The 102522-nt window shown below is 67.3% G+C and carries 101 protein-coding genes; 25 read left to right on the top strand and 76 right to left on the bottom strand.

Going from position 1 to position 102522, the window contains the following annotated elements; translation table 11 throughout:
• The coding region (locus AQY21_RS09535) for an ABC transporter permease (RefSeq protein WP_369807753.1) at positions 1-546 on the bottom strand (546 nt) is incomplete at its 3' end.
• A gap of 82 nt (positions 547-628) precedes the next feature.
• On the opposite strand from AQY21_RS09535, the gene AQY21_RS09530 reads away from it, so the two are divergent.
• From AQY21_RS09530 to AQY21_RS09510, 5 genes are all read left to right on the top strand, one after another.
• Complete coding sequence (locus AQY21_RS09530) at positions 629-2335, top strand: capsule biosynthesis protein (protein ID WP_152988178.1); 1707 nt, start codon at positions 629-631, stop codon at positions 2333-2335.
• Positions 2336-2339: 4 nt separating this feature from the next.
• The gene (locus AQY21_RS09525) at positions 2340-3017 is read left to right on the top strand and encodes an ABC transporter ATP-binding protein (protein WP_058097433.1); all 678 of its coding nucleotides are present in this window, start codon (positions 2340-2342) and stop codon (positions 3015-3017) included.
• 122 nt (positions 3018-3139) lie between these two features.
• The gene (locus tag AQY21_RS09520) at positions 3140-3565 is read left to right on the top strand and encodes a ketosteroid isomerase-related protein (protein ID WP_058097432.1); all 426 of its coding nucleotides are present in this window, start codon (positions 3140-3142) and stop codon (positions 3563-3565) included.
• Positions 3562-4143 carry a GNAT family acetyltransferase gene (locus tag AQY21_RS09515; RefSeq protein ID WP_058097431.1) on the top strand — a complete coding sequence of 194 codons (582 nt, stop codon included), beginning with the start codon at positions 3562-3564 and terminating at the stop codon, positions 4141-4143. The genes AQY21_RS09520 and AQY21_RS09515 overlap by 4 nt, the downstream gene beginning before the upstream one ends.
• Positions 4144-4151: 8 nt before the next feature.
• Positions 4152-5009 carry a carbon-nitrogen hydrolase family protein gene (locus tag AQY21_RS09510; RefSeq protein WP_058097443.1) on the top strand — a complete coding sequence of 286 codons (858 nt, stop codon included), beginning with the start codon at positions 4152-4154 and terminating at the stop codon, positions 5007-5009.
• Between the two features lie 165 nt (positions 5010-5174).
• Here the strand turns inward: AQY21_RS09510 and AQY21_RS09505 are convergent, their stop codons facing one another.
• Positions 5175-6638, bottom strand: a complete 1464-nt coding sequence (locus tag AQY21_RS09505) for a 2-isopropylmalate synthase (RefSeq protein WP_058097430.1) — start codon at positions 6636-6638, stop codon at positions 5175-5177.
• Positions 6639-6769: 131 nt separating this feature from the next.
• On the opposite strand from AQY21_RS09505, the gene AQY21_RS09500 reads away from it, so the two are divergent.
• Together AQY21_RS09500 and AQY21_RS27750 are read left to right on the top strand one after the other, a co-directional pair.
• Complete coding sequence (locus AQY21_RS09500) at positions 6770-8440, top strand: NAD+ synthase (RefSeq protein WP_058097429.1); 1671 nt, start codon at positions 6770-6772, stop codon at positions 8438-8440.
• 247 nt (positions 8441-8687) lie between these two features.
• Positions 8688-9824 (top strand): Hint domain-containing protein, encoded by a 1137-nt coding sequence (locus AQY21_RS27750; RefSeq protein ID WP_082658055.1) that lies wholly within the window; start codon positions 8688-8690, stop codon positions 9822-9824.
• Positions 9825-9869: 45 nt separating this feature from the next.
• On the opposite strand, the gene pncB is transcribed toward AQY21_RS27750, so the two are convergent.
• Together pncB and pncA are read right to left on the bottom strand one after the other, a co-directional pair.
• Entirely contained in the window at positions 9870-11180 is a 1311-nt protein-coding gene (gene pncB / locus AQY21_RS09490; RefSeq protein WP_203416469.1) for a nicotinate phosphoribosyltransferase, read from the bottom strand.
• Positions 11177-11773 (bottom strand): bifunctional nicotinamidase/pyrazinamidase, encoded by a 597-nt coding sequence (gene pncA / locus AQY21_RS09485; RefSeq protein WP_058097428.1) that lies wholly within the window; start codon positions 11771-11773, stop codon positions 11177-11179. The genes pncB and pncA overlap by 4 nt, the downstream gene beginning before the upstream one ends.
• Before the next feature lie 101 nt (positions 11774-11874).
• Between pncA and AQY21_RS09480 the strand changes: the two genes are divergently transcribed.
• The gene (locus AQY21_RS09480) at positions 11875-12780 is read left to right on the top strand and encodes a rhodanese-related sulfurtransferase (RefSeq protein WP_058097440.1); all 906 of its coding nucleotides are present in this window, start codon (positions 11875-11877) and stop codon (positions 12778-12780) included.
• Positions 12781-13001: 221 nt separating this feature from the next.
• On the top strand, positions 13002-13601 hold the full coding sequence (locus AQY21_RS09475) for an outer membrane protein (RefSeq protein ID WP_058097427.1): 600 nt from the start codon (positions 13002-13004) through the stop codon (positions 13599-13601).
• A gap of 58 nt (positions 13602-13659) precedes the next feature.
• On the opposite strand, the gene AQY21_RS09470 is transcribed toward AQY21_RS09475, so the two are convergent.
• From AQY21_RS09470 to AQY21_RS09455, 4 genes are all read right to left on the bottom strand, one after another.
• Positions 13660-15942, bottom strand: coding sequence for an NADP-dependent malic enzyme (locus AQY21_RS09470; protein WP_058097426.1), 2283 nt, complete (start codon positions 15940-15942; stop codon positions 13660-13662).
• A gap of 82 nt (positions 15943-16024) precedes the next feature.
• Positions 16025-17398 carry an oligosaccharide flippase family protein gene (locus AQY21_RS09465; protein ID WP_058097425.1) on the bottom strand — a complete coding sequence of 458 codons (1374 nt, stop codon included), beginning with the start codon at positions 17396-17398 and terminating at the stop codon, positions 16025-16027.
• The gene (locus tag AQY21_RS09460; protein ID WP_058097424.1) at positions 17398-18882 is read right to left on the bottom strand and encodes a lipopolysaccharide biosynthesis protein; all 1485 of its coding nucleotides are present in this window, start codon (positions 18880-18882) and stop codon (positions 17398-17400) included. Before AQY21_RS09460 ends, AQY21_RS09465 begins: the two co-directional genes overlap by 1 nt.
• Before the next feature lie 42 nt (positions 18883-18924).
• Positions 18925-19662: a chromosome partitioning protein gene (locus AQY21_RS09455; RefSeq protein ID WP_058097423.1), complete on the bottom strand. Its 738-nt coding sequence runs from the start codon at positions 19660-19662 to the stop codon at positions 18925-18927.
• A 271-nt stretch (positions 19663-19933) separates the two neighbouring features.
• Between AQY21_RS09455 and AQY21_RS09450 the strand changes: the two genes are divergently transcribed.
• Positions 19934-20761, top strand: coding sequence for a glycosyltransferase (locus AQY21_RS09450; RefSeq protein WP_058097422.1), 828 nt, complete (start codon positions 19934-19936; stop codon positions 20759-20761).
• 9 nt (positions 20762-20770) lie between these two features.
• On the opposite strand, the gene AQY21_RS09445 is transcribed toward AQY21_RS09450, so the two are convergent.
• On the bottom strand, positions 20771-21427 hold the full coding sequence (locus AQY21_RS09445) for a hypothetical protein (protein WP_238986733.1): 657 nt from the start codon (positions 21425-21427) through the stop codon (positions 20771-20773).
• Between the two features lie 423 nt (positions 21428-21850).
• Here AQY21_RS09445 and AQY21_RS09440 point away from each other — a divergent pair, with 423 nt between their 5' ends.
• Entirely contained in the window at positions 21851-22549 is a 699-nt protein-coding gene (locus tag AQY21_RS09440) for a sugar transferase (protein ID WP_058097420.1), read from the top strand.
• Here the strand turns inward: AQY21_RS09440 and AQY21_RS09435 are convergent.
• Positions 22543-22710, bottom strand: coding sequence for a hypothetical protein (locus AQY21_RS09435; protein WP_238986732.1), 168 nt, complete (start codon positions 22708-22710; stop codon positions 22543-22545). The genes AQY21_RS09440 and AQY21_RS09435 overlap by 7 nt on opposite strands.
• A 235-nt stretch (positions 22711-22945) precedes the next feature.
• Here AQY21_RS09435 and AQY21_RS09430 point away from each other — a divergent pair, with 235 nt between their 5' ends.
• A complete protein-coding gene (locus AQY21_RS09430) occupies positions 22946-24151 on the top strand; it encodes a glycosyltransferase (protein WP_058097419.1) in 1206 nt (401 codons plus the stop codon).
• Here AQY21_RS09430 and AQY21_RS09425 read toward each other — a convergent pair.
• The 5 genes from AQY21_RS09425 to AQY21_RS09405 all read right to left on the bottom strand — a co-directional run bounded on the left by AQY21_RS09425 (position 24132) and on the right by AQY21_RS09405 (position 38195).
• Positions 24132-24755 (bottom strand): 4'-phosphopantetheinyl transferase, encoded by a 624-nt coding sequence (locus AQY21_RS09425; RefSeq protein WP_058097418.1) that lies wholly within the window; start codon positions 24753-24755, stop codon positions 24132-24134. The two genes, AQY21_RS09430 and AQY21_RS09425, sit on opposite strands and share 20 nt — an antisense overlap.
• A complete protein-coding gene (locus tag AQY21_RS09420; protein WP_058097417.1) occupies positions 24752-29386 on the bottom strand; it encodes a MupA/Atu3671 family FMN-dependent luciferase-like monooxygenase in 4635 nt (1544 codons plus the stop codon). The genes AQY21_RS09425 and AQY21_RS09420 overlap by 4 nt, the downstream gene beginning before the upstream one ends.
• Positions 29383-30375, bottom strand: a complete 993-nt coding sequence (locus tag AQY21_RS09415; RefSeq protein ID WP_058097416.1) for a glycosyltransferase family 2 protein — start codon at positions 30373-30375, stop codon at positions 29383-29385. Before AQY21_RS09415 ends, AQY21_RS09420 begins: the two co-directional genes overlap by 4 nt.
• A 2-nt stretch (positions 30376-30377) precedes the next feature.
• A complete protein-coding gene (locus AQY21_RS09410) occupies positions 30378-36671 on the bottom strand; it encodes a type I polyketide synthase (RefSeq protein ID WP_058097415.1) in 6294 nt (2097 codons plus the stop codon).
• 99 nt (positions 36672-36770) lie between these two features.
• Positions 36771-38195 carry a hypothetical protein gene (locus AQY21_RS09405; RefSeq protein WP_058097414.1) on the bottom strand — a complete coding sequence of 475 codons (1425 nt, stop codon included), beginning with the start codon at positions 38193-38195 and terminating at the stop codon, positions 36771-36773.
• A gap of 118 nt (positions 38196-38313) precedes the next feature.
• On the opposite strand from AQY21_RS09405, the gene AQY21_RS09400 reads away from it, so the two are divergent.
• Positions 38314-39078, top strand: a complete 765-nt coding sequence (locus AQY21_RS09400) for a WecB/TagA/CpsF family glycosyltransferase (protein WP_058097413.1) — start codon at positions 38314-38316, stop codon at positions 39076-39078.
• 9 nt (positions 39079-39087) lie between these two features.
• Here AQY21_RS09400 and AQY21_RS09395 read toward each other — a convergent pair whose 3' ends face one another.
• From AQY21_RS09395 to AQY21_RS09375, 5 genes are all read right to left on the bottom strand, one after another.
• Positions 39088-40122: an ABC transporter ATP-binding protein gene (locus tag AQY21_RS09395; protein WP_058097412.1), complete on the bottom strand. Its 1035-nt coding sequence runs from the start codon at positions 40120-40122 to the stop codon at positions 39088-39090.
• The gene (locus AQY21_RS09390) at positions 40119-40901 is read right to left on the bottom strand and encodes an ABC transporter permease (protein ID WP_058097411.1); all 783 of its coding nucleotides are present in this window, start codon (positions 40899-40901) and stop codon (positions 40119-40121) included. Before AQY21_RS09390 ends, AQY21_RS09395 begins: the two co-directional genes overlap by 4 nt.
• Positions 40898-41746 carry an ABC transporter permease subunit gene (locus AQY21_RS09385; RefSeq protein WP_058097410.1) on the bottom strand — a complete coding sequence of 283 codons (849 nt, stop codon included), beginning with the start codon at positions 41744-41746 and terminating at the stop codon, positions 40898-40900. Before AQY21_RS09385 ends, AQY21_RS09390 begins: the two co-directional genes overlap by 4 nt.
• Positions 41747-41798: 52 nt before the next feature.
• Positions 41799-42905 carry an ABC transporter substrate-binding protein gene (locus tag AQY21_RS09380; protein WP_058097409.1) on the bottom strand — a complete coding sequence of 369 codons (1107 nt, stop codon included), beginning with the start codon at positions 42903-42905 and terminating at the stop codon, positions 41799-41801.
• A 156-nt stretch (positions 42906-43061) separates the two neighbouring features.
• Positions 43062-43901, bottom strand: coding sequence for a 2-keto-4-pentenoate hydratase (locus AQY21_RS09375; protein ID WP_058097438.1), 840 nt, complete (start codon positions 43899-43901; stop codon positions 43062-43064).
• Positions 43902-44057: 156 nt separating this feature from the next.
• Between AQY21_RS09375 and mutS the strand changes: the two genes are divergently transcribed.
• Positions 44058-46697, top strand: a complete 2640-nt coding sequence (gene mutS / locus AQY21_RS09370) for a DNA mismatch repair protein MutS (RefSeq protein ID WP_058097408.1) — start codon at positions 44058-44060, stop codon at positions 46695-46697.
• 12 nt (positions 46698-46709) lie between these two features.
• Here the strand turns inward: mutS and AQY21_RS09365 are convergent, their stop codons facing one another.
• From AQY21_RS09365 to AQY21_RS09350, 4 genes are all read right to left on the bottom strand, one after another.
• The gene (locus AQY21_RS09365) at positions 46710-47435 is read right to left on the bottom strand and encodes a proteasome-type protease (protein ID WP_058097407.1); all 726 of its coding nucleotides are present in this window, start codon (positions 47433-47435) and stop codon (positions 46710-46712) included.
• A gap of 63 nt (positions 47436-47498) precedes the next feature.
• Positions 47499-48305: a transglutaminase family protein gene (locus AQY21_RS09360; RefSeq protein WP_058097406.1), complete on the bottom strand. Its 807-nt coding sequence runs from the start codon at positions 48303-48305 to the stop codon at positions 47499-47501.
• Positions 48306-48315: 10 nt separating this feature from the next.
• A complete protein-coding gene (locus AQY21_RS09355) occupies positions 48316-49275 on the bottom strand; it encodes an alpha-E domain-containing protein (RefSeq protein WP_058097405.1) in 960 nt (319 codons plus the stop codon).
• A 14-nt stretch (positions 49276-49289) separates the two neighbouring features.
• Positions 49290-50702, bottom strand: coding sequence for a circularly permuted type 2 ATP-grasp protein (locus AQY21_RS09350; protein WP_058097404.1), 1413 nt, complete (start codon positions 50700-50702; stop codon positions 49290-49292).
• Positions 50703-51187: 485 nt separating this feature from the next.
• Here AQY21_RS09350 and AQY21_RS09340 point away from each other — a divergent pair, with 485 nt between their 5' ends.
• Entirely contained in the window at positions 51188-51535 is a 348-nt protein-coding gene (locus tag AQY21_RS09340) for an STAS domain-containing protein (RefSeq protein WP_058097402.1), read from the top strand.
• A complete protein-coding gene (locus AQY21_RS09335; protein WP_058097401.1) occupies positions 51532-52089 on the top strand; it encodes an ATP-binding protein in 558 nt (185 codons plus the stop codon). Before AQY21_RS09340 ends, AQY21_RS09335 begins: the two co-directional genes overlap by 4 nt.
• A gap of 12 nt (positions 52090-52101) precedes the next feature.
• Here AQY21_RS09335 and hspQ read toward each other — a convergent pair whose 3' ends face one another.
• From hspQ to AQY21_RS09310, 5 genes are all read right to left on the bottom strand, one after another.
• Complete coding sequence (gene hspQ / locus AQY21_RS09330) at positions 52102-52434, bottom strand: heat shock protein HspQ (protein WP_058097400.1); 333 nt, start codon at positions 52432-52434, stop codon at positions 52102-52104.
• A 302-nt stretch (positions 52435-52736) separates the two neighbouring features.
• On the bottom strand, positions 52737-54365 hold the full coding sequence (locus AQY21_RS09325) for a Na/Pi cotransporter family protein (RefSeq protein WP_058097399.1): 1629 nt from the start codon (positions 54363-54365) through the stop codon (positions 52737-52739).
• A gap of 135 nt (positions 54366-54500) precedes the next feature.
• Positions 54501-55229, bottom strand: coding sequence for a metallophosphoesterase (locus AQY21_RS09320; protein ID WP_058097398.1), 729 nt, complete (start codon positions 55227-55229; stop codon positions 54501-54503).
• A 52-nt stretch (positions 55230-55281) separates the two neighbouring features.
• Positions 55282-56871, bottom strand: coding sequence for a phosphoglycerate dehydrogenase (gene serA / locus AQY21_RS09315; protein ID WP_058097397.1), 1590 nt, complete (start codon positions 56869-56871; stop codon positions 55282-55284).
• Between the two features lie 115 nt (positions 56872-56986).
• Entirely contained in the window at positions 56987-58141 is a 1155-nt protein-coding gene (locus AQY21_RS09310) for a phosphoserine transaminase (RefSeq protein WP_058097396.1), read from the bottom strand.
• A 193-nt stretch (positions 58142-58334) separates the two neighbouring features.
• Here AQY21_RS09310 and serB point away from each other — a divergent pair, with 193 nt between their 5' ends.
• The 3 genes from serB (at position 58335) to AQY21_RS09295 (ending at position 61527) form a co-directional block, all read left to right on the top strand.
• Entirely contained in the window at positions 58335-59210 is an 876-nt protein-coding gene (gene serB / locus AQY21_RS09305) for a phosphoserine phosphatase SerB (protein ID WP_058097437.1), read from the top strand.
• Between the two features lie 94 nt (positions 59211-59304).
• Entirely contained in the window at positions 59305-59997 is a 693-nt protein-coding gene (locus tag AQY21_RS09300) for a phosphatidylcholine/phosphatidylserine synthase (protein ID WP_058097395.1), read from the top strand.
• Between the two features lie 60 nt (positions 59998-60057).
• Complete coding sequence (locus tag AQY21_RS09295) at positions 60058-61527, top strand: ABC transporter substrate-binding protein (protein ID WP_058097394.1); 1470 nt, start codon at positions 60058-60060, stop codon at positions 61525-61527.
• A gap of 64 nt (positions 61528-61591) precedes the next feature.
• Here AQY21_RS09295 and AQY21_RS09290 read toward each other — a convergent pair whose 3' ends face one another.
• From AQY21_RS09290 to AQY21_RS09280, 3 genes are all read right to left on the bottom strand, one after another.
• Complete coding sequence (locus AQY21_RS09290) at positions 61592-62503, bottom strand: lytic transglycosylase domain-containing protein (protein ID WP_058097436.1); 912 nt, start codon at positions 62501-62503, stop codon at positions 61592-61594.
• 71 nt (positions 62504-62574) lie between these two features.
• Positions 62575-63135: a hypothetical protein gene (locus tag AQY21_RS09285; RefSeq protein ID WP_058097393.1), complete on the bottom strand. Its 561-nt coding sequence runs from the start codon at positions 63133-63135 to the stop codon at positions 62575-62577.
• A gap of 124 nt (positions 63136-63259) precedes the next feature.
• Positions 63260-64006: a L,D-transpeptidase gene (locus tag AQY21_RS09280; protein WP_058097392.1), complete on the bottom strand. Its 747-nt coding sequence runs from the start codon at positions 64004-64006 to the stop codon at positions 63260-63262.
• Positions 64007-64320: 314 nt separating this feature from the next.
• Between AQY21_RS09280 and AQY21_RS09275 the strand changes: the two genes are divergently transcribed.
• Positions 64321-64581, top strand: coding sequence for a GlsB/YeaQ/YmgE family stress response membrane protein (locus tag AQY21_RS09275; RefSeq protein WP_058097391.1), 261 nt, complete (start codon positions 64321-64323; stop codon positions 64579-64581).
• A gap of 61 nt (positions 64582-64642) precedes the next feature.
• Here the strand turns inward: AQY21_RS09275 and AQY21_RS09270 are convergent, their stop codons facing one another.
• Entirely contained in the window at positions 64643-65944 is a 1302-nt protein-coding gene (locus tag AQY21_RS09270; protein WP_058097390.1) for a D-amino acid dehydrogenase, read from the bottom strand.
• A 258-nt stretch (positions 65945-66202) separates the two neighbouring features.
• On the opposite strand from AQY21_RS09270, the gene AQY21_RS09265 reads away from it, so the two are divergent.
• The 4 genes from AQY21_RS09265 to AQY21_RS09250 are packed head-to-tail and all read left to right on the top strand — an operon-like array spanning position 66203 to position 71249.
• Positions 66203-67837 (top strand): MFS transporter, encoded by a 1635-nt coding sequence (locus AQY21_RS09265; protein WP_058097389.1) that lies wholly within the window; start codon positions 66203-66205, stop codon positions 67835-67837.
• 48 nt (positions 67838-67885) lie between these two features.
• A complete protein-coding gene (locus tag AQY21_RS09260) occupies positions 67886-68824 on the top strand; it encodes an ABC transporter permease (RefSeq protein ID WP_058097388.1) in 939 nt (312 codons plus the stop codon).
• Positions 68821-69630 (top strand): ABC transporter permease, encoded by an 810-nt coding sequence (locus AQY21_RS09255; RefSeq protein WP_058097387.1) that lies wholly within the window; start codon positions 68821-68823, stop codon positions 69628-69630. Before AQY21_RS09260 ends, AQY21_RS09255 begins: the two co-directional genes overlap by 4 nt.
• On the top strand, positions 69627-71249 hold the full coding sequence (locus AQY21_RS09250; RefSeq protein WP_058097386.1) for an ABC transporter ATP-binding protein: 1623 nt from the start codon (positions 69627-69629) through the stop codon (positions 71247-71249). Before AQY21_RS09255 ends, AQY21_RS09250 begins: the two co-directional genes overlap by 4 nt.
• A 415-nt stretch (positions 71250-71664) precedes the next feature.
• Here AQY21_RS09250 and AQY21_RS09245 read toward each other — a convergent pair whose 3' ends face one another.
• The gene (locus AQY21_RS09245) at positions 71665-72621 is read right to left on the bottom strand and encodes an L-malyl-CoA/beta-methylmalyl-CoA lyase (protein ID WP_058097385.1); all 957 of its coding nucleotides are present in this window, start codon (positions 72619-72621) and stop codon (positions 71665-71667) included.
• A gap of 165 nt (positions 72622-72786) precedes the next feature.
• Between AQY21_RS09245 and AQY21_RS09240 the strand changes: the two genes are divergently transcribed.
• On the top strand, positions 72787-73647 hold the full coding sequence (locus AQY21_RS09240; RefSeq protein ID WP_058097384.1) for a D-amino-acid transaminase: 861 nt from the start codon (positions 72787-72789) through the stop codon (positions 73645-73647).
• Between the two features lie 71 nt (positions 73648-73718).
• Here the strand turns inward: AQY21_RS09240 and AQY21_RS09235 are convergent, their stop codons facing one another.
• From AQY21_RS09235 to AQY21_RS09030, 42 genes are all read right to left on the bottom strand, one after another.
• Complete coding sequence (locus tag AQY21_RS09235; RefSeq protein ID WP_058097435.1) at positions 73719-74621, bottom strand: calcium-binding protein; 903 nt, start codon at positions 74619-74621, stop codon at positions 73719-73721.
• A gap of 162 nt (positions 74622-74783) precedes the next feature.
• Positions 74784-75551, bottom strand: a complete 768-nt coding sequence (locus AQY21_RS09230) for an amino acid ABC transporter ATP-binding protein (protein WP_058097383.1) — start codon at positions 75549-75551, stop codon at positions 74784-74786.
• Positions 75552-75561: 10 nt separating this feature from the next.
• A complete protein-coding gene (locus AQY21_RS09225) occupies positions 75562-77016 on the bottom strand; it encodes an amino acid ABC transporter permease (protein WP_058097382.1) in 1455 nt (484 codons plus the stop codon).
• A gap of 1 nt (position 77017) precedes the next feature.
• Positions 77018-78271 carry an amino acid ABC transporter permease gene (locus AQY21_RS09220; RefSeq protein WP_058097381.1) on the bottom strand — a complete coding sequence of 418 codons (1254 nt, stop codon included), beginning with the start codon at positions 78269-78271 and terminating at the stop codon, positions 77018-77020.
• A 113-nt stretch (positions 78272-78384) separates the two neighbouring features.
• Positions 78385-79410, bottom strand: a complete 1026-nt coding sequence (locus tag AQY21_RS09215; protein WP_058097380.1) for an amino acid ABC transporter substrate-binding protein — start codon at positions 79408-79410, stop codon at positions 78385-78387.
• A 153-nt stretch (positions 79411-79563) separates the two neighbouring features.
• Positions 79564-80274, bottom strand: a complete 711-nt coding sequence (locus AQY21_RS09210) for an ATP12 family chaperone protein (protein WP_058097379.1) — start codon at positions 80272-80274, stop codon at positions 79564-79566.
• Entirely contained in the window at positions 80267-80929 is a 663-nt protein-coding gene (locus AQY21_RS09205) for an HAD-IA family hydrolase (protein WP_058097378.1), read from the bottom strand. Before AQY21_RS09205 ends, AQY21_RS09210 begins: the two co-directional genes overlap by 8 nt.
• A complete protein-coding gene (locus AQY21_RS09200) occupies positions 80926-81972 on the bottom strand; it encodes an RluA family pseudouridine synthase (RefSeq protein WP_058097377.1) in 1047 nt (348 codons plus the stop codon). Before AQY21_RS09200 ends, AQY21_RS09205 begins: the two co-directional genes overlap by 4 nt.
• Positions 81969-82343 (bottom strand): fluoride efflux transporter CrcB, encoded by a 375-nt coding sequence (crcB, locus tag AQY21_RS09195; protein ID WP_058097376.1) that lies wholly within the window; start codon positions 82341-82343, stop codon positions 81969-81971. The genes AQY21_RS09200 and crcB overlap by 4 nt, the downstream gene beginning before the upstream one ends.
• Entirely contained in the window at positions 82340-83668 is a 1329-nt protein-coding gene (locus AQY21_RS09190) for a replication-associated recombination protein A (RefSeq protein WP_058097375.1), read from the bottom strand. Before AQY21_RS09190 ends, crcB begins: the two co-directional genes overlap by 4 nt.
• Before the next feature lie 61 nt (positions 83669-83729).
• Positions 83730-84320 carry an acyl-homoserine-lactone synthase gene (locus AQY21_RS09185; protein WP_058097374.1) on the bottom strand — a complete coding sequence of 197 codons (591 nt, stop codon included), beginning with the start codon at positions 84318-84320 and terminating at the stop codon, positions 83730-83732.
• 67 nt (positions 84321-84387) lie between these two features.
• Positions 84388-84999 carry an autoinducer binding domain-containing protein gene (locus AQY21_RS09180; protein ID WP_058097373.1) on the bottom strand — a complete coding sequence of 204 codons (612 nt, stop codon included), beginning with the start codon at positions 84997-84999 and terminating at the stop codon, positions 84388-84390.
• 349 nt (positions 85000-85348) lie between these two features.
• The gene (gene rplQ / locus AQY21_RS09175; RefSeq protein ID WP_058097372.1) at positions 85349-85771 is read right to left on the bottom strand and encodes a 50S ribosomal protein L17; all 423 of its coding nucleotides are present in this window, start codon (positions 85769-85771) and stop codon (positions 85349-85351) included.
• A 108-nt stretch (positions 85772-85879) separates the two neighbouring features.
• Entirely contained in the window at positions 85880-86896 is a 1017-nt protein-coding gene (locus AQY21_RS09170; RefSeq protein WP_058097371.1) for a DNA-directed RNA polymerase subunit alpha, read from the bottom strand.
• Positions 86897-87015: 119 nt separating this feature from the next.
• A complete protein-coding gene (rpsK, locus tag AQY21_RS09165) occupies positions 87016-87405 on the bottom strand; it encodes a 30S ribosomal protein S11 (protein ID WP_011747123.1) in 390 nt (129 codons plus the stop codon).
• Between the two features lie 12 nt (positions 87406-87417).
• Positions 87418-87786, bottom strand: a complete 369-nt coding sequence (gene rpsM, locus AQY21_RS09160; protein ID WP_058097434.1) for a 30S ribosomal protein S13 — start codon at positions 87784-87786, stop codon at positions 87418-87420.
• A gap of 163 nt (positions 87787-87949) precedes the next feature.
• Positions 87950-88606, bottom strand: a complete 657-nt coding sequence (locus tag AQY21_RS09155; RefSeq protein WP_058097370.1) for an adenylate kinase — start codon at positions 88604-88606, stop codon at positions 87950-87952.
• 40 nt (positions 88607-88646) lie between these two features.
• A complete protein-coding gene (gene secY, locus AQY21_RS09150; RefSeq protein WP_082658054.1) occupies positions 88647-90020 on the bottom strand; it encodes a preprotein translocase subunit SecY in 1374 nt (457 codons plus the stop codon).
• A 104-nt stretch (positions 90021-90124) separates the two neighbouring features.
• Complete coding sequence (gene rplO, locus AQY21_RS09145; RefSeq protein WP_058097368.1) at positions 90125-90610, bottom strand: 50S ribosomal protein L15; 486 nt, start codon at positions 90608-90610, stop codon at positions 90125-90127.
• 225 nt (positions 90611-90835) lie between these two features.
• Positions 90836-91561, bottom strand: a complete 726-nt coding sequence (locus tag AQY21_RS09140) for a hypothetical protein (RefSeq protein WP_058097367.1) — start codon at positions 91559-91561, stop codon at positions 90836-90838.
• Positions 91562-91687: 126 nt separating this feature from the next.
• Complete coding sequence (rpmD, locus tag AQY21_RS09135; protein ID WP_028713559.1) at positions 91688-91876, bottom strand: 50S ribosomal protein L30; 189 nt, start codon at positions 91874-91876, stop codon at positions 91688-91690.
• A 12-nt stretch (positions 91877-91888) separates the two neighbouring features.
• Positions 91889-92455, bottom strand: coding sequence for a 30S ribosomal protein S5 (rpsE, locus tag AQY21_RS09130; RefSeq protein ID WP_058097366.1), 567 nt, complete (start codon positions 92453-92455; stop codon positions 91889-91891).
• Positions 92456-92573: 118 nt separating this feature from the next.
• A complete protein-coding gene (gene rplR, locus AQY21_RS09125) occupies positions 92574-92933 on the bottom strand; it encodes a 50S ribosomal protein L18 (protein ID WP_058097365.1) in 360 nt (119 codons plus the stop codon).
• Between the two features lie 11 nt (positions 92934-92944).
• Positions 92945-93478: a 50S ribosomal protein L6 gene (gene rplF / locus AQY21_RS09120; RefSeq protein ID WP_058097364.1), complete on the bottom strand. Its 534-nt coding sequence runs from the start codon at positions 93476-93478 to the stop codon at positions 92945-92947.
• A gap of 11 nt (positions 93479-93489) precedes the next feature.
• Positions 93490-93888, bottom strand: a complete 399-nt coding sequence (gene rpsH / locus AQY21_RS09115) for a 30S ribosomal protein S8 (RefSeq protein WP_058097363.1) — start codon at positions 93886-93888, stop codon at positions 93490-93492.
• 9 nt (positions 93889-93897) lie between these two features.
• Positions 93898-94203: a 30S ribosomal protein S14 gene (rpsN, locus tag AQY21_RS09110; protein WP_019351974.1), complete on the bottom strand. Its 306-nt coding sequence runs from the start codon at positions 94201-94203 to the stop codon at positions 93898-93900.
• Between the two features lie 18 nt (positions 94204-94221).
• Entirely contained in the window at positions 94222-94782 is a 561-nt protein-coding gene (gene rplE, locus AQY21_RS09105; RefSeq protein WP_036698471.1) for a 50S ribosomal protein L5, read from the bottom strand.
• A complete protein-coding gene (gene rplX, locus AQY21_RS09100; protein ID WP_028713565.1) occupies positions 94782-95087 on the bottom strand; it encodes a 50S ribosomal protein L24 in 306 nt (101 codons plus the stop codon). The genes rplE and rplX overlap by 1 nt, the downstream gene beginning before the upstream one ends.
• Positions 95087-95455: a 50S ribosomal protein L14 gene (rplN, locus tag AQY21_RS09095; RefSeq protein WP_010400243.1), complete on the bottom strand. Its 369-nt coding sequence runs from the start codon at positions 95453-95455 to the stop codon at positions 95087-95089. Before rplN ends, rplX begins: the two co-directional genes overlap by 1 nt.
• A 76-nt stretch (positions 95456-95531) precedes the next feature.
• On the bottom strand, positions 95532-95780 hold the full coding sequence (gene rpsQ, locus AQY21_RS09090) for a 30S ribosomal protein S17 (protein WP_028713566.1): 249 nt from the start codon (positions 95778-95780) through the stop codon (positions 95532-95534).
• Positions 95781-95792: 12 nt separating this feature from the next.
• Complete coding sequence (gene rpmC, locus AQY21_RS09085; protein ID WP_058097362.1) at positions 95793-95999, bottom strand: 50S ribosomal protein L29; 207 nt, start codon at positions 95997-95999, stop codon at positions 95793-95795.
• Between the two features lie 218 nt (positions 96000-96217).
• Complete coding sequence (gene rplP, locus AQY21_RS09080) at positions 96218-96631, bottom strand: 50S ribosomal protein L16 (RefSeq protein WP_024844057.1); 414 nt, start codon at positions 96629-96631, stop codon at positions 96218-96220.
• 12 nt (positions 96632-96643) lie between these two features.
• A complete protein-coding gene (rpsC, locus tag AQY21_RS09075) occupies positions 96644-97366 on the bottom strand; it encodes a 30S ribosomal protein S3 (RefSeq protein WP_058097361.1) in 723 nt (240 codons plus the stop codon).
• Positions 97366-97746: a 50S ribosomal protein L22 gene (gene rplV, locus AQY21_RS09070; RefSeq protein WP_011747105.1), complete on the bottom strand. Its 381-nt coding sequence runs from the start codon at positions 97744-97746 to the stop codon at positions 97366-97368. Before rplV ends, rpsC begins: the two co-directional genes overlap by 1 nt.
• A 5-nt stretch (positions 97747-97751) precedes the next feature.
• Complete coding sequence (gene rpsS, locus AQY21_RS09065) at positions 97752-98030, bottom strand: 30S ribosomal protein S19 (RefSeq protein ID WP_010400236.1); 279 nt, start codon at positions 98028-98030, stop codon at positions 97752-97754.
• A gap of 3 nt (positions 98031-98033) precedes the next feature.
• Complete coding sequence (gene rplB, locus AQY21_RS09060; protein WP_058097360.1) at positions 98034-98870, bottom strand: 50S ribosomal protein L2; 837 nt, start codon at positions 98868-98870, stop codon at positions 98034-98036.
• A gap of 95 nt (positions 98871-98965) precedes the next feature.
• Positions 98966-99262 carry a 50S ribosomal protein L23 gene (locus AQY21_RS09055; protein WP_058097359.1) on the bottom strand — a complete coding sequence of 99 codons (297 nt, stop codon included), beginning with the start codon at positions 99260-99262 and terminating at the stop codon, positions 98966-98968.
• Positions 99259-99879: a 50S ribosomal protein L4 gene (gene rplD / locus AQY21_RS09050; RefSeq protein ID WP_058097358.1), complete on the bottom strand. Its 621-nt coding sequence runs from the start codon at positions 99877-99879 to the stop codon at positions 99259-99261. Before rplD ends, AQY21_RS09055 begins: the two co-directional genes overlap by 4 nt.
• A complete protein-coding gene (gene rplC / locus AQY21_RS09045) occupies positions 99879-100616 on the bottom strand; it encodes a 50S ribosomal protein L3 (RefSeq protein ID WP_036747352.1) in 738 nt (245 codons plus the stop codon). Before rplC ends, rplD begins: the two co-directional genes overlap by 1 nt.
• A 10-nt stretch (positions 100617-100626) precedes the next feature.
• On the bottom strand, positions 100627-100935 hold the full coding sequence (gene rpsJ, locus AQY21_RS09040; RefSeq protein WP_010400227.1) for a 30S ribosomal protein S10: 309 nt from the start codon (positions 100933-100935) through the stop codon (positions 100627-100629).
• Between the two features lie 22 nt (positions 100936-100957).
• Positions 100958-101317, bottom strand: coding sequence for a hypothetical protein (locus tag AQY21_RS09035; protein ID WP_152988175.1), 360 nt, complete (start codon positions 101315-101317; stop codon positions 100958-100960).
• Between the two features lie 337 nt (positions 101318-101654).
• Positions 101655-102522, bottom strand: an 868-nt coding sequence (locus AQY21_RS09030; RefSeq protein ID WP_058097356.1) for an elongation factor Tu, incomplete at its 5' end; no start/stop codon positions are given.

The following is a 102522-nucleotide window of genomic DNA, read 5'->3' as shown; positions in this document are numbered from 1 at the left end:
CCCCACCCCGCTGCCCAGCAGCGTCAGCAGCAGCAGCGCCTCGAAGACCGAGGCCATGTCCACCGGACCCGGCAGCTGGTAGATCACGAAGATCCCGCCGATCACGATGGCGATGACCGCGACATGGGTCAGCGTGTTCAGCACCACCCGCGCCAGCAGCGCATCGACGAAGGTCACGCTGGGATAGGCCAGGAAGGGCCGCGAATAGCGGATCGCGGCGGCGGTCCGGTTGGCCAGATGGGCGAACATGGCAAAGGACAGGTAGCCGGTGGCGTAGAACAGCGGAAAGTTCGAGCCCAGCCCCGGGCTGCGCAGCGCCAGGCTGAACAGCACCGACAACAGCGCCACGCCCAGCACCGGCTCGAGCACCGCCCAGACATAGCCGCCCGCCGAACGGCCGTAGGTGGTCGCCATCTCGCGCAGCATCAGCGCCACCACGGTGCGCGGCATCCGCAGCCGCGGCCCGTTGCGGGACGGGCGCTGCGGCCGGCGGGCCGGGGCGGGCTGGCCCGGGGATGGGCGAATTTCCGGGGCGGTATCGGACATGTGAACGCAAACGCTGGTCTGGACGGGCGGCAATATGTAACAACTGCGGCCGAAAGGTAAACCAGCGAAAGCGCACCTGCCCGTGACCAGCCCCTCCACACCGCCCGGCGGCAAGGCCGGCCAGCCGGCCCAGCCGGCCGCAAGGCCGCAAGGCGCCCCGGCCCCCGCCACGGCCCCGGCCCCGGCATCCCGGGCCGCGCCGGCGGAGGCCGCCGCAGGCGCCACGCCGCAAGCCGCGCCCGCCGCGCCCGGACCCGCCTCCCGGGCCTCCCGGGCCGCGCCCCAGGCCGGGCCGCAGCGCCCGTTCCAGGCCCAGCAGGGCCTGGGCGCCGAGCCGCCGCGCCCGCCGGGGCAGAAACCCGCGGCCCAGGCCGCCGCGCCGGGCCAGAAACCGGGCCAGAAACCGCAACAGCCGCCGCGCCCGTCCCAGCCCCGGCCGCCGCAGGGCCAGCAGCAGGACCCGAAGCCCGGCCAGCCGGCGCCGCAGCGGCCGATGGCCCCGGGCAATCCCCCGCCTCCCGCCCTGCGCCCGCAGGGCCCGCAGGGTCCGCAGCCGCCCCAGGCCCAGCCGCGCCCGCCGGGCCAGCCGATCCCGGTCAAGCCCATGGGCCAGGCCGTGGCCCAGCCGGCGCCGCGGCCGCTGCCGGCCGAGCCGCTGCGCCCGCCCGTCGGCATCGCCGAGCCGCGGCCCCGGCACTGGCTGATCCTGGGCTCGTTCCTGGCGCTGGTGCTGCTGCCCAGCCTGCTCTGGGCCGGCTATCTCTGGCTGCGCGCCGAGGACCAGTATGTCTCGACCGTCGGCTTCTCGGTGCGCAAGGAACAGTCCACCCCCTCGATCGACCTGCTGGGCGGGCTGGCGCCGCTGACCGGCGCCGGCGGCGCCTCGGATACCGACATCCTCTACGAATACATCCGCAGCCAGGACATGGTCGAACGGATCGACGCCCGGCTCGACCTGCGCGCCCGCTTCGCGCGCGCCTGGCCGCACGACTTCGTCTTCGCCTTCGACCCCGAGGACCATGTCGAGGACCTGACCGATTACTGGCAGCGCCAGGTCAAGGTGCTCTACGACAGCACCACCCAGCTCATCACCCTGAAGATCAGCGCCTTCACCGCCCAGGACGCGCAGGAGATCGCCGCCGCGGTGTTCCAGGAAAGCTCGGACAAGATCAACCAGCTCTCGACCATCGCCCAGGACGACGCCACCCGGCTGGCCAAGGCCGAGCTGGACAAGGCCCGCGCCGAGCTGACCGAGACCCGCCAGGCGATGACCGCCTTCCGCATGCGCTCGCAGATCGTCGATCCCGAGGCGGACCTGGCCGGGCAGATGGGGGTGCTGAGCGGCTTGCAGGCACAGCTGGCCGAGGTGCTGGTCGCCCATGACCTGCTGCTGGACAATGCCCAGCCCACCGACCACCGCGTCACCCAGTCGCAGCAGAAGATCGACGCCCTGCGCCGGCTGATCGACGCCGAGCGGGCCAAGTTCGGCGCCGAGGGCCAGGGCCCGGCCGGCGAGAGCTATGCCCAGCTGATGGCGGAATACGAAAAGCTCGCCGTGGACCGCGAATTCGCCGAGGGCGCCTATCGCTCGGCCCGCATCGCCTATGAGACGGCGCTGGCCGAGGCGCAGCGCCAGGCGCGCTACCTGGCCGCCCATATCGAGCCCAAGGTGGCGCAAAGCTCGACCGAGCCGAACCGGCCCTGGCTCTGGGCGATGATCACCGGCATGCTGCTGGCCGGCTGGTCGATCCTGGTGCTGGTCTATTACAGCGTCCGCGACCGCCGCTAGCGCGATGATCCGGCTCGAGAACCTGACCAAGCTCTATCGGCTCAAGGGCCGCAGGACGCTGGTGGCGGACCGGATCAGCGCCGAGTTCCCGACCGGGGCCTCGGTGGCGCTGCTGGGCCGCAACGGCGCCGGCAAGTCGACGCTGCTCAGGATGATCGCCGGCACCGTCTCGCCCAGTTCGGGCCGGGTGCTGTCGGACGGCACCATCTCCTGGCCGGTGGGCTTTTCCGGCAGCTTCCACCCCGAGCTGACCGGGGCGCAGAACGTGCGCTTCGTGGCGCGCATCTACGGCGTGGATACCGACGAGCTGATCGATTACGTCGCCGATTTCGCCGAGCTGGGCCAGCATTACCACCAGCCCTTCGGCAGCTATTCCTCGGGCATGCGCTCGCGGCTGGCGATGGGCACCTCGATGGGCATCCATTTCGACACCTATCTGGTCGACGAGGTGACCAGCGTCGGCGACGCCAATTTCCGCGCCAAGTCGCAGCGCGTCTTCGCCGAGCGCATGGCCCGCTCCTCGGCCATCGTGGTCAGCCATTCCATGCCAATGATCCGCAACATGTGCACCATGGGCGCCGTCCTCCACCAGGGCCGCCTAACCCTCCACCAAAACCTCGACGAGGCCATCGCAATGCACGAGGAAATCCTCAGAGTCCCACCAAACAGCACAGAAGAGTGAAAAAGGGGGGGGACGGATGGAAACGATGCGTCAGAACCAGAGGAGGGTTGAGCTCTCCGCCAAAGGGCGGAGGTGACGCGGCGCGCCGCGCGCGCTAGAGGGGTCGAAACAAGGAGGTTCCGATGGATACCAAGGCCCTGATCGCCGCCTATTACGACGCCTTCAACGCCGGCCGCACCGACGAGATGCTGGGCTACCTGCATGACGAGGTCGAGCATCACGTCAACGAAGGCGGCATCCGCCGCGGCAAGGCGGCATTCGCCGAGTTCAACGCCCATATGACCCGCAGCTATCGCGAGGAGCTGACCGACATGGTGATCTTCGCCAATGAGGCGGGCGACCGCGCGGCGGCGGAATTCGTGGTCAACGGCACCTATCTGGCGACCGACGAGGGCCTGCCCGAGGCGAAGGGCCAGACGTACGTCCTGCCCGCCGGCGCCTTCTTCACCATCAGGGACGGCAAGATCGCGCGGGTGACGACCTATTACAACCTCGCCGACTGGACGCAGCAGGTCTTGGGAGAGGTTTCGGGGCAGGTCTCGGCGTGATCCGCACCGAGACCCTGACCGGAGAGGCCGTCGCCGCCGCGCTGGACGATCTGGCGCGGCTGCGCATCGCGGTGTTCCGCGACTGGCCCTATCTCTATGACGGCGACCTGGAATATGAGCGCAACTACCTGCGCGCCTATCAGTCGCCCGGCGCGGTGGTGGTTGCGGCCTGGGACGGCGAACGCATGATCGGCGCCGCCACCGGCGCGCCGATGGAGGATCACGCGAAGGATTTCGCCGCCGCCTTCGCGGGCCGGCCCGAGCGGCTGGACGAGATCTTCTATTGCGCCGAATCGGTGCTGCTGCCCGAATATCGCGGCCGCGGCCTGGGCCATGCCTTCTTCGACGGGCGCGAGGCACAGGGCCGCGCGCTCGGCCGCCGCTACAGCGCCTTCTGCCGCGTGGTCCGGCCCGAGGATCACCCGCTGCACCCGCAGGACTATCGCGCGCTGGACGGGTTCTGGCGCAAGCGCGGCTATACCCCCCTGCCCGGCGTGATGGCTGAGTTCGAATGGAAGGATATCGGCGAGGACACGCCGACCCGCAAGCCCCTGCAATTCTGGATGAAAACCCTGTGAGCCGAATCGTGAAGATTGCCGCCGCGGCCTATCCCTTCGATTGGCTGGAGGATTTCGACGCCTATCGCGCCAAGATCGCCGCCTGGGTCGAGGAGGCCGCCGATTGCGACCTGCTGGTCTTTCCCGAATATGGCGCGATGGAGCTGGCCTCTCTGGGCGGGCGCGAGGTCGCGGGCGATCTGGAAGCCTCGCTGCACGAGGTCGCCCGGCACGAGGCGGCGCGCGACGCGCTGCATGCGGAGCTGGCGGCGCAGCATGGGGTGCATATCCTTGCCGCCTCGGGGCCGTATTTCGACGGGCCGCGCCCGGTCAACCGCGCGGTGCTGTTCGGACCCGGGGGGCGGATCGGCCATCAGGACAAGCAGGTGATGACCCGGTTCGAGCGCGAGGACTGGGATGTGGTCGGCGCGCCGGGCCTGCGGGTCTTCGACACACCCGTGGGGCGGCTGGGGGTGCTGATCTGCTATGACAGCGAGTTTCCGCTGCTGGGCCGGGTGCTGGCCGAGACGGGGGTCGAGGTGGTGCTGGTGCCCTCTTGCACGGACACGGTGGCGGGGTTCAACCGGGTCCGCATCGGCGCCATGGCCCGGGCGCTGGAAAGCCAATGCGTCGTCGTGCAGGCGCCGACGGTAGGCGATGTGGATTGGAACCCGGCCATCGATGAGAACCGCGGCACCGCGGCAATCTACGCGCCGCCAGACGGGCTGTGGCCGGAAAGCGGCGTGCTGGCCGAGGGGCTGATGGACGTGCCCGGTTGGGTCAAGGCCGAGGTCGATCTGGACCTCGTGGCGCAAAGCCGCCGGGATGGCAGGGTGCTGCCCTTCGCGCATTGGCCGGAAAGCGCGACGGTGCAGGTGGTGGAGTAGCGATGGCTTCAGGCGCGCAACGTTCGGGCCATTAGCCAGGCCTTTTCATTTTCTGCTGGAGAGGCGGCCCGGCAACATAACAGGACCTGCCGCGGGGTTTGAAAGACCGCCTGGTTCGATCGCTCCTGCGACGCTCACGGATCGCCTCCATCCCATGGATGGCCCTTACCGCGCCGCCGCCCCTTCGCCAGGCTCCTCTGGCACCACCGCTTCGGGCGGGACGGCACCCTCGGGCTCCGCGCCCTCGTCGGGCCTGGCCAGCCGGTTGTCCTCCCACTCGCCCGAGGCGACCTGGCCGGTGGCATAGCGCATCACCCCCGCACCCTGCCGCTTGCCCATGACGAAATGGCCGGTATAGACGTCGCCATTGGCATAGGTCGCGACGCCCTCGCCGTCGATCTCGCCCTCCTTCCAGCTGCCTTCGTAGCGGAAGCCGTCCGGCGCGATCAGCCGGCCCCTGCCATGGCGCAGCCCGTCCACGAAGGAGCCGTCATAGGTCGTGCCGTCGGGATAGGTCGCCTGCCCCTGGCCGTGCCGCTGCCCGTCGCGCCAGGCGCCGTTATAGACATAGCCGTCGGGATAGGTCATCCGGCCCTGCCCCTCGTTGCGGCCGCGCTTGAAGCCACCCTCGTAGATCAGACCATTGGCGTATCTGGCGACGCCCTGCCCCTCGATCACGCCGGCGACCCATTCGCCGTCATAGCTGGCACCGTCAGGATAGGTGATGAGCCCGCGGCCATGCGGCAGGTCGGCCAGCAGCGCCCCTTCATAGACCGAGCCGTCGGGGTAAGTGATGCGGCCCAGCCCTTCCATGCGGCCCTCGACCCAGTCGCCGGTATAGACATAGCCGTCGGTGCCGGTGAAGGTGCCGACGCCCCAGCGCTTGTCGGCGCGGAAATCGCCGTCGTAGCGGTCGCCGTTGGCATAGGTGGCGACGCCCTTGCCCTCGCGCTTGCCATTGGCGAAGCGGCCCTCGTAGCGGTCGCCCGAGGGCTGGGTCAGCTTGCCCTGCCCGGCCATCTGTCCCGCCGACCAGCCGCCCTCGTAGTTCAGCCCATCCGCCATGGTCAGCTTGCCCTGGCCGGAACGCTGGTTCGCCTTCATCTCGCCTTCATAGCTGGCGCCGTCGGGATAGGTGATCTTGCCGAAGCCCTCCTTGACCCCGGCCTTCCAGTCGCCCTCGTAGCGATAGCCGTTGGGCTGGGTCAGCACGCCCTTGCCGTCATGCAGCGCGTTAACGAAACCGCCCTCGTAGACCGAGCCGTTGGCGTAATGCGCCACGCCCTGCCCGGTTATCTGGCCGTCCAGCCAGTCGCCCTCGTAGCTGCCGCCATCGGCATAGGTGATCTTGCCCTTGCCATGCGGCTTGCCGCGGGCAAAGGCGCCCTCGTAGACCGAGCCGTTGGGGAATTTCGCCACGCCCTGACCCAGGATCTCGCCCTCGACCCAGTCGCCGGCATATTCGTAGCCCGAGGGCAGCCTGTAGGTGCCGCGCCCGTGCTGCTTGCCGTTGCGGAAGGTGCCCTCGTAGACGCCGCCGTCGTCATATTGCTTGGTGATGACCGCCTGCGCGCCGGCCATGCCCGCGCCGGCAAGGATCACCGCGCAGGCGACAAGGGCTGCCTTCATGGGTGCTGCACTCCGCCTCGTTGCTGCTTTTGGCATCGGTTTATCGCAAGGGGTGTCCCAGCGCAAAGCCCGACTTTTCCTTTGCCGCGCCGTCGCCTATCAACGGGGCCAAGATCCGGTAAGGAAGCGCCATGACCGACACGTTCCGCATCACCCTTGGACAGCTCAATCCGATCGTGGGCGACCTGCCCGGCAATGCCGCCATGGCACGCGAGGCCTGGGCCAAGGCGCGCGAGGCCGGCGCCAACCTGCTGGCCCTGACCGAGATGTTCATCACCGGCTATCAGACCCAGGACCTGGTGCTGAAACCCGGCTTCACGCAGGAGGCCATGGCCCATATCGTCGATCTGGCGCGGGACTGCGTGGACGGCCCCGCCATCGGCATCGGCGGCCCCTATGCCGAGGAGGACCGGCTTTACAACGCCTATTGGATCCTCAAGGGCGGCAGGGTGGTGGCGCGGGTGCTCAAGCACGAATTGCCGCACAAGCAGCTTTTCGACGAATGGCGGCTGTTCAATGTCGGGCCGATCTCGGGACCCTACAGCCTGGACGGGCTGCGCATCGGCAGCCCGATCTGCGAAGACGCCTGGTGGCCCGAGGTCTGCGAGACCCTGGCCGAGACCGGCGCCGAAATTCTGCTGGTCCCGAACGGCAGCCCCTATCACCGGGGCAAGCTGGACCTGCGCATGGGCCATATGGTTGCCCGCGTGGTCGAGACCGGCCTGCCGCTGATCTATCTGAACTCGGTCGGCGGGCAGGACGACCAGATCTATGACGGCGGCAGCTTCGTGCTGAACCCGGGCGAGGATGGCGGCGTGGTCAAGGTCATGCAGCTGGCCCCCTTCGACGAGATGCTGGCCCATGTCGATTTCACCCGGACGTCGGCCGGCTGGCGCGCGGTGCCGGGCCGCATGGACCACCAGCCCGACGAGTGGGAACAGGACTATCGCGCCATGACGCTGGGCCTGCGCGACTACATGCGCAAATCCGGGTTCCGCAAGGCGGTGCTGGGGCTATCGGGCGGCATCGACTCGGCGCTGGTCGCCACCATCGCCAGCGACGCCATCGGCCCCGAGAACGTGCGCTGCGTCATGCTGCCCAGCGAATACACCTCGCAGGCCAGCCTGGACGATGCCGCCGATTGCGCGGGACGGCTGGGCACGCGGCTGGACACCGTGCATATCGAGGGCGCCCGCGACGCGGTGGGCGATGCCCTGGCGCATCTGATGGCGGGCACCCAGCCCGACGCGACCGAGGAAAACATCCAGTCCCGCCTGCGCGGCGTCATGCTGATGGCGCTGTCGAACAAGTTCGGCGAGTTGCTGCTGACCACCGGCAACAAGTCCGAGGTCGCGGTCGGCTATGCCACGATCTATGGCGACATGGCCGGCGGCTACAACCCGATCAAGGATCTTTACAAGACCCGGGTGTTCGAAACCTGCCGCTGGCGCAACCGGAACCACCGCGACTGGATGCTGGGCCGCGCGGGCGAGGTGATCCCGCCGCAGATCATCTCGAAGCCGCCCTCGGCCGAGCTGCGCCCGAACCAGAAGGACCAGGACAGCCTGCCGCCCTATGAGGTGCTGGACGCGATCCTGGAAGGGCTGGTCGAGAAGGACCTGGCGCTCAAGGACCTGGTCGCCCAGGGCTTCGAGCCCGAGACGGTCAAGAAGGTCGAGACCCTGCTCTATGGCAGCGAGTGGAAGCGTTACCAGGCCGCACCGGGGCCGCGCATCTCGACCAAAGCCTTCTGGCTGGACCGCCGCTATCCGCTGGTCAACCGTTGGCGCGACCGGCTCTGACCCTGCGTCACAACCATTTGGAGGGGCAGGATGCCCCTCACTCAACATACTGAAAAATCGGCGTAAAATTCGATTCCGGCCTTTGGCTTGTCTTTTTTGACAGGTTAACGGCCCTGTCCATGCGGCTTATTCCTGTCTTGTTCGCGCCTTATGGATCCCGCGATTTCAAGGGGTTCCGCCGTATGGGGTGCATCCGTTTTTGTATCATATGCCCATGTCGGGCAAGGTTAACGAGTAAGGGGTTGTCATGCCGACGGTCACTTCGATCCGCGTGATCTATCTGGGTTCTCATAGCGATCTGGACAACGACGAATGGTCGCTTGGGGCCGAACGGGCCGGGGAACTGGTCGGCACCACCTTCGGCAGCGCCGAACAGCCGCTTGCGCGCGAGATCAACGAGGTCTTGCTGCATGACGGCAACAACGACGGCACGATCTCGTTCAACAACGCCTTCGGCTCTCCCAGCGGCGAATACACGCAGCATGAGGGCATGCGCTATGATCTCGACTCGGGGATCATCTATACTGGCACCGTCACCTATGTAGACGGCACGACGGCCTCGAATATCCCGCTGCGCGTGGTGCAGGCGACGGATGGCACATTGGCGCTGGTGCCGCCGACCCTCTCTGCATCCCAGACCGAGATCGATGGCGTCACCAGCAAGGCGATTCAATCCATCACCCTGACCGGCGTGGTCGACAGCCGATTCGCGGGCCTCGACGTCTCGCGCTACGGGCTTGAAAACTCTCCGGGCTTCGTCTGCTTCCGCAACGGCACGCTGATCCTGACCGAGCGCGGCGATATCCCGGTCGAGGATCTGCGCCCGGGCGACATGGTCATCACCCGCGATCACGGCCCGCAGCCGCTGCGCTGGATCGGCCACAAGCATCTTGGCGCCGAATTGCTGGGGCTGTTCGACAAGCTGCGCCCGGTGCGCATCCGGGCGGGCGCGCTTGGCAACGGCCTGCCTCGGCGTGACCTCTATGTCTCGCAGCAGCACCGCATCCTCGTCAGCTCGAAGATCGCCGAGCGCATGTTCGGCGAGTCCGAAGTGCTGGTCGCCGCCAAGCACCTGACCGGGATCGAGGGGATCGAGATCGACGACAGCGCCGAGGCGTTGACCTATCACCACCTGCTTTTCGACCGTCACGAGATCCTCTGCTCGGAGGGGGCGCAGACGGAATCGCTGTTCACCGGCGAGCAGGCGCTGAAAACCCTGGACCCCGCCGCGCGCGCCGAAATCACCGCGCTTTTCCCCGAACTCGTGGCAGGAGGCGACGGGCCGGAACCGGCGCGGCGGCTGGGCAACGGGCGCGAAGGCCGCCGTCTCGCCGAACGCCATTCGGCCAACCGGCGGGAATTGCAGCAGGTGCTGATGCGCTGACGGGATCGGCTCCCGGCCGGGGCTTTTCGCGCATCGGCCGGCGGGTCAGACCACCACCGCCATCCGCCGCTGCTGGCCGACACCGAAGACGCGCTTGTAGCGCTCGATCTCGTCCTGGGGGCCGGTCGCCTTTTCGGGATTGTCGGAAAGCTTGACGGTCGGCCGCCCCTCGGCCGCCACCGCCTTGCAGACCAGCGAGAACGGCGCCAGCCCGTCGCCCGGCACCAGCCCGCGAAAATCGTTGGTCAGCAGCGTGCCCCAGCCGAAGCTGATCTTGGCCCGGCCGTGGAAGCGCTGAAACAGATCCTTGATCTTCTCCACGTCCAGCCCATCCGAAAAGATGATCAGCTTGTCGCGCGGGTCCTCGCCCCGCTCCTGCCACCAGCGGATCGCCGTCTCGGCGCCCTCGGCCGGGTCGCCACTATCGACGCGAATGCCGGTCCAGCCGGCCAGCCAGTCCGGCGCATGGTCCAAAAACCCCTTGGTGCCATAGGTGTCGGGCAGGATGATGCGCAGCATCCCGTCATGCTCCTCGTGCCAGTCGGCGAGGACGCGATAGGGCGCCTGGCGCAGTTCCTCGTCGCTGTCGGCCAGGGCGGCATAGACCATGGGCAGTTCATGGGCATTGGTGCCGATGGCCTCGATGTCGCGGCGCATGGCGATCAGGCAGTTCGAGGTGCCGATGAAACGCTCGTCGCCCAGCCCCTCGACCATGGCCTGCACGCACCAATCCTGCCACAGGAAGCTGTGCCGCCGCCGCGTGCCGAAATCGGCGATGCGCAGGTCGGGGCCGAGCTTGCGCAATTCCTCGATCTTTTCCCAAAGCCGGGCCATGGCGCGGGCATAGAGCACCTGCAATTCGAACCGGCCCATATCCTTGAGCACGGCGCGCGAGCGCAGCTCCATGATGATCGCCAGCGCCGGGATCTCCCACAGCATGACCTCGGGCCAGCGGCCTTCGAAGATCAGCTCGTACTGCCCGTCGCGCTTTTCCAGGTGATAGGCCGGCAGGCGCAGGTTCTCCAGGAACTCCATGAAATCCGGGCGGAACATCTGCCGCTTGCCGTAGAAGGTATTGCCGCGCAGCCAGGTGCTTTCGCCCCGGGTCAGCGACAGGCCGCGCACATGGTCCAGTTGCTCGCGCAGCTCGCCCTCGTCGATCAGCTCGGCCAGCCGGATGCGGCTGGTGCGGTTGATCAGGCTGAAGGTGACTTGCGTGTCGGGCCGGTTGCGGAACACCGACTGGCACATCAGCAGCTTGTAGAAATCGTCGTCGATCAGCGAGCGGACGATCGGGTCGATCTTCCATTTGTGGTTATAGACGCGGGTGGCGATATCGACCGTCGGGATCATCATGCCAGTGTCACCCCCGCCTTGCGCATGTCCTCGCGCGCCGCCTCGCGCGAGCCGTTCAGGTCGATGGCGCGGGTGGCATCCTCGATCACCGTGGCGCGGAAACCCAGCTTCGCCGCGTCGATGGCCGACCAGGCGACACAGAAATCATGCGCCAGCCCGACAAAGGTCAGGTCGTCCATGCCGCGGTCGCGCAAATATCCGGCAAGGCCGGTAGGGGTGCGGTGATCGTTCTCGAAAAACGCGGAATAGCTGTCGATCTGCGGTCGGAAGCCCTTGCGGATCACCAGGTCGGCGCAATCGGCGGCGAGCGTCGGGTGAAAGCCCGCGCCGTCGGTCCCGATCACGCAATGGGCGGGCCAAAGCACCTGCGGGCCATAGGGCATGTCCACGACCGAGAATGCCGCCGCGCCGGGATGGTTGTCGGCAAAGCTGGCATGGTCGTGGGGGTGCCAGTCCTGCGTCAGCACCACGGCGTCGAAATCGGCCATCAGGTCGTTGATCGCGGCGACGATCTCGTCCCCGCCGGCCACGGCAAGCCGGCCGCCGGGGCAGAAATCCAGCTGCATGTCGATGACGATCAGGGCTTTTGCCATGGCGCCTCTCCTGTTTTTCCCAAGAAAATTGGTAGGCGCAGGCGGCGGGGGCGTCAATGCGGCAACTTGATTGCGCCCCCGCGCGGCGCTATGGCCAGCCCATGCTGATCGTCGCCGCGCTTTACCATTTCACCCGCTTTCCCGATCCCGGGGCGCTGAAGGCGCCGTTGGCGAAATGCGCCTGTGCGAACGGGGTCAGGGGCACGCTGCTGCTAGCGCCCGAGGGAATCAACGGCACCATTGCCGGCACACGCGAAGGCATCGACGCGGTGCTGGCGCATATCCGTGCCCTGCCCGGCTGTGCGGCACTGGAATGGAAGGAAAGCACCGCCGGAACCATGCCCTTCGGCCGCATGAAGGTCCGCCTGAAGCGCGAGATCGTGACCATGGGCCAGCCTGACGTGGACCCCACAGCCGCGGTCGGGCGCTATGTCGCGCCGCGGGACTGGAACGCGCTGATCAGCGCGCCGGACGTGGCGGTGATCGACACCCGCAACGATTACGAGGTCGAGATCGGCAGCTTCGCCGGCGCCGTCGATCCGGGCACGCGCAGCTTTCGCGACTTTCCGGCGTGGTGGCGCGAGAATGCGCATCGCTTCCACAACAAGCGCATCGCCATGTTCTGCACCGGCGGCATCCGCTGCGAGAAATCCACGAATTTCCTGCTGGGCGAAGGCGTGCCTGAGGTCTTTCACCTTCAGGGCGGCATCCTGAAATACCTCGAGGAGGTGCCGGAAGAGGAAAGCCTGTGGCGCGGCGAATGCTTCGTCTTCGACAAGCGGGTGAGCCTTGGCCACGGGCTGCGGCAGGGCCGCCACGATCTCTGCCATGCCTGCCGCCGCCCGCTGGCGCCCGAGGATCGCACCCGCCCCGAATACGAGCCCGGCGTCTGCTGCCACCGCTGCGCCGGCGAATATAGCGAGGCCGACCGCGCCCGTTTCCGGGAACGCCAGCGCCAGGCCGAGCGCGGCGAATGCTTTGGCGGGACGACCGAAACGGGAAGCTGAAATATTCAGTTTTCTCAAAGCTTTGGGAAACATTCCCGATCACGCATCACACGTTATCACGTCGGCTTGAGCGTGAAGCCCCTGTCGCGGCAGGCTTTTTCCATCGCTCTTCGCCTTTGCGGTTAACGGCGCCTCACTTGTCCGTGCCACGGCGCCGCAAAGCCTTCCAATCCGGGACCCGGGTGGTAGGCAGGCGGTCCGAGTTGAATGGAGAACTCACCATGAAGAAAGTCGGATACGCAGCTTTGGTTTCGCTGATCGCCGGTGGCGCCTATGCGGGTGGCTATGTCGCCCCCGTGGTCGAGCAGCCGGTGGCGGCACCTGCGCCCGTGACGATCACCCCCGAAAGCGACTGGACGGGCTTCTATGCCGGTCTGCAATACGGCAAGGGCAGCGGCGATCTGAGCGATCGCGGCGCGCTGGCCGATTTCGGCGATTACGACGGCTACGGCCTGCATGCGGGCTATCAGCGCGACCTGGGCCGCTTCGTCCTGGGCGGCGAGCTTGACTACAACAAGATCTCGCCGGACGAGAACTATGACGACGGCGACCTGACCCGGCTGCGGCTGCGCGCCGGTGCCGACATGGGCCGGTTCCTGCCCTATGTCACGCTGGGCGCGGCCAAGATCTCGGTCGACGATTTCTCGGAAACCGGGCTGACCTATGGTATCGGCGCCGATTTCAAGGTCACCGAGCGCTTCACCGTCGGCGCGGAATACAGCCGCAGCGACTTCAAGGACGTGCTGGAGGACGAAACCGGCATCAGCGGCCGCGACCTGGACACCGACCTGGTGCAGCTGCGCGCCTCGTATCGGTTCTGATCCCGTCGCGACAAGCAAGGCGCCCCCGTTTCCGGGGGCGCTTTTCGTTTGGGACGGGTTACTTCACCTGCCCCAGCCGGCCCGCCGCGATGGCGGCCATGTTCAGGATGTCGTTCACCGTCGAGCCGGTCGAGCAGATCTGGATCGGCTGCGGCACCCCGGTCAGGATCGGGCCGATCACCGTCGCCCCCGCCATCTCTTGCAGCAGCTTGACCGAGATCGAGGCCGAGTGCCGCGCCGGCACCACCAGCACATTGGCCGGCCCCTTCAGCCGCGAGAATGGATATTTCGCCGCCTGCGACGGGTTCAGCGCCACATCCACGGTCATCTCGCCCTCATATTCGAAATCGACCTTGCGCGCGTCCAGCACCTCGGTGGCATGGGCCATCTTCACCGCGCGCTCGCTGACCGGATAGCCGAAGTTCGAGAAGGACAGGAAGGCGACCTTCGGCTCCATGCCCAGCCCGCGCGCGACATGGGCGCCGCGCATGGCGATATCGGCCAGGTCCTCGGCCTCGGGCCATTCATGGACCAGCGTGTCGCCCATCAGGATGATGCGGCCGTTGTGCAGCACCGCGGTGATGCCCACAGCGCCATCGGCCGGGGTCACGTCGAAGACCATGCCGATCTGCGACAGCACATGCGCGTTCTTGCGCGTCGCCCCCGTCACCAGCCCGTCGCCATGGCCATGCGCCAGCATCAGCGAGGCGAAGACATGGCGGTCGCGATTGGCCAGCTTGACCGCATCCTCGCGGTCATAGCCCTTGCGCTGCAACCGGGCGTAAAGCGTCTCGTGATATTGCTCCAGATGGCGGGCATTGCCGGCATTGACCACCGAGATCTCGCGCGCGGCATCGCCCAGGCCGGCCGCCTCCAGTTTGTCCTTCACGTCGCTTTCACGGCCGACGACGATGGACTGGCCCATGCCGCCGCGCTGCCAGGCCACGGCGGCGCGCAGCACGCGCAGGTCGTCGCCCTCGGCAAAAATCATCCGGGCCTGGGCCTGGCGGGCACGGGCATGGATGCCTTGCAGGATCGCCGCCGTCGGGTCCATACGCGCCTTGAGCGACTGGACATAGCCCTCCATGTCGATGATCGGGCGGCGGGCGACACCGGTTTCCATGCCGGCCTGGGCCACCGCCGGCGGCACGACATGGATCAGCCGCGGGTCGAAGGGCGTCGGGATGATATAGTCGCGGCCGAATTGCAGCTTGCGGCCATAGGCCACGGCGACCTCGTCCGGCACGTCCTCGCGCGCCAGTTCCGCCAGCGCCCGGGCGCAGGCGATCTTCATCTCATCGTTGATGGCACGGGCATGGATGTCCAGCGCACCGCGGAACAGATAGGGGAAGCCCAGGACGTTGTTGACCTGGTTCGGGTAGTCCGAGCGGCCGGTGGCGACGATGGCGTCGGGGCGGACGGCATGGGCCTCCTCGGGGGTGATCTCGGGATCGGGGTTGGCCATGGCGAAGATGACCGGGTTCTCGGCCATGCCCTGCACCATCTCCTGCGTCACCGCCCCCTTGGCCGAGACGCCCAGGAACACGTCGGCACCCTTCATCGCCTCTTCCAGCGTGCGGGCCTCGGTCACCACGGCATGGGCGGATTTCCACTGGTTCATGCCCTCGCTGCGGCCCTGGTAGATCACGCCCTTGGTGTCGCACATGATGCAGTTCTCATGCCGCGCGCCCATGGATTTCAGCAGCTCCAGGCAGGCGATGCCGGCCGCGCCGGCGCCGTTCAGGACGATGCGCACGTCCTCGATCTTCTTGCCCGACAGTTCCAGCGCGTTGATCAGCCCCGCCGCGCAGATCACCGCCGTGCCGTGCTGGTCGTCATGGAAGACCGGAATGTCCATGACTTCCTTGAGCCGCTGCTCGATGATGAAGCATTCCGGCGCCTTGATATCCTCGAGGTTGATGCCGCCGAAGGTCGGGCCCATCAGCCGCACGGCATTGATGATCTCGTCCGGGTCCTCGGTGTCCAGCTCGATGTCGATGGCGTTGACGTCGGCGAAGCGCTTGAACAGCACCGCCTTGCCCTCCATCACCGGCTTCGAGGCCAGCGCGCCCAGGTTCCCCAGCCCCAGGATCGCGGTGCCGTTCGAGATCACCGCGACCATATTGCCCTTGACCGTATAGTCATAGGCGGTCTCGGGACGTTCGGCGATGGCCTCGACCGGTACCGCCACGCCGGGAGAATAGGCCAGCGACAGGTCCCGCTGCGTCGCCATCGGGGTGGAGGCCACGATGTCGTATTTGCCCGGACGGGGTTCCAGGTGATAGGCCAGAGCCTCTTCCCGCGTGATGCGGGACTTGCGCGGGGTGTTGTCGTCGCTCATCCGGTGCCTCCTCGTGACGTTCCGGCAGCAATAACGCCAGGGAAAGCCGAACCGGAAGGGGAAAAATGCCGTGAGCCTGCCGTCAAGGGATCATGGCGGCCAGGACCGCATCGCGATGCCCGCTCAGCGCGGTGGCCGCCGCGATCACGGCGACCGCCCCGGCGATCAGGTCATGGCGCGGATCCCAGCAGCCATGCCGGCGCGCCAGCCAGACCGTCACCGGATAGCAGAAGACCTGCGACAGCGCCTGACCGATCAGCAGCCCCGGCAGGCCGTAGAGCACCGCTCCGCCGGCAACCAGCGCGAAATAGATTACCGCGCGCGAGGATTGCATGACGAAATAGCCCCGCGAATCCCCGGCCGCCAGCGCCGCCTGCTCATAGCTGAGCGGAATGACTTGCAGCATCTGGATGCAGGCGATGGCAACCAGGATGCCGCCCGCCGCCGCATAGCGCGGATCATAGAGCAGGTCGACCAGCGGCGGGCCGGCCCAGGCCAGCACCGCCGCCAACACCAGCAACAGCGTGGTCAGCCCGGCGCGGGTGCGGGCCAGGATGCGGGCATTCTCGGGGCTTTCGGCCGGCGGGTGCTCGCGATAGATCGGAATCAGCAGCCGCCCGGTAATGGCCCCGCCCAGCATGGTCGGCACCGTCGCCAGGAACAGGCCGATATTGTAGATGCCGAGCTGATGCAGCGTCAGCACCCGGCCCAGGATGATGCGGTCGCCCTGGAACAGCAGGAAACCGCAAATGGTGCTGAAAAAGATCCACTTGCCGAACTTCATCACCTCGGCGCGGGCCTCGGGTTCCATCCTGAAGCGGTTGCGGTGGCCGGGCAGGAACAGCCGGAACATCAGGATCTGGACCAGGGCCCCCAGCACATTGCCCCAGACCAGCGCCCAGACCGATTGCAGGATCAGCGCGGCAACGACGGTCAGCAGGATGCCGATGAACTGGTTGCAAAGCTCGATCAGCGTCAGCCGACCCAGTTGCAGATGGCGGACGGCGCTATCGATCCGGGTCGGCAGGAAGCCGCCCACGATCATCGAGGTGGCGGCGACCGGAAAGACCCAGCCAAAAAGCGGCGCGTCGTAGAACACCGCCAGCGGCCAGGCCATGACCATCGCGGCCAGGAAGATCAGGAAGCCGCGGACGATCTTCAGCGTCCAGATCGTGTCGAGGAAATCCGGGTCATCGCCGCGCTTGCTCTGCATGATCGAGGGGCCGAAGCCCATGTCGCTGAACATGCTGAGCCCGATCAGGAAGCTGGTGACCAGCGCCATCAGGCCGAAATCGTCGGGGCTGAGGATGCGGGTCAGGATCAGGTTCGACCCCAGCCGCATGATCTGGCCCAGGCCGAAATTGGCCATGGACCAGGCGCCGCTGCCCAAGGCCCGCGACGCAAGGCTCTTGCCCGGCGCCGCGGCGGAGGGTTCGGTTTCGGCCGATTGACTCATCAACCCATCCCGTCGGTCGGCATGCTGACGACGCCCGGCGAAGGCAGGCCCGGAATCCGGCCGATCAGCCACAGGGCAATCACCGCGCCCAGCACCAGAAGCAGGATCATATAGGCATTGCGCAGCCGCCGCATGCGCAGATCGGCCTGGGACGGCCGATAGGGCAACGAGACGACCGGCCGGGTGCCGGTCACGCGGGCGAACTGTTCGCTTCGACGCAGGACGGGGTTCAACAGTTCCAGCACGAAGGCCACCGCCAAGGCCAAGGCCAGGCTGCCGCCCACCCCCATCACCGCGCTTTTCTTGCGGTTCGACATGGCGGGATATTCCGGCGGCAAGGCACGCTCCAGCAGCACGAAACGTTCGGTCTGGTCGTTTTCCATCAGCATCTGCTGGGTTTCAACCTGGGCCAGTTGGCGCGAAATCTCGTTATAGCGATCCTGAAGGCGGCGCTGCTGGCGGTTCATCGCCTCCAGTTCGCGGCTGACCTCGGGGATGCGGGCACGGGCCTGATCGATCTCGGTGCGGCGGATCGCGATCCCGGCCTTCTGTTCGTTCAGCTTGGCCAGTTGCGCGTCGATCAGCTCGGCCTGGCGGCGGATCACGTCCGAACCGCCGCTGGCGACGCCGCTGTTCAGCCGCTCCAACGTCCCTTCCAGCCGCTTGATCTCGGGGTGGTCGGGCGACAGCGTCCGGCGTGCCTGCGCCAGCTCGATCTCGGCCGAGCGGATCTGCTGCACCAGCGAGGCCGAGGGCCGCGCCTCGGCCGCCGTGCCCCCCGCTTGCAGCGACAGCTGCTCGCGTTGCAAGGTCATGATGTCGCGGTCGAGCGTCGTCTCCATCTCGGTCAGCTGGGCCAGCTCGGTTTGCAGGAACTCCTGCGAGCTGGGCAGCGAATCCTCGTTGCGGGCGCTGAATTCGACCAGCTCGCGCTCCTGCTCGGAAAGCTGTTCGTTCAGGCGGCGCTCCTCGCTGCGCAGGTATTCCTGCGATTCCAGGATCCGCAGCTGGCGGTTCTCGCGGTCGCGGTTGACCACGCTGTCGGCGAAGTCATTGGCGATGGCGGCCGCCGTGGCCGGCGTCTCGGCCTGGGCGGTGATGACGATGGCCGCCAGCGACATTCGGGAATCGACCGAGACGCCGGGGGCGGTGATGCTTTCGATCCGGGTCGAGCTGCGCAAGGCGCCCAGCTTTTCGGTCTCGCTGAGCGGGGTATCGGCGAAAAGCCCCAGCCGTTCGATCACCTCGCGCAGGTTGGCCCGCGCCATCAGGCGCTGTTCGATCAGCTGCACCCGGCGCGAGGCGGGCAACGAGCTGTCGCTGCCCTGGTCGATGGCGGCCGGCATGTCCAGCTGGATGACCGCCGATGCCTCATAGATGCGGGGCGAGGAAACGATCAGGTAAAAGGAAATCAGCACGCCCAGGACCAGGATCGTCAGCACCAGCGGCAAGCGCCGCCAGATCATCGAGATTATATCCTGCAAGGATTGAATCGGTCCCAAATCTTGAACCCTGTCTCTCTTAAATCAGTCTTCCGACTTGTTCAGGACCACGCCCATCACCGGCGGCATGCCGACCAGCAGCCGTTCGCATTCCGCCATGTCGGCGGCGGTGCCGCGGTGGCCGTCGGCGACCAGCAGCAGCGCATCGGCCAGCGGCAGGGCGGCCAGCGCCGCATCCTCGCCCAAAAGCGCGGCAGTGTCGATGACGGCGATCTCGGCAGGATGGCTGTCATGCAACCGCCGCATGGCCTGGGCCAGCGCCTCGTCCTGCAAGAGTTCGGCCGCGTCGGTCTCGGCCCGTTGCGGCGCCAGCACCGACAGGTTCGGCGCTTCGTCCACCTGCGAGACCAGCATCTCCAGATCGCCGCCTGCGCGCAGCGCCGCCGAAACCGCGGCACAGCCCGGAATGCCAAGCTGGCCGGCGACGCTGGGACTGCCCAGGTCGAGATCGATCAGCGCCACCTGCGTATGCGGCTGGCGGGCCAGCGCCAGCGCCAGGTTCACCGCGACAAAGGTGCCGCCGGCACCCGGCGTCACCGGCACCACGGCCAGCGTGCTCCAGCCGCGGCTGCGCATCTCGCGCAGGATGCGGGTGCGCAACAGCGAAAACCGCTGCGCGCTGATCTTGGCATGTTTCGCATCCGAGGCGGCCAAAGCCGCCTCGCGCCGGATGAACTTGCTGGAGACATGGCCGCGCGCCGCATCGGGCGCAGCCTGTCCTGCCGGCGTCCTGTCCGGGTCGTTCCCTTTCGCGGGCGTCAAACCTGTGGCCCCTCTGCCTCTGGTGAAACGGCGCCGTCCCAGGGGCGGCGGCCTGCCGATGACTTTCCCGGCAGCGGCATGGTAGCGTCCCGGCCATGAACGCGACAACCGAAAACACGCCCGATTCCGACAATGCGCCGCATTTCCCGGCGTCGCGTGGCCGATTCCCCCTATCGCGGCCAGGGGTCAGCCCGGGCGCGCGATCCTCAACCGGCGATTGCCGCGCCGCGCGATTCGGCTGCGGTCGGTCCGCAAGTCCGGTCCCAGCCCGATGACGCCCTGCACCATCATCCTGCCCGCCCATGACGAGGCCGACTATATCCATGCCTGCCTCGACCACGTTCTGGCCCAGGATCATCAGGGGCCGGTCGAACTGATCCTGGTCGCCAATGGCTGCACCGACGACACGGCCGCCCGCGCACGCGCCTACGCGGCCGGTTTTGCCGCGCGCGGCTGGCGGCTGCGGGTCGAGGAACTGGCGCAAGGCGGCAAGATCGGCGCGCTGAACCATGGCGATGCCTGCGCCGGGCCGGGCGTCCGGCTGTATCTGGACGCCGATATCCGCATGGGACCGCGGCTTTTGTCGGGGATCATGCGCGTTCTGGACGTGCCCGAGCCGCGCTATGCCGGCGGGCGGCTGATGGTCGCGCCCGCCCGCAGCGCCGTGTCGCGCGCCTATGCCCGGTTCTGGCAGAAACTGCCCTTCGTGACCAAGGGCGTCACCGGCGCCGGGCTCTTTGCGGTGAACGAGGCGGGAAGGGCACGCTGGGAGGCATTCCCGCAGGTCATCTCGGACGACACCTTCGCCCGGCTGCAATTCACGGAAGCCGAGCGTTTCCTGGTGGACGAACCCTATGAATGGCCGCTGGTCGAGGGCTTCTCGCCGCTGGTCAGGGTGCGGCGGCGCCAGGACCTGGGCGTGGCCGAGATCGCCCGGCTGTTTCCGGACCTGCCCCCGCGACAGGGCCATGTCCGCCCCGGCAAGGGCGAACTCTTGCGCCTTGCCGCCGGCGATCCGCTGGGCTTTGCCGCCTATGCCGCCGTGGCGCTGGCCGTCCGGTTGGGCCGCAACCGGCAGGGATGGGCGCGCGGGCGCTGAATTGCGCCGTCATTTGCCGGCATTGAAATCCTGCACGGTCTCCCAGGCGAGTTGTTGCAGCACCGCAGCCTGATCGCCGGGCACCTTGGGATAGGGTCCGTGACCGCCCGGAATCTGGTTGGTCAATCCCACCGGGCTCTGGCCGGTCAGCGTCGCATAATGAATCATGGCGATATAGTAATACCCCCCCTCCTCGCTCGGATGGATGGCATCGCCGAAGAAGTCCCGAATCGAGTTGGCGCCCGGAACCTTGCCGGCCTTCACCGCATCGTGCAGCCGGACCATGCCCAGCCCGACCGGAACCAGCCGCATCGGCTCGGCCCCCTCGGGCAGGTCCTTGTTCACGTGCTCGACGATCGACTGCCACCGCGGCAGGTCCGCCAGGATCCGGTCGCGCCAGGGCTCGGTCGGGCCCGGCTCGATATCGTCCCAGGTCTGGTAAAGATAGGGCTTCACCTCCGGGTTGGATTGCCGCGCCAGATCGACCCATTTCGCCGCGTAGCCGAGGCTGTCGTGATACTCCATCGCCGGGGCAAGCGGCACACGCTCGGTGATGACCAGCGCCTCCACGGCGTGCCTGGGCAGCCACTCGCGCCCGTTCACGCCCTGGCCGTGATGGGCCTCCTTCCACTGCAACTCCAGCGGGGCGCCGTTGAGGATCTGCATCTCGACGGGCTCCTTCAGCAGACCCTGCATCATGCCGGGAAGCGTCGGGCTGACGAGACTGTGCCCAATGTAGAAAGCCGAGATGCTTTCAATTAAAAATTGCAGAACCCCCGACATATTAACAACTCTCGATTGTGGATTGATCCTTGCCAGAATGGCATCCCTGCCTTGGGGAATCCACCCAATTCAACCGATAGTTGCCAATATAAAATTCTGACAACCGAATTGCGGACTCCGCCAGCAAAAACCTGGGTTTTGACTAATATGCTTACCCTGGGGAAGCGCAGGCTTTCACGCCGAAAATTTCATCATAACTTATTGATCTTAAAGTAACCTATACTTTTCGTCAGTGTCCAATTTCGTTCTAGTTTTATTAAAATGCCCGGCTATACTGCCGGAGTAGTGATTAGGACGGGTTTTCAAATGCGGCACAGCACGGATTTCGATATCGAGACAATCGACGCGGTGCTGCAAACAGCTCCCAACGGAAACGCCAGCAAGCCCATCGGAGTCCGATCCTTTTACGCCCGCTTTATCAAGCGCCCCTTGGATGTCATGGCCGTGCTGCTGGTCGCGCCGATCGCGCTGTCCCTGGTGTTGATCCTGGCGCTGGTCATCTACTGGCACGGCGAGAAGCCCTTCTACACCCAGATGCGGGTCGGGCGTTCCGGCCGCGGCTTCCGGCTGTGGAAACTGCGCACCATGGTCGAGAATGCCGACAAGCGGCTGGCGGAATATCTGGCCGCCAACCCCGAGGCCAAGGCGGAATGGGATCTGACGCAGAAGCTGAAAAACGACCCGCGGATCACCTCGACCGGGCACTTCCTGCGCAAGACCTCGCTGGACGAACTGCCGCAGCTGTGGAACGTGCTGCGCGGCGACATGAGCCTCGTCGGTCCGCGGCCGATGATGATCGAGCAGGCGCCGCTTTATCCGGGAGCGGATTATTACCATCTGCGGCCCGGCGTGACTGGCCCGTGGCAGATCTCGGATCGCAACGACAGCACCTTCGCGGCCCGCGCCACTTTCGACGCCCACTATGCGGCCGGGCTGAGCCTCAAGGGCGATATCGCCATCCTCGCCAAGACGGTCGGGGTGGTGTTGCGCTGCACCGGCTACTGAACGGCGCTGCCGCGTTCGGCCCGCATCTCATGCCGCTCGATACATTTGAAGCGCCGCCATGCAACGAAAAGCGTGGCGGCCGTTCCACTGACGACATAGATCAGCAGCGCAACCCAGAACGACAGATCGAAGACAGCAAACCCGATCAGCGCGCTGGCCAACGCAACTGCGACACCAATGGTCAGGATGCCAGACAGAGGCTTTCTCCCCAAATGCACACGCTCTTAGATCAATAGTGCCAAAGAAACCCGGAATCGCTAGACAAACTTTAGTGCTGCATACGGTCATACTTCATATTCGCTCATTGTTAAGCAAAAATAGGCGCCAACCAGCCGACGGGACCCGGCAAGATCGCGGCGCCTCAAGTTTTTTCTTCCTTGATAGGGGAGCGCCGCCTTGCGAATCGGCTATTTAATCAATACATATCCTCGCCCCTCACACAGCTTCATCCGGCGTGAGATCGCGGCGCTTGAGCGTGAAGGCTTCGAAATCCACCGATTCGCCATGCGCGGGGATCCGGACGCGCTGACCGATCCCGCGGATCTGTCCGAACATGCTCGCACCGAACGGGTGCTCGAGGCGGGGGCCAAGCGGCTTCTGGCCGATCTCGCCCGTCAGGCCATTGCGAGACCTGCACAATTCGCCGCCGCCCTGGGGCTGGCGCGCCGCCGGGCGCATGCCGGCGAATCCGGCCTGGCCCGGCAGATGATCTATCTGGCCGAGGGCGCGCGCGTCGCCGCCCGGGCCCGGGCGCTGGGGCTTGCGCATATCCACGCGCATTTCGGCACCAACTCGGCCCGGGTCGCGGCCTATTCGCGCCTGCTCGGCGGCCCGCGTTTCAGCTTCACCGTGCACGGACCAGAGGAATTCGACAATATCCGGGCGCTGGATCTGGGTGGCAAGCTGGCCCTGGCCGAATTCTGCGTCACCGTCAGCAGCTATGGCCGCTCGCAAATGTGCCGCTGGGCGGCGGCCGGGGATTGGGAAAAGGTCCGGGTCGTGCATTGCGGGCTGGACCTGGGCCGCTGGGCCGAGCCGTCCCCCCTGCCCCCCGCTCCCTTTCACATGGTCGCCGTCGGCCGTTTCGCCGAGCAGAAGGGTTTCGGCCTCCTGATCCGCGCCTTCGCCCTGGCTTGGCGTCGCAACCCCGAACTGCGCCTGTCGCTGGTCGGCGACGGCGAGTTGCGGCCGCAGATCGAAGCCCTGATCGGTGCCCAGGGCATGGGTGCGGCCGTCCGCCTGCTGGGCTGGCAGGATGAGGCCGGCGTGCGCGCCGCCCTGGACGCTGCCCATGCGCTGGTCACACCCAGTTTCGCCGAGGGCCTGCCGGTGGTCATCATGGAGGCCATGGCCTGCGCCCGCCCGGTGATCGCCACCTATATCGCCGGCATCCCCGAACTGGTCCGCCCCGGGCAAGAGGGCTGGCTGGTCCCGGCCGGCGATGCCGAAGCCTTGGCCGAGACGATGCTGCAAGCCGCCGAAGCCGCGCCCGAGACATTGGCTGCCATGGGCGCCATGGCCCGCACCCGCGTGATCGCGCGCCACGACATCGGCAAATCCGCCCGGCGGCTCGCGGCGCTGTTCAGCCGCGCCACAGGCTGACCGCCAGCCAATAACCCGCCGCCTGCCCCCAGCGCCCGCCGATCAAGCGGTCGCCCATGCAGGCGCGGAACCGCTGGGGACCGATCACCGCCGGCACCTCGCGGAAATCCAGCATCCGCCCGGTCAGCGGGTATTGTGCCTTGAACATCGCCTCCTTGGCGCAAAAGGCCAGCAAGGGATGAGCGGGACCATCCAGCCGGAAGGGCATGATCGTCTCGGCCAGCCCCTCGGGGACGCCACGGTCGCAGGGCTCCAGATCGACCCCGACGCTCGCTCCGCCCGGCGGCGCGGCGATGGCGATGCAGTAATCGCCGCCATGCGACAGGCTGGCGCGGATGCCCGGCGGCAGGTCGGGCTGACGGTCGGGTCGGGCCGGGATGGGCCGCACCGCCGGCAGATCATGCCCGGCCCGCCGGATCGCCACCCGCAGCGCCATGCGGCCCAGGGCGAACTCGCGCCGCCGTTTCGGGACGGCGCGGGTGATGGCTTCGGCCTCCTCGGGCAAAAGCGGCTCGGGCTCGGCCGTCAGCGGCAGCACCGCGCAGCCATAGCCCACGGGCAATAGGCGCCGCGCCAGCGCATCGAGCGCTTGGGCGCCGCTCACCGCCCGCCGCGCAATTGCGCCCGCAAGGCCCGGCGCCGGGCCATGGCATCGTCTCCGGCCCCGACCAGTTCGGGCTCCGGGCGCACTGGTGCCACCGGCGCGGGCGCGGCAGTCGGTGCCGCCGGGGCGGCATCGTGCGCCGGCGCCAGCGAGGCGACATGCTTCAGGAAATCCACCATGACCGGGAAGCGGAAGATATCCGTCACCCCCAGCCGCGGCAGCGCCAGCCGGTCGCGCATGGTCCGGTGCAACTGGATCGCCAGCAGCGAATGCCCGCCAAGCGCGAAGAAGTTGTCGCGCGGGCCGATCTGCTCGACACCCAGCACTTCGGACCACAGCGTCTGCACCGCCAGCGCCAGGTCCTCGGTCGGCGCGGCGCCCGAAGCGGCGGTGGCGGCCTCGATGGCCGCGGCCGGCGCCGCCACCGCCGGAGCGGATGCAACGGCCCCCGGCACCGGCAGATGCTTGCGGTCGATCTTGCGGTTCGGGGTCAGCGGCATCTTCTCCAGCCGCACGATCCGCCCCGGCACCATATGCGCCGGCAGATGCGCCAGCAGCGCCTCGCGCAGCGCCTTTTCGCACAGATCGCCCGCACCGGTGACATAGGCCACCAGCCGCCTGTCGCCGGGCGTATCCTCGCGCACCAAGGCCACCGCCTCGCGCACGCCGGGCTGGGCGGCCAGCTGCGCCTCGATCTCGCCCAGTTCGATGCGGAAGCCGCGCAGCTTCACCTGGTGGTCGGCCCGGCCGATATAGTCCAGCCCGCCATCCTCGCGCCAGCGCACCAGGTCGCCGGTGCGATACATGCGCGCGCCCCAGGGCGCACCGCGATCCGCGGGCACGAAAGGATCGGGGCGGAAGGCCGCCGCCGTCAGGTCCTCGCGCCGCCAATAGCCGCGGGCGACGCCATGGCCGCCGATCCACAGCTCGCCCGGCGCGCCGGGGGGCACCGGCACGCCGTCCCCGTCCAGCACATAGACCTGAGTATTGGCGATCGGCCGGCCCAGCGTCACCTCGGCGGCATCGGTCAGATCGGCCACCGTGGACCAGATCGTCGTCTCGGTCGGGCCATACATGTTCAGCACCCGCGCCCGTGTCGCCGTCCTGATCTCGGAGAGCAGCGAGGGCGGCAGCGCCTCGCCGCCGACCATCACGCATTTCAGACCGGCCATCGCCGCCGCGACCTGCGGGTCCGAGACCAGGATGCGCGCCATGCTGGGGGTGCATTGCAGATGCGTCACCTTCCAGCGCCGAAGCTGCGCCGCGATCGAGAAATCGCCATCCTCGGGCTCGGCGCCATGCGGATTCACCTCGGCCCGCAGCCGCGCCAGCAGCGGGAAGCCGGCCATGACCTGCTCGGGCGCGATGCCATAGTCGATCAGGCAGGCGATCTCGCCCACGCCGATGGTCTTCAGATGTTCGACCCGGGCGATGCCGTCCTGAAGCGAACCGAACAGGCCCGAATCCTCGAAATAGCGCAGGAAGGCGAACTCCAGGATGCCGTCCAGCTCTTCCTCGGACAAGGTGCCGAGATCGATGGCCATCGGGTTGGTCATGCCCGCCGGGCGACGGAAGGCCGGGAAATCCCAGGCATATTGCTTGACCAGCGCCGCGGCGCTGCGCAGGTAGTTCTTCATCGGCTCGCGGGCGATCTCGCGCGCCGTCTCGCGATCCTCGGCCAGACAGGTGTGCAGCATCAGCGTGACGGTGAAGCGCGCCGGGTCATGGCCGGCCTCGCGCAGCGCGGCGTGGTAATCCTTGATGCGGCTTTCCACCGTGTCGATGCTCTGGCCCAGCAGGTGGGTCAGCACGTTCATGCCCAGCCGCCCGGCCTCGACCCACGTCTCGGGATTGCCGGCGACGGTCATCCACAGCGGCAGGTCCTTCTGCACCGGGCGCGGCTGCGTCACCACGCCGAACAGGCTGCCGTCCTTGCGCGGGAATTCCACCGCCTCGCCGCGCCACAGCCGGCGCAACTGGTCCACGCCCTGGGCCAGCGCGGTCTTGTTGTTCGGCGGCGCGTTTTCCGGGCGCAGCACGAAATCGTCCGGCTGCCAGCCCGAGGCGATGGCCAGCCCCGCCCGGCCCGAGGTCAGGTTGTCGATCACCGCCCATTCCTCGGCCACCCGCGCGGGATGATGCAGCGGCAGCACGCAGCTGCCGGCGCGGACCGAGATGTTCTTCGTCACCGCCGCCACCGCCGCGCCCGAAACGGCCGGGTTCGGATAGGGGCCGCCGAAGGCATGGAAATGCCGCTCGGGCGTATAGACCGCGACGAAGCCGTTCTGGTCGGCAAAGCGCGCGCCTTCCAGCAGCAGCTGGTATTTCTTCGGGCCGGGGCCGTCGTCATTGCCCCAGTAGAACAGGCTGAAATCCATGCCGCCCGAAACCTCGCGCCGCGGCTGCGCGGGCGCCGAGGACACCGCAAGCCGCGATTCCTCGCCCGCGATCACCAGTTTCAGCCCCCGCGCCAGCGACCAGAAGATCTCCAGCACCGAGATGTCGAACGAAAGGCTTGTCACCGCCAGCCAGGTATCGCCCTCGGCATGAGGGATCGCCGCATCCATGCCGGCGAAGAAATTCGCCACGTTGCGATGCTCGACCATCACGCCCTTGGGCCGCCCGGTCGAGCCCGAGGTGTAGATCAGATAGGCTAGGTTTTCCGGCCCGGCATGGTTGACCGGCGCCGCCACCATGCCATGCGGCAGGTCGGTCGGGATGGTCACCACCTGCGCGCCATGTGCAGGCAGCCGGTCGGCAAGCCCATCCTGCACCAGCACCACCTTGGCGCCCGAATCCTCGATGTAAAGCTCGATGCGGTCGGCGGGGTAATCCGGGTCCAGCGGCACATAGGCGCCGCCAGCCTTCCAGATCGCCAGCGCGCCGATCACCAGCTCGGGCGAGCGTTTCGCGAACAGCCCGACCGGCTGGTCCGGACCGACGCCAAGCTGCGCCAGCTTTGCCGCCAGCGCATTCGCGGCACGGTCGAGCTGGCCGCGGGTCAGCGTGCGATCCTCGAAGGCCAGCGCCACGGCATCCGGATCGGCCGCCGCCATTTCGGAGATCAACTCGTGGATGCAGGCCAGCCGCACGTCCACCTGCGTGGCGTTGCGGGCGACCAGCAATTCCTCGCGCTCCCCCGCGTCCATCAGCGGGATGTCGCGCAGCGCCGTCGTGCCGGGCAGCGCCAGGCCCGCGTCCAGCGCCCGGGCCAACCGCTGCGCCTGTGCGGGCGTGACGCGGGCCGGGTCGTGGTCCAGCCAGGCGCCGTTTTCGGACAGGGTCACGGTCAGCGCCGCGCCCTTGACCGGGCCGCGGGCATCGAGGCTGATCGCCAGGTCCGGCAGCGCCATGTCACGCAGCTCGGGCGCGCGGTGCAGCAGGTCGGCCATGAAAAAGCCGCGCTTCGCCTGATCGGCGATCTGCGCCGCCAGCGCCTGTCCCAGATCGGCCAGGGTCCGGTCGCCCGGCGCCTCGACGGCCAGGGGCTGCCAGTCGGCGACGATCCCCGCCGCCTCGGGCTGGCCCTGCGGCCGCAGCGCCAAATCGCATTCCGTCTGCCCGGCCAGCCGCGCCAGCAGCGCGGCGGCCAGCGCGATCCGTTCCGCCGAGGCGCCGGGCAACAGCGGCACGCGCTGGCTGGCACCCGAGCCCTCGCCCGGCAGCACCGCCGGGTTCATCCGCGCCAGCCGCGCCCGCCAGAAGCCGTCATGCTTGGCGGCCTGCGCAGCCAGATCGGTCAGGCGGGTGCGCTCCTCGGCGGTAAGCGCCGGGATCACCGTGCCGACCGGAGGCAGTTCGCCGCGGAAGATCAGCCGGATCGCCGCATCCGCGGCGGCGACGGTGGCGATATCGCCATGATGGGCCAACACGGTGCCCGGCGCGGCGCTGGCCGGCTCGGTCCCGGCCGAGGCGGTCACCGCCAGCACCCGGCCGTCGGCCAGCCGGACCTTGGCCTCGGCCAAGGGGTTCCAGTAACCGCCATGGTCGAGCCCGCGCACCAGCGCGCAGATGCGCCCGGCGGGCTGGGCGAAGTCGATAACGCCCGCGGCCTCGGGGCGCTTGTCGCGGCCGACATAGCTGCGGCTCGCCAGGTCCTGCTTCTGGCGCTGCGGGCCGGCACCCTCAAGCTGCGCCACCACATCGGCAAAGCTCTCGGCTCCCCGCGCGAAGCAGCGGGCATTCAAGGTCAGCGCAGTATCGTCGGGGCGGATCTCGAACAGGGTCTGGGTGAGGATGTCGCCCTCGTCCACGCCGCCTTCGATCATGTGCCAGGTGACGCCGTGCTGCGCCTCGCCGCCGATGATCGCCCAGACCGGAGCGTTCAGCCCCGCCAGCCGCGGCAGCGGCCCGTCGTGGAAGTTGATCGCGCCCAGCCGGCCGCGCGCCAGCATCTCGGGGCGCAGGATCGACAGGTTGGCGACGCTGAACAGCCAGTCGGCCACCGGCGCATCGGCGGGCAGCGGTGCGTCCTGATCCTCGACCGCCAGCCCGGCGCCCTGCGCCCAATCGCGCAGGTCGGGATTGCGCGTCACCACCGCATGGATGCGATGCCCGCGCGCCAGCAGCGTCTCGGCCGCGTGGCGCATCAGAGATTCGTTACCCACCAGAATCGCGGAAAATTGCGTCATGGCTTACCCTTTTCAACATGAACGGGCTTTGGTTGTGAACGGAAGGCGTGGCGCGTCAGATGCGCCAGATGGCCCGGCGGCCCGTCCGGCTTGCGCCCCGACAGAAGGCAGCGCAGGCGAAACAGGCCCGCGCCCCCCAGATGCGCGACCGTGGCCCAAAGCGCGCCCAGACGCCCATGATGTTTCTCGAAATAGCGGCGCCGGGAATCGTACCAGTAATCCGGCGCGCGCTTCCATTCCTTCATGCCGGTGCTGACCGAACCGATATGCAGCACCAGGCTTTCGACGACGTAATGGGTCTGCCAGCCCGCCAGCGCGGCGCGGCGGCAGAGATCGGTCTCCTCGTAATAGAGGAAGAAGCCCTCGTCGAAGAGACCGATTCGATCCAAAGCGTCCATGCGGATCATCATCGACGCCCCGGCCGACCAGTCCACGCGACCCGATGTCTCGGGTTGCGGCAGCGAGACGACCTTGCGCCGCAGCAGCCGCGAGATCGGCCCGGTGCGGCATTCCGATTCGAACTCGCCAAGCGCGGTGGGAAAGCGGAAGGCGGTGCTGTGCGGCACGTCGTCGGTGCCGCGCAGGCGCGAGCAGGCGATCCCGGCCTGCGGATGCGCGCCCAGATAATCGACCAGCGCCCGGATCGCGCCGGGCTGCGGAAGCGCGTCGGAATTCAGCAGATAGACCAGGTCGGCGCGGCGCCCGTCCGGCAGGCCCTGGCGGATGCCATGGTTGTTGCCGGCGCCGAAACCGCCGTTCCAGCCCGATTGCACCACGGCGACCCGATCCGCAGGCCAGCCGCGCGCCCGCACCCCGGCCTGCATCGCCTCGTAGCTGCCATCGCCGGAATCGTTGTCCACGATGGTCAGCCCGCCGTCGATGCCCTGCATTTCGCGCAATGCGGCTTCGGCGGCCTGCAAGGACATCTCTGGCGTGCGCCAGTTGAGCACGATGACATGCACGCTGGCCGGGGTTGGGTTCTGGGCCATGGTCACTCCGCCGCCTTGATCCCGGCCGGGGCGTCCATCTCGGCATCGGCCTCGCGCAGGATTTCGCGCAGGACCGAGGACAGGCGGCGCACATTCGGCTCCAGCACCATCGAGTCGTGGTCGCCCGGCACCTCGATCACCCGCAGGTTGGGCATCCAGGGCGTCCAGCCATTGTCCTCGACCACATAGTCGCGGCCGGAATTGATCCAGCGCCCGCCGGTCACCTTCCAGCGTTTGTCGAGCGGCGGCCGGAACATCGCCACCGGCCCGTCCCAGACCGAAAGCTGCAAGCCGGGCAACGCCGCCAGGAAGGCCGCCTCGATGGCCAGGTCGTGGAAGGCGCCGGTCGCCTCGGCGCCGACCTCGGCCTCGACCGCCTTGGCCTTGCTGCGGCGCTGGAACTCATAGGCGACGCGGTCGCGCAGCCATTTCCAGACGAAGCCCGGCCCGCCCTCGCGCAGCTCGCCCAGGCGGATCGCCAGCCGGTCCTTGCGGCTGACCGGCTCGCGCTCGGGCAAGGGCGTGTCGAGCATGACCAGCATCGCCACCTCCTCGCCCGCCGCGCGCAGTTGCCGCGCCATCTCATAGGCGGTCAGCCCGCCGCCCGAGAAACCGCCGATCAGATAGGGGCCGGTCGGCTGCACCTGGCGCAGTTCCTCGATATAGTCGCGGGCGGCCTCGGCGAAATCCTCGTGCGGCTTGTCGTCGCCCAGGAGGCCGCGCGCCTGGATGCCCCAGAAACGGCGGTCCGGCCCCAGCCGCTGCGCCAGCTGGCGCAGGTTCATGATATTGCCGAACATGCCGGCGACCATGAAGAAGGGCGTGCCCTCGCCCCGCCCACCCATATCGACAAGGAAGCGGAAGCGCGGCCGGGCCGAGACCGGCAGCTCGCGCACGTTGTCGGGCGAGACCAGCTCGCGCGGGCCGGTGCGTTCCTCGACCAGCGCGGCCAGCTGCGCGATGGTCGGCGCCTCGAACAGGGTCGAGATGGGCAGGTCAACACCGAATGTCTTGCGCAATTGCCCGAACATGCGCACGGCGATCAGCGAATGGCCGCCAAGGTCGAAGAAGCTGTCGGCGGCGCCGACCTGAGCAATGCCCAAGAGTTGGGACCAGATCGCCGCCAACTCGGTCTGGATGCCCGGCGCCGGCGCGACGAAATCGCTGTCGAGGTCGGGACGCTCGAAGCCGCCCTCGGCGGGCGCGGCATCCTCGGTCACGCCGGCCTCGGCGATCAGCGCCGGCAGCGCCAGGGACGAGACATAGACCTGCGCCAGCCCGGTCGAAATGGCGCGGCTCAGCATGGCGGGGCCGATGGCGGCCGGGATGCCCTGGCTGATGTTGTGATGCAAGCGCCGCTCGGCCGGGGACAGGCTGCGCGCCGGCTGCACGCGCGCTTGTGGCATGGCGGAAATCGCGGCCGCCAGCTTGCGCAGCGCAAAGCCGCGGATCTCGGCGCAGACCGTGCCGTCCGGCGCCGCAAGCGTGATGTCGAACTGCGCCATGCCCTGCGCGTCGCTGTTTTCGCCGGCGTTGCGGATGCGGCTGATCACCTGCGCCGGCAAGGGCGCGTAAAGCCGGATCGCACGATAGCCCATCGGCACCCAGAGGTTGCCGGGCGTCCAGCCCTTGATCAATTCCATCGCCCAGCCGGTGGCGATGTCCAGAAGCGCCGGATGCGTCAGCCATTCCCCGGCCTCGGCGGCGTATTCCGGCGGCAGCGACAGTTCCGCCACCCCCTCGTCACCGGCGAGGCGATAGCGGCGCAGCACCTGCCAGCGCGGACCGAAAGCCATCTGGCCTTCCTGCGCCGAAGGGAGTGCCACGCCCTGCCCGTCCCGGTCCCAGCCGCCGGCGGTTTGCAGCGCCTCGGGCGCGGCCTCATGCAGACCGGCCACCAGCGCCGAGACGTTCGGCTCGCCCTGCGGGTCGTCGAGGATCTCGATGCGCATGGCATCGCCCTCGGGCAGGACCCGGGTGCTGACCAGCGCGGTATCCGAGACCAGCACCGGGCGGCGGAATTCCAGGTCGCGGATCACCAGCGGCAGGGCCAGCCCGCATTCCAGCGCGGCTTCCGAGATCAGCTCGATCCAGCCGGTTCCGGGCATCAGCGCCTGGCCGCTGGCGGTCTTGTGGCCGCCGATGATCCAGTCCTGCATCTTCAGCGCGGTGCGGAACTCGCGCCCGCCCGGCATGGGCAGGCTTTCGTCCAGCAGCGGCCGGCCCTGCGGCACGGCGACGGCCGAGGCGGTGTCCAGCCCCATGGCCCGCGCCGCCATGCCGGCATCGGCCCAGACGCCCCAGTTGACCGCGACCACCCGGCCCAGCGCCTGCGGCGCCGAGCGCGCCACCGCGTTCAGATATTCGTTGGCGGCGACGTAATCCGCCTGCCCCGCCGGCGCGATCACCGAGGAGGTCGAGGAGAACAGCACCGTCAGCTTGGCGGGATTTTCCGCTAACGCCTCGATCAGCGCGCAGGTGCCCAGCAGCTTCGGCGCCAGCACATCCCAGGCGTCATCGTCGGTCTTGGCGGCGATCAGGCTGTCGCGGATCACGCCCGCCGCGTGCAGCACCACCTCGAGGCTGCCGAAGCGCGCCTTGGTCTCGGCCACGGCGCGGGCCATGTCCTCGGGGCTGGTCACGTCGGCGCGGATCGCCAGCACCTCGGCGCCCAGCGATTCCAACTGCCGAACCGAGGCCGTGACGGCCGGCGAATCCACCCGGCCGCGCGTGGTCAGCGCCAGTTTCGCGCCGCCGCGCTGCGCCAGTTCACGGGCGATGGCCTGACCAATACCGCCGAAGCCGCCGGTGATCAGGCAGGCGGCGCTCTGCGGGATGGCGGCCATGCCGTCATCGGCCAGCAGAACCTTCTCAAGGCTTTGCTCAAAGCGGCGCCCGTCGCGCCATGCGGCGACGGCGGCGCCCGAGGGGGCCAGCGCCTCCTCCAGCAGGTTGGCGGCCAGCGCGTCCAGGCCCCCCTTGGCCGGCAGGCGGATGTCCACCAGACGGGCCGAGACATTCGCCATCTCGTGCGGCATGACGCGGATCGGGCCGGCGGCGGTGGCCTTTTCCGGCACCGGCGCGGGTTCGTCCGCCACGCGCAGCGCGTCGTTGCAGACCGCGATCAGCTCCAGCTTCGCATCCGGCAGTTCGGCGCCGATGGCCTGCGCCAGATGCAAAAGGCCGAAGAAGCCGCGTTCCAGCTGGCTGTTGAGCAGGCTGGAGCCGGGGCGGAACTTCGCCCCCTGCGTCACCGACCAGAGATGCAGGATGCGGTCGGGCACCATCTCCTGCCCGGCCAGTGCGGCCAGCAGCATCTCATAGCCCTCGCGGTCGGATTCGACCGGCAGCAGGAAGCGACCGTCGCCCCTGTCGGCGAAGGTGTCGCCCACCTCGACCACCGCGACGCGCTGGCCGCGGGCCCGCAGCCCCTCGGTGACGCGCTCGGCAAGGCCCAGATCGTCGGCAAAGACCAGCCAGTTCTGCACGCCCTGCACCACCGCCCCCTGCGGCCCGATCTCGATCGCCGGCGATGCCAGCTTCCACGCCGGACGCCAGCCCCATTCCGCCGGCTCCTCGATCCGGGTCAGTTCCTCGGCGGCCTCCGTCGCGGCATGGGCGGCGCGCTCGATGAAATAACGCTTGCGCTGAAAGGCATAGCCCGGCAGCGACAGGCGCCGGCGCCGTGCGCCGCCCCAGACCTGATCCCAGTCGATCTGGCCGCCGCAGGCCCAGAACCGCGCCAGCGCAGCCATGAAATAGCTGTCGTCGCCGGTGGCGTGGTCGCGATGGCGCAGGGTCGAGATCACCTGGTTCGCGGCGACCGCCGGATGCGCCTTGGTCATGGCCTGCATGGCCCGGCCCGGCCCGACCTCGACGAACACCCGCCCCGGCACCTGCGCCAGATGCGCGATGCCGTCGGCAAAGCGCACGGTGCCGCGCAGATGCGCGACCCAATAGTCGGGGCTGGTCGCCTCGGCCACGGTCAGCACCTGGCCCGAACGGTTCGAGATGATCGGGATCCGCGGCGCGTTCAGCGGGATGGAGGCGAGATAGGCGCGGAACTCGGCCAGAATCCCGTCGAGCAGCCGCGAATGCGCGGCGATGGAGATGGCGATGCGCTGGCATTCCACCTCGCGCGCCGCCATGCGTTCAGCAAAGCGGTCCAGCGCCGCATCGGGTCCCGACACCACCGACAGACCCGGCCCGTTCACCGCCGCAAGGTCCAGCTCCAGCGCATCAAGCTCGGCGGCGAATTCCTCGGGCGCCAGCGGGACCGACAGCATGCCGCCCGCCGGCACCCGGTCGAACAGCAGCCCGCGCAGGCGCACAAGGCCGATGCAATCCTCGAAGCTCATCACGCCGGCGATGCAGGCGGCGGTATTCTCGCCCATCGAATGGCCGATCAGCGCGGCGGGCGTCACGCCCCAGCTGATCCACAGCTGCGCCAGTGCATATTCGGTGATCATCAGCAGCGGCAGTTGCAGCGAGGGCTGCAAGAGCCGCCGATCCGCCTCGGCCTCCTGTCCCGGTTCGGGCAGCCAGAGCGCGCGCAGGTCGGTGCCATGCGCCTGCGCCATGTGGTCGAGGCCGCGGTCCATCCATTCGCGGAACACCGGCTCGGTCTGGTAGAGCCCGCGCGCCATGCCGGCATATTGCGCGCCGCCGCCGGGCAGCATGAACACCGCCTCGGCCGGGTCGCCCACCGGCTGGTGGTCGAAGATCAGCAGCGGATCGGGCTCGGCCAGAAGCCGCGCCGCCTCGGCCGCCGTCTCGGCCACCAGCACGCGGCGGCGGTCGAACTGCCGCCGGCCCTGCGTCAGGGTAAAGGACAGGTCGGCCATGTCCACGCCGGGATTGGCCGACAGCCAGCCCGCCAGCGCGGCGCTGTTGGCGTCCAGCGCCGCCTTGCTGCGGCCCGAGACGGCGATGATGTGAAACGGCCAGTCGGATTCGCCCGAAGCCTCTGCCAGGGGCGGCTCTTGCACGATCACATGCGCATTGGTGCCGCCGACGCCCAGCGAGTTCACGCCGGCCCGGCGCGGCCCCGGCACCGGCCAGTCCGAGAGCCGGTCGTTGACCTGGAACGGCCCGCCCTCGAAGTCGATGGCGGGGTTGGGTTTCTCATAGCCCAGGCTGGCCGGGATCTTGCCGTGATGCACCGCCAGGGCCGACTTGATCAGCCCGGCGCTGCCCGCCGCCGTGTCCAGGTGGCCGATATTGGTCTTGACCGAGCCGATGCGGCACGGCCCCTGCCGCGCCCCTTCCGAGAGGCGCGCATAAGCCTGGTTCAGCGCCGCCACCTCGATCGGGTCGCCCAGCGCCGTGCCGGTGCCGTGGCATTCGACATAGCCGATGCTGTCCGAAGAAACCCCGGCCATCACCAGCGCCTCGGCCACCGCCTGCGCCTGCCCCTCGACGCTGGGGGCCAGGTAGCCCGCCTTGGCCGCGCCGTCATTGTTGATGGCCGAACCCTTGATGACGGCCCAGATATGGTCGCCATCGGCCAGCGCATCCTTGAGCCGCCGCAGCGCCACCACCGCCGCGCCGCTGCCGAAGACGGTGCCCTGCGCGCGATGGTCGAAGGCATGGCAATGGCCGTCGGGCGACAGGATCTCGTTCTCCTTGTAGAGATAGCCCAGGCCATGCGGCAGCTCGATGGTCACGCCGCCGGCCAGCGCCATGTCGCATTCGCCCGATTGCAGCGACTGGCAGGCCATGTGGATCGCCACCAGCGAGCTGGAACAGGCGGTCTGCACACTGATGCTGGGCCCCTTGAGGTCGAAGACATGGCTGACGCGGGTGGACAGGAAATCCTTGTCGTTGCCGGTATGGCGCAGCAGGAAATGCCCGACGCCATCCACCAGGTCGCGGTTCGAGCAGACGTTCCAGTAATAATAGCTGCCCATGCCGCAGCCGGCCCAGACGCCGATATTGCCGGCGAACCGCTCAGGCGGATGCGCGGCATCCTCCAGCGCGTGCCAGCAGGTTTCCAGGAACTTGCGGTGCTGCGGGTCCATGATCGCCGCTTCCTTGGGCGAAAGCCCGAAGAACTCGGCGTCGAATTCGTCGAACTGCTCCAGCACGGCGGCCGAGGGAACATAGTTCGGGTCCGACAGCCGCGCCCGGGACTCGCCCCTGGCGATCAGGTCGGCCTCGGGCACGCGGCGGATCGATTCGACCCCTCGGCACAGGTTGTCCCAGTATTCGGCGACCCCTGGGGCGCCGGGCAGCTGGGCTGCCATGCCGATGATAGCGATATCACTGTCTTCAACGGCGGTCTTGTCGAAGGCCATGCGGTGCCTCTTTCAACTCGTGCAATGCCCTTGTGGGCGGCAATGACTTAACAACTGGCGCGCGTATCCGGCATAGCGAATCCAGCGCTTTGGACCAACCTATAAAACCGTCCGCAGGCCTGCCTTTTTAGGCAGAATCCGCTCGGCCGCGGGCAAATCGGCCTGATCGGCGACGCCCTGCTGCAACCGGCGGGCATTGCCCAGCAGCGCCCCGGCAGTGAGCCAGGTCAGCGGTGTCATCGTCGCATTCGGGATCAGGTCCAGCATGTTCATCGCCAGCATCAGCGCGACCGCCCCCAGCACCACCATTTCCTTCTTGCGCGGCGGATGTCTGCCCCCCGGCATGGCCCGCAGCAGCGCGAAGATCGGCGTCAGAAGCAGCAGGAACTGCGCCAGATAGCCGAAGATGCCGCGCGCACCGACCAGAATCACCCATTGCCCGTCCGGGACCGAGGCCAGCCGGCCGCTATAGGGGTCGTAGAACAGCGGCCGCCCCCAGCCGCCCCAGCCGAAGACCGGCCGCTCCATCGCGCGTTCCAGCAGCGCCTCTTCGTTCATCAGGCGGAATTCGAGCGAGCGCCCCCGCTCGGGCGAGATCGACATGGCCAGGTTCACGATGCCTTGCAGCGGCATCCACGGGGTCGTGCGCAGCGTGGGATAGGAAAAGGCCACGGTGGCCACCACCGCCGCCGCCAGCACCATCATGCGCGGCCGCGCAAGGGCCACCAGCGGCGCCGCCATCAGCGCCTGCAACAGCGCGCCCGCCGATTTGCACAGGAAGACGATGCAACCCAGATAGACCGCGATCAGCAGGTTGCGCCGCGTCCGGTCGTTGCGCGCGATGGCGATGGCCGACAGGAAGGCGGTCATGGTCATCAGCGCCACCCACAGCGGATGTTCCAGAAAGACGATGGGCCGATAGCCGCCGTAGCGGATGGTCTGGATGAAATCGTGCTGGAAATAGCCATAGACCCAGACGTTGATCTGCGGGCTCAGCCGCAGCTCCATCAGCATGGGAATCGAATACCACAGCACGCCAAGCAGCAGGCAGCGGATCCAAAGCTCGGCACCCTTGGCGTTCCAGAGCAGCTTGTAGCCCATGAAGAACGGCAGGAGCAGCAGCGTCTGCACGATCAGGTCGGCGAAGCCCTGGCTGATCGACATGCCCGGCCGATAGGTCACGCCGTCGATCACCGGATCGGGATTGGTCACCGCCGTCATGATCGGCGACACGAAGTTCATCGCCAGAAGCAGCACCACCCAAATCCCCATGGGCGGCGGGGCCGGTTCGTCCCGCGCACGGTCCTTGGTGACGAAATAGACCATGACGGCCGCGGCCAGCGCCGGCACCATGTGCTTGTTCAAGCCGGGAAAGGCAGGCAAGTCGATCTCGACCAGCTGCGGCAGCAGCAGATAGCCGGCAAAGATCGACCAGATCAGCGCCCGCGCCCGCTCCATGCGCTGGAACAGCACCGCAACCACCACCGGCCAGGTCAACAGCGCCATGAAGGCCAGTATGGGCATGGCCCTGACTCCCGTCTCGCGGCAGGGCCGCCTTCTCGACCGACGGCCGGAAGCACGTTGCAATCCCGTCGCCACCAACACATCCTGCCGTCAATTCCGGCCGGACCCGAGGCGTATCATGCATTTCAGCTTTCCCGACGGCAATGCCGTCCGCATCAATTGTCGGGATTCTTCCGCGCTGCTTGCCGCGGTGCGGCAGCGGCTGGCCGAGGGGCGCGGCTTTGCCATCGCCACGATCAATGTGGATCACCTGCAAAGGCTGGGCGAGGACCCCCGTTTCCGCAGCGCCTATGCCGCGCATGACCTGGTCTGCGCCGACGGCAATCCCATCGTCTGGCTGTCGCGGATCGCCGGACGGCCGGTGGCGCTGGCGCCCGGCTCGGATCTGGTGCTGCCCTTGGCCGCCGAGGCGGCGCGGGCCGGCCTGCCGGTGGCGCTGATCGGCAGCAGCGACGAATCGCTGGCGCTGGCCGGCCGCAGCATGCAGGCCGCCGTGCCCGAGCTGCGGGTGGCGCTGACCCATGCGCCGGGCTTTCCCTTCGACCCGATGGGCGCGGAAGGGGCCGAGATCATCGGCCGCATCCGCGCCTCTGGCGCCCGGCTGTGCTTCCTGGCGCTTGGCGCCCCCCGGCAGGAGCTTTTCGCCATCCGCGCCCGCGATGCGCTTGGCGATGTCGGCTTCGCCTCGATCGGGGCCGGGCTCGACTTCCTGTCCGGGCACCAGCGCCGGGCGCCGCAATGGGTGCGCCGGATCAAGCTGGAATGGCTGTGGCGGATGCTGTCCAATCCGCGCCGGCTGTTCCTGCGTTACGCCAAGGGCTTCGCCGTCCTGCCTGGCCATCTGCGCCAGGCGCTGGCCATCCGCGGCGAAAACCGGAAATAGGCCGGCCCTTCAGCCGGCCAGAACCAGCCAGCCCGCCTGCGCGGCCGCCAGGCGCACCTGCACGCCGGGCTGGGGCAATGCCACCCCCGGTTCGTTGAAGCGGTCCAGCACCACCTCGCGACCCGCCACCCGCGCCCGCAGCCGCTGGACGGAGCCAAGGAATTCGACGCCGGCGATCTCGGCCGGGATGCCCTCGGGCGCGATGCGCAGGCTTTCCGGCCGCGCCGCGAGCGTGATGCGCCCGGGGGACAGCGGGCGGTCCAGCGCGATCTCGGCCCCCTCGACGCGGACAAGGCCGCGGGCGGCGTCCAGCACCTCGGCCTCGAACCGGTTCAGCGTGCCGACAAATCCGGCGACGAAATCGGTGGCGGGCTGGTTGTAGATCTGCGCGGGGGTGCCGGTCTGGTCGGCGACGCCCTTGTGCATGACCACGATGCGGTCGGAAATCGACAGCGCCTCCTCCTGGTCATGGGTGACGAAGATGGTGGTGATGCCCAGCTGCTGCTGGATCTCGCGGATCTGGTTGCGCAGAGAGACGCGGATCTTGGCGTCCAGCGCCGACAGCGGCTCGTCCAGCAGCAGCACGCGCGGCCGCGGCGCCAGCGCCCGGGCCAGCGCCACCCGCTGCTGCTGGCCGCCCGACAGCTGCCAGGGATAGCGCCCGCCCAGGTCCGGCAGGCCGATCAGCGCCAGCATCTCGGCCACGCGGCCGGCACGCTCGGCCCGCGCGATGCCGGCGACCTTCAGGCCGAAGCCGACATTCTCGGCCACGGTCAGGTTCGGGAACAGCGCATAGGACTGGAACACCATGCCGATGCGGCGCTGATTCGGCCGCGACCGGGTCACGTCCTGGCCGTCGATGGTGATGCGGCCCGCCGTCGGCGTCTCGAACCCCGCGACCATGCGCAGCACCGTGGTCTTGCCGCAGCCGGACGGCCCCAGGAAGGACACGAACTCGCCCTTTTCCACCGACAGGTCGAAGTCGTGGACGACGCGGGTCGGGCCGAAGGATTTCTGCAGGTGGTCGAGGGTCAGGAAGCTCATGTCGGTTGAATCCGTGTGCCGAACAGGCGGGAGATCAGCTGCATCACCCCCATGCAGCCCCAGGTGACGGCGAAGGCGATCACCGCCAGCGCCGCCGGCTCATAGGCGCGGTTGGCGCCCAGCAGCTGCATGTAGGGCCCGAAGGCCGGCCGGTTCAGCAGCGCCGCCATGGTGAATTCGCCGATGACGATGGCGAAGGACAGGAAGGCGCCCGACATCACCGCGCCCAGCACGTTGGGCAGGATCAGCCGGCCGATGATCCGCACCCAGCCGGCGCCCAGCGATTGCGCGGCCTCGGTCAGGCTGCGCACGTCCAGCGTGGAAAGCCCGGTGTCGACGGCGCGATACATATAGGGCAACGCCAGCGTGGCATAGCCGCAGAGCAAGAGCAGGTTGGTGCCGGATGCGGTGCCGGTCAGCGGCAGGATCGAGCTGGTGTTGTAAAGCCGGATATAGCCGAAGACCACGACGATGGCGGGAATGACCAGCGGCAGCAGGGTGATGAACTCGATCACCGGGCGCAGCCGCGGCAGGCGCAGCCGCACCCAATAGGCGGTCGGCACCACGATCAGCACCCCTAGCACGATGGTCAGCAGCGCCATGACCACCGAATAGCTGAAGGTCTGCCGGAAGGCCGCGTCCGACAGCACCGAGCGATAGGCGTCCAGCGAATATTCCCCGCGCCGCATCCGCAGCGAGAACTCGATGGTGCCGATCAGCGGCAGCAGGAAATACAGCCCGCCGACGATCAGCGCCGCCCAGGACCAGACCCGCCTCATCGCATCCACCTCTCGGCCCGGGTGCGCATGACGACATAGGCGAGGTTCGCCAGGCCGGTCACGACGATCATGCCGAAGGCCATGGCATAGCCCAGATGCGGGTCCTGCAGCACGTCGCCGCGGATCTGCGCGAACAGCATGATCGGCACGATGGACAGCGACGAGCCGGTCAGCGCATAGGCCGTCGCCACCGCCCCGAAGCTGTTGGCGAACAGCAGCGCGAAGGTGCCCAAGAGCGACGGGAACAGGATCGGCAGCGCCACCATGCGCCAGTATTGTCCCGTGCTGGCGCCCAGCACCTCTGCCGCCTCGCGCCATTCGCGCTTCAACCCCTCCAGCGCCGGGGTGATGATCAGGATCATCAGCGGGATCTGGAAGAACAGATAGGTCAGCGTCAGGCCCCAGAACGACAGCAGGTTGAAGCCCATGGCATAGATGTTGATGCCGAACCATTGCCGCAGCAGCATCGTGACCAGCCCCACCCGCCCCAGCGTGGCGATGAAGGCAAAGGCCAGCGGCACCCCGGCGAAGTTCGAGGCGACGCCGGAGAATGTCATCAGCGGCGCCTTGATCCAGCGCGGCACGCCGCCCATGACCACCGCCGCCGCCATGGCAAAGCCGATCAGGCAGCCCAAAAGCGCCGAGGCCAGCGAGATCTTGATCGAGATGGCAAAGCTCGACACGATCCGCGGCGAGGCCAGCCCGGCCAGGTTGGCCAGCGTGAACTCGCCCTGCGGATTCTGGAAGGCGCCGATGACGATGTTCATCGTCGGCAGCACCAGAAACAGCAGCGCAAAGGCGAAAAAGGGCAGGACGCCCAGCCAGTTCCAGCCGATCTGTCTCATTCCGCCTCGCCCGTTCCGGGGGGCCCCGCCAGCCGGGCGGGGCCGCCGCGCCTTATTCCTGGACCGCCGCGCCGACGGCGCTGTCCCAGCCCTCGGTCACGACCTTCTTGTTGGCCTCCTGCTGCTCCAGCGTGGGGAAGATCGCCTTTTCATAGGCTTCCGCCGGCGGCAGCGCGTCCAGCAGTTCCTGCGGCACCTTGCCATTGGCCACCAGGTCGTTGAAGCGGATCGGGTGGCAATAGCCCTTGAGCCAGCCCAGCTGGCCCTCGTCCGAATACAGGTATTCCATCCACAGCTTGGCCGCGTTCGGATGCGGCGCATAGGCCGAGATCGCCTGGACGTAGACGCCGGCGACCACGCCGTCCTCGGGGATGATGACCTCGACCGGCGGGTTGCCGTTCAGGCTGTCGCGCCAGGACAGCAGGTTGTAGTCCCAGGCGGTGACGATGGGCGTCGCGCCTTGCGCGATGGTCGCCGACTTGCCGATGACGGGCACGAAATTGCCGGCCTTGTGCACCTCGGCCATCAGTTCCATGCCCTTCTGGCCGGATGCCTCGCCCGGCTCGCCGCCATTGGCGATGCCTGCCGCCATGACCGAGATGATCGCCTGGGCCGAGGCGCGCGGATCGCCCGCCAGCGCGAAGGCATTGGCATATTCCGGCTTGGTCAGGTCCTTCCAGCTTTTCGGCGCCGCGTCGATCAGGTCGGTGTTCACGCCAAAGGCCATCACGCCGTAATAATCGCCATACCAATAGCCATCGGCGTCCTTGGCATCCTCCGGGATCGTGTCCCAGGTCGCGACCTTGTAGGGCTGGATCAGCCCCTCGGCCTTGGCCTGCGGGCCGAAGGACAGGCCCACGTCGATCACGTCGGGCGCCTGCGGGCCCTTGTTGTCCTTGTTGGCGCGGATCGCCTCGAGCTCGTCGGCCGAACCCGCATCCGGGTTCAGCTCGTTGACCCGGATCTCGGGGTATTTCGCCTTGAAGCCCTCGATCACCCCGCCATAGTTGCACCAGTCATGCGGCAGGGCGATGGTGGTCAGCATGCCCTCGGCCTTCGCGGCCTCTTCCAGCGCCGCCAGATCCTGCGCCGAAGCGGCGCCCGAACTCGCCAGCAGGGCCAGGGCGGCAAGCCCCGCCGCGGTCGATTGAATGGTCATTGGTCAACTCCGTTACAGAACACGCCCCATCGGCGGCTGGCTGCCACCTAGCGGCCCCCCGTGACAGTCTTGCGACACGAGCCCCCTGTTGGCAAAGGTTTTTTCCCAAGCTGACCCTAGGGCAGCCCAGGGTTCCGGGGCGCCGGCGGGCCGCGGTCACGGCACCAGGACCAGCCCGACCTTCATGGGCTTGCCACCGACGCGGTACTCGGCCTCGATCCGGTGGCCCGGCTGCGCCGAATGCAGCCTGCCCAGCGAGCCCAGCGAGATCACCGAGCCGGGCTTCAGCTCATAGCCGCCCTGCTCGACCAGCCACAGCACCACGTCCAGCGGATGGCCCATCAGCATCTCGCCCGAACCGGTGCCGATGCTCTTGCCATCCAGCTTCAGGTTCACCGTCAGCGCCGCCAGATCGGCAATCGGATCGCGCAATTCGGAAATCGGGATGCCCCGCCCCAGCACGCCGCGCCAGGGCGTGACACCATAGGCCACCATCAGGGGTCCGGTCGGCACCACGTCCTTTTGCAGCGCCAGATCGGGCAATTCGATGAAGGGCCGCACATCCTTGAGCGCGGCCGCCACCTCTTCGCGCGTCCGGGCCTGCATGATGGCCGAGCTGCCCACGGTCACGACCAGATCGGCCTCGAAGAACGGGTCGCGGCCGCCCTTGAGGCTGAGCCGCGCCCCGTCCGGCAGCAGCATCGGCGCGAACAGCGCCCCGGCCACCGGCTCGGACACGCCGAACCGCTCTTGCACTGGCTTCGAGGTAAAGCCGACCTTCACCCCGACCGGAGCGCCCAGTTCCGCCTCCAGCACGCTGCGGAAACTGGCATAGGCGCAGGCCCCCTCCTCGACGGTGCGCACCAGCGGGTCGGGCAGGCGCTGGCCGGCGATCCAGCCGCGCGCGGCGTTCTGCATCAACGAGACATCCGGGCAGGCTGCTACGGCCACGCCCGCGAACGGCAGCATGATTGCGCCCAGAATCAACGATTTCATCGCCATGCCTCACAAATGCATTTCCGGCAGACGATGCCGCAACGCAAGGCGACTGTCACCGGGATTCTTGCGTTCCTGCGGCAACTTGCCCGCATCCTGTTTGCATCGGCCCGCGCATCCCCTAGAAGAACGGGATCGCAGGCGACAAGGCTGGACATGAGCGACCAACCCACTCCGATGATGGCGCAGTATCTCGCGATCCGCGAGGCCAATCCCGGCGCGCTGCTGTTCTATCGCATGGGCGATTTCTACGAGATGTTCTTCGAGGACGCGGTGGCCGCCGCCGCCGCGCTCGACATCGCGCTGACCAGGCGCGGCACCCATCTGGGCGAGCCGATCCCGATGTGCGGCGTGCCGGTCCATGCGGCCGAGTCCTACCTGCTGACGCTGATCCGCAAGGGCTTCCGCGTCGCCATCGCCGAGCAGATGGAGGACCCGGCCGAGGCCAGGAAGCGCGGCAGCAAATCCGTGGTCGCCCGCGACGTGGTGCGGCTCGTCACCCCCGGCACGCTGACCGAGGAATCGCTGCTGGAGGCGCGGCGGCACAATTTCCTGGCCAGCTTCGCCAGCGTGCGCGAGGAGTCGGCGCTGGCCTGGGTGGACATCTCGACCGGCGCCTTCCGCGTCATGCCCTGCCCGCCGGCGCGGCTGGCCCCCGAACTCGCCCGCCACGCGCCCCGCGAACTGCTGGCTGCCGAGGGCTCGAAACTCGATGAGATCGCCGCCGAGGCGGGCGCCGCGCTGACCGAACTGCCCGGCGGCAGCTTCGACAGCAGCGCGGCGACGCGCCGGCTTTGCGCGCTGTTTTCGGTCGAGACGCTGGACGGCTTCGGCAGCTTCTCGCGCGCCGAACTCGCCGCCATGGGCGCCATCGCCGATTACCTGGAGCTGACGCAAAAGGGCCGGATGCCGCTGATCCGCCCCCCGGTGCGCGAGGCGCTTGGCGGCGCCATGCAGATCGACGCCGCCACCCGCCGCAACCTGGAACTGACGCAGGCGCTGTCCGGCGGGCGCGAAGGCTCGCTGCTGGCCGCCGTCGACCGCACGGTGACGGCGGGCGGCGCGCGGCTGCTGGAACGCCGCATCAGCGCCCCCTCGCGCGACCTGGCCGAAATCCATGCCCGGCAGGCCGCCGTCGCGCATCTGGTGGACGACCCGCGCCTGACCGCCGATCTGCGCGAGGCGCTGTCGCGCGCCCCTGACATGGACCGCGCGCTGTCGCGGCTGGCGCTGGAGCGGGGCGGGCCGCGCGACCTGGCCGCGATCCGCGCCGGGCTGACGCAAGGCGCGGCCATCGCCGCCATGCTGGGTGACGACGAGATCGCCGTGCTGGCCGAGGCGGCGCGCGACCTGACCGGTCATGACGCGCTGATCGACCTGCTGGACGAGGCGCTGGTGGCCGAGCCACCCTTGCTCGCGCGCGACGGCGGCTTCGTCGCGCCGGGCTATGACGAGGACCTGGACGAGACCCGCCGGCTGCGCGACGAGGGCCGCGGCGTCATCGCCCGCATGCAGGCCGATTACATCGCCGAGACCGGCGTGCAGAGCCTGAAGATCAAGCATAACAACGTCTTGGGATATTTTATTGAGACGACTTCGACCCATGCGGAGCGGATGCTGGCCTCGCCGCTGAACGAGCGTTTCATCCACCGCCAGACCACGGCGAACCAGATCCGCTTCACCACGGTCGAACTTTCGGAACTGGAAACCCGCATCCTCAACGCCCGCGACCGGGCGCTGGAGATCGAGCGCGAGATCTTTGCCCGCCTGTCCCGCGCCGTGCTGGACCGTGCCGGCCCCATCGGCCAGGCGGCCCGCGCGCTGGCCGAGATCGACCTGACCGCCGCCTTCGCCGACCTTGCCTCGGGCGAGGGCTGGGTGCGCCCCGAGGTCGATGCCAGCCGCGCCTTCGTGATCGAGGGCGGCCGGCACCCGGTGGTGGAGCGTGCGCTCAAGCGCAAGGGCGAGGCTTTCGTCGCCAACGATTGCGCGCTGACCGAGGGCGAGACCCCGGCGATCTGGCTGCTGACCGGCCCGAACATGGCCGGCAAATCGACCTTCCTGCGCCAGAAAGCGCTGATCGCCATCCTGGCGCAGGCGGGCGGCTTCGTGCCCGCGCGCCGCGCCCATATCGGCATTGTCAGCCAGCTGTTCAGCCGCGTCGGCGCGGCGGACGACCTGGCGCGCGGCCGGTCCACCTTCATGGTCGAGATGGTCGAGACGGCGGCGATCCTGAACCAGGCCGACGACCACGCGCTGGTGATCCTGGACGAGATCGGCCGCGGCACCGCGACCTGGGACGGGCTTTCCATCGCCTGGGCGGTGATGGAGCATCTGCACGGCAAGAACCGCTGCCGGGCGCTGTTCGCCACGCATTACCACGAGATGACCTCGCTTTCCGCCCGCCTGCCCGGCGTCGAGAACGCCACCGTCGCCGTGCGCGAATGGGAGGGCGAGGTGATCTTCCTGCACGAGGTTCGCAAAGGCGCCGCCGACCGCTCCTATGGCGTGCAGGTGGCGCGGCTGGCAGGGCTGCCGCCCTCGGTGGTGGAGCGCGCCCGCGACATCCTGCATCAGCTGGAAAGCGGCGAGCGGCAGGGCACCGGCAAGCCCGCGGCGCTGCTTGACGACCTGCCGCTGTTCCGGGCCGCCCCGGCGCCCGCGCCCGCTAGCAAGGCGAAGCCCTCGGCAGTCGAGGACCGCCTGCGCGGCCTGAACCCCGACGCGATCAGCGCCCGCGAGGCGCTGGACCTGGTCTATGAGCTGCGCGGGATGCTGGATGGCGGGCCGTCGTGACGGTGGGCGGCGCTAGATCGTCACCTTGACGAAACTGTCGCGCAGCGCCGCGGACCAGGCGGCGGACATGGCCATGAAGGCCGGGTCGCCCTCGAGGATGCGGCGCTTGTGGCTGACCCGGCAGTCGTCCTTGCGGATCACCGCCAGGTCCAGCGGCATCCCCACCGACAGGTTCGAGCGCAGCGTCGAATCCATCGACAGCAGCACCGCCTTTTGCGCATCGGCCAGCGAGGTGTCGGGCCGCACCACCCGGTCGAGGATCGGCTTGCCGTATTTGTGCTCGCCGATTTGCAGGAAGGGCGTGTCCTCGGTCGCCTCGATGAAATTGCCCTCGGGATAGATCAGGAACAGCCGCATCTCGCCGCCGGCGCGCTGGCCGCCGACGATCATGCTGGCGCTGGCCTGCTGGTTCAGGTCGCGGCACTGGTCCACGATCTCGCGCCGGGTGCGGTTCAGCGTATGGCCGATGATCGTCGCCACCTGAAGCATGGTCGAGGCCTGCATGATCGAACTGGTCTCATCGGCCTCGGGCAGGTCGATGGCCTCTTGCAGGCGCGCGATGGTGGTCTGCGTGACCGACAGGCTGCCGGCGGTCATGACGGCGATCACCCGCTCGCCCGGCTGTTCGAAGAAGAACATCTTGCGATAGGTCGAGATATTGTCCAGCCCGGCATTGGTCCGGGTGTCCGAGAGCAGGACCAGCCCCTCGTTGAGCTTCAAGCCGACGCAATAGGTCATGTCCGTTTCCTGGCACCAAATCCCCCGAGGGATACGACCGCCCGGCGCCCGGCGCAACCGCGGCTATTGCTCCATCTCCTCGACCTGCACCCGGACGTCCAGGCTTTCGGCGCCCATGCCGAAGGTGGTGCCGCGCACCGGCGCCGCGTCATCCGCATCCAGCCCCGAGCCCAGCCGGACATAGCGGTCGTCCGGGCAGCAGGCATTGGCCGCGTCGAAGCCGACCCAGCCCAGGGTGCCGACATGGATCTCGGCCCAGGCATGGGCGGCGTCATGCGGCTCGCCCCCGGCGTTGGAATGCAGATAGCCCGAGACATAGCGCGCCGGCAGGCCGCGTTCGCGGGCGCAGGCGATCAGCGCATGGGCATGGTCCTGGCAGACCCCCTGCCCCAGCGCCAGCGCCTCGGCGGCGGTGGTATGTGCCTCGGTCACGCCCGGCTCATAGGCGATGGCCCTTGCGACGGCCGCGGCCAGCCGGTGGGCCAGGTCCAGCCCGTCCTCGCCCTGCTCGGAATGGGCCAGGTCGCGCAGCGCCGCGTCGATCCGGGTCGCTGGGGTCGGGCGCAGATAGACCAGCGGATGCACGGTCTCGCGGTGACCGCGCAGCACGCCGGCGGTGTCGCGGGTCTCGACCTGGCCGGCGATCGAGACCACGACCTCCTGCACCGGGCCGCGCACGGTCCAGCCCTCGATCCAGTCGCCGGCGCCGTCGCGAAAACCCGCGCCGCGCTGGCCGCCCGAGACCGAGATGGTCCAGCCCGAGACCCGCTGCCCTTCATGGACCGAGGGCGTCAGCCGCAGGCTCTGGACCAGCCCCTGCGCCGGCGGGTCGTAGAAATAGCTGGTCTCATGGGTGATCTTCAGCCGCATCGTCCGCCCCCTACGTCCGTCCGCTCAGGTAATCGTCATGCACGGCGTTCGAGATGCTGGCCACCTCGTTGATGAACCAGGACAGGAATTCGTGCAGCCCCTCGTCGAAGATCGCCTCGATGTCGCGGGCCATCAGCTGCTCCAGCGTCTGATGCGCCCGGGCCGAGGCGCTGGCCGGCACATCGGCACCATAGCGGCGCACCAGGCCGTCAAGATGCCAGACCGCCTCGTAAAGCGAGGTCAGCAGCGAGCGCGGGCTCTCGCCGTTCAGGATCAGGAAATCCGCGACCTTGCTGGCCGTCACCTCGCCGCCATAAGCCCAGTGGAACGCCCGATGCGCCGAAAGCGCCCGCAGGATCACCTGCCACTGGTAATTGTCGAGGCCCGAGCCCACGAACTCGACCCGCGGCAGCAGCACGAAATATTTCACGTCCAGCAGCCGGGCGGTGGCGTCGGCGCGTTCCAGCGAATAGCCCAGGTTGACGAAATGCCAGCCGTCGTTGCGCAATTGCGTGGCGTTGATCGCGCCGCGCACGGTCGAGCCGTGCCGGGTGGTGAAATCGGTCAGCATGGCGGTGTCGAGCCGCGCGCGCGACTGGCGCTCCAGCGCCCGCAGCTCCTGATAGGCCATGTTCAGCGCGTCCCAGACCTGGCTGGTCAGCGCCGTGCGCACGATCCGCCCGCCCTCGCGCGCGCGCTCGATGCAGGAGGCGACCGAGGACGGGTTGGCATGGTCGAAGAACAGCCAGCTCTCGATATTCTCCTGGGTGATCCCGTCGCCGTAGCGTTCGGCAAAGGCGGCCTGCGCCCCCGAGGCGCGCAGCAGCGATTCCCATTCGTTGCGATAGCCCTCGGCGGTGTTCGGCAGCAGGGTGATGCGCGCGCCCACGTCCAGCAGGCGGGCTGCGATTTCGGCGCGCTCCAGATGGCGGCCCATCCAGAACAGGTTGGCGGCGGTGCGGCTGAGCATGGCTGGCCCCTTTCCTATTCCGACAGGACCCAGGTGTCCTTGACGCCCCCGCCCTGCGACGAGTTCACCACCAGCGAGCCCTCGCGCAGCGCCACGCGGGTCAGCCCGCCCGGCACCAGCTCGACCCGGTCGCCGCAAAGGCAGAAGGGCCGCAGATCGACATGGCGCGGCGCCACCCCCTCGTCGACAAAGGTCGGGCTGGTGGACAGCGCCAGCGTCGGCTGGGCGATGTAATTGCCGGGATCGGCCTTGATGCGCTCGGCAAAGGCGTCGATCTCGGCCTGGCTGGCGCAGGGGCCGATCAGCATGCCGTAGCCGCCCGAGCCATGCACCTCCTTGACCACCAGATCCTTCAGGTTGGCCATGACATAGCGGTAATCCTCGTCCTTCCACAGCGTCCAGGTCTGGACGTTGCGCAGGATCGGTTCCTCGCCCAGGTAGAAGCGGACCATCTCGGGCACGAAGGTATAGACCGCCTTGTCATCGGCCACGCCCGCGCCTGGCGCCGAGGCGATGCTGACCCCGCCTGAGCGATAGACATCCATCAGCCCCGGCACGCCCAGCATGGAATCGCGGCGAAAGCACAGCGGATCGAGGAACTGGTCGTCGATGCGGCGATAGATCACGTCCACCCGCTTCGGCCCCTGCGTGGTGCGCATATAGACGAAACCGCCATCGACGAACAGGTCGCTGCCCTCGACCAGCTCCACGCCCATCAGGTTCGCCAGGAAGCTGTGCTCGTAATAGGCGCTGTTGTAATGGCCGGGGGTCAGGATCACCACGGTCGGCGTGCCTTCGCATCTCGCCGGCGCGACCGAGGCAAGCGTGCGGCGCAGCAGTTCGGGATATTGATCCACCGGCTCGATGCGGTTGTTGCGAAACAGCGCCGGGAACATGCGCATCATGATCTCGCGGTTCTCCAGCATGTAGCTGACGCCCGAGGGGGTGCGGCAATTGTCCTCGAGCACGTAGAACTCGTCCCGGCCGGTGCGCACGATGTCGATGCCGACGATATGCGAGAACACGCCGCGCGGCGGCACGAAGCCGACCACCGCCTTTTCATAGGCCGCGTTCTGATAGACCAGCCGCGCCGGGATGCGGCCGGCACGCACGATCTCGCCCCGGCCATAGACGTCGCGCAGAAAGGCGTTCAGCGCCCGCGCCCGCTGCTTGATGCCCCTTTCCAGCCGCCGCCACTCGGCTTGCAGGAACACCCGCGGCATCATGTCGAAGGGGATCAGCCGGTCCGGATCGCCGCCCTCGCCATAGACCGCGAAGGTGATGCCGATGCGGCGGAACAGCGCCTCGGCCTCGGCCTGCTTCATCTGGCGGATCTCGGCGGGCATGGTCTCGATCCAGTCCGAGAGCATGGCATAGGGTTCGCGCACCCGGCCGCCATCGACCATTTCGTTGTAACAGATCGTCATCGCTGCCACCCTTCCCTCTGCCGACGATCTTCGCATCTGGGCGGGCGCTGTCCACAGTCGGGCCGCCTGCGGCCAGGGCGAAATCAGAATTTGACGAGGGCCGGGCCTTTTCTGCCGGAATAATAGGCAAAAAACCGAGGCCAGCCGAGGCAAAGCCAGAAAACGCATGAAAGGCCCGCAGCGCCCTGCCGGTTTCGCAGGCAGCGCCTTGGAGGAGGGGTCGGTGCGCGCTGCGACGCTGGAAAATGGGCAACGCCGTTCCGGGCCGGCAGATGGCCGGCGCCGGCGCGTGTCGCATGTTGCCGCAATGACGGGGCGCAGGCGGCTGCGCAGCCGCATGGGGCCGTCTTTCGGAACCGCTGAAACCATGAAAATCCGCCGCATTCTTCGGCCCGCCATCAGCGAAATCCGCGCGGCGCTTACCACTCGGTAACGATTCCCGGGCTAGAAGGGGATCGGACCACAGCGAAACAGCGGAACCGAGAATGCAACTGACATTGCTGCCCCAGCCGGACGGGCTGACGATCCGCGTCGATGAAAAACGCCTCGACGCCGCCATTGCCACCGCCTTCAAGGACCGTGTGCGCAGCATGATTGCCGGCGGCGGCGCGCAGGTGACGCTGGATCTGGGCGGGGTCGAGTTCATGGACAGCTCGGGTCTTGGCGCGGTGATCGCCATCTACAAGGCCATGCCCGCCGGGCGTCGGCTGACGCTGACGGGGCTGACCCCGAATGTCGAGCGGGTGTTCCAGCTGACCCGGATGGACACCGTGCTGACCATCCGCAAGACCGCCGAGACCACCGAGACCCGACAGAAGAAGCCCGAAAGATGAGCGTCTCGTCCCAACAGGCCGAAAGGCGGCTGCGCCAGCCCCCGCCCGGACGCCAGCCGATGTTTCACCGCATCTTCCGCGCCGATCCGGCAACCGTGCGCGCGGCGCTGCTGTTCTTGCGCGAAAGGTTCGACGGCAGCGCCGGGGACGAGGTGATCGCCAAGCTGGAACTCGCGCTGGCCGAGGTGCTGAACAATATTTGCGAACACGGCACCCGGAACGAGGCAGAGCGCCTGGCCGGCCGGCCCCATGCACCGCTGATCCATCTTTGCGTCGCGCGCCATGTCGGCGGCATCGCCTGTGCGGTGACCGATGACGGCAGGCCGCTGCCGCTCTCCTGCCTCGATGCGCGGGACCTGCCCTGGACCGGTCCACCGCCCCGGGATGCCGAGGCGATCCTGCTGCTGCCCGAGGGCGGTTTCGGTTGGTTCCTGATCCAGGAGCTGACCGCCTCGCTCAGCTATTTCCGCGAGGGGCGGCGGAACTTCCTGGCCTTCATCGTTCCGGTGACCGAGCCGCTGCTGCAAGCCGGCCCGCCACCCGGCGACACCTGAAGCCTAGCCGGATCAGTTCAGCCCGATCTGCAAGGGATAGCGGCCATCCTGGAACTCGCCGAACATCTCCATCACCTCGGGATGCTCCAGCGGCTCGCCCGAATGGTCCGGCACCAGGTTCTGCTCGGACACATAGGCGACGTAATAGGTCGCCTCGGTTTCGGCATAGAGGTGATAAAAGGGCTGGTTGCGGGAGGGGCGCGATTCCTCGGGAATGGATTCATACCATTCCTCGGTATTGGCGAATTCCGGGTCCACGTCGAAGACCACACCGCGGAACGGATGTTCGCGATGACGCACCACCTGGCCCAGATTGTATTTCGCGCTCTTGGACGGAATCCGCATCTCATCGTTCCTGTTTGGCCGGCTCTTACAGCTCCCGGCCGCCGCTGTCCACCTGTCGGCTGCAAGCCGCCCGCCTGGCAGGGGGGCACCCGGACAGCAGCCGCAATCCTCCGAGATCCGCCGGGTGCGGCGGAGCAGCCTTGGGCCGGACCCGTGCCCAGGGCCGGGTGATCCCCGAGACCGGGCAGGCCCGCTTCGCCCCTGCGCCGGGCCCCGGCAGACCCTATCGGGCCAATATCCCTGGGCTTCAGAACCGGACAGGTTCATCGCCAGCCCGATCCACCGGATGCGGGACCGCACAGCTAGCCGGTCTTCAGCCGGCTTTCGATCAGCAGATCGGCCTCGTCCAGGATCGGATGCGCAACCGAGACGATATGCGCGTTCACCCGCTTCAGGTCGCGCAGGATGTCGAGGTGCAGCGACGAGGTCTGCTGGCTGTCCGCCCGCCCCTCGCGCAGGCGCATCAGGTGGCGCTGCGCCGACAGGCGCTCCAGCCTGCGGATCTCGACCTTCTCCTCCATCAGCTGGCGCGCCAGGTCGCGGTCGCGGGTCATGAAGACGGTCTGGGCAAGCTGCAAATTCTCGATGGTCATCAGGAACAGCCCGTCCAGCTCGCGATAGCCCTCCTCGGAAAAGCGCAGCGACAGCGCCGCCTTCTTGCGGATCTCGGGGCCAAGCCCCTTGTCGATGATGTCGCCGACATGTTCCAGGTTGATGACGTAATCCAGGATGGTGATGGCCTGGCGCCGCTCATCCTCGCCGGCCTCGCGGCCCAGCCGGGACAGGAAGCTCTTGACCTCCTGCTGCATGCGGTCCACCCGCTCCTCCAGCACCGAAACCTCGGCCAGGGGCGCATCGTCGCCGCGGGCAAAGGCGGTGCGGGCCTGTTGCAGCATCCGCTCGACCACGTCGCCGATGGCCAGCGCCGCGCGGCTGGCGCGGGCCAGCGCCACGGCCGGCGTGTCCAGCGCATGGCCGTCGAGCAGCTGTGCCTCGATCGGCGGCGGCAGCTCCTCCTCGCGCAGGACCAGGGCGGTCAGGCGGGTGACCAGCCCCGAGAAGGGCCAGATCGCCGCCGCCAGAACCAGGTTGAAGGCCAGATGCGCCTCGACCGCGAGCCCGGTTTCCGGCAAGGGCACGGCGGTCAGCACCTGCGCCGCCTGCCCGGCCAAGGGCAGCGCGACAAGGCAACCGATGCCGCGCACGATCAGGTTGCCCAGCGCGACCCGGCGGGCGGCGATGCCCTGCCCGGCCGTGGCCAGCACCGGCGGAATCGCCCCGCCCAGATTGGCGCCCAGCACCAGCACCACCGTCAGGGCCGGCTCCATGCCCAGCGACAACACCAGCATCACCACCGCCAGCGAGGACGAGCAGATCACCGCCAGCCCCGCCGCGATGGCCAGCGCCACCGGCCAGGCATTGCCCAGCATGGCCAGAAAGGCCGCCATGGCCGCGGATTCGCGCAAGGGTTCGGTCGCATGGCCCAGCAGGCCCAGCGACAGCAGCATCAGCGCGATGCCGATCAGCGCCAGCCCGCCGCCCGACCAGCCCCGGCGATCCTGGCGGCGCAGCACATAGCCGGCCAGCAGCAGCACCGGCACCAGCGCCTCGATCCCCGAGGCGACGATCCAGGCGGTCAGTGCCGTGCCCAGGTTGGCGCCCAGCAGCACGATCTGCGCCATGCGTGGCCGAATCATGCCCCGATCCACGAAAGAGGCCGTCATCAGCGCCGTCGCGGTCGAGCTTTGTAGCCCCAGTGTCGCCACCAGCCCGGAAATGAAGGCCCGCAGCCCGGTGCGCGTGCCGCGTCCCAGCACCATCTTGAGCCTGACCCCGAAGGCGCGCACCATCCCGTCGCGGACCAGCCCAAGCCCGAAAAGCAGCAGCGCCACGGCACCAGCCAGCTGGAAGATGACGGAAAGGGACTGCACGGCGCCTCACCTCCTGACGCGCCACGACAGGCGCATACCCTTGATATTTGGCCCCTCATGCCCAGGGGTCAATGGATGCGGGGGTTTTGAGACATTTCCCGCCGGTGCGATGGCAAGCCTGCCACATGGCAAGGCTCAGGGCGCCGGTATCGGCTCGCGCCCGGCCTCGCTCAGCAGATGCAGCCCGGTTTCGTCGAAGACCACCACGCTCAGCGGTCCGCCATAGGCGGCGCCGGTATCGATGGCCAGCCGGTTGCCGAAATGCGTCACCCGCTCGACCGGGCTGTGGCCATGCACCACCAGCAGGCCGTGATCGCCGGCATCGTCCAGGAAGCCCTTGCGGATCCAGACCAGGTCATGCTCGGTCTGCCGGGCCAGATCGATGCCGGGGCGGATGCCGGCATGGACGAACAGCGCCTGCGGGGCCAGATGCCACAGCGGCAGCGCGTCCAGCCAGTGCAGATGCGCCTCGGGCACGGCGCGCGACACCTCGGCCAGGGTGCGGGCGTGGTCGCGGATCTCGACCCCATAGGAGCCCAGGGTCTCGGCCGCGCCCAGCGAGGGATGGTCCAGCCAGTGCCGCCCCGAGGCCAGCCCGGGGTCGATCCAGCCCGGCTCCCGGACAAAGCGCGGCAGGAACCGGTCGTGATTGCCCTTGAGCACGATCCAGGGCCGGCCCTCGGCCTGGCCGCGCAGCAGGTAATCGACCACGCCACGCGAATCCGGGCCGCGGTCCAGCAGGTCGCCGACATGGACCAGCGTACCACCGCCGCTATGCGCCGCATCGTCGCGCGCGATCAGCTCATGCGCCGCCCGCAGCAGTTCCAGATGGCCGTGGATGTCGCCGATGGCATAGGTCCGCATGCCGCCTCCGCAAATGAAAACCCCCGGAACCTAGTCCGGGGGTCCGCAAGGTTCAAACCTCGAATTGCAGCGGCCGCACTTGCAGGAACTTGCCGGTGGCGCGCAGCGCCTCCAGCGCCTCGGGCTTCAGCGGCTCGTCAAGATAGAGGATAGCGATGGCGTCATCGCCGGTCTTGGTGCGGCCCAGGGTGAAATTGGCGATGTTCACGCCCAGATCGCCCAGCGTCATGCCCAGCGCCCCGATGACGCCCGGCACGTCCCTGTTGCGGGTATAGAGCATGTGCTCGCCGATCTCGGCATCGACATTGATGCCGCGGATCTGGATGAAGCGCGGCTTGCCGTCGCTGAACACGGTGCCGGCGATGGACCGCTCGCGGGTGTCGGTCACCACGGTGGCCTTGATATAGCCGTCGAAAACGCCCGACTTGCCCTGCGTCGTGGTCGCCACCTGAACGCCGCGCTCGGCCGCCATGACCGGCGCCGAGACCATGTTCACGTCCGGGTTGGTTGCCTGCATCACGCCCGCGATCACCGCGGCGTTCAGCGCCTTGAGGTTCATCTCGGAGGCGACGCCGTCGTAAAGCACGTTGATCGCCTTGATCGGCTCGTCGGTCATCTGGCCGATGAAGGCGCCCAGATGGCCGGCCAGCTTCAGCCAGGGCCCCATGACGGCGGCCTCCTCGGCCGTGACCGAGGGCATGTTCAGCGCGTTCTGCACCGCGCCGGTCAGCAGGTAATCCGACATCTGCTCGGCGACTTGCAGGGCCACGTTCTCCTGCGCCTCGGTGGTCGAGGCGCCCAGATGCGGCGTCACCACCACATTGGACAGGCCGAACAGCGGGCTCTCGGTCGCGGGCTCGGTGGCGAAGACGTCGAGCGCCGCGCCGGCGACATGGCCCGATTTCAGCAGCTCGGCCAGCGCCTCCTCGTCGATCAGCCCGCCGCGGGCGGCGTTGACGATGCGCACGCCCCTCTTGGTCTTCCCAAGGTTCTCGCGCGACAGGATGTTGCGGGTCTTGTCGGTCAGCGGCACATGCAGGGTGATGAAATCGGCCTTGGCCAGCAGCTCGTCCAGCTCGACCTTCTTCACGCCCAGTTCCTTGGCCCGCTCCTCGGACAGGAAGGGGTCATAGGCCAGAACCTTCATCTTCAGCCCCAGCGCCCGGTCGATGACGATGGAACCGATGTTCCCCGCCCCGATCACACCCAGGATCTTGTTGAAGACCTCGACCCCCATGAAGCGGTTCTTCTCCCACTTGCCCTCATGGGTCGAGACGCTGGCCTCGGGCAATTGCCGGGCCACGGCGAACATCAGCGCGATGGCATGCTCGGCGGTGGTGACCGAGTTGCCGAAAGGCGTGTTCATCACGATCACGCCCTTCTTCGAGGCCGCCGGAATGTCCACGTTGTCGACCCCGATCCCGGCGCGGCCGATCACCTTCAGCCGGCCGGCGCTCTCCAGCAGCTTCGCCGTCACCTTGGTGGCCGAGCGGATGGCCAGGCCGTCATACTGGCCGATGATCTCGGCGAGCTTCTCCTTGTCCTTGCCGACATCCGGCAGGTAGTCCACATCGACGCCGCGGTCGCGAAAGATCTGGACGGCGGTTTCCGAAAGCTTGTCCGAAACAAGAACCTTGGGCATTTCTCTATCCTCTGGATATGCGGGGGCCGGCAGCGCGCCGCAGGCGCTGCAACTCGGCTTCTTTCGTGTCCAAATATCCCGGGGTCCGGGGCAGAGCCCCGGCCCGGCAGATCGGTCAGGCGACTTCCGCCTGCGCCTCGATCTCGGCCTCGAAGGCATATTCGATCCAGGGCATCAGCGCCGCGACATCCGCGGTCTCGACGGTCGAGCCGCACCAGATGCGCAGGCCGGGGGGCGCGTCGCGATAGGCGCCGGCATCCAGCGCCACGCCTTCCTTCTCCAGCCGCTTGGCCACGGCCTTGGCAAAGGCGGCACCGTCCTTGATGCGCGGATCGGTGAATTTCAGGCACACGCTCGTCGTCGAGGCGGTGGCCGGATCCTCGGCCAGGTCGGCGATCCAGTCCTTGCCGGCGATGAAGTCGCGCACGGCCTTGGCATTCGCCTCGGCGCGGGCGACCAGCGCCTTGCGGCCGCCCAGCGACTGCGCCCATTTCAGCGCCACCAGGTAATCCTCGACGCAAAGCATCGAGGGCGTGTTGATGGTCTCGCCCTTGAAGATGCCCTCGATCAGCTTGCCGCCCTTGGTCATGCGAAAGATCTTCGGCAGCGGCCAGGCCGGGGTATGGCTCTCCAGCCGCTCGACGGCGCGCGGGCTCAGGATCAGCACGCCATGCGCGCCCTCGCCGCCCAGCACCTTCTGCCAGCTGAAGGTCACCACATCCAGCTTATCGAAAGGCAGATCCATCGCGAAGGCGGCCGAGGTGGCGTCGCAGATGGTCAGCCCGGCGCGGTCCGCGGGGATCGCATCGCCGTTCGGCACCCGCACGCCCGAGGTGGTGCCGTTCCAGGTAAAGACGACGTCATGGTCGAAATCGACCTCGGCAAAATCGACGATCTTGCCATAATCGGCCTTGCGGACCACCGCGTCCAGCTTCAGCTGCTTGACCACGTCGGTGACCCAGCCCTCGCCGAAGCTCTCCCAGGCCAGCATCTCGACCTTGCGCGCGCCCAGCAGCGACCACAGCGCCATCTCGACGGCGCCGGTATCCGAGGCGGGCACGATGCCGATGCGGTAATCCGCCGGCACGCCCAGCACCGCGCGGGTCAGGTCGATGGCCTCGGCCAGCTTGGCCTTGCCCACGGCGGCACGATGCGAACGGCCCAGCGGCGCGTCGGCAAGCATGTCCAGCGAGAAATGGGGGATCTTGGCGCAGGGGCCCGAGGAAAAGCGCGGATTGGCCGGCCGCGCGGCCGGAGCAGTCTTGCCCATGATGTTAGCCTTCCAGCTATAAGCGCCGCGTTGGGGCGGCGTGTCCCGCTGACCGCCTTAGCGCCGCCGAAAGATTCTCGCAAGAAAAAATTGCAAGCCATGTTTGCGACAGATTCGCGGCATGAATCCGACCGATTGATCCCCCGCACCGCTTTGGCTAGTGCTGCCGGAAACAAACGCCGAGGGGGCCTTCATGTTCACCGTCACCATCCTCGCCGCGCCCAGCCGCGCGGACCTGCCCGCCTCGCTGGTCGATGAACTCCGCAGCGCCTGGAGCGGCGGCCACCCGCTCTGGCTGGCCCAGGGCATCGCTGCCGAATTCCCCGTCGCCGCCGAGCCGCAGGATTTCTGGCAGGTCTGGGAGCGGTTGCAGGCCGAGGGCTTCGACCTTGCCCTCCAGCCGACCATGGGCCGGCGCAAGGCGGTCCTGCTCGCCGACATGGATTCGACCATGATCCAGCAGGAATGCATCGACGAACTGGCCGATGTCGCCGGCGTGGGCGAGCGCGTGGCCGCCATCACCGCCCGGGCCATGAACGGCGAGCTGAACTTCCACGAGGCCCTGCTCGCCCGCGTCAACCTGTTGGCCGGCCTGCCCGAAACCGCCATCGGCGAGGTGCTGGACAGCCGCATCACGCTGGCCCCCGGCGGCCGGCAGCTGGTCGCCACCATGCGCAGCCAGGGAGCTTATACGGCGCTGGTTTCAGGCGGCTTCACCGTCTTCACCGGCCCGGTCGCCGGCGCGCTCGGCTTCGACGAGCATCGCGCCAATACGCTGCTGGCCCAGGAGGGGGTGCTGACCGGCCATGTCGGCCTGCCGATCCTGGGCCGCGAAGCCAAGGTCGAGGCGCTGCGCGACATCACCGCCAGCCGCGGCCTGTCGCCCGCCGATGCGCTGGCGGTGGGCGACGGCGCAAACGATCTCGACATGCTCCAGCTGGCCGGCATGGGCGTGGCGCTGCATGCCAAGCCGGTGGTCGCGGCCCAGGTCGAGCTGCGAATCAACCACGCCGACCTGACCGCGCTGCTCTATCTGCAAGGCTACGCGGCCGAGGAATTCGCCGCATAGGCTGTCGGCATCCCCGCATCACCCTGCGGCAAAGCGCAGCGTGCACCCCCGGGCGAACTTGCGGCCATGACCGTTCGGTGACAGAAGCAGGGGGATGAATCCGCGTCTCAAAGCCCTCGCCGTGCATCTGCTGACCGCAACCGGAGCGGTGCTGTCCATGCTTGCCCTGCTGGCAGCCGTCCGGGGTGAGTGGTCGCAGATGTTCTTCTGGCTGGTCGTCGCGCTGATCGTGGACGGCGTCGACGGGCCGCTGGCGCGACGCTATCACGTCAAGACCAACTGGCCGACCTATGACGGCATGTTGATGGACCTGATCATCGACTACCTGACCTATGTCTTCATCCCGGCCTATGCGCTGTTCATGTCGGGGCTGCTGCCCGGCTGGACCGGCTGGATCGCCATCATCGCCATCACCTATGGCAGCGTGATCTATTTCGCCGACACCCGCATGAAGACCCGCGACAATTCCTTTGCCGGCTTCCCGGCCTGCTGGAACATGGTGGTGCTGGTGCTGTTCGCGCTCAAGCCGGATTTCTGGCTGACCCTGGCCATCGTGGTGGCGCTGACGATCACCATGTTCACCAATGTGAAGTTCATCCACCCGATGCGCACCGAACGTTGGCGCGCGGTCTCGCTGCCGGTGACGGTGGTCTGGGTCGGCTTCTCGGTCTGGGCGGTGCTGGTCGATTTCCATCCCGAAAGCTTTGCCCGCTGGGGACTGCTGCTCAGCTCGCTCTGGCTGATCTTCGCCGGCCTCGCCCAGCAGCTGACCGAGCGGCGGGCTTGATCGCCGGGCGATTTCCCCGGAATGTGCCTGACTGAGGATCAGCCCAAAGGGGGGACAGGGATGTTCGCGAAACTCATGCAGGCCGCCGCCGCGGCGGTCATGCTGGCCACGCCGGCGCTGGCGGCGCAGGATTCGATCACGCTGGCCATGGTGCTGGAGCCGCCGAACCTGGACCCGACCGGAGGCGCCGCCGCCGCCATCGACGAAGTGGTCTATGCCAATGTCTTCGAGGGTCTGACCCGCGTCGCGCCCGACGGCAGCGTGCAGCCCGGCCTGGCCGAAAGCTGGGACAGCGCCGACGGCCAAGCCTACACCTTCCACCTGCGCCCGAACGTGACCTTCCACGACGGCAGCGCCTTCGACGCGCAGGACGTGATCTTCTCGCTCGACCGCGCCCGCGCGCCCGACAGCACCAATGCCCAGAAGGCCCTGTTCGAGGGCATCGAGACTGTCGAGGCCCTGGACCCGCTGACCGTCCGCGTCACGCTCAAGGCCCCGGACGGCGGCTTCCCCTTCAAGATGGCCTGGGGCGACGCGGTGATGGTGGATGAGGCCAGTATCGCAGAGATCGCCACAAAACCCGTCGGCACCGGCCCGTTCAGGTTCGGCGAATGGCGGCAGGGCGACCATATCCGGCTCGACACCTTCGAGGGCTATTGGGGCGAAAAGCCGACACTGAAGACCGCGACCTTCCGCTTCATCGGCGATCCCAGCGCCGCCTTCGCGGCGCTGATGGCGGGCGACATCGACGCCTTCCCGATCTACCCGGCCCCGGAAACCCTGCCCCAGCTGCAAGCCGATCCGCGCTTCAAGGTGCTGGTCGGCACCACCGAGGGCGAGACGATCCTGGCCATGAACCACAAGCATCCGGCCCTGGCCGAGGTGAAGGTGCGCGCGGCCATCGCCCATGCCATCGACCGCCGGGAAATCATCGACGGCGCCATGTTCGGCCATGGCACGCCCATCGGCACGCATTTCGCGCCGCACCATCCCGATTACGTCGATCTGACCGCGAAATCGCAATACGATCCGGAGCTGTCGAAAAAGCTGCTGGCCGAGGCGGGCGCCGAAAACCTGACCCTGCGCCTCGCCCTGCCGCCGACGCCCTATGCCCGCCGCGGCGGCGAGATCGTCGCGGCCAAACTGCGCGCCGTGGGCATCCAGACGCAGATCACCAACATGGAATGGGCGCAATGGCTGGAGCAGGTGTTCAAGAACGCCGATTACGACCTGACCATCATCAGCCATGTCGAGCCGATGGATATCGGCATCTACGGGCGCGAGAACTACTATTTCAACTATCGCAACCCGGCCTTCAACGAGGTCATGGCCAAGCTCGACGCCACCACCGAGCCGGCGGAACGCTCGGCACTGCTGAAACAGGCGCAGGAAATCCTCGCCGACGACTACGCCAATGCCTTCCTGTTCCAGATGGCGAAAACCGGCGTCGCCAAGGCAGAGATCGAGGGGCTCTGGGAAAACGCCCCCATGCCGGCAAACGACCTGACCCAGGTGCGCTGGAAGGAATAGCCGAGCGGCACCGGTTTCACCGTTTCCCAAATACTCAAGGAACGCCGCCAGCCGCGCGGCGTTTTCAGTTCTTCAGGACCAGGCAACGCCCGCCCAGGCTGCGCAGCCGGTTGCAAAAGGCATGGGCCTCGGTCTTCGAAGAATAGCCGATCTGCGCGGTATAAAGCTTGCGCGGCCCGCCCGAAACCTTGCGATGCACATAGCTCACGCGCTTGCCGCCCAGGATCGGCCGCAATTGCCGGTTCAGCCGGGCGACCTGCTGGCTGACGCCGGACTGGCTGGGATGGGTGGCGACGATCACGCCCCAGGGCCAGGGGTGCTCGGGGGTCTGGAACTCGCGCAGCTTGCGCTTGCCGGCCAGCTCGATGCAGGCCTCGCGGAAGGGCCGCTCCTTGTCCAGCCGCACGTCCAGCCGGGCCGGAGGCGTGTCACGCCAGATCCAGGCCGTCTGGCCGGTGATCGCCTGGACGTAATCCTGCGTCTCCCAGGGCAGGCTGCCGCCCTGCGAGACGAAACGCGCCGCCCGGTTCTCGCCGCCGTTATAGGCGACGGCGGCCAGGCCGACATTGCCGAAGCTCGCGGTCAGCGTCGCCAGATAGCGCGCCGAGGCCTCGATGGCCTTGGCCGGGTTGAAGGGATCGTCCAGCCCGACCATCTGGGCGGTGCCGGGCATGAACTGGGCGATGCCCATGGCGCCGACCGGGCTGATGGCGCCTGGCTCGAACAGGCTTTCCTTCCACAAGAGCCGGGCGAAAAAATGCGGGTCGAGTCCGTTCCTGCCCGCCGCCCGCTCGATGACCGAGCAGACATCGGGCACATAGGTGGCGACCGAGATGCAATACATCCCGTCATCGGTGCAGCGCAGCTTCTCGGACGGGCGCGGCGCCCGCAGCCCCAGCAGCGCATCCACCGCCTCATAGGCGGGGGCAGCGGTTGCGGCCAGCACGGCGACAAGGGTCAGGACCAGACGGCGCATGCAAGACTCGGAAACGGATCGGACGGGTTTCCCATAGCAGCCAGGGCGCGGCTTGAAAACCGCGCCGGCCGTCATTCGGCCTTCTTGCCCTTGCGGGCCCCGCCCTTGCCCGCCCGGCCCTTTTTCAGGGTGGCAGCAGGCGCCGCCCTTGCTGCCTTTCGGGCGGCCTTGGCGGCTTCCTTCTCGGCCGCCTTCGCCGCCTGTTTCGCAGCCTTGCGCTCGGCCTTCTCGGCCTCTTTCACGCGCTTCTTCTCGGCCTTCTCGGCTTCCTTGATGCGCTTGCGCTCGGCCTTGTCCGGCTTGGGCGGAATCGGACGCGGGGGCTTGGCCGCCTCGGCGGGCGGCGCGACCGGTGCGGCGGGGATATCGGCGACAGGCTCGGGGGCGGCGGACTCGAGCGCCTCGCCCTGTTCCTTGCGGCGGCGCTTCTCGGCGGCGGCGCGGCGCATCGCCTGCCCTAGCGCCTTGCGCACCGCCTCGTCCGGCTCGCGCTGCTTCATGGCGCGCAGCTCGCGCTGCAAGCTGCTCAGCGCGTCCTGGTCCAGCAGGCGCAGCGCGGCGGTCTGGGTCTGCTCGACAAGCGCATCCAGATCGCGCGAGCCTGCGGTGGTCTGATCGGCGGGCTTGGCCATGGAACTCTCCCCTTTCAGGCGCTTTCTGCGCGAAATCTGCCACGGCCCGCCGGCGCTGGCCAGAGAAAGAACGCCCCGGCCGTGACCGGGCCGGGGCGCGAAAATGGCAGCGATCCGGGCGCGGCTATTGCGCCGGCTGAGCCTCGGCGGTCTGCACCTCGCCCCCCGCCGGTTCCAGGTAGCCGTTCGGCAATTCGACCAGCGGCCCCTCCAGCGCCAGGCTTTCGGCCCGGGTGCGGACCTTGACGGACGTGCCGCTGGGGATCTCGTTGAACAAGTCCATGATGTCCTGGTTGAACAGCCGGATGCAGCCCGCCGAGGTGGCCTTGCCGATCGAGGACGGGTCCATGGTGCCGTGGATGCGATACATGGTGTCGCGCCCACCCTTGTAGAGATACAGCGCGCGCGAACCCAGCGGGTTGTCCACCCCGCCGCGCAGCCCACCCTTGAGCGGGCCGTAAAGCTCGGGCTGGGTGCGGACCATGTTCGCGGTGGGCGTCCAGCTGGGCCAGGCATGCTTGCGGCCGATCGTCGCCGTGCCCTGGAAATTCTTGCCCGCCTGGCCGACTGCGACACCATAGCGCATCGCCTGGCCGTTCCCCAGCACGTGATACAGGAAACGCGCATAGGGATCGACGACGATGGTGCCCGGCGCCTCGGAACCGTTATAAGGAACCTGCTGGCGGCGGTTGCGCTCGGTCAGATAGGCGGGGCGGACGGCGTGGATCTCGATCGGCTCGCCATTGGGGCCGGTATCGGTCCGCGCGCCATAGACGCCTCGATCGGGCGGCGGCGCAGCCGGGGTCTCGGGGGTGGGCGCGCAGGCGGCAAGGCCAAGGCCCATCGCCAGCAGAAGCGGAGCAAGGCGCATCGGTATTTCCCTTCGTAACGCGCCGCGCCCGGGAGGGACGCGGCCGTGGCAGCGGTGAGGTTGCGTCGGATGACGCGCCCCGCCCGAGCAGAGGGCGGGCAAAAGTTCCAACCCTTTATCAGCCTTGCCGGTTCTGCGGCGTCAAGCCTCGGACCCCGGGGATATGCGCAATCGTTACCGAACTGTTGCCGAAACGCGCGGTTTTCTACGCTTGCCGGGGACAAATGCCGGGTTTCGGAACCCGCGCGGGGCGCAAGGCGTTTGCTTGCCGGACCGGCCTTAAGCCGGAAACCTGCAAGGGAAGGAAGCATTTCATGACCCTGACCGCCCTGCTCATCACCCTCATCATCGGCGCGATCGCCGGCTGGCTGGCCGGAGTGATCGTCAAGGGCCATGGCGAGGGCCTGCTGATGAACATCGTCATCGGCATCCTGGGTGCGGTGATCGCGGGCTGGCTGTTCCCGATGCTCGGCATCGGAATGGGCGCCTCGGCCCCGATCCTCGGCACGATCATCTTCGCCACGCTCGGCGCGGTGATCCTGCTGGTGGTGCTGCAGCTCGTCAAGCGAGCCTGATCCGGCCGAACCGCAAGAAAGGGGGCCTTAAGGGCCCCCTTTTTTCATGCCTGCCGCGATGTCAGGCGCGGGCGGGTTGCAGCGCCGGCCGAACCGCTGCCTTGGCGCCGCGCAGATAGCGGGCATAGCCCAGATCCTCGGCGGCGATATCGGGCTTGCGGCCCGAGATCAGATCGGCGAGCAGCCGCCCCGAACCCGCCGACATGGTCCAGCCCAGCGTCCCGTGCCCGGTGTTCAGGTAAAGGTTCGGGATCGGCGTCGCGCCGACGATGGGCGTGCCGTCCGGCGTCATCGGCCGCAGCCCGGTCCAGAACAGCGCCTGATCCGCATCGCCTGCGCCGCCGAACAGCTCGCCCACCGATTTCGCCAGCGTCTCGCGCCGGCGCGGGTTCAGGCTCAGGTCGTAGCCGGCGATCTCGGCCAGCCCGCCGACGCGGATGCGGTCGCCCAGGCGGGTGATCGCGACCTTGTAGGTCTCGTCCATCACCGTCGAGACCGGCGCACGGCTTTCGTCCTGGATGTCGATGGTCAGCGAATAGCCCTTGAGCGGATAGACCGGCAGCCGCAAGCCCAGATGCCGCACTATCTGCGGCGAATAGGAACCCATGGCCAGCACATAGCGGTCGGCGGTCAGCCGGCCTTGGTCGGTGCGCACGGCGCTGATGCGGCCGCCCTCGGCCTCCAGCGCCTCGATGCTGACGCCCCAGCGGAAGGTCACGCCGGCCGCCGCCGCCATCTCGGCCAAGCGGTTGGTGAACAGGAAGCAATCGCCGGTCTCGTCGCCCGGCAGGCGCAGCCCGCCCACGATCCGCTCGGCCGAACCGGCCAGCCCCGGCTCGGCGGCGACGCAGCCGTCGCGGTCCAGGACTTCGAAGGGCACGCCGTCGGCCTTGAGCACCTCGATATCCTTGCCGGCCGCGTCGAGTTGCTGCTGCTTGCGGAACACCTGCAAGGTGCCCTGCGTGCGCTCGTCATAGCGGATGCCGGTCTCGGCCCGCAGCTCGCCCAGGCAGTCGCGGCTGTATTCGGCCAGCCGCACCATGCGGCTTTTGTTCACGGCATAGGCCGAGGAGGTGCAGTTCGCCAGCATCCGCGCCATCCAGGACACGCGCTGCCAGTCCAGCCTGGGCTGGATGACCAGCGGCGCATGGCGCTGGAACATCCATTTCATCGCCTTCAGCGGCACGCCGGGCGCCGCCCAGGGCGAGGAATAGCCGGGCGAGATCTCGCCGGCATTGGCAAAGCTGGTTTCCAGCGCCGGCCCCTCCTGCCGGTCGATCACCGTCACCTCATGCCCGGCCTTGGCCAGATACCAGGCCGAGGTGACGCCCAGGACGCCGGCACCAAGAACGATGATCTTCATATTCGCGCACCTCCCAAATCCGAGTTGAAGGCAAGGATAGCAGCCCGCGCAGAAATGAAATCCCGATTCCGCCGCAAGATCGTGGTTGGACTACAAGTATATCCGTCATTATCGCATTATGATCGAATATTCTTCGATCATATCTCCGACTTGTGGAAGAAAAGGCGGGTCCGGAAAGAATCGGCCACCCCGATTGCGGCCCAGCGGGGCTCTGCCTAAGGTTGGGCGTATCGCCGCGCGCCCCAGATTTTTCGGATCATGCCAGCCCCTGCCCGCAAGAGCCCCTTTGCCCCGTTTCGCCACCGCGACTTTCGCCTGCTCTGGTCGGCGACGCTGATCTCGAATTTCGGCGGGCTTGTGCAGGCGGTGGGCGCAGCCTGGATGATGACGCAACTGACCGATTCGGCGACGCTGATTGCGCTGGTGCAGGCATCGAACACGCTGCCGATCATGCTGTTCGCGCTGCTGTCGGGCGCGCTGGCCGATATCTTCGACCGCCGCACCCTGCTGCTGGGCGCGCAGGTCTTCATGGCGCTGGTCTCGGTGCTTTTGGCGGTGCTGACCTGGCAGGGCTGGATGACGCCCCTGCTGCTGTTGTCGCTGACCTTCCTGATCGGGGTCGGGCAGGCGATCTACAACCCGCCCTGGCAGGCCAGCATGCAGGATCTGGTGCCGCGCGACGACTTGCCGGCGGCGGTCTCGCTGAACTCGGTCGGCTTCAACCTGATGCGCAGCGTCGGGCCGGCGGCGGGCGGGATCATCACCGCCGCCTTCGGCGCCGCCGCCGCCTTCGCGGTCAACGCCGTGAGCTACATTCCGCTGCTCGGCGCGCTCATGCGCTGGCATCCGGTGACGCCGCCCCGCACCACCACGCCCGAGCCCTTCGTCGCCGCGGTGGGCGCCGGGCTGCGCTATGTGGCGCTGTCGCCGAACCTGGTCCGGGTGCTGACGCGCGGGGGGCTGTTCGGCTTTTCGGCCATCGTCGTCATGGCGCTCTTGCCGCTGGTGGCCAAGCAGAACCCGGCGGGCGGCTCGCTGCTGTTCGGCCTGCTGCTGGGAAGCTTCGGGGTCGGCGCGATCTGCGGCGCGCTGATCAACCCGCTGGTGCGCGAGCGGCTGGACAATGAGAACGTGGTCCGCGTCGCCTTCGCCGCCTTCGGCGCCTCGGCGTTGCTGCTGGCGCTGACCGAAAGCACCTGGCTGCACGCGCTGGCCATGCTGCCCGCAGGCGCAAGCTGGGTGCTGGCGCTGTCGCTGTTCAACGTCACCGTACAGCTTTCGACGCCGCGCTGGGTGGTGGCGCGGGCGCTGGCGCTCTACCAGACCGCGGTCTTTGGCGGCATGGCGGCGGGCAGCTGGGCCTGGGGCTCGGTCACCAACAATTACGACGTGGAGACGGCGCTGATCGCCGCCTCGCTGCCGCTGTTCCTGGGCGCGGTGCTGGGGCACTGGCTGCGCATCCCGGAATTCGGCACGCTGGACCTGGACCCGGTGAACCGCTTTCGCGAGCCCGAGTTGGCGCTGGACCTGCGCGGCCGCTCGGGGCCGATCATGGTGATGGTGGATTACGAGATCGACCAGCTGGACGTGCCGGAATTCCTGCGCCTGATGGCGGCGCGCCGCAATATCCGCCGCCGCGACGGCGCGCGGAACTGGGCGCTGCTGCGCGATCTGGAACATCCGGAGCGATGGACCGAAAGCTATCACATCGCCACCTGGGACGAATACATCCGCCACAACCTGCGCCGCACCAAGGCGGATTTCGAAACCTATCAGGACATCAACAAGCTGCATCGGGGCAAGGAGCCGCCGGTCGTCCACCGCATGATCGAGCGCCACACCGTCAGCCTGGACGACGACGTGCCGCTGATCGGCAAGCTGGAAGTGCCCTGACCGCAAAGGCGGCTTTACCGGCGCGGAAAGCCGCACTAGCGTTTCCCCATGCTGCGCTATGTGATCCGCCGCCTGATCTCGCTTGGCCTGAGCCTGCTCGTGGCCTCGGCGCTGATCTTTTCGGTGGTCGAGCTGGTGCCGGGCGATCCGGCCAGCTTCATGCTGGGCACCGGCGCCCAGCCCGAGACGGTGGCGGCGCTGCGCCAGCAGATGGGCCTGGATCTGCCCTTGCCGCTGCGCTACCTGCATTGGCTGGGCGGCGTGCTGACGGGCGACCTGGGCCACAGCTTCACCTACAAGACGCCGGTGGCCGGGATGATCCTCGACCGGATGCAGGTCTCGCTGCCGCTGGCGCTGATGGCGCTGGCGCTGGCGGCGCTGATCGCCCTGCCCATCGGCATGTTCGCCGCCGCGCGCCGCGGCAGGGCGGGCGACACGGTGGTGATGGGGGCGACGCAGATCGGCATCGCGCTGCCGAACTTCTGGTTCGCCATGCTGCTGGTGCTGGTCTTCGCGGTAAACCTGCGGCTGCTGCCGGCCGGCGGCTTTCCGGGATGGGACCATCCCGGCGCGGCGCTGAAATCGCTGATTCTGCCCGCCGTCGCCCTGGCCCTGCCGCAAGCGGCGATCCTGGCCCGCGTGCTGCGCTCGGCCCTGGTCGAGACCCTGGGACAGGACTACATCCGCACCGCCCGCGCCAAGGGGCTGAGCGCCGGGCAGGCGCTATCGCGCCACGCGCTGCGCAACGCGCTGATCCCGGTGCTGACCATCCTGGGCATGCAGTTCTCGTTCCTGCTGGCCGGAGCGATCATCATCGAGAACGTCTTTTACCTGCCCGGCCTGGGCCGGCTGATCTTTCAGGCCATCACCCAGCGCGACCTGATCGTCGTGCAAAGCGCGGTGCTGGTGCTGGTGGCGGCGGTGATCCTGGTCACCTTCCTCGTGGACCTGTCCTATGCGCTGATCGATCCGAGGCTGCGCAAATGAGGGCCTCGCTGATCCTCGGCGCCCTGCTTTCCGGGCTGGCGCTGGTCGCGGCGCTGGTCTCGTTCATCTGGACGCCGGCCGATGTGACGCAGCTCGCCATCGCACAGAAGCTGCTGCCGCCCTCGGGCCAGCATTGGCTGGGCACCGACCATTTCGGCCGCGACATGCTGTCGATGATCATGGTCGGCGCCCGCACCTCGATCGCGGTGGCGCTGGTCGCGGTGGGCATCGGCATGGGTTTCGGCGTGCCGCTGGGCCTGCTCGCCGCGGCGCGCGGCGGCTGGATCGACGAGATCGTCATGCGCGGCAACGACCTGGTCTTCGCCTTTCCCAGCCTCGTCATCGCCATCCTGATCACCGCGGCGCTGGGGCCATCGGCGCTGAACGCGATCATCGCCATCGGCATCTTCAACATCCCGGTCTTTGCCCGCGTCACCCGCGGGGCCGCGCTGCCGATCTGGACGCTGGACTATATCCGCGCGGCCCAGGTCGCGGGCAAGGGCGCGAGCCGGATCAGCACCCAGCACATCCTGCCGAACATCGCCAACCTCCTGATCGTGCAGGGCACCATCCAGTTCAGCCTGGGCATCCTGGCCGAAGCGGGCCTTTCCTATGTCGGCCTCGGCGCGCAGCCGCCCACGCCCAGCTGGGGCCGGATGCTGGCCGAGGCGCAGACCATGGTGGCGCTGGCCCCGCATGTCGCCATCATCCCCGGCCTCGCCATCGTCGTCACCGTGTTGGGGCTGAACCTGCTGGGCGACGGGCTGCGCGACGCGCTGGATCCCAGACTACGCAGGTCGCCATGATCGAGACCAGCCGTCTTTCGGTCGAGATCGGCCCGCATGAGATCCTGCGCGGCATCGACCTGGCGCTGCCGCCCGGCCGGATCACCGGGCTGGTCGGCGAAAGCGGCTCGGGCAAGTCCATGGCGGCGCTGGCCATCATGGGCCTGCTGCCCGAGGCGGTGCGGGCCGAGGGCCGGGTGGATCTGGACGGCCGGAACCTGCTGGACCTGCCCGAGCGGGCGCTGTGCCGCATCCGCGGCAAGCGCATCGGCATGATCTTTCAGGAGCCGATGACGGCGCTGAATCCGCTGATGAGCATCGGCGACCAGGTGGCCGAGGTGCTGCGCATCCATCAGCGCCTGGACCGCAAGGCGGCGCTGGAACGTGCCCGCGACCGGCTGGACCGCGTCGGCCTCGCCGCGCCGCGCTTTCCGCTGACGCTGTATCCGCACGAACTGTCCGGCGGCCAGCGCCAGCGCGTCGCCATCGCGCTGGCCATCGCCGAACGTCCCGAGCTGCTGATCGCGGACGAGCCGACGACCGCGCTGGACGTGACCACGCAGGCCAGGATCCTCGACCTGCTGCGCGGGTTGGTCAGGGACGAGGGGATGGCGCTGCTGCTCATCACCCACGATCTTGCGGTGGTGGCCGGCATCGCCGACCGCGTGGCGGTCATGCAGAACGGCCAGATCGTCGAGGAAGGCCCGACCGACACGGTGTTCCGCCAACAGAGCCACCCCTATACCCGCGCGCTGTTCGCCGCCTCGACCCATCAGCCGCGGCTGGTGCTGCCCTCGGACAAATCCCGGCCGTTGTTGCAGGTCGAGGCGGCGATGCGCGAATATCCCCTGCCCCGCCGCGGCCTGACCGCGCCACGCGGCAGCCTGCGGGCGGTGGACGGGGTCAGCTTTTGCATCGATGCCGGGGAATCGGTGGGGCTGGTCGGCGAATCCGGCTGCGGGAAATCGACGCTGACGCGGGCGATCCTGGGGCTCGACCGGCTGCAAGGCGGTCGCATCCTGCTGGACGGGCAGGAAGTCCGCGCCGGCCGCGCCATGCCGGCCGATTTGCGCGCCAAGATGCAGGTGGTGTTCCAGGACCCGTTCGGCAGCTTCGATCCGCGCTGGCGGGTCGAGCGGCTGGTGGCCGAGCCCTTTCACCTGACCGGCCTGCCCCGGGACTGGCGCGAACAGGTGGCCGAGGCGTTGTACGAGGTCGGCATCACCGGCGACGCCATGCGCCGGCACATCCACGAATTTTCCGGCGGCCAGCGCCAGCGCATCGCCATCGCCCGGGCGCTGATCATCAAGCCCCAGCTGATCGTGCTGGACGAGGCGGTCAGCGCGCTGGACGTGCGGGTGCGGGCGCAGGTGCTGGACCTGCTGGCGCGGCTGCGGGGTAGCCACGGCCTGTCCTATCTGTTCATCAGCCACGACCTGTCGGTGGTGCGCCGGATCACCGACCGGGTGATGATCATGGAAAAGGGCCGCATCGTCGAGACCGGCCCGACCCACAGGGTGATGGAGACGCCGCAGCACCCCTATACGCAAAGCCTGCTGGCCGCGACGCCGCGCATTCCGGCGGAATGGCAGCTTCACGAACAGGTCAGCGGGGTTGCACTTTCGCCCTTCGCCCCATAGGTGCTGCGGGCTGGTTCGAAAGCGGATCGAAAGATGGCACGCGAAGATCACCGCAAGCGCCCGGTCAACCCGGGGGCAGCAATACCCGGCAGCCGGAGCCTCTCCGGCGGCCCGTTGCCGGCCATGCCCGAATCGCCGATTCCCGACTGGGCACCGCGCCACCGGACGCCCGATCCGCTGGCCCGAAGTGCCAGGCGCCCCGAAACCTGCGACGCCGAGGGCTGAAGCCCATAAGGACAGTCAAAGCCGCGCCCGGCAGCGCGGCATGCAGAGCATTGATTAAAAAGGAATTTCTGTGGCCCGCCCAAAGCGTTTGGCCCAACGACAACAGGCCCCGCGCAGCCGCAGGGCCTGTTGCTCCTCCCCTGTCATGGCGGCCAGCCTCCCCGCGTAGCCGCCCAGGTATCCTTGCAGGTCAGGCCCCGATCAATTCTGCCTGACGCACGATCACTTGTGCCTGACGGATGGACGCTATGTCAACCAGTCTACCTTTGTATACGGTCGCGCCGGCGCCGGTCCGCTTGGCTTCCTCCATCGCCGCCAGGATCTCGCGCGCCTCGGTCACGGCCTTTTCGCTGGGCGAAAAGATCTCGTTGGCCAGCGCCACCTGCTTGGGATGAATCGCCCATTTGCCGACCATGCCCAGCGTGGCCGAGCGGCGGGCCTGCGCCCGGAAGCCCTCGTCGTCGCTGAAATCGCCGAAGGGGCCGTCGACCGGCAGCACGCCATGGGTGCGGCAGGCGGCGACGATGGCGGTCTGCGCCCAGTGCCAGGGGTCGGACCAGTATTTCGCACCCTCGTGCAGCATGTAGTAGTTTTCCTGGGTGCCGCCGATGCCGGTGGTGGCCATGCCCATGCTGGCGGCGAAATCTGCCGCGCCCAGGCTCATCGCCTGCAAGCGGGGGCTCGCGGCGGCGATCTCCTCGACATGGGTGATGCCGGCGGCGGATTCGATGATCACCTCCAGGCCGATGCGCTTTTGCCGGCCCTTGGCGGCCTCGACGGCCGTCACCAGCGCGTCCACGGCATAGATGTCGGCGGCGTTGCCGACCTTGGGGATCATGATCAGGTCCAGCCGCTCGCCGGCCTGTTCCAGCAGGTCCACCACGTCGCGATACCAATAGGGCGTGTCCAGCCCGTTGATGCGCACCGACAGGGTCTTGGTTCCCCAGTCGATATCGCCGATGGCCTGGATCACGTTGCGGCGCGCCTGTTCCTTGTCGTCGGGCGCCACCGAATCCTCCAGATCCAGGTTGATGACATCGGCGGCCGAGCCGGCCATCTTTTCGAACAGCGACTCGCGCGAGCCGGGGCCGAAAAGCTGGCAGCGGTTCAGACGGGCGGGCGCGGCAGGTTGCGTGCGGAAGGACATGGCTTGCCTTTCGGGTAAGGATGTTTCAAACGGCGCTGCGAAACTGATAGATAGTTGCTGCGCCTGCATCAAGCCGATTCTGCACATGCAAAAGCCCGCGCATCTTGACGCTCTGCCGCTTTCGGCGCAGGACCGCGCCACAAGCCCCTGGGACAGGAGAATGACATGACCCGCACCGTCTATCTGAATGGCGACTACCTGCCGGAAGCCGAAGCCAAGGTGTCGATCTTCGACCGCGGCTTCGTGATGGGCGACGGCGTTTATGAGGTGACCAGCGTGCTGGACGGCAAGCTGCTGGACTTCGCCGGCCATATGGCGCGGCTGACCCGCTCGCTGGCCGAGCTGGGCATGGGCAACCCGCTGAGCGACGAGGAATGGCTCGCCGCGCATCGCCAGCTGGTGGCGCTGAACGACGTGACCGAGGGCATGGTCTATCTGCAAGTCACGCGCGGCAATCCCGGCGACCGCGATTTCGCCTATCCGCCCGAGGACACGCCCCAGACCGTGGTCATGTTCACCCAGTCCAAGCCGGGCCTTGCCGACAATCCGCAGGCGAAAACCGGCATCCGGGTGATCTCGATCCCCGACCTGCGCTGGCACCGGCGCGACATCAAGACCGTGCAGCTGCTCTATCCCTCGATGGCCAAGATGGAGGCCAAGGCCAGGGGCGCCGACGATGCCTGGCTGGTCGAGGACGGTTTCGTGACCGAGGGCACCTCGAACAACACCTATATCGTCAAGGACGGCAAGATCGTCACCCGCCAGCTGTCGAACGACATCCTGCACGGCATCACCCGCGCCTCGCTCCTGCGCTATGCCGCCGAGGCACAGATGCAGATCGAGGAGCGCCCCTTCACCATCGAAGAGGCGCAGGCGGCGGACGAGGCCTTCTTCACCTCGGCCTCGGCCTTCGTGCTGCCGGTGGTCGAGATCGACGGCGTGAAGCTGGGCCAGGGCAAGCCCGGCCCGGTGGCGGCCCGCCTGCGCGAGCTCTATCTGGAGGAATCGCGCAAGTCCGCGGTGTGAATCCAGACCGCCACCAATGCCAAGGCGCGCAGGGTAACCCGCGCGCCTTTTTCATTGCCCGGGCGCGGGAATCAGGCCGTCGCGCTCTCGCGCACCAGGCTGATCGCGCGCACGTCGCGGGCCAGCGTGTCGCGCAGGATGGCGATATCCTCGCCATCCAGAACCACGCGCACATCATCGCCGTCCTGCACCAGCACATAGTCCTCGGCGCCGGCATAGTCTTCGGCCAGGGTAATGGTGATGTTGTCGGCGCCCCCATAGGCGATGTCGGCCGCGCCGCCCGCGTCGCTGCGCAGCACGATCAGGTCTGCCCCCTCGCCGCCCTCGACGATATCGCCCGCCCCGGCATGGATCGTATCGTCGCCGACACCGCCCAGCAGCGTGTCCGGCCGCTCGGGGTCCGAGGCATCGGGCGACAGGATCAGGTCGTCGCCATCCTCGCCGTCGATATGGACGGCACCGCCGTGGTCCTCGATCCGGTCGTCGCCCGTCCCGCCGGTAATCGAGTGATGGCCCAGATTGGTGATGATCGTGTCATTGCCCGAGCCGCCATCGATGGTGTCGTCGCCCTCGTCGGCGCCCAGGTCATAGGCGCCGTAAAGGTCGTCATCCGCACCCAGATAGATCTCGTCATCGCCCGGATCGGCGCTGACCGTATCGTTGCCGCGGCCGGTATAGATCAGGTCGTTGCCCGCCCCGCCATCCACCAGGTCATCGCCGTCCCAGGTGCGGATGCCGTCGTCGCCGGCGCCGCCATGGACCGTATCGTCGCCGCCCTTTGCCAGGATGCTGTCATCCTCGTCGGTGCCCGTGATCTCATTGGGCTCATCGTCGCCCTCGATAAGATTGCCGCTATCGAGCCGGGGATCGATGGGATCGCCTTCCGGCGCATGGTCGTCGTCGTTGCTCGACACGACCGAGCCGATTCCGACAAGACCCAACAGGCCGAGCATCAGGAATATGGTCTGGTTCATCGCGAAATCTCCGAAGCGGTCGGCGGCAGGATAGACCGGCCGCGCCACGACCCGCAACCGCCCGCAAACCGGGTCGTTCTTCCGTGGGCAAATATCCCGCAGGGGGAGTCCGCCGCGCCCCGCGGCGGACGGGGGACGCGAAGTCCCCCGCGCCCGCGCCGCTCAATGCCCCAGGATCTGGCTGAGGAACAGCTTGGTGCGTTCGGAGCGGGGGTTGTTGAAGAACTCCTTCGGCGTGTTCTGCTCGACGATCTGGCCCTGGTCCATGAAGATCACCCGATGCGCCACCGCCTGGGCAAAGCCCATCTCATGGGTCACGCAGAGCATGGTCATGCCGTCCTCGGCCAGCTCGATCATGGTGTCCAGAACCTCCTTGATCATCTCGGGGTCCAGCGCCGAGGTCGGCTCGTCGAACAGCATGATCCGCGGCCGCATGCACAGCGCCCGGGCGATGGCGACGCGCTGCTGCTGGCCGCCCGACAGCTGGCCGGGATATTTATGCGCCTGCTCGGGGATCTTGACCTTGGTCAGGAAATGCATGGCCGTCTCCTCGGCCTCGCGCCTGGGGATCTTGCGCACCCAGATCGGCGCCAGCGTGCAGTTCTCCAGGATGGTCAGATGCGGGAACAGGTTGAAATGCTGGAACACCATCCCGACCTCGGAGCGCACCTTGTCGATGTTCTTCAGGTCGTTGGTCAGCTCGGTGCCGTCCACGATGATCTTGCCGGACTGGTGCTCTTCCAGCCGGTTGATGCAGCGGATCAGCGTGGACTTGCCCGAGCCCGAGGGCCCGGCGATGACGATGCGCTCGCCCCGGCTGACCACCAGGTCGATGTCGCGCAGCACATGGAAGGTGCCGTACCATTTGTTGAGCTTGACGATCTCGATCGCGGTCTCGTCGCTCAGGGCGGGGGCGGTTCCGGTAGTCATGCAGGTCTCCTCAGCGGTGGTCGCGCTTCAGCCGGCGTTCCAGATACATGGAATAGCGCGACATGCCGAAGCAGAGGATGAAGAAGATCGCGCCGACGAAGATATAGGGCTCCCAATAGGCGCCTTTCCATTCGAAGCTTGCGCGGATGGTGTCGGCCATGGCCTTCAGCGGGTCGAACAGCCCGACGAAGACGACCAGCGTGGTGTCCTTGAACATGCCGATGAAGGTCGAGACGATGCCGGGGATCGAGATCTTCAGCGCCTGCGGCAGCACGATCAGCCGCTGCGCCTTCCAATAGTCCAGCCCCAGCGCGTCGGCGGCCTCGTACTGGCCCTTGGGCAGGGCGGCCAGGCCGCCGCGGATCACCTCGGCCATATAGGCGGCGGCGAACAGCGTCACCATGATGATGACCCGCAGGATGATGTCGAAATTCGTCCCCGGCGGCAGGAAGTAGTTGAGCAGCAGCGAGGCCACGAACAACAGCGTGATCAGCGGCACGCCGCGGATGAACTCGATGAACATCACCGCCAGCAGCTTGATGACCGGCAGGTCGGAGCGCCGCGCCAGCGCCAGGATCACCCCCAGCGGCAGCGAGAGCGCGATGCCGGCGACGCCGATGGTGATCGACAGCACGAAGCCGCCGAACTGGTCCGAGGAGACCGGCCGCAGCCGCAGCGGCAGCACGCCCGCCAGCGCCGAGGCCAGCGGACCGGCCAGCAGCAGCCACCAGACCGCTGTCGCCACCACCGCCAGCGCGAAGGCCAGCAACCCGAAGCGCGCCGCCAGCAGCCGCCAGACCGCGAAGCCCAGGCCGAAGCCCGCCAGCACCATGGCCTCGCTCCAGAGCGAGCCCCCCCAGAGCAGCCAGACCGCAACGAAGGGATAGACCAGGCTCGCCAGCAGCGACCATTGCGGGCGCGTCTCGATCAGCGCCGCCCAAAGCAGCATCAGCACCGCCATGGCCAGCAGCGCGCCCGCGCCGGCGCCCAGCATCTGGGCAATGACGAAGGTCAGCGCCACCGACAGGCCCAGCACCACGCGCCGCGCCTTGGCGCTTTCGGAAAACAGCACCGGCGCCAGCGCCAGGAACAGCAGGCCGAAGGCCAGCACCGGGCGCCAGTAAAGCGCCTGCGGATAGAAGCCGAACAGGAACTGGTTCCAGCGGTGCTTGATGATGGCGAAACAGGCGCCCGAGGCGCCCTGCCCCCAGGTCTCGGCAATGATCTGCCGGCATTCGGCCATGCTGCCGGCGTTCCAGACGGAATGCGACAGCCAAGGGCCGACGGTGCTGACGATCAACCAGACGATGCCCAGCCCGACAAAGGTCAGCGCGATGTTCAGCGGCCCCGAAAACAGGTTCTCGCGCAGCCATTTGATCGCGCCGGATTCGGCCAGCGGCGGCGGCTCGGGCGGCAGCATGGTCTCGCGGACATAGGCGACGGTTTCGGAATGCGTCTCGCTCATCTCACCGCTCCTTCAGCTTGACGCGGCTGTTGAAGATGTTCATGCCGGCCGAGATGATCAGGCTGAGCGCCAGGTAGATGCCCATCATCAGCACCATCGCCTCCATCTCGCGCCCGGTCTGGTTCAGCGTGGTGCCGCCCAGCGTGCCGCGCAGGTCCATGTAGCCGACGGCGATGGCCAGCGAGCTGTTCTTGGTCAGGTTCAGGTATTGCGAGATCAGCGGCGGCACGATCACCCGAAGCGCCTGCGGCAGAACCACCAGCGACATGGTACGGCGCGGCCGCAGGCCAAGCGCAAAGGCCGCCTCGGTCTGGCCCCTGCTGACCGCCAGGATGCCGGCGCGCACGATCTCGGCGATGAAGGCGCCGGTATAGAGCGTCAGCGCCAGCCACAGCACCACGAAGGCGTTGTCGAGATTGATGCCATCGGCGAAGTTGAAGCCGCGCAGCACCGGCGGAATCAGGTGCAGGCCGAAATACCAGGTCAGGAACAGCACCGGCACGGCGAACATCGCCAGGCTGATCCACCAGGTCCGCGGCCGCTTGCCGGTCTGGTCCTGCACTCGCTGCGCCCGGCGCCGCAGCAGGCGCCAGCCGATCCAGGCCGCGGCGATGACCACGACATAGGCGATCAGCGCCCAGCTGATCCCCTCGCGTCCCAGCGAGATGGTGCCGGGCGGGTTGGTCATGCCGATCGAGGGGATGGCGGTATAGCGGTTGGTCGGCGCGATCATGTCGAACAGGATCATCTCCGCGGCCGGGTTCTCGCCCCGATAGGCGTTGGGCGGCGGCATGACCTCGGTAAAGATCGCAAGGCAGACCAGAATCCACAGAAGCAGGGGAATGTTGCGGAAGACCTCGACATAGATCGTCATCAGCCGCGCGATCAGCCAGTTCGAGGACAGCCGCAGCACGCCCACGATCACCCCCAGGATCGTCGCCGCGATACAGCCCAGGATCGAGACCAGCAGCGTGTTCAGCAGCCCGATCACGGTGGCGCGCAGATGGGTGTCGTCGGAATTGTATGGGATCAGCTGCTGGGGAATGTCGTATCCCGCGCGGCGGAAAAGGAAATCGAAGCTGAGCGTCTTGCCCATGGCGGACAGGTTGCGCAGCGTGTTGTCGATCAGCCAGCTCGCCGCCAGCATCACCAGGATGAAGACGATGGCTTGCAGGGTCAGCGAGCGGTAGCGCCGATCATAGATCAGCATCGACAACCGGAACGGCGGATTGTCCGCCCCCGTATAGGTGACCATGTATAAACCCCCTGTGTCCGGCTTGGGTGTCGGGCCTTTGGCCTCTGGCTTGCCGGCTTTCGTTCGGGGGCGCGCGGGGGCATGCGCCCCCGCGCGCCCTTGTTCAGATGCGATTACCGGAAGGGCATCGCATACATCAGCCCGCCCTGGGTCCATTGCGCGTTCAGGCCGCGCGCCAGGCCGATGGGGGTCTGTTCGCCGATGGTGGCGGCGAAGATCTCGCCGTAATTGCCGCTGGCCTTGATGGCGCGCTTGGCCCATTCGGCATCAAGCCCGATCATCTTGCCAAGGTCGTCGGTGGTGCCCAGCAGGCGCTGGACTTCCGGGTTCTGCGAGGATTTCGCCAGCTCGTCGATATTGGCCGAGGTGACGCCGTATTCCTCGGCCGCGACCAGCGCGTAGAGCGTCCAGCGCGCGATGTCGCCCCAGTTGTTGTCGCCATGGCGCACCGCCGGGCCCAAGGGCTCCTTCGAGATGATCTCGGGCAGGATGATGTGGTTCTCCGGATCCGCGAAGCTGGCGCGGGTCGCGGCCAGGCCCGAGGCGTCGGTGGTATAGGCATCGCAGGCGCCGGCCATGTATTGCTGCTCGCCCTCGGCATTGCTGTCGATGTTGACCGGCTGGTATTCCATGTTGTTGGCCTTGAAGTAATCGGCCAGGTTCAGCTCGGTCGTGGTGCCGGTCTGGATGCAGATCGTCGCGCCGTTCAGTTCCTTGGCCGAGCTGACGCCCAGATCCTTGCGGACCATGAAGCCCTGGCCGTCGTAATAGTTGACGCCGATGAAATCCAGCTTGAGGTCGGTGTCGCGCTGGAAGGTCCAGGTCGAGTTGCGGGCCAGAAGGTCCACCTCGCCCGAGGACAGCGCCGTGAAGCGGGTCTGGCCGGTGGTGGGCACGTATTTCACCTTGGTCGCATCGCCCAGCACGGCGGCGGCCATCGCCTTGCAGAAGGCAACGTCGAAACCGGACCAATTGCCGTTCGCATCGGGGGCGGCGAAACCGATCAGGCCGGTATTCACGCCGCAATTCAGCACGCCACGGGCCTTGACCTCTTTCAGCGTGTCGCCTTCCGCGGCCAGAGCGCCCGAGGCCGCCAGAGCGACCGCCGTCACAGAGCCGAAGAATACAGATTTCTTCATTGATTTCCCCACTGTTGTTCCCGGACTCGCCCAGGAATGAGCCAATGCAAGGCCCGTTGGCGAGCCCGTTTGAGCAAGGAGCGTTTATGCCCCCATAAGCGGCATTGTGCCGATGGAGGGCGATGCGTCAAGAAAGAACCCAAACGAACCGTTTCAGCCGCGGCTGAGATGCCAGAACCGCTCAGAATCGCGCATGGCGGTCAGGCGGCTTGCAGCGACCGCCTCGGCCTCGGTGTCGCGGCCCCAGCGTTGTGCCTGAAATTCCTCGTCAATCCGGGACAGCTCATGGGCCGTCGTGGCGTCGATCCGGCCACGGATCACCGCCAGCCCCAGGATCAGCGAGCCCGGCAAGGTCACCAGATCGTGCAACGCCGTCAGGCCGAAGGGATCGAGCGATGCGACTTCTGCCCGCAATTTCAGCAGCGCGACCGGATCCTGCGGCACCGGGATCACGCCATGGGTGATGCGCAAGGGCGCCCGCAACTCGGTCGCCGCCCAGTCGATCAGCGGATCCCAGCCCTCGGCCTGGGCACGCACCAGCGCCTCGGGCGCGTCGGCGCGATAGGACAGAAGATCGGTGCCGCCGTAATCGCCCAGCATCGCCGCCACCTCGTCGAATTGCGGCGCCACCTTTTCGATGGCGGAATTGGCCGCGCGGGTCAGCGGCATGGCGTTGGGGTCGATCACCTCCCGCACCGCCTGCCATTCCCCGGCGACGGCCAGCGCCAGCGGCTCGGTCGGCAGGCGCAGCGGCTGCTTGCCCGGGGTGCGCAAGGGGCGCTCGTCCAGCAGAACGCTCCAGCCGTCCCCTTCCTTGTGGATCGCGACGGAGGCCCAGAAGCGGCGCGCCTTCCATTCACTCATCGGCCCACTCCAGCAGCGCGCGGGTCAGCGCGGGATAATCCGGCGCGACCAGATGGGCACCCGCCGCATGCAATTCCTCGACCGGGCAAAAGCCCCAGCCGACGCCGAAGCCGGCCACGCCGGCCGCCCGCGCCATTTCCATGTCGAAGGTGGAATCGCCCACCATGACCGCGCGTCCGGCCGGCACGCCGGTTTCCGACAGCGCGCTTTCCAGCATGGCCGGATGCGGCTTGGACGGATGGCCGTCGGCCGATTGCCGGGTGGTGAAGCGCCGGGTCAGCCCATGCGCATCCAGGATCGCCGCCAACCCCCGCGCCGGCTTGCCGGTGGCGATGCCCAACAGCACCCCGTCCAGCGAGGCCAGCGCGTCCAGGCAGTCCAGCGCCCCGGGATACAGCGGCGGCAGCGCCCCCGCGGTGCGCGAGGCGATGAAGGATTCGCGATAGCCGGCCACGACGCGCTCATGCAGGTCGGGCCCGGCCCCGGGCAGCAGCCGCTCGACCGCGACCGGCAACGACAGGCCGACGATGGACAGGATGCGGGCAGGCTCCAACTCGGGCAGGCCGGCAGCGCTCATGCCCCGGTTCATCGCCTGGGTGATTTCCTGCTGGCTGTCCACCAGCGTGCCGTCGATGTCGAAGAGGACCAGTCTCATGCTGTCTCGGCAAAGGGGTCTTCGGGCACGTCGTTTTCCGACCAGCCCAGCGTCTTCCAGGTGCGCGCCATATGCTCGGGCAAGGGCGCGGTGACGGTGATCAGCTTCTTGGTGATCGGATGCTCGAAGCGGATCATGCGCGCATGCAGGTGCAGCTTGCGGCTGATCTCTCCGCCAAGCTGGGCGCCCCAGCCATCGCCCAGATTCTCCTGCCCCGAACCGCCGTATTTGCCGTCGCCGACGATGGGATGGCCGATCTCGGCCATATGTGCGCGCAGCTGGTGGGTGCGGCCGGTGACCGGCACCATGGCCACCCAGCTGACCCGGCCGCCCAGGGCATCCAGCACGGCGTAGTCGGTATGGGCGCGCTTGGCGCCCTCGGTCACCGCGACGGCCGAGGGATGCACGGCCATCATCTTCTCGCCCTCGCCGCCCCGGCCGCGGCCCGGCGCCTTGACGAGCCCGTATTTGACCGAGCCCATGCGCGGATGCGGCACGCCCGCCACGGCGGCCCAATAGATCTTGCGGGTCAGCCGGTGCCGAAACGCCTCGCTGAGCGCGCGGGCGATCCGGTCGGTGCGCGCCAGCAGCAGCACGCCCGAGGTGTCCTTGTCCAGCCGGTGCACCAGCTTCGGCCGGTCCTTGTAGCCGAACATCAGCGCCTCGGTCAGCCCGTCCACATGCCGGTCGCCTTGGCCCGAGCCGCCCTGCGAAGGCAGGCCCGGCGGCTTGTTCAGCGCGATGATATGCTCGTCGCGCCACAGGACGCAGGACTGGATCATCTCGGCATCGGACTGCTTGACGCGGGGCTTCGCCACCGGCGCGGGGGCGTCGCCCTCGGGCAGCGGCGGCACGCGAATCTCCTGCCCGGCCTCGATGCGGGTATTGGCCTTGACCCGGCCGCCATCGACGCGCAGCTGACCGGTGCGGCACCATTTCTCGACCGCGCCCTGGGTCAGTTGCGGAAACCGCTTCTTCAGCCAGCGGTCGATGCGCTGCTCGCCCTCGTCCGCGCCGACGCGGATGGTCTGCACACCGCTCATGCGAAAAGCCCCCGGCCGATGGCCAGCCCGGCGATCACCGCCGCCAGCGACAGCAGGACCGAGCCCAGCACATAGCCGAGCGCGGTGGCGACCTCGCCCCGCTCCCACAGCGTCATGGTGTCCAGCGCGAAGGCGGAGAAGGTGGTGAAGCCGCCCAGCACCCCGGTCAGCAGGAAGGGCGCCAGATGCTGCCCGCCCCGATCCGCCAGCAAGGCGGCCAGCAGTCCCATCGCCAGGCAGCCGGCGATGTTCACGCTCAGCGTGCCCAGCGGAAAGCCGGGGGTCAGCCGCCCGGCCAGGATGTTGACCCCATAGCGCGCCGCGGAGCCCAAGGCCCCACCCAGCGCGACCTGAAGGAAAGTGTGTTTCATGCTTTGTCCTCTACCCGCCGCTTCTGACGCAGCCCGGCGAACCATTCAACGCGCTTTTTCAGATCGCGTTCGAATCCGCGCTCGACGGGCAGGTAAAAGACCGGGCGCTTCATGCCGTCCGGGAAATAGTTCTGGCCCGAAAAGGCATCCTCGGCGTCGTGGTCGTAGCGGTAGCCGGCGCCATAGCCCTGTTCCGACATCAGCCCGGTCGGCGCGTTCAGGATATGCTTGGGCGGCATCTGGCTGCCCGAGCGCCGCGCCAGATCGCGCGCCGCCTTGTAGGCCGCATAGCCGGCATTGGATTTCGGCGCCAGCGCCAGATAGATCGTGGCCTGCGCCAGCGCCAACTCGCCCTCGGGGCTGCCCAACCGCTCGTAAAGCGCCCAGGCGTCCAGGCAATGGCGCTGCGCCGCCGGGTCGGCCAGGCCGATATCCTCGATCGCCATGCGGGTCAGGCGGCGGGCGAGATAGCGCGGGTCCTCGCCGCCTTCCAGCATCCGCGACAGCCAGTAAAGCGCCGCATCCGGGTCGCTGCCGCGCACCGATTTGTGCAGGGCCGAGATCAGGTTGTAATGCTCGTCCCCGGACTTGTCGTATTTCGCCGCGCGCCGCATCAGCCGCTGCGCCAGCTGTTCGGGGTCGAGCTTGTCCTTGACCTTCCAGGCCATGACCTGCTCGATCAGGTTCAGCGCGGCGCGGCCATCGCCATCCGCCATCTCCAGGAGCCGGTCTCGCGCCTGGGCAGTCAGCGGCAGGCCGCGGCCCAACTCCTGCTCGGCGCGCTGCGCCAGGCGCTCCAGGTCGGCGAGGCTCAGCCGCTCCAGCACGATGACCTGGGCGCGGGACAGAAGCGCGGCGTTCAGCTCGAAACTGGGATTCTCGGTGGTGGCACCGACCAGGGTGATGGTGCCGTCCTCCATATGCGGCAGGAAACTGTCCTGCTGCGCCTTGTTGAAGCGGTGGATCTCGTCGACGAACAGCAGCGTGCCCCGCCCCTGCTGGCGGCGCAGGCGGGCGGCCTCGAAGACCTTGCGCAGTTCCGGCACCCCGGAAAAGATCGCCGAGATCTGCTCGAAGGCCAGGTCCGTCTCCTGCGCGAGGAGCCTGGCGATGGTGGTCTTGCCGACCCCGGGCGGCCCCCAGAGGATCAGCGAGGAAAGGCTGCCGGCCGCCAGCATGGCACCCAGCGGGCCGTCGGGGCCAAGAACCTTGTCCTGGCCGACGACATCGGACAGCCGGGCCGGACGGATCCGGTCGGCCAAGGGACGCGCCACCGGGCGCGCAGGTTCGCCCGCAGGGGGCGCGGTGTCGAAAAGGTCGGTCATGCGGGCGACATGTTACGCCGCCCGCATCACACGCGAAAGGCCCTCCACCCGGCGTACCTCATCAGTGCATCTTGGCCGCCAGGTTGATCGAGACGCATTGGAAATAGCCGTCGTCGATCCAGATCACCGGGCCCATGGCCTGCGCGTCCAGGCCGCAGGGCACCAGCCAGCGCGGCCAGGTCGACGCAACCAGGCACACCAGCCGCGAGGCGCCGAGTTCCCGGGCCGAATTGGTCATCTCGGCGACAAGGTTGAAATGCACGCGGCGACGTTCCCGCTGCGGGATCGTATGATCGACGAACAGCCGGCTGGCTTCCCAGGTCCCGGCCTCGACCGGCGCCGGCTCGTCCAGCAGGTTCTGCGGGATCGAGCCGCCCAAGAGGTCGAGCTGGGCATCGCGGATCATGTAGGAATACATGCCGCAGCGCGCCGTGGTGGGCGTCAGCCGCACGCCGGCCAGAACCCGGCCGTTCTCATGGATCGCCACCCAGCGGCTCATCGGGGTGTCGTACTGGTCGAACTCCATGTCGTCCGTCTGGGGCAGGTTCCAGCGCTTCTGGACGATGAAGCTTTGCTTGCGGGCGCGGAAGATGTTCGCGAACAGCTCGCCGTGATTGTGAAGGTTGGCGAAGGAAAGTGTGGTGGTCTGCATGGTCTTCTCCTGGGGTTCTTGGTGGTGGTGGCCCCCAGGTGTAAACCGCAACGGCGGACGGACCGTATTACAGCAAGCGGTAATCCTTGGCCCGTTGCAGCGCCTCGGCCGTCGTGCGCGCCATGAGTCGTTCGCGTGCCGAGATGAGACGTGCCTTGAATGCGCTTTCCGTTATACCAAGTTTGGCAGCCGCCGCTGCATGACGATCCCCCTCTGCGATACACCGAAGGGCCTCTTGCTGAGCCTTCGTCAGGCTCTCCGGCGGCTCTGTGATGTCGTGAAGCCGTCGTATCATTGTCGAGATCGTGTCGATCTCGTCATCCGTGAATTCCCGTTTGTCATGGGCAAAACAGCAAATCGTGCGCGACTTGATCGGGCCATGGGCGACCGCAAGCCCATAGTGCAGGCCGTGATCCGCCGCGTCCTGAAGAATCGAAAACGGGTCGGGAATCGGCAGCACGCTCCAGCGACAGGTCCCGGTCGTCGAGAAGCCCCAGGCGATGGTGGGATCGCGCAGGGCATAGGCCCGTTCGGAATAGCGCTGCGCCCATTCCTTGTTATAGGTCTGGAACTGCATCAACGGTGCAGCGAAACGAATGTGCAGCCCGATGAAATAGCCCGCCGGAGCGAGCTTTTTCAGCTTGGCGAGTGCTGCATTGATTTCCGCGCGAGACGACATGACTTTTTGGACAGATTGCGTTTTCTTCGGGTTACCAGGAAAAATGGCACGGTTCACAGTGTATTCAAGCAATACCGTGCTGGCGAGCGACGTTTTTCAAAATACCGTCGGGTCAATCCGCCGGCAGGGTTGGGCATAGCCGCCTTTTGCCTGCGAGCGCAAGACCAGCGCCTCGTTGCAATTCCCGTGCGTTTCCCGATATTGCACACAACTATTGGGTGAAAACGGCCCGCAGGGCACATTCCCGGCACAAGCGGCAAGAATTGCGTACTGTTGCAAAAAAGCCCGCAGCCATCGACATGGCTGCGGGCTGATACGATCGCTTAACCCTAAGAAAGAGTTAAATTTCTTATGCTTCGTCGGCAGCCGATTCGGCTTCCAGGCGGGCACGGTCGGCAGCGCCCTTGGCGCTGGTGTCGCGCTCGACGAACTCGATGATCGCCATCGGGGCCATGTCGCCATAGCGGAAACCGGCCTTCATGATGCGGACATAGCCGCCTTGACGATCCTTGTAACGGGCGCCGAGCACGTCAAACAGCTTGGCGACATGGCTGTCCTGCTTCAGCTGGGCGGCGGCCTGACGGCGGGCATGCAGATCGCCGCGCTTGGCCAGCGTGATCAGTTTCTCGACGATGGGACGCAGTTCCTTGGCCTTGGGCAGGGTGGTCTTGATCTGCTCATGCTCGATCAGCGAGCCGGCCATATTGGCGAACAGCGCCTTGCGGTGCTCGTGGGTGCGGTTCAGACGGCGATAGCCGCGGGCGTGACGCATGATGGTTCTCCTTCACGTCTTTTTGCTTTGTCCGGCGGCCCATGCGTGCGGGCCGCTCTCCTTGGGGCGGGATGCCCGGTCTTGCGGGGGCGTCGCCGCCCCCGAAACTCAGAACTGGTCGTCGAAACGCTTGGCCAGATCCTCGATATTCTCCGGCGGCCAGTCCACGACGTCCATGCCGAGATGCAGGCCCATGCTGGACAGCACCTCCTTGATCTCGTTCAGCGACTTGCGGCCGAAGTTCGGGGTGCGCAGCATCTCGGCCTCGGTCTTCTGGATCAGGTCGCCGATATAGACGATGTTGTCGTTCTTCAGGCAGTTGGCCGAACGAACCGACAGCTCCAGCTCGTCCACCTTCTTCAGCAGGCGCGGGTCGAATTCCAGCCCATCCTCGGCATCCGAGCGGGTCGCGGTTTCCGGCTCGTCGAAGTTCACGAAGACCGACAGCTGGTCCTGGATGATGCGCGCGGCATAGGCGACGGCGTCTTCCGGGGTCAGCGAGCCGTCGGTCTCGACCTTCATGGTCAGCTTGTCATAGTCCAGCACCTGGCCCTCGCGGGTCGGCGTGACCTCGTAGCTGACGCGCTTGACCGGCGAGAAGATGGCGTCGATCGGGATCAGGCCGATGGGCGCGTCCTCGGGGCGGTTCTTGTCGGCGGCGACATAGCCCTTGCCATTGGCGACGGTCAGCTCCATGTGCAGCTCGGCGCCCTCGTCGAGATGGCAGATGACATGGTCGCGGTTCAGGATGGTGATGCCGGCGGTTTCCTGGATGTCGCCGGCCTTGACCTCGCCCGGACCCTTGGCCGAGAGCGTCAGGCGCTTGGGCGCGTCCACATCCATCTTCAGCGTCACGCCCTTGAGGTTCAGGACGATGTCGGTCACGTCCTCGCGCACGCCGGGGACGGACGAGAATTCATGCAGCACGTTGTCGATCTGCACCGAGGTGATGGCCGCACCCTGCAACGAGGACAGCAGCACCCGGCGCAGCGCATTGCCCAGCGTCAGGCCGAAGCCGCGCTCCAGCGGTTCCGCCACGACAGTGGCCACACGGGACGAATCGGCGCCCGGCTTGATTTCAAGCTGGGTGGGCTTGATGAGTTCGGCCCAGTTCTTGTGGATCATGCGTTTGCCTCCATACCAGTTTCCAACCCATGACCGGTGGTCGGAAACGCCCGAGGTGAAATGCGAAAAGCGCGCCCCGCGCGGAAAGCCCGCGCGGAACGCGTCAAAATCCCAAAGGATCAGACCCGGCGGCGTTTCGGCGGGCGGCAGCCGTTATGCGCGATCGGGGTCACGTCGCGGATCGCCGTGATGTTGAAGCCGACGGCGGCCAGGGCCCGCAGCGCCGATTCGCGGCCCGAGCCGGGACCCTGCACTTCGACTTCCAGCGTGCGGACGCCGTGTTCCTGGGCCTTCTTACCGGCATCCTCGGCGGCCATCTGGGCGGCGTAGGGGGTCGATTTGCGCGAGCCCTTGAAACCCATGGTGCCGGCCGACGACCAGGAGATCGCGTTGCCCTGCACGTCCGAAATCAGGATCTTGGTGTTGTTGAAGGACGAGTTCACATGCGCCACGCCGGTGGCGATGTTCTTGCGTTCCTTGCGCTTGATACGGGTTTTATCGCGTGCCATGTCCGTTCCCCCTTACTTCTTCTTGCCGGCGATGGGCTTCGCCGGGCCCTTGCGGGTGCGGGCATTGGTGTGGGTGCGCTGGCCGCGAACCGGCAGGCCGCGACGGTGGCGCAGGCCACGATAGGAACCCAGATCCATCAGGCGCTTGATGTTCATCTGCGTCTCGCGGCGCAGGTCGCCCTCGACGGTGTAGTTGGCGTCGATGTATTCGCGGATCTTCAGAACTTCGGCATCCGACAGCTCGTTCACGCGGCGGGTCGGCTCGATGCCGACGGCGGTGACGATCTCGTCGGCGAATTTCGAGCCGATCCCGTGGATATAGGTCAGGGCGATCGGGACGCGTTTCCCGGTCGGAATGTTGACGCCAGCAATACGAGCCACGCGTGTTTCCTTTTCCATGTTGCGGTTCCGTAGCGCCGGAACCTTTTTTCACAACCAAAGACCCGAAAGCCATGCCTTCGGGCCTTGAAGCGACACCCGGAACATCCAGGTGATTCTCTTGCGAGATGCTGCGAATTAAGGGATTTGTCGTCCGAGGTCAAGCCTAGGACGGGAGCTTGTCCAGCACCCTGGCGATCTGGCCGGCCACCTCGTCGATCTCGGCCAGACCATCGACCGGGTTCAGGTTGCCCTTGACATAGTAATAGCCGATCAGCGGCGAGGTCTTCTTGTAATATTCCATCAGCCGGGTCTTGAGGCTTTCCTCGTTGTCGTCGGCGCGCCGGCGCAGGTCGGTCGAGCCGCAGACGTCGCATTTCCCCGGCTCTTTCGTCGGCTTGGTCACGTCGTGATAGACCTCGCCGCAATTGCCGCAGGTGAAGCGGCCCGAAATGCGCGAGACCAGCGCGGCATCGTCCACCCGCATCTCGATCACCGCGTCGATGCGCTGGTCCATCTCGGCCATCAGCGCCTGGAGCGCGTCGGCCTGGGCCAGGGTGCGCGGGAAGCCGTCGAAGATGAAACCCTTGCCGCCCTGCCCCAGCTTTTCGCGGATCAGGCCGATGACGATCTCATCCGTCACCAGCTCGCCCCGGTCCATCACCTCGGCCACGCGCTTGCCCATCTCGGTGCCCGAGTTGCGCGCCTCGCGCAGCATGTCACCGGTCGAGAGCTGGACGAGACCGCGCTCGTCGATCAGTCGCCGGGCCTGGGTGCCTTTGCCTGCGCCGGGCGGGCCCAGCAGAATGATGTTGATCGCCATGTCGTCGTCCCTCTCCTACCCTTTATGGTGGGTTTACCCCTTAACGGCGTGCCGGAGCCTTGCGGGGCTTGGCGGCCCCGGTCTTGCCACGCTTGCCGCGCAGTTGCGATTTCTCGATCAAACCTTCGTATTGATGGGCCAGCAAGTGGCTTTGCACCTGGTTGATCGTGTCCATGACGACGCTGACCACGATCAGCACCGAGGTTCCGCCGAAATAGAAGGGGATCGCCAGCTGGTCACGGATGATCTCGGGCAGCAGGCAGACGAAGGCCAGGTAGGCCGAGCCGATCACCAGCACACGCGTCACCACATAGGTCAAATAGTCCTCGGTCCGCTTGCCCGGGCGGATGCCGGGGATGAAGCCGCCCTGATTCTTCAGGTTCTCGGCCACGTCCTCGGTCTTGAAGCTGACGTTGAAGGTGTAGAAATAGGTGAAGAACACGATCATCGCCGCGAAGAACAGCAGGTAGAGCGGCTGTCCCGGACCGAAATAGGCCAGGACCGTGGACATGATCGGGCCGGTCTGGTTGCCCGAGAAGGTCGAGATCGTCACCGGCAGCAGCAAGAGCGAGCTGGCGAAGATCGCCGGGATCACGCCCGCCGGGTTCACCTTGATCGGCAGGTGCGAGGACTGGCCGTCATAGATCTTCATCCCGACCTGGCGGCGCGGATACTGGATGTGGATCTTGCGCAGCGCACGTTCCATGAACACCACGAAGGCGATCACCGCCGCCACCATGATCATCACGCCCAGAATCACCGGGGTCGAGACGGCGCCAGAGCGGCCCTGGGCCAGGAACTGCGCCAGGCTGCCCGGAATCTCGGCCACGATACCGACGAAGATGATCAGCGAGATGCCGTTGCCGATGCCGCGGGCGGTGATCTGCTCGCCCAGCCACATCAGGAACATGGTGCCGCCGACCAGGGTGATGACCACCGAGGCGCGGAAGAACATCCCCGGCTCATGCGCCAGGTTGCCATGCTCCAGGCTGACGGCCAGGCCCCAGGCCTGGAACAGCGCCAGCGCCACCGTGCCATAGCGGGTATACTGGTTGATCTTCTTGCGGCCCTGCTCGCCCTCTTTCTTCATCTGCTCCAGTGCCGGGACCATGGAGGCCAGCAGCTGCACGATGATCGAGGCCGAGATATAGGGCATGATGCCGAGCGCAAAGACGCCCATCCGTCCCAGCGCGCCGCCGGTGAACATGGACAGGATGCCGCCGATGCCGGCCTGCGCCTGATCCATGAAGTTGCGCAGCGCGGCGCCGTCGATGCCGGGCACCGGGATATAGGTGCCGAGGCGGTAGATGATGAGAAGTCCGAGGGTGAACCAGATTCTCTGGCGCAGCTCGGTCGCCTTGCCGAGCGCGCCCCAGGAAAGGTTCGCGGCCATCTGTTCTGCGGCTGACGCCATGCTTCGTGCCCCTTCGTGGCAGCGCCGCCGGATCGTTTCCCGATCCCGCGGCGCCTGGAAAACTTGACAGCTATCTATGGGGCGCGCGCGCGCCCTTCAACAGCTTATTCGGCCGCGGCTGCTTCTTTGGCCGGGCGGGTGACGGTCAGCTTGCCGCCGGCCTTCTCGACGGCCTCGACGGCGGCCTTCGACGCGCCCGCCACGGTCAGGTTCAGCGCCGCCTTGATCTCGCCCTTGGCCAGCACGCGAACGCCGTCCAGCTTGCGGCGGATGACGCCGGCGGCGACCAGCGCGTCCTCGGTCACGTCGGCTTTCGCATCCAGCTTGCCCGCATCGACGAAGGCTTGCAGCTGGCCCAGGTTCACCACCGCGAACTCCAGGCGATTCGGCTTCGAGAAGCCGCGCTTGGGCAGGCGGCGATACAGCGGCATCTGGCCGCCTTCATAGCCGTTCAGCGCCACGCCGGAGCGCGAGGTCTGGCCCTTGATACCGCGGCCGGCGGTCTTGCCCTTGCCCGAGCCGGGACCGCGCGCGACGCGCTTCTTCTTGCGGTTGGCGCCGGGATTGTCGTGCAGTTCATGCAGTTTCATGTCGCTTCTCCTTGCCGGAAACGCCCCATGAAGCGAAAGGGGGGCGGACACGGCGTTTCTTGCTTGTTGAGTCGGCCCGAACGGGCGAGACGCGCGCTTATACGCAGTTTCCCTGCCGCACGCAACAGCGGCGAAAGGCGGCACAACCACACGGAGCGACCTGCCGCAAACGGACTTCCGGGTCCGGGCCCGATGGCGGAGTCGCGCGCACGCTGCCACGACAGGTCAAAATTCGAACCAGGTTCCCAGCTTCACCGTCGCTTCCCCCGGCCCCGACAGCGGCACGATCACGCCCAGTTCCAGCTTGGCCGGCCCCCACAACCCGCGCACGGCCGAGACCGCCAATTTTCCGGAAAAGCCGGTGTCGTCGCGCTGCTCGAAGCGGAACTGGTTGATCAGCATCAGCGCGTCGGTTGCGTGCCAGCCCAGCGTCAGATCCAGCTTGTGGGCGGTTTCGGGGGTCAGGTAAGTCGGATCCTCCCATATGACATTCGGCTCACCCGGGAATTCCCGGGTGATCGCGGCGAGCTTCGAGCGGGTCTCGACGGCCAGCCAGCCGCCACCGGATAGAAGGCGCAGCACGGGAATGCTGTCGAAGCCCCTGCCCCAGCCCGTGCCGATCTGCCCCAGCGGATGATGGCGCCCGTCGCGCCAGATGGCGCCCAGGCCCAGCGACACCGCCCAATGGTTCGGCCCCCCGCCCCGGCCAAGCGCCCGCTGCCACCACAGCAGGACGGTGCGCTCGCCCCGGGTATCGCCCAGTTCGAGCCCCAGCGTATTGCGCGGCCCCAGCCCGTATTCCGTGTAGAGGCTGGCATAGCGGTTGTCCTCGCGGTCCTGCTCGGCTGAGAGCGCAGCGAAGAACCCGCCGGGATCGCGCGCCCATGGCCCGGCCAGCGAGGCCGAGGACAGCAGAAACAGCGCCACCAGACCGCAAAGAATGCCGCGCATATGCCCTCCGCCCCCCGCCCGGTTTGCGGCAGGCTAGCCGGAAAGGATTAGCGAATGGTTAACCGGCAAAGGAAAACGCCCCGGATCTCTCCGGGGCGCGTTCCTGAAGGTCGCGAGGGGCTGAAATCAGCCGCGCTCTTCGATGATAGTGACCAGATGCGGGATCTTCGCGACCATGCCGCGCACGGCCGGGGTGTCTTCCAGCTCGCGGGTGCGGTGCATCTTGTTCAGGCCCAGGCCCTTCAGCGTCTCGCGCTGGATGGCCGGACGGCGGATCGGCGAGCCGATCTGCTTCACGACGATGGTTTTAGCCATATGCCTGTCTCCTTACGCTTCGACGGCGGCTTCGGCCGGCTTGTCGCTGGACGGCAGGATCTCGGCCACCTTCTTGCCACGGCGCTGTGCGACGTTGCGGGGCGAGGCTTCCTTCTTGAGGCCGTCGATGGTGGCGCGGATCATGTTGTAGGGGTTCTGCGACCCCTGCGACTTGGCCACGACGTCCTGGACGCCCAGCATCTCGAACACGGCACGCATCGGACCGCCGGCGATGATGCCGGTGCCCGGAACGGCGGTGCGCATGATGACCTTGCCGGCGCCGTGACGGCCCTCGATGTCATGGTGCAGGGTGCGGCCGTCGCGCAGCGGCACGCGGATCAGGCTGCGCTTGGCCTGCTCGGTCGCCTTGCGGATCGCCTCGGGCACTTCCTTGGCCTTGCCCTTGCCGAAGCCGACGCGGCCACGCTGGTCGCCGACCACCACCAGAGCGGCAAAGCCGAAGCGCTTGCCGCCCTTGACGGTTTTCGACACGCGGTTGATCGCTACCAGACGGTCTGCGAATTCCGGGGTTTCCTCGCGCTCTTCGCGGCGGCCCCGACGGTGTTCACGTTCTGCCATAAGGCATTTCCTCATACGCTGGCGCGCGTCCCGCGCCGTTAAAGCCGATCCTGGTGGGCCGCAGGCAAAGCCAGCGGCCCCCGGATCATCGGGGTGGCGCAGCCGCCACCCGCAATCGTCAGAACTTCAGACCGCCTTCGCGGGCGGCATCGGCCAAGGCCTTGATCTTGCCGTGGAACAGGAAGCCGCCGCGGTCGAAGATCACTTCCTCGACGCCGGCCTTCTTCGCGCGCTCCGCAATGGCAGCGCCGATCTTGGCCGCGGCTTCCAGGTTGTTCTTGCCGACGACGCCCAGGTCCTTCTCGAGCGACGAGGCAGCGGCCAGGGTGACCCCCTTCACGTCGTCGATCACCTGGACGCTGATGTTCTTGGAAGAACGGTGGACGGAAAGCCGCGGACGGCCGTCCGAGATCTTCCGCAACTTGTTCCGCACGCGCAGGCGGCGCTTCTGGAACAGCTCTCTCTTGTTCAGTGCCATTTTCGCGCCCCTTACTTCTTCTTGCCTTCCTTGCGGAAGACGACCTCACCCTTGTAGCGGATGCCCTTGCCCTTGTAGGGCTCGGGGCGGCGCCACTCGCGGATGTTCGCGGCGACCTGGCCGACCAGCTGCTGGTCGATGCCTTCCACCACGATCTCGGTCTGTTTCGGAGCCGAGATGGTCACGCCTTCCGGCGTTTCGAAGTTCACGTCATGCGAATAGCCCAGCGAGAGCTTCAGGGTCTTGCCCTGCATCTGGGCGCGATAGCCGACGCCCTGGATTTCCAGCTCTTTCTTGAAGCCTTCGCTGACGCCGACGGTCAGGTTCTCGACCATCGAGCGGGTCATGCCCCACTGCTGGCGGGCCCGTTTCGACAGGCCGCGCGGGGTCACCTTGACGGCGCCCTCCTCGACGGCCAGCGTCACGTCGTCGGTCGCGGTGAAGCTGCGGCTGCCTTTCGGGCCCTTGACCTCGATGGTCTGGCCCTTGATCTCCGCGGTCACGCCCTTGGGGAGGGCGACCGGTTTCTTACCAATCCGAGACATCTCTGCCCTCCTTAGAACACGGTGCAGAGGACTTCGCCGCCGACATTGGCGCTGCGAGCCGCTGCATCAGACATGACGCCCTTGGGCGTCGAGACGATGGAGACGCCGAGGCCGTTGCGGACCATCGGGATTTCCTTGGCGCCGGCATAGACGCGGCGGCCGGGCTTGGACACGCGGGCCAGTTCACGGATGACCGGAGTGCCTTCGAAATACTTCAGGCTGATTTCCAGTTCCTTGTGACCGGCCTCGGTGGTCACTTCTTCGTAGCCGCGGATGTAGCCCTCGGCTTTCAGCACGTCCAGAACCCAAGCGCGCAGCTTGGAGCCCGGGGTGCGGACGGTCGACTTGCCGCGCATCTGAGCGTTGCGGATGCGGGTCAGCATATCGCCGAGCGGATCGTTCATCGACATATTGCCCCCTTACCAGCTCGATTTGACCATGCCGGGGATCTGGCCGAACGAGCCGAGCTCGCGCAGCATGATCCGCGACAGTTTCAGTTTACGGTAATACGCATGCGGACGGCCGGTGAGCTGGCACCGGTTGTGCAGACGCGTGGCCGAGGAGTTGCGCGGCAGTTCAGCCAGTTTCAGGCTGGCTTTGAAGCGCTCTTCCATCGGCAGGGACTGATCGTGGACGATCTCGTTCAGCGCGGCGCGCTTGGCGGCGTATTTCTGAACCAGACGCTCGCGCTTCTTCTCGCGCTCGACCATGGATTTCTTAGCCATATCTTCTTCCCTCCGCGATCAGCTGTTGAAAGGCATGTTGAATGCCTTCAGCAGAGATTTCGCTTCCGCGTCGGTCTTCGCGGTGGTGCAGATGATGATGTCCATCCCCAGAACTTCGTCGACCTTGTCGAAGTTGATTTCCGGGAAAACGATGTGCTCCTTCAGGCCCATGGCATAGTTGCCGCGGCCGTCGAAAGCCGAGCCCTTGACGCCGCGGAAGTCGCGGACGCGGGGCAGTGCGATGTTGATCAGGCGGTCCAGGAATTCGTACATCCGGTCGCCGCGCAGCGTCACCTTGCAGCCCAGCGGCATCTCTTCACGGACGCGGAAGCCGGCGATCGACTTCTTGGCCTTGGTGATGACGGCTTTCTGGCCGGCGATGAGCGACAGCTCCTCGGCGCCCTGCTTGACCTTCTTGGTATCTTTGACGGCCTCGCCGATGCCCATGTTCAGGACGATCTTGTCCAGGCGCGGGATCTGCATGTCGTTCTTGTAGCCGAACTCTTCCTTGAGCGTGGCGCGGATCTGGTCCTTGTAGAGCGACTTGAGGCGCGGGGTGTAATTGGCTTGGTCCAGCATCAGATCACGTCTCCCGTGGTCTTGGCGAAGCGGACCTTCTTGCCGTCTTCCACGCGGAAGCCGACGCGGGTCGCTTTGCCGTTCTTGTCCAGCAGCGCCAGGTTCGACAGGTCGATCGGCATGGCTTTCGCCACGCGGCCGCCCTGGGTGTTCTGGGTCTGGCGCTGGTGACGGATCGCGATGTTGACGCCGTCAACGACCGCCTTGTTCTCTTTCGGGAACACCGCGGCGATCTCGCCCTGCTTGCCCTTGTCCTTGCCGGTCAGCACGACGACCTTGTCGCCCTTTTTCAGCTTGGCAGCCATTACAGCACCTCCGGCGCGAGCGAGATGATCTTCATGAAGTTCTTGGCGCGCAGCTCGCGCACGACCGGACCGAAGATACGGGTGCCGACCGGCTCGCCCTGGTTGTTCAGGATGACAGCGGCGTTGCGGTCGAAGCGGATCGAGGTGCCGTCCTCGCGCTTCACTTCTTTCGCGGTGCGCACGACGACGGCCTTGCGGACGTCGCCCTTCTTCACGCGGCCGCGCGGAATGGCCTCCTTGACGGAGACGACGATGATGTCGCCCACCGACGCATAGCGACGGTGCGAACCACCCAGGACCTTGATGCACTGCACCCGGCGCGCGCCGGAGTTGTCAGCGACATCCAGATTGGTCTGCATCTGGATCATTTGGTTACTCCCGACCTTTGGGGACCGGCACGACCATGATCATGGGCCGGCCCCAGGGTATCGATTAAACTGGGCCTCAGGCCGAAGCCTCGGTGGCTTCGGTCAGCACGGTCCAGCGCTTGGTCTTCGAGATCGGCGCGCATTCGACGATGCGAACGGTGTCACCGACCTTGAACTGGTTCTGCGCGTCATGCGCGCGGTATTTCTTGGACGACCGCACGGTCTTGTGCAGCAGCGGATGCTTGAAGCGACGCTCGACCAGGACGGTGACGGTCTGTTCGTTCTTGTCGCTGACGACCTTGCCTTGCAGGATGCGTTTGGGCATGGACCGGGCTCCTTAGTTCGACGCCGCGGCTGCCGCCGCTTTCTGGTTCAGAATGGTTTTCACGCGGGCGACGTCGCGGCGGACGGCGCGCATGCGGGCGGTCGATTCGAGCTGGCCGGTGGCCTGCTGGAAGCGCAGGTTGAACGCTTCCTTCTTCAGCGCGAGCAGCTGTTCCTTCAGCTGGTCAGGCGTCTTGTCTTTCAGTTCCTGCGCTTTCATGCGCCTTTTCCTTTCAACATCACCGGAGAGCCCCTGCATGCAGGGCCACCCTGATTCCGGTGGAGTTTCATGATGAAGGCTTGCCCATACAGGCATCGCCGGTTTTTGGCAACCCTCTTTGCGGGAGCAGCTGCAAATGAAGTGCCCCGCCGATCTCCGGCGGGGCCCATCTTTCTCAGCCCGGTTGACGGGGCGCCGATGCGTGCCCGCCTCGGGACTTACCAGTCTTCGCGCGCGACGATACGGGTCAGCACCGGCAGCTTCTGCGCGCCCAGGCGCAGGGCTTCGCGGGCGATGGCGTCGTTCACGCCGTCGATCTCGAACATGATCCGGCCGGGATGGACGCGGGCGGCCCAGTAATCGACCGAACCCTTGCCCTTACCCATCCGCACTTCGGTCGGCTTCGAGGAAACCGGAACGTCCGGGAAAATCCGGATCCAGACCCGGCCCTGACGCTTCATGTGGCGGGTGATCGCGCGGCGGGCCGCCTCGATCTGGCGCGCGGTGACGCGCTCGGGCTCGATGGCCTTCAGCGCGTAGGAGCCGAAGTTCAGGTTGAACCCGCCCTTGGCTTCGCCGTGGATGCGGCCCTTGTGCTGTTTGCGGAACTTGGTCCGTTTCGGTTGCAGCATTGCTTCTTCTCCTTAGCGCGCGTCGCGGTCGCGATCACGGCGCGGGCCGCGGGGCGACGGGCCGTCCTGCGCTTCGGTGGCGCGGCGGTCGCGGGCCTGCGGGTCGTGCTCCATGATCTCGCCCTTGAAGATCCAGACCTTCACGCCGATGATCCCGTAGGGGGTCGAGGCCTCCGACAGCGCATAGTCGATGTCGGCGCGCAGCGTGTGCAGCGGCACGCGGCCCTCGCGGTACCATTCGGTGCGGGCGATCTCGGCGCCGCCCAGGCGGCCCGACACGTTCACCCGGATGCCCAGGGCGCCCATGCGCATGGCGTTCTGCACCGCGCGCTTCATGGCGCGACGGAACGACACCCGGCGCTCGAGCTGCTGGGCGATCGACTCGGCCACCAGCTGGGCGTCCAGTTCGGGCTTGCGGACCTCGACGATGTTGAGGTGCAGCTCCGAGCCGGTGAAGTTCGCCAGCTTCTTGCGCAGGGTCTCGATATCGGCGCCTTTCTTGCCGATGATGACACCCGGGCGCGCGGCATAGATCGTCACGCGGCATTTCTTGTGCGGACGCTCGATCACGACGCGGCTGACGCCGGCCTGCTTGGCTTCCTTGCGGATGAAGTCGCGGATCTTCAGGTCTTCCAGCAGCAGATTGCCGTAATCCTTGTCATCCGCATACCAGCGGCTGTCCCAGGTGCGGTTGACCTGGAGACGCATCCCGATGGGGTTTACCTTCTGACCCATTACGCGCGCTCCTCGACCTGACGCACCTTGATGGTGATTTCCGAAAACGGCTTCATGATCTTGCCGTAACGACCACGGGCGCGCGGACGGCCACGCTTCATGACCAGATTCTTGCCGACCCAGGCCTCGGCGACAATCAGATTGTCCACGTCGAGGTTATGGTTGTTCTCGGCATTGGCGATGGCCGATTGCAGGCATTTCTTGACATCGCCTGCAATGCGCTTGGACGAGAAGGTCAGGTCGGCCAGGGCCTTGTCCACCTTCTTGCCGCGGATCATCGCCGCCACCAGGTTCAGCTTCTGCGGCGAGGTGCGAAGCATCTTGGTTTTCGCAAACGCCTCGTTCTCCGCCACGCGGCGCGGATTTTGTTCCTTACCCATGACGCTTACTTCCTTTTCGCTTTCTTGTCGGCGGCGTGACCGTAATAGGTCCGCGTCGGCGAATATTCACCGAACTTCTGGCCGATCATCTCCTCGGTCACCGAGACCGGGATGTGCTTCTGGCCGTTATAGACGCCAAAGGTCAGGCCGACGAATTGCGGCAGGATGGTCGAACGACGCGACCAGATCTTGATGACATCCGACTTGCCGGACTCGCGGGCTTTCTCGGCCTTGCGAAGCACATAGGCATCGACAAAGGGGCCCTTCCAAACAGAACGTGCCATGGATTAACGCCCCTTCTTCGCGTGACGCGACCGCAAGATGTACTTGTCGGTCGATTTGTTCGAGCGGGTCTTGGTACCCTTGGTGCCTTTGCCCCAGGGGGTGACCGGGTGACGGCCGCCCGAGGTCCGACCCTCACCACCGCCATGCGGGTGGTCGATCGGGTTCATGGCGACACCGCGCACGCTCGGGCGGATGCCCTTGTGACGGTTGCGGCCGGCCTTGCCGAGGTTCTGGTTCGAGTGGTCGGCGTTCGACACCGCACCGATGGTGGCCATGCATTCCTGGCGCACCATGCGCAGCTCGCCCGAGGACAGGCGGATCTGGGCATAGCCGCCGTCGCGGCCGACGAACTGGGCATAGGTGCCCGCCGAGCGGGCGATCTGGCCGCCCTTGCCGGGCTTCAGCTCGACATTGTGGACGATGGTGCCGATCGGCATGCCGCTGAAGGGCATGGCGTTGCCGGGCTTCACGTCGACCTTGGCGCCGGCGATCACCTTGTCGCCAACGGCCAGACGCTGCGGGGCCAGGATATAGGCCTGCTCGCCGTCTTCGTATTTGATCAGCGCGATGAAGGCGGTGCGGTTGGGATCGTATTCGATCCGCTCGACGGTCGCCGAAACATCGAACTTGGTGCGCTTGAAATCGACGATGCGATAGAGACGCTTCGCCCCGCCGCCCTTGCGGCGCATCGTGATCCGTCCGGTGTTGTTCCGGCCGCCGTTCTTGGTCAACCCTTCCGTGAGGGACTTGACCGGGCGCCCTTTCCAAAGCTCCGAACGGTCGATCAGAACCAGCCCACGCTGGCCAGGCGTCGTCGGCTTATACGACTTGAGTGCCATGCTTTCTGTCTTCCGTTGCTTTGGACCAAAGCTAGGTCCGTTTCAGTCAAATGGCGACGGCCCCGCTGCCGGGGCCGTCGATTCGTCGGCTTCTATCAGAGGCCGGTCGAGACGTCGATGCTGTTGCCAGCTTCGAGCGTCACATAGGCCTTCTTCACGTCCGAGCGGACGCCGGGGCGGCCGCGGAAACGCTTGGTCTTGCCCTTGGTGATGGTCGTGTTGACGGCCTTCACCTTGACGTTGAACAGGGCCTCGACGGCCTGCTTGATCGCCGGCTTGGTCGAATCCTTGGCCACCTGGAAGACATAGGCGTTGGCGTCGGAAACCAGCGTCGCCTTCTCGGTGATGATCGGCTTGACGATCACGTCGTAATGTTCGGGTTTCACGCTCATTTCAGGCGAGCCTCCAGAGCTTCGACACCGGCGCGCGTCAGCACGAGCGTGTCGCGACGCAGGATGTCATAGACGTTGGCACCCATCGAGGGCAGCACATCGACGCCTTCGAGGTTGCGGGCGGCGCGGGCGAAATTCTCGTTCACCTCGGCACCGTCGATCACCAGGACGCGCTTCCAGCCGTTTTCCTTGACCGCCTTGGCGACGGCCGCGGTCTTGGCTTCCGCGATGTTCAGGCTGTCGATCACCACCAGCTCACCCGCGGCAGCCTTGGCCGACAGCGCGTGCTTCAGGCCAAGCGCACGGACCTTCTTGGGCAGGTCGAAGGCGTGGCTGCGCGGGGTCGGGCCCTTGTAGACGCCGCCGTGACGGAAAATCGGCGCCTTGCGGGAACCGTGGCGGGCGCCGCCGGTGCCCTTCTGGCGATAGATCTTCTTGGTCGAGTAGCTGACATCCGACTTGCCCAGCACCGAATGGGTGCCCGCCTGCGCCTTCGCGCGCTGCCAGCGCACGACGCGATGCAGGATGTCCGCACGCGGCTCGAGCCCGAAGATGTCATCGCTCAGGTCGATGTCCCCGGCCTTGCCGGCATCGAGCGTGATAACGTCGAGTTTCATCAGTTGTCTCCTTCGGGCGCGGCGGCCTCGGCAGGGGCGGCAGCCTCGGCCTGGGCAGCTTTCGAACGGGTCGCGGCCGGGAAAACGGTGTTTTCGGCCAGCGGCTTCTTCACGGCGTCCTTGATGGTGACCCAGCCGCCCTTCGAACCCGGGACCGAGCCCTTGACCATGATCAGGCCACGCTCGGCATCGGTCTTGACGACCTGCAGGTTCTGGGTGGTGACGCGGACGGCACCGAGATGGCCGGCCATCTTCTTGCCCTTGAACACCTTGCCGGGGTCCTGGCACTGGCCGGTCGAACCGTGCGAACGGTGGCTGATCGACACGCCGTGCGAGGCGCGCAGGCCGCCGAAGTTGTGCCGCTTCATCGCGCCGGCAAAGCCCTTGCCGATCGAGGTGCCGGCGATGTCGACATACTGGCCTTCGAAGTAATGGTCGGCGACGATCTCCTCGCCCACTTCGACCAGGTTCTCGGGCGAGACGCGGAATTCTGCGATCTTGCGCTTGGGCGCGACATTCGCCTTGGCGAAATGGCCACGCAGCGCGGCGGTCGTGCGCTTGGCCTTGGCCTCGCCCGCGCCGAGCTGCAGCGCCACATAGCCGTCTTTCTCGGCGGTGCGCTGAGCGATGACCTGCACGTTGTCCACGTGCAGAACGGTGACGGGCACCTGACGCCCGTCTTCCAGGAACAGCCGGGTCATGCCCAGCTTCTTGGCGATAACACCAGTCCGCAGCATGATGGCCTCCTTAAACCTTGATCTCGACATCCACGCCGGCGGCGAGGTCGAGCTTCATCAGGGCGTCAACGGTCTGGGGGGTCGGATCGACGATGTCCAGCAGACGCTTGTGCGTGCGGATTTCCCACTGGTCGCGGGATTTCTTGTCGATATGCGGACCGCGCAGAACGGTGAATTTCTCGATCTTGTTGGGCAGCGGAATCGGACCGCGGACCTGCGCGCCGGTGCGCTTGGCGGTGTTCACGATTTCCTGCGTGCTGGCATCCAGGACGCGGTAATCGAACGCCTTCAACCGGATGCGGATATTCTGGCTTTGCATTCTCATCCCTCTTGCGGGGAGTTCAAGTTGAGAGGCTGACGACACACCACGCACCGCCAGCGTCGAACCGTATAAACAAGAGCAGGCCGCCCCATGACATGGCGGCCCGGCACAAGGCGACCGATTCTGAAAAGATCGGCAGCGATGCGGCTACATGCACGAGCAAGCCCGGCTCGTCAAGAGGCTCTCGCCATGCGCCTTGCCCGGCGCGGCCCTCCCGCGCAGCATCCCGACCTCGATCAGCCTGAAGAACGGTCCGGATAGCGACCGCTGCCGTTCCTGCCGCCGCCCGTTTGGTCCATGCCTTGGTCGCGGCCGTATCCTCGACCATCGCCATCCCGCATTCCGGCATATCCGCCCCCGGCAGGAACAGTCCGTCCAATGCTTTCTCACGGCCGCAGCCCCATTGCCAGGGACCCGAAGGCACGCATCAGCCGGCCGGTAAGAGCCGCCTCTTTCCTGCCGAAGGATCGCCCCCGTTCCGGCACGAAACCGCTCCGGCCGGTGCCTTTTGCGCGCCGATATCCGGGCTGCGGCCTGCCCCGCTTCTTTCGTGCTCCAATATCCCGGGGTCCGGGGCAGAGCCCCGGAAGGCCGCGCCCCGCAAAAGAAAAAGGCCGCCCCGTCCGGAGCGGCCTTCCTGTCGCGATATCCCAAACGGGATCAGCCGATGCTCCCGGCGGGGGACAGGGGCCCGAAAGCCACCGCCCGGACCCGCATCACTTCAGGATCTTCGACACCACGCCGGCGCCCACCGTGCGGCCGCCCTCGCGGATGGCGAAGCGCAGCTTCTCCTCCATCGCGATCGGCGCGATCAGCTCGACCGTGAACTTCAGGTTGTCGCCCGGCATCACCATCTCGGTGCCCTCGGGAAGCTTCACCGTCCCGGTCACGTCCGTGGTGCGGAAGTAGAACTGCGGGCGGTAGTTCGCGAAGAACGGCGTGTGCCGGCCACCCTCTTCCTTGGTCAGGATATAGGCCTCGGCCTCGAACTCGGTATGCGGCGTCACCGAGCCGGGCTTGGCCAGAACCTGGCCGCGCTCCACGCCGTCGCGCTCCACGCCGCGCAGCAGCGCGCCGATGTTGTCGCCGGCCTCGCCGCGGTCCAGAAGCTTGCGGAACATCTCGACGCCGGTGCAGGTGGTCTTCTTGGTCGGGCGGATGCCGACGATCTCGAGCTCGTCGCCCACGTTCACCGCGCCGCGCTCCACCCGGCCGGTCACCACGGTGCCGCGGCCCGAGATCGAGAACACGTCCTCGATCGGCATCAGGAACGGCTGGTCCACCGCGCGCTCGGGCGTCGGGATGTATTCATCGACCGCGGCGATCAGCGCCCGGATCGAATCCTCGCCGATCTCCTTGTCGCGGCCTTCCAGCGCCGCCAGCGCCGAGCCCTTGATGATCGGGATGTCGTCGCCGGGATAGTCGTAGGAGGACAGAAGCTCGCGCACTTCCATCTCGACCAGTTCCAGAAGCTCCGGGTCGTCCACCTGGTCGACCTTGTTCAGGTAGACCACCATGTAGGGGATGCCGACCTGGCGGCCCAGCAGGATGTGCTCGCGGGTCTGCGGCATCGGGCCGTCGGCG

Source organism: Paracoccus sp. MKU1 (genome assembly GCF_001447385.1).
Taxonomy (GTDB): domain Bacteria; phylum Pseudomonadota; class Alphaproteobacteria; order Rhodobacterales; family Rhodobacteraceae; genus Paracoccus.
The sequence above is the reverse complement of the archived record's forward strand: the minus strand, read 5'-3'. Positions and strand labels throughout refer to the sequence as shown.

What these genes read in the sequence shown, in the direction of transcription:
- AQY21_RS09525 (WP_058097433.1), top strand. Translation starts at nt 2,340, where the DNA reads ATGATCCGGCTCGAGAACCTGACCAAGCTCTATCGGCTCAAGGGCCGC.
- AQY21_RS09520 (WP_058097432.1), top strand. Translation starts at nt 3,140, where the DNA reads ATGGATACCAAGGCCCTGATCGCCGCCTATTACGACGCCTTCAACGCC.
- AQY21_RS09505 (WP_058097430.1), bottom strand. Translation starts at nt 6,638, where the DNA reads ATGAAGGCAGCCCTTGTCGCCTGCGCGGTGATCCTTGCCGGCGCGGGC.
- AQY21_RS09500 (WP_058097429.1), top strand. Translation starts at nt 6,770, where the DNA reads ATGACCGACACGTTCCGCATCACCCTTGGACAGCTCAATCCGATCGTG.
- AQY21_RS27750 (WP_082658055.1), top strand. Translation starts at nt 8,688, where the DNA reads ATGCCGACGGTCACTTCGATCCGCGTGATCTATCTGGGTTCTCATAGC.
- pncB (WP_203416469.1), bottom strand. Translation starts at nt 11,180, where the DNA reads ATGATGATCCCGACGGTCGATATCGCCACCCGCGTCTATAACCACAAA.
- pncA (WP_058097428.1), bottom strand. Translation starts at nt 11,773, where the DNA reads ATGGCAAAAGCCCTGATCGTCATCGACATGCAGCTGGATTTCTGCCCC.
- AQY21_RS09480 (WP_058097440.1), top strand. Translation starts at nt 11,875, where the DNA reads ATGCTGATCGTCGCCGCGCTTTACCATTTCACCCGCTTTCCCGATCCC.
- AQY21_RS09475 (WP_058097427.1), top strand. Translation starts at nt 13,002, where the DNA reads ATGAAGAAAGTCGGATACGCAGCTTTGGTTTCGCTGATCGCCGGTGGC.
- AQY21_RS09470 (WP_058097426.1), bottom strand. Translation starts at nt 15,942, where the DNA reads ATGAGCGACGACAACACCCCGCGCAAGTCCCGCATCACGCGGGAAGAG.
- AQY21_RS09465 (WP_058097425.1), bottom strand. Translation starts at nt 17,398, where the DNA reads ATGAGTCAATCGGCCGAAACCGAACCCTCCGCCGCGGCGCCGGGCAAG.
- AQY21_RS09450 (WP_058097422.1), top strand. Translation starts at nt 19,934, where the DNA reads ATGACGCCCTGCACCATCATCCTGCCCGCCCATGACGAGGCCGACTAT.
- AQY21_RS09445 (WP_238986733.1), bottom strand. Translation starts at nt 21,427, where the DNA reads ATGCAGATCCTCAACGGCGCCCCGCTGGAGTTGCAGTGGAAGGAGGCC.
- AQY21_RS09440 (WP_058097420.1), top strand. Translation starts at nt 21,851, where the DNA reads ATGCGGCACAGCACGGATTTCGATATCGAGACAATCGACGCGGTGCTG.
- AQY21_RS09420 (WP_058097417.1), bottom strand. Translation starts at nt 29,386, where the DNA reads ATGACGCAATTTTCCGCGATTCTGGTGGGTAACGAATCTCTGATGCGC.
- AQY21_RS09415 (WP_058097416.1), bottom strand. Translation starts at nt 30,375, where the DNA reads ATGGCCCAGAACCCAACCCCGGCCAGCGTGCATGTCATCGTGCTCAAC.
- AQY21_RS09410 (WP_058097415.1), bottom strand. Translation starts at nt 36,671, where the DNA reads ATGGCCTTCGACAAGACCGCCGTTGAAGACAGTGATATCGCTATCATC.
- AQY21_RS09405 (WP_058097414.1), bottom strand. Translation starts at nt 38,195, where the DNA reads ATGCCCATACTGGCCTTCATGGCGCTGTTGACCTGGCCGGTGGTGGTT.
- AQY21_RS09400 (WP_058097413.1), top strand. Translation starts at nt 38,314, where the DNA reads ATGCATTTCAGCTTTCCCGACGGCAATGCCGTCCGCATCAATTGTCGG.
- AQY21_RS09395 (WP_058097412.1), bottom strand. Translation starts at nt 40,122, where the DNA reads ATGAGCTTCCTGACCCTCGACCACCTGCAGAAATCCTTCGGCCCGACC.
- AQY21_RS09390 (WP_058097411.1), bottom strand. Translation starts at nt 40,901, where the DNA reads ATGAGGCGGGTCTGGTCCTGGGCGGCGCTGATCGTCGGCGGGCTGTAT.
- AQY21_RS09385 (WP_058097410.1), bottom strand. Translation starts at nt 41,746, where the DNA reads ATGAGACAGATCGGCTGGAACTGGCTGGGCGTCCTGCCCTTTTTCGCC.
- AQY21_RS09380 (WP_058097409.1), bottom strand. Translation starts at nt 42,905, where the DNA reads ATGACCATTCAATCGACCGCGGCGGGGCTTGCCGCCCTGGCCCTGCTG.
- AQY21_RS09375 (WP_058097438.1), bottom strand. Translation starts at nt 43,901, where the DNA reads ATGAAATCGTTGATTCTGGGCGCAATCATGCTGCCGTTCGCGGGCGTG.
- mutS (WP_058097408.1), top strand. Translation starts at nt 44,058, where the DNA reads ATGAGCGACCAACCCACTCCGATGATGGCGCAGTATCTCGCGATCCGC.
- AQY21_RS09365 (WP_058097407.1), bottom strand. Translation starts at nt 47,435, where the DNA reads ATGACCTATTGCGTCGGCTTGAAGCTCAACGAGGGGCTGGTCCTGCTC.
- AQY21_RS09360 (WP_058097406.1), bottom strand. Translation starts at nt 48,305, where the DNA reads ATGCGGCTGAAGATCACCCATGAGACCAGCTATTTCTACGACCCGCCG.
- AQY21_RS09355 (WP_058097405.1), bottom strand. Translation starts at nt 49,275, where the DNA reads ATGCTCAGCCGCACCGCCGCCAACCTGTTCTGGATGGGCCGCCATCTG.
- AQY21_RS09350 (WP_058097404.1), bottom strand. Translation starts at nt 50,702, where the DNA reads ATGACGATCTGTTACAACGAAATGGTCGATGGCGGCCGGGTGCGCGAA.
- AQY21_RS09340 (WP_058097402.1), top strand. Translation starts at nt 51,188, where the DNA reads ATGCAACTGACATTGCTGCCCCAGCCGGACGGGCTGACGATCCGCGTC.
- AQY21_RS09335 (WP_058097401.1), top strand. Translation starts at nt 51,532, where the DNA reads ATGAGCGTCTCGTCCCAACAGGCCGAAAGGCGGCTGCGCCAGCCCCCG.
- hspQ (WP_058097400.1), bottom strand. Translation starts at nt 52,434, where the DNA reads ATGCGGATTCCGTCCAAGAGCGCGAAATACAATCTGGGCCAGGTGGTG.
- AQY21_RS09320 (WP_058097398.1), bottom strand. Translation starts at nt 55,229, where the DNA reads ATGCGGACCTATGCCATCGGCGACATCCACGGCCATCTGGAACTGCTG.
- serA (WP_058097397.1), bottom strand. Translation starts at nt 56,871, where the DNA reads ATGCCCAAGGTTCTTGTTTCGGACAAGCTTTCGGAAACCGCCGTCCAG.
- AQY21_RS09310 (WP_058097396.1), bottom strand. Translation starts at nt 58,141, where the DNA reads ATGGGCAAGACTGCTCCGGCCGCGCGGCCGGCCAATCCGCGCTTTTCC.
- serB (WP_058097437.1), top strand. Translation starts at nt 58,335, where the DNA reads ATGTTCACCGTCACCATCCTCGCCGCGCCCAGCCGCGCGGACCTGCCC.
- AQY21_RS09300 (WP_058097395.1), top strand. Translation starts at nt 59,305, where the DNA reads ATGAATCCGCGTCTCAAAGCCCTCGCCGTGCATCTGCTGACCGCAACC.
- AQY21_RS09295 (WP_058097394.1), top strand. Translation starts at nt 60,058, where the DNA reads ATGTTCGCGAAACTCATGCAGGCCGCCGCCGCGGCGGTCATGCTGGCC.
- AQY21_RS09290 (WP_058097436.1), bottom strand. Translation starts at nt 62,503, where the DNA reads ATGCGCCGTCTGGTCCTGACCCTTGTCGCCGTGCTGGCCGCAACCGCT.
- AQY21_RS09285 (WP_058097393.1), bottom strand. Translation starts at nt 63,135, where the DNA reads ATGGCCAAGCCCGCCGATCAGACCACCGCAGGCTCGCGCGATCTGGAT.
- AQY21_RS09280 (WP_058097392.1), bottom strand. Translation starts at nt 64,006, where the DNA reads ATGCGCCTTGCTCCGCTTCTGCTGGCGATGGGCCTTGGCCTTGCCGCC.
- AQY21_RS09275 (WP_058097391.1), top strand. Translation starts at nt 64,321, where the DNA reads ATGACCCTGACCGCCCTGCTCATCACCCTCATCATCGGCGCGATCGCC.
- AQY21_RS09270 (WP_058097390.1), bottom strand. Translation starts at nt 65,944, where the DNA reads ATGAAGATCATCGTTCTTGGTGCCGGCGTCCTGGGCGTCACCTCGGCC.
- AQY21_RS09265 (WP_058097389.1), top strand. Translation starts at nt 66,203, where the DNA reads ATGCCAGCCCCTGCCCGCAAGAGCCCCTTTGCCCCGTTTCGCCACCGC.
- AQY21_RS09260 (WP_058097388.1), top strand. Translation starts at nt 67,886, where the DNA reads ATGCTGCGCTATGTGATCCGCCGCCTGATCTCGCTTGGCCTGAGCCTG.
- AQY21_RS09255 (WP_058097387.1), top strand. Translation starts at nt 68,821, where the DNA reads ATGAGGGCCTCGCTGATCCTCGGCGCCCTGCTTTCCGGGCTGGCGCTG.
- AQY21_RS09250 (WP_058097386.1), top strand. Translation starts at nt 69,627, where the DNA reads ATGATCGAGACCAGCCGTCTTTCGGTCGAGATCGGCCCGCATGAGATC.
- AQY21_RS09245 (WP_058097385.1), bottom strand. Translation starts at nt 72,621, where the DNA reads ATGTCCTTCCGCACGCAACCTGCCGCGCCCGCCCGTCTGAACCGCTGC.
- AQY21_RS09240 (WP_058097384.1), top strand. Translation starts at nt 72,787, where the DNA reads ATGACCCGCACCGTCTATCTGAATGGCGACTACCTGCCGGAAGCCGAA.
- AQY21_RS09235 (WP_058097435.1), bottom strand. Translation starts at nt 74,621, where the DNA reads ATGAACCAGACCATATTCCTGATGCTCGGCCTGTTGGGTCTTGTCGGA.
- AQY21_RS09230 (WP_058097383.1), bottom strand. Translation starts at nt 75,551, where the DNA reads ATGACTACCGGAACCGCCCCCGCCCTGAGCGACGAGACCGCGATCGAG.
- AQY21_RS09225 (WP_058097382.1), bottom strand. Translation starts at nt 77,016, where the DNA reads ATGAGCGAGACGCATTCCGAAACCGTCGCCTATGTCCGCGAGACCATG.
- AQY21_RS09220 (WP_058097381.1), bottom strand. Translation starts at nt 78,271, where the DNA reads ATGGTCACCTATACGGGGGCGGACAATCCGCCGTTCCGGTTGTCGATG.
- AQY21_RS09215 (WP_058097380.1), bottom strand. Translation starts at nt 79,410, where the DNA reads ATGAAGAAATCTGTATTCTTCGGCTCTGTGACGGCGGTCGCTCTGGCG.
- AQY21_RS09210 (WP_058097379.1), bottom strand. Translation starts at nt 80,274, where the DNA reads ATGAGTGAATGGAAGGCGCGCCGCTTCTGGGCCTCCGTCGCGATCCAC.
- AQY21_RS09205 (WP_058097378.1), bottom strand. Translation starts at nt 80,929, where the DNA reads ATGAGACTGGTCCTCTTCGACATCGACGGCACGCTGGTGGACAGCCAG.
- AQY21_RS09200 (WP_058097377.1), bottom strand. Translation starts at nt 81,972, where the DNA reads ATGAGCGGTGTGCAGACCATCCGCGTCGGCGCGGACGAGGGCGAGCAG.
- crcB (WP_058097376.1), bottom strand. Translation starts at nt 82,343, where the DNA reads ATGAAACACACTTTCCTTCAGGTCGCGCTGGGTGGGGCCTTGGGCTCC.
- AQY21_RS09190 (WP_058097375.1), bottom strand. Translation starts at nt 83,668, where the DNA reads ATGACCGACCTTTTCGACACCGCGCCCCCTGCGGGCGAACCTGCGCGC.
- AQY21_RS09185 (WP_058097374.1), bottom strand. Translation starts at nt 84,320, where the DNA reads ATGCAGACCACCACACTTTCCTTCGCCAACCTTCACAATCACGGCGAG.
- AQY21_RS09180 (WP_058097373.1), bottom strand. Translation starts at nt 84,999, where the DNA reads ATGTCGTCTCGCGCGGAAATCAATGCAGCACTCGCCAAGCTGAAAAAG.
- rplQ (WP_058097372.1), bottom strand. Translation starts at nt 85,771, where the DNA reads ATGCGTCACGCCCGCGGCTATCGCCGTCTGAACCGCACCCACGAGCAC.
- AQY21_RS09170 (WP_058097371.1), bottom strand. Translation starts at nt 86,896, where the DNA reads ATGATCCACAAGAACTGGGCCGAACTCATCAAGCCCACCCAGCTTGAA.
- rpsK (WP_011747123.1), bottom strand. Translation starts at nt 87,405, where the DNA reads ATGGCACGCGATAAAACCCGTATCAAGCGCAAGGAACGCAAGAACATC.
- AQY21_RS09155 (WP_058097370.1), bottom strand. Translation starts at nt 88,606, where the DNA reads ATGGCGATCAACATCATTCTGCTGGGCCCGCCCGGCGCAGGCAAAGGC.
- secY (WP_082658054.1), bottom strand. Translation starts at nt 90,020, where the DNA reads ATGGCGTCAGCCGCAGAACAGATGGCCGCGAACCTTTCCTGGGGCGCG.
- rplO (WP_058097368.1), bottom strand. Translation starts at nt 90,610, where the DNA reads ATGAAACTGCATGAACTGCACGACAATCCCGGCGCCAACCGCAAGAAG.
- AQY21_RS09140 (WP_058097367.1), bottom strand. Translation starts at nt 91,561, where the DNA reads ATGCGCGGCATTCTTTGCGGTCTGGTGGCGCTGTTTCTGCTGTCCTCG.
- rpmD (WP_028713559.1), bottom strand. Translation starts at nt 91,876, where the DNA reads ATGGCTAAAACCATCGTCGTGAAGCAGATCGGCTCGCCGATCCGCCGT.
- rpsE (WP_058097366.1), bottom strand. Translation starts at nt 92,455, where the DNA reads ATGGCAGAACGTGAACACCGTCGGGGCCGCCGCGAAGAGCGCGAGGAA.
- rplR (WP_058097365.1), bottom strand. Translation starts at nt 92,933, where the DNA reads ATGGCACTGAACAAGAGAGAGCTGTTCCAGAAGCGCCGCCTGCGCGTG.
- rplF (WP_058097364.1), bottom strand. Translation starts at nt 93,478, where the DNA reads ATGTCTCGGATTGGTAAGAAACCGGTCGCCCTCCCCAAGGGCGTGACC.
- rpsH (WP_058097363.1), bottom strand. Translation starts at nt 93,888, where the DNA reads ATGTCGATGAACGATCCGCTCGGCGATATGCTGACCCGCATCCGCAAC.
- rpsN (WP_019351974.1), bottom strand. Translation starts at nt 94,203, where the DNA reads ATGGCTAAGAAATCCATGGTCGAGCGCGAGAAGAAGCGCGAGCGTCTG.
- rplE (WP_036698471.1), bottom strand. Translation starts at nt 94,782, where the DNA reads ATGCTGGACCAAGCCAATTACACCCCGCGCCTCAAGTCGCTCTACAAG.
- rplX (WP_028713565.1), bottom strand. Translation starts at nt 95,087, where the DNA reads ATGGCTGCCAAGCTGAAAAAGGGCGACAAGGTCGTCGTGCTGACCGGC.
- rplN (WP_010400243.1), bottom strand. Translation starts at nt 95,455, where the DNA reads ATGATCCAGATGCAGACCAATCTGGATGTCGCTGACAACTCCGGCGCG.
- rpsQ (WP_028713566.1), bottom strand. Translation starts at nt 95,780, where the DNA reads ATGCCCAAACGCATCCTGCAAGGCAAGGTCGTCAGCGACAAGAACGAA.
- rpmC (WP_058097362.1), bottom strand. Translation starts at nt 95,999, where the DNA reads ATGAAAGCGCAGGAACTGAAAGACAAGACGCCTGACCAGCTGAAGGAA.
- rplP (WP_024844057.1), bottom strand. Translation starts at nt 96,631, where the DNA reads ATGCTGCAACCGAAACGGACCAAGTTCCGCAAACAGCACAAGGGCCGC.
- rpsC (WP_058097361.1), bottom strand. Translation starts at nt 97,366, where the DNA reads ATGGGTCAGAAGGTAAACCCCATCGGGATGCGTCTCCAGGTCAACCGC.
- rplV (WP_011747105.1), bottom strand. Translation starts at nt 97,746, where the DNA reads ATGGGTAAGGAACAAAATCCGCGCCGCGTGGCGGAGAACGAGGCGTTT.
- rpsS (WP_010400236.1), bottom strand. Translation starts at nt 98,030, where the DNA reads ATGGCACGTTCTGTTTGGAAGGGCCCCTTTGTCGATGCCTATGTGCTT.
- rplB (WP_058097360.1), bottom strand. Translation starts at nt 98,870, where the DNA reads ATGGCACTCAAGTCGTATAAGCCGACGACGCCTGGCCAGCGTGGGCTG.
- AQY21_RS09055 (WP_058097359.1), bottom strand. Translation starts at nt 99,262, where the DNA reads ATGAGCGTGAAACCCGAACATTACGACGTGATCGTCAAGCCGATCATC.
- rplD (WP_058097358.1), bottom strand. Translation starts at nt 99,879, where the DNA reads ATGAAACTCGACGTTATCACGCTCGATGCCGGCAAGGCCGGGGACATC.
- rplC (WP_036747352.1), bottom strand. Translation starts at nt 100,616, where the DNA reads ATGCTGCGGACTGGTGTTATCGCCAAGAAGCTGGGCATGACCCGGCTG.
- rpsJ (WP_010400227.1), bottom strand. Translation starts at nt 100,935, where the DNA reads ATGCAAAGCCAGAATATCCGCATCCGGTTGAAGGCGTTCGATTACCGC.